The sequence below is a fragment of the Bacillus atrophaeus genome (assembly GCF_039519175.1).
Lineage (GTDB): Bacteria > Bacillota > Bacilli > Bacillales > Bacillaceae > Bacillus > Bacillus atrophaeus.
Genome location: NZ_CP154443.1, coordinates 459,787 through 575,129 on the forward strand (window position 1 = coordinate 459,787; position 115,343 = coordinate 575,129).

Sequence of the window (115,343 nt, forward strand, 5' to 3'; positions counted from 1 at the left end):
AAATCGTCATTAAACAAAGCATGAACACCAATGCACCCATAATGAGGAACAGGGCTTTCAGCGCAAATTTTAAAAATGACTTATTAAATTCGTGATCGGGAATGTAAACAGGATTCGGTACAGAAGCTACCATCCATCTTGATTCGTCAATTCTCTTAAATGAGATTTCCCGCTTGTAATTCCAGGGCGCGGAGTTGTATTTCAACAGTTCCAGCTCATTCAGGCTGTCCCTTTCACTTTTTGTGCTGTTTAAGCTGTCAATGAGCTTGCCGTCATCATTCAAGAGATAGACAGCCCCTTTTTCCTGCTTGATGCAGTCTTTCGTGCTGTCTTTATAGTCCTTGAGCGAATCGATCGGTTTTTCCTGATTTTCTATATAGGTCAGCAGCTGTTCACTTTCTGATTTCCAGCCAAATAAAATGAGATACGTATCGTCCTCAATCGTGACCGTCCAGTAATTCAGCTTGTAGTTCCCAAATTTCCTGTTTTCATATATGGATAAGAGCTCTTTTTTGCTGTAACTGCTTGGAACGTCTTTAGGCACGCGGTAGGCGTAATCCGTTTTTTCATCATCATTGATAATCTGCAGCCAGCCCCGCTGCTTTTTCACCGACTTTTTCAGGAAATCATCTACATCCCATGAACCGTCTGACGTTTTATCCAGCCATGACTCGAAGGTATCAGGCGTCGCTTTCGTAAGTCCCGAATTGGATTCCGCTTCGCTGAAACGCCAATCCAAATAAAAAAAGGAAGACACGGCCATCACTGTTACAAGAAGAAGAATAAGCAGCATTTGTCCGAAAAAATGCAGCAGAAATTTCCCTCTCATTCTCATGATTGTTTGCCGTTTTCTTCCGGATTCGGAATGAATCGGTAGCCAAGACCGCGGACTGTCACAATGTATTCCGGATCACTGGCGTCGCGTTCTATTTTTTCTCTCAGCTTGCGGACATGGACCATGACCGTATTGTTATCTCCATATGAAGGATAGCCCCATACTTTTTCATAGATTTGATCCTTTGACAACACGACATTGGGATGGTCGCAAAAATACTGGAGAAGCTGCAAAAGCTGGGCGGAGCAGCTGACGACTTTCCCGCCTACAATTAACTCGGCAAATTGAGGGTAAAATGTAAAATGCTCATATGAATACGGCGTGCTTGAGCGCCCGTCTTCCTGTTTATACGTCCGTTTCAATTGCGCCCTGATCCGCGCCACTAATTCAAGCGGATTAAAGGGTTTTGTAATATAATCATCGGCTCCTGAGGCAAAGCCTGACAGCTTATCCGTGTCGGAGGTCTTGGCTGTCAGGAAGAAAATCGGCGCGTCGGAATACTCACGGATCGCGGCGCATGCCTCAAAACCGGACATTCCATCCATCATGACGTCCAGCACCAGAAGGTCTATTTTTTCCTTCTTGACGATTGGGATGGCTTCTTCGGCGCTTCCCGCTGTCATCACGTTTTGAAATCCTTCTTTATCGAGAACGCGTTTGACCATATCTACAATGGCATTCTCATCATCTACGATCAAAATTGAAGCTTTTTCCACTTCCCACTTTCCTCTCTTTCTGTCTTTTTTTCATCATATCATTATATGGTGGAGAATTGGAAAGAAAAACGAGAACCGCGAATCAGCCAAGTTTTTCCGAAAATGAGAAAAAATCAGTTGAAATCAGTTTTCTTCCATATATTCTATAATAAATTCCCAAAACCCCGGGACCTCCTGACAAAGCAGCATGTCCGCTTTTTCAAATATTTTGATTTTCAGCTCCTGTTCCAAATCTTCTCTTTCCTGAAAGGATGTATTCCTCAATTTCTTTTTAATCATCGGTGAAAATCCTGCGATCAGTCTTTCTATTTCTTCTGCATCTGTTTTGTTGTTATGGTTCTCATGCAACCGGCTCACAGCTTATTTCTCCTCCTTTTCTAGCGCCGCCATCTGTTTTCTGATATTCTCCAGCCCTTTCTTATGAATATTCGAGATGTTTTGGCGGGATTCTCCCAATGAGTCGGCGATTTCTTGCATGGCAGCCCCATGAACATAAATTTTCGTTAATACGCTTTTTTGTTTTTCAGTCAGCCCCTGAATGGCCTGATAAAGATTTTGATCTTGAATATGCTGGCCTAAATCCTCTTCAAGATTCAAAAATTCCTCATAGGCATCATTTCCCCCTTGTACAGGCAGCCGCTCCCCAGCCTCAGGATGGTCGACAGTCAGCGGATAACGGTTTTGATTTTTTCGAATGCGTTTGTCAAAGTCGATCGAAAAGATGCGGATCATAGAATTCATATATTTGATAATACGAATTTCTTTGTAAAATTGCTTGAACTTTGCGTCGAGCGATTCCGCATCCTTCTCATTGGGATTTTCCATTACATTTTTAAACAAGCGATAATGCTGTGGATTGCTCAAAAAATGCTTTACAATGGGGTGTTTCATGATTTCCTTACATTTTGACCGTAGTAGAATTTGATAGTCCATAAAACCGCCTCCTATTTAAATTAAATGAAAGAAAGCAAAAAAAAGTAAACTACTACTATCAGCCTAAGAGCATCACCCGCTGAAAATTTTTAATAGAGTTTACGATTTCAATTGTTTTTTTCACTTATATAAATGACTGCATAAAAAGCAGGGAGGTGTTTAAAAATGGATCAGGTTTTTGCAGAAGAGGCTGTGAGGCAGATCGGCAATGTCGGCTTTCCGGCATTGATCGCCATCTATCTCCTCACCCGTTTTGAGAAGAAATTCGATCAGCTTCTAGAATTGATGACAGACCTGAAAGAACAACAATTTAAAAAATAATGATTCATCAGGTTGACGTACCGTCCGTTTTTTTCACTTAACATAACAGAGGGAAAACGAAGGGCCTTTCACATTCTCTTTGTAACGACAAATATCAAATCACATTTGAGAGGAGAACAAAACATGAAAAACGAAAAAAACATCCCGCAGCCAATCAGAGGAGAAAAAGGGGCAACAGTAAAAATTCCGCGCAACATAGAGCGTGACCGCCAAAATCCGGATATGCTTGTACCGCCGGAAACGGATCACGGAACAGTTGAAAACCTGAAATTCTCTTTCTCAGATACACATAACCGTTTAGAAAAAGGCGGTTATGCGCGTGAAGTAACAGTTCGGGAACTTCCGGTCTCCGATAACATCGCTTCTGTTAATATGCGGCTGAAGCCGGGGGCCATTCGTGAACTTCACTGGCATAAAGAAGCTGAGTGGGCTTATGTCATCTATGGATCAGCCCGTATTACGCTTGTTGATGAAAAAGGCCGCAGCTTTATTGATGATGTGGGCGAAGGAGATTTATGGTACTTCCCATCAGGCCTGCCGCATTCTATTCAAGCATTGGATGAAGGCTGCGAGTTTTTGTTAGTATTCGATAACGGCGGGTTCTCTGAGAACAGTACATTCCAGCTGACAGATTGGCTCGCGCACACACCGCAAGATGTAGTGGCAGCGAATTTCGGCCTTACGGAAAAGAATATTGCCAACCTTCCGTCTAAAGAAAAATATATTTTTGAGACAGCCTTACCCGGCTCCCTTGAGAATGACCAGGTTGAAGGTCCGAATGGCGAGGTTCCTCACCCATTCAGCTACCGCCTTCTTGAGCAGGAACCGATTACAACTGATGGAGGAAAAGTGTGGATTGCCGATTCTTCAAACTTTACAGTTTCTAAAACCATTGCCTCTGCCCTTGTTGAAGTAGAGCCGGGCGGAATGCGGGAAATGCATTGGCACCCAAACACAGACGAATGGCAGTATTTCATCTCAGGCCAGGCAAAAATGACGGTATTCGCTTCAGACGGTCATGCCAGAACCTTTAACTATCAAGCAGGCGATGTCGGTTATGTTCCTTTCGCCATGGGACATTACGTGCAAAATACAGGGGACGAGCCTTTGGTCTTTTTAGAAATTTTCAAAGATGATCATTATGCAGATGTTTCTTTAAACCAATGGCTTGCCATGCTGCCTGAGACATTTGTTCAGAATCATGTCAATTTAGGAAAAGAGTTTACAGATGCGCTCCAAAAAGAGAAGCATCCGGTTATCAAAATAGACCAAAACAAATAAAGGGTCACAAGAGCCTGAAGCTTGCAGAGAAATCAGCAGCGTTTCTCTGCAAGTTTTTTCTGTTGGAGAGGGGGAAACCAATGATGAAACTGACACATTTCATCCAATATGCAGTGGCGGCGGCCGCTGTATTTACAGGCTATTTTTTAGGTATTTTTATTGTCTTTCATCTGACCGATGCAAATTATGAATCGATCTTTTATGTGCTTCTGTTTGCCGCCATATTTTTGGGCCTCAGCCTATGCGTTGAGCCATTTGAGCTCTTAATGATACATAGCTTCAAAAGCTTCAAACTGAATAAAAACCATTTGTTTTTTTTAGCCGGCTGTGTTCAGGTGTTATTTTTATGGATGACCGTCTACACAGCAGATGAATTCATTAAGGGGATCTGGCTGTCCACAACAGAGGAGTTTATCATCGCCGGGGTGTTTTTTGCTTTTGATGCATGCTTTTACAAAAAGAAAGCTTTTGCGTGAATGGGGGCTTCAAGTAAAAAAAGACCTTCGGGGACGAAGGTCTTTTCATTATTTTTACAAACAATCGCTTCTAAGACATGTCACTTTCCTATTCATACCGGAGTGCGTCTACAGGCTGAAGCTTTGAGGCCTTGATAGACGGCAGCAGTCCGAATATGATGCCGACCGCCATCGAGAAAATGAGCGCGCCGGCCACGGCAGGAACTGAAACGATAAAAGGCATTGGGTAAAATACCGTTATCAGTTTGGCAATGCCGCATCCAGCAAGAACGCCGAGAATTCCGCCAAGGCTGGTCAGCACTACCGCTTCGGTTAAAAATTGAAATAAAATGACACGGCGTTTCGCTCCGAGGGCTTTTTTAATGCCGATTTCACGCGTGCGTTCTGTCACAGAAACAAGCATAATATTCATCACGCCGATGCCGCCGACCAATAGAGAGATGCTGGCGATGCCGCCAAGCAATAGAGCAAAGGCCTGATTGAAAGATTCCATTTCCTCTGCAATCTCCTGTAAATTTGTCACGCTGTATTCCGCTTTTTCCAATTCAGCTTCCGGCAGGCTTGCATTAAGCAAATCGGCAGCCATCATACCGGCTTCTTGAATATGGTCAGATGAATCAGCCTGTACGGCAATCTGCGTCGGAGCGTCAAAACCTTCAATGAGCGGCCATACTCCTTTAGGAAGATAAAAAATCGGATTTCCGTACTCCCCGTAATACATGCTTTCGTCCTGCTTTTTTTCAGTAAAGATTGCGGCGACGCGGAATGGCATACCGTTAATCTCCACTTTTTTATTAATCGCGTCTCCGTCGGGAAACAGCTCGTCTCTTGCATCTTCATTGATCATGACAACCTGATGCTTGCTCCCAAGCTCCTTGTCAGTCAGTGCTTTTCCTTCTGTGACACGGATCGGAAACATATTGAAATAGTCCTGATCCACACCATAAACCTGCGGGTAAGCGGAATTCGTTAAATGAAAGGCTGTGACGCCTTCTGCCAAGTGATACAATGAAACTCCTTTTACCATCGGATCTGATGTAATAGACTCAATGGTTTCATCAGATATCGGGGGAGCCGTTGTATAAGAAAGCTCATGAAAGCCTTCCTCTTCTCCTCCGTTCTGCTGATACACCACATTAATCGAGTTGTTTCCCATCCCGATCATGCTTTGCTTGAGCTGCTCACTTTGCCCTTTAATCATAGAAACTATCGCGATAATCGCCGCGATTCCGATAATGACCCCAAGCATCGTTAAAATTGACCGCAGTTTATGTGAGAGAATGGATTGAAAGGAGATACGTATATTTTCAAGCATGGTTCACATCCCCTTTCTCATCTAAAACAAGCTCTCCGTCCCTGATAAAAACCGTTCTGTCCGCTTTTCTGGCAACATCCGGATCATGTGTGATCATAATAATCGTTGTGCCTTCTTCGTTTAATTGTGAAAATAAGGACAGAATTTGCTCGCTCGATTTGGTATCAAGCGCTCCGGTCGGTTCATCCGCCAAGATAAAACGCGGCTGATTGACAAGAGCCCTGGCAATGGCCACACGCTGCTTTTGACCGCCTGACAGCTTCGTCGGCTTATAAGCTACTCTGTCTTTTAAACCGACCTTTTCCAGCGCGTCATACGCTCTTTGTCTTCTTTCTTTTTTCTTTATCTTGTTATAAATCATAGGAAGTTCGACATTTTGCAGCGCCGTCAGCCGAGGCAGAAGATGGAATGTCTGAAATACAAAACCGATTGATTGGTTGCGGATGTCGGCTAAGGCACCATCTTTTCCCCTCAGCACATCCATCTGTTCAAGCTTATAGCTGCCGGATGTCGGCCTGTCCAAACAGCCTAAGATATTCATTAAAGTTGATTTTCCCGAACCAGAAGGTCCCATGATCGCGATAAATTCCCCGGCTTCGACTGTCAGATTAATATTTTTTAAGATCGGGACCTCTTCTTTTCCCAGCTTGTACGATTTATAAATATTATTCAGTGTCAGCATCGACTGTAACCTGCTCCCCTTCCTTAATTGGAAGATCCGGGTAGATCACATAATCTTCCGGTGTCAGGCCGCTCTTAATTTCAACCATGTCATTCTCGTCCGGCTCCTTTATTTCCACGGTTTGTTTCACAGCCTTCTGCTCTTCATCAGTCTTCCAGACATACGGCTCGCCGTCGTCCTGCACGATCATATCGGAAGGGAGCTTAACGCTGTCTGAATTCGTGTCGTCTCCGAGTACATCAATGTTGACATGGTAGCCGACCTCAAGCCCCTTATGACTGTCAAGCAATATCGTAAATGGATAGTTTGAAGACTGAGGATTCATTTCCTCTTCGCCATAGCTTTCCGCCTGTCCGTCCTCTTCAGTGCCTGCCGGGAGTTTGCCAATGTCAGTGATTTTGCCTGTCCATTCGCCTTCCCCGCCTGTTTTCAGCGTAATTTTTACTTTGCTGCCTTTTTTGATCGTGTCCATTAACAGCTCGTTGACTTGGCTTTTAACGAGATAGGCGCCTGTAGACACTATTTGAATATACGGCCCTGATGCCTGATCGCCGCTCGCTCCGTCAGCTATGTCCTGATTAACGGTTTGCACGATTCCGTCATGTTTACTCGTGATGACGTTTGATCCTTTGCTTTTTGTCAGATTCGCCAGCTCTTTTTGATGCTGCTTCAGTTCAAGATTGCTTGTCTTCAGATCAAATCTTGCTTGATCAAGCTCATCTTCCAACTGTGATTTTTCTTCTTTATCAGCTTTTTTTAATTTTTTCTCTGTATCGGCAATTGTTTTTTCTAAACGGTTAATTTGGAGATTGGCCATTTCTATGTCCAGATTGCTTTGCTCGACCTCGTCTGAATTGTCCGCTGTGTCATATTCAAACAGCTTGTCACCTTTTTTTACTTTGTCGCCTTCTTTTACATATGTTTTTTTAATGCTGCCTTTCTCTGAATCTATGTATACTTTCTGCTGTTTTTCCGGTTCAACTTTTCCAGAAAACGAATTAGCCGAAGCCGTTTCTTCACCCATGAACATGGAAACTGATTGAGCGTACGGTTCTTCAGCCCCTCCCACTGATTTTGCATGTGTAAAGAAGTAAACCGCTCCGAAGCCGACACCCGCCAGCACCAACACACCCGCAAATATCAGACTGAATATCAGCCATTTTTTCTTTTTGGACACTCTTATCTCCTCTTTCCGTTCACTCTGTAATATTTTTGAAACATTCTAACCAATATTATCTATTATTTCTATATAGCTTGCAATCTTTTTCTAAAAATCGTATTTTTCTGCATGAAAATACAAAAATCCCGGTCATGGACCGGGATTTTCTTTATACATGTTCAATCACTTTATCATGTTGGATCAAATCATACGTCAAACAAATCGGTTTGTTCGTGCGCGGGTCATTCACAATTTCCGCGTCTATCTGAAACACCTGTTTCAAAACGTCCGGGGTCATAACCTCTTCTGCCGTTCCTTCCTTTATGACCTTTCCTTTTTTAAGGGCAATCATATAGTGGGAAAAGCGCGCGGCATGGTTGAGATCATGAATGACCATTAAGATCGTCCGGCCCTGCTGTTTGTTCAGCTTTTCAAGAAGCTGCAAGATCTCCAGCTGATGGGCGAGATCCAAATATGTCGTAGGTTCGTCAAGCAAAAGCAGTTCGGTTCCTTGGGCAAGCGCCATGGCGATCCACACGCGCTGGCGCTGCCCGCCTGACAGAGCTTCAATCGGCCGCTCATGATATTCAGCCATTCCCGTCTCCTCAAGCGCCTGCTTGATAATGCGGCGGTCTTCGGCTTGTATTCGCCCAAATCCTGATTGGTGCGGAAATCTTCCGTATGAAACCAATTCATATACGGTTAAACCGCTCGGCGCTTCCGGTGTCTGCGGAAGAATCGCCATATCCTTCGCTATATCCTTTGTCGACATCTGATGTATGCCGTTCCCGTTTAAATAAACAGCACCTGTTTTTGAACGCAGGATTCTCGACATCGTTTTTAATATGGTTGACTTGCCGCAGCCGTTCGGGCCGATCAAGGTGGTAATTTTCCCTTTAGGAATTGATATATTCAAATCTTCTACAATCAGCCGGTCGCCATAACCGATTCCGAGCTGTTTTGTTGATAGTGAATCCATCTCTTAATATCCCCCTCCTCTAATTCGTTTTCATCAGCAAATAAATAAAATACGGAGCGCCCAATATAGAAATAACAAGCCCGACCGGAATTTCCGAAGGAGCTAATACATTTCTCGCCAATGTGTCAGCGAAAAGAAACAGCAGTGCGCCGATAAGGGCGGAAACCGGGATGAGCGTCTGATGGCGCGGGCCGGTAAGCCGTCTGGCCACATGCGGCGCAATCAGCCCGAGAAATGCAATGCCGCCGGCAGCCGCAACACATGAACCTGCAAGCGCCACCGCCGCCACAAGCAGGGTGCGCCGTTCCTTTTCCACCGCTGTTCCCAGACCTGTCGCCAATTGATCGCCTAAATGTAAAATGTTCAAGTACCGGGCTTTATATAAAGTAAAGGGTAAGAGAATGAATATCCATGGCAAGACAGCCCAAATCATTTTCCAATTCGCCCCCCAAATAGAGCCGGAAATCCAAATGGTTGCCTGCATGAAATCTTGCGGGTCCATTTTAAGCTGAAAAATAAGCAGAATCGCATTAAAACCCGCATTCACTCCAATTCCGACTAAAATCAGCCGAATCGGAGTCACGCCTTTCTTCCATGCCAAAGCGTAGATGAGAAAAGCGGCGAGAAGTGAACCGGCCAGCGCACTGAACGGTAAAATCAGCGTGCCTAAAAAGCTTAAATCTGCCGTTGACCCTTGAAAAAAGTAAATAAAGAGAACAACGGCAAGCGCGGCGCCCGCATTAATGCCAAGAATGCCGGGGTCCGCCAAATCATTTTGGGACACACTTTGCAAAATGGCTCCAGACACCGCTATCCCGGCGCCGACAAGCAAGGAAAGAATAATCCTTGGCAGTCTGAATTCAAACAGCACGAGCCCGTCACGGGCAGTGCCTTGTCCAAAAAATACTTGCAGCGTTTCCAGAGGGGCTATCCTGATTACACCCAGATTCAGACTGATAAAAAAGATCACTAATATAAGAATGAACGTAACCGCCATGACAATAAACGGCTTTTTCGTTTTGTTTTCCATTACAGCCCTCTCCTTTCACGTCGTGCCAAATAAAAGAAAAAGGGAACTCCGATGAGCGCTGTCAGCGCCCCGACCGGTGTTTCAAAAGGAGCATTTACAAGTCTCGCGGCAATATCTCCATACACTAGCAAAATTGCCGCCAGGACAGCCGAGCAGGGAATGATCCATCGATAATCAACACCGACCAAAAACCGTGTGACATGGGGAATGATAAGTCCGATAAACGCAATGGTCCCGGAAATAGAAACAGCCGCCCCCGTCAAGAGTACGACGACAAGCATTCCAATCAGCTTCACCGCTGAAGTATATTGTCCAAGCCCTTTCGCAAGATCCTCACCGAGGCTTAATACCGTGACGGAACGGGCAATGATTAAGGCGAACGTCAGCCCGACAGCCCCCGCAATGAGCAGCAGCTGAACACCCTGCCATTTAACTCCCGCTACCCCTCCTGCATACCAAAAACTTATATCCTGAGCCACATCAAAGCGAATCGCAAGCGCTGTTGAAATACCAGTGAAAAAATAGGTGACAGCCGTACCGGCGAGCGCAAGCTTTACAGGCGTCAGCCCGCCCTTGGAAAACATGCCTATGCCAAATACCGTGGAAGCCCCCAAACCGGCTCCCGCAAAGGACCAAATGATGAGGCCCATCGCTGAAATACCGGGAAAAAAGGCGAACGCGATTGAAACCGCAAAGGCAGAACCTGATGTAACGCCCATGATTGAAGGCTCCGCCAAGGGGTTTCTTGTCATCCCTTGCATAATGGCGCCGGATACAGCCAAAAAAGCGCCAACCAGCACGGCCGCAGCCGTCCTTGGCAGCCTTAGTTCCTGTATGATCTGATGAGACGTGTTGTCAGGCTGAAAATGAAAGACCGCGTCCCACACTGTTCCCAAGTGTATATTTGCTGCGCCGACTGATATTGATAAAGCGGCGCCGAACAATAAAAGAAGAATTCCCGCTATTAATAGAAGGAACGCCCCAAACGGCCGGGACTTCCACTCGATTTCTTCTGAGGAATCATGCGTGCTTATAGTCTGTTTATTTTTTATTACACCCAACGTCCGTTCTTCCTTTCTTATTCATGATAATGAGAATTATTATCAATAACTGTATCAGTATATCATTTTTTTCTTCATAGGTAATAGAGTCTTTTCTATATGAAATAATGAATTTCAAAAAAATCGTGCTTATCGGCATAAGCGGTGGTATAATCACGTTGATAATGATTCTCTTTATCATTCAAAAAAACGTACGAAAGAAGGAATACGTTATGGCCTATACATGCAAAAAAATCGGAGCTGCGTTTTTTGCTCTGTTTCTTATTACGGCTTTGGCAGCCTGCGCAAATGTATCAGACAGTAAAGGTTCCTCATCTTCCAGCTCTAAAAAGGAAGAAACCATTACATACAAAGCAGAAAACGGAAATATTAAGATTCCGAAACATCCAAAAAGGGTTGTCGTAATGGCGGACGGCTATTATGGCTATTTTAAAACACTTGGCATTAATGTGGTCGGAGCTCCTGAAAATGTCTTCAAAAACCCGTATTACAAAGGGAAAACCGACGGTGTAACAAACATTGGCGACGGAACCTCAGTTGAAAAAGTCGTCGATTTAGACCCTGACTTGATTATCGTATGGACTACACAAGGCGCCGACATCGAAAAGCTTGAAAAAATCGCGCCGACTGTCGCGCTCAAATATGATTCACTAGACAATAAAGAACGTCTGAAAGATTTCGCCAAGATGACCGGCACTGAAGATAAGGCGGATAAGTGGCTCGCGAAATGGGATAAAAAAGTTGCAGCGGCAAAAACAAAGGTACAAAAGGCAGTTGGCGATAAAACCGTGTCCATTATGCAAGCGAACGGAAAAGCGATCTATGTATTCGGTGATAAATTCGGCCGAGGCGGCAGCATTGTTTACGATGAGCTTGGGCTGAACGCCACAAAGCTGACAAAAGAAAAAGCGATTGATGAAGGCCCCGGCTATACCAGTATTTCTTTAGAAAAAATACCTGACTTTGCAGGAGAATATATTTTTATGGGCCCATGGCAATCAGGCGGGGATGACGGCGGCGTGTTTGACAGCGCGCTTTGGAAGAACCTTGACGCCGTCAAAAAAGATCATGTCTACAAAATTGATCCGATCGGTTTTTATTTTTCTGATCCGATTTCATTAGAAGGACAGTTGGCATTTATTACAGAAAGCTTAACGAAATAACACAGCAGGGCCGCGGTTCACGCGGCCCTTTTCTTTTGAATGGAGCGAAACATTTTTGAATTACATAACCTATTTTATATCCCAATTTATGTTTATCAGCACACTCATTGCTGTCAGTTATTTCGGCGGTCCGTATTTGAGGGGTCCGTTTACTAACGTTCAAATAAAAGCAATTATACTGGCTGCTTTTATCATGGTGCTTATGTTCAGCCTGATGAATCGGTTAAATAAGCGTTGCAGGCCGATTCGTTTCGTGAATAAGATTTTTATTACGTTAGCGGCCATTATGGCGGCTTCCCTTTTGATAGGATTATTAACAAGAGAGATCGTTTTTTAATCATCAAAAAGACGCCTGACACGAATGTCAGGCGTCTTTTATTATACTTATTTTTCCTGCTTGAATTTCTTAGAAACAAACGGATAAATCACGAGACCGACAAAGAATAGTCCGATTCCGAGAATAAATGTGGTTAAATCCGCTGTTCCGGTCACAATAACAAACAGGGAATACACGCAAGCAAGAAGCGCAATAACTCCGTCTCTCACTCTGGAGCCCTTCAGCTCATTATACGTTTCGCCTTTCCATACGAGCTTAAAGCTGTAGATCGCCGAAACGAGGTACGGAATTAAGTACGCCAAAGTGGCCGCTGTTGTTAAAAAGGTAAATGCGTCGCTGATCGTCCGTGATATGACGGAAAAAATAAAGACCTGTGACATGACATTTGTGATAATCAAAGCATTTACCGGGCTTCCCTTTTTATTTGTTTTAGCAAAAAACGCCGGGAAGTCGCCTGCTTTTGCCGCTTGGTACGGCACCTCTGAGCCGAGCAAAATCCAGCCGAGCATCGTACCGAACAAGCAAAGGATCGCAAGCAGCGCCATAATGACGCTTCCCGCGTTTCCGACGATCGCGTAAAGTACATCGACAAACGGTTTTTCTGACCCGACGAGCTTCTCATGCGGAAGCACACCCATCGTAATCATCGTCACAATAATATAAATGCCCAGTGCAATAAGCAATCCGGTAATTGTCGCCCGCTTTACATCCCGCTGCGAGGATGCGCGGCCTGACAGAATGACGGCAGATTCAATGCCGACAAAGGCCCATAAAGTAGATATGGCCGCGTTATGAACCTGGCCGCCAAGCCCGATGCTTGTGCCGTTCTCGCCTTGAATCGGAAAATAAAAGTGACCAAACAACGCCGTTTGAAACACGAATAATCCTGCAACAATAAAAAAGACAAATCCTAAAACTTTTGAAAACGTCGTGATAAAATTCAGTTTGCTTGCTCCGTTTATGCTTGATACAAGAATCGCATGTGTTCCCCAAAGAAGTACCGTGCACACGCCAAACGTCAAAATCTGCCCGAGGGTAACCTCCTGGCTGCCCAGCGCAAACAGCACGCGTTTATCCACTAAAATCGGGAAGAAAGATGTTAAATAACCGGCAAGGCTCGTAATGATCGCCACATTGCTGATCCAGCTTGCCACCCAGTAACCCCACACCATTGTGAATCCGGCGGCATTGCCTTTCTTTCGGTCCTGAAACAGCGCTCTCGCATAGCTTTGCGGTCCTGCTTTCAGCTCAGGCTTGCGAATCGATAAGTGTCCGAAGACGAGAGCGATCATAAGAACGCCGGCTCCCGTTAACAGCCACGCTGATATCGCACCGAGCGGACTCGCAATTTCCGCGAGCGTGCTTGGCAAAGAAAAGATGCCTGATCCGACCATATTTCCAACGACAAACGCCGTTAATAACCAAAAACCCCATTTTTTTGTCTGTTCCATTCCAGTACCTCCAACATTCTTGTAAATACGGACAGAACCCGAGATCATTTTAAAATACAAAAAAAGCCTGAACAAAAGTCCATGCTTAAAGAAACACACACCCTTGATCTCCGGATAGCCCTCCGCGAAAAAGCACGCGGCAGTCCTGCACTTATTCAGATACAGTCCCAGCATGAAGAAGGATCGGCTTTCTTCACACTTCGGCGCTGATGCCTTTTACACATGTTTAACAGCTCCCTGTCAGCCTGGCATGTGTGACTTATCATCCGCGCAACCTCTACCTCACTGAGAAAGAGTGAGGATTTATATATTCATTTACTCAAGAAGGTTATCAGAGAAAGGAAGATCTGTCAAAGGGAACAGATGGAAAAAACGGATAGAGCCAAGCCCTATCCGCTTTTTGATTATCGGTTGTTTTTCTTTTTTTGTACCGCTTCTTGAAGCGGATCATCTTTAAGGGCAGAACCGGCATCGTCAAGCGCGCCTTGGATGACGTTTTTTTCTTTGTCGTCACGTTTGCCTTTATCTTTATTAAAGAAAGCCAAAAGTATCACCTCTTTAAGAAAAATGGGTACACTTTTAATGTGGCTTTTTTCTTAAATAATATACAAATTGTCTTGCATTTACAGCATCGTCTGTTCCTTCATTCTGTTGAAAAAAACAAGGAACTGTTCCAATTCTTCAGCTGAAAAGTCCTTAAACAATTGACTGTATGTCACTTGAAATTGGTCATTTAATTTTTGATAAATCTCCATCCCTTTATCAGTCATAGATAAACGGACAACACGGCGGTCCCCTTGATCCCGTTCCCGTTTAATATATTGCCCTTCGATTAAACGGTTTATCGCTATCGTTGCCGCTCCTGAAGTTAAATCAAGCCGCTTTCGCAGTTCAGAAACGGTCGATGCTTCCCCTTTATCGAGCAGACTTAACATATACATTTGAGTGGGCGTAATCGTCCGCTCTGTCTGAAACAGTTTTTTTCTTACTGCCCGATTCACTTCAAATTGTGTATGAATGATGTCTTTCATAATGCCTTGTTTACCTTTATCCATGTCTTAGCACCTTTGTTGTGTCGTATCTTTACCATAAAGCAATTATAGGGTGATTTTTTCCATTGAAGCAAATGATATGCTTTTGTCGTGACAAAGTTCTGTTGCTCAAACAGGCATTCTCTTGATATATTTGTAATTCAGAGATTTTTGGCAAAAGATAAAAAGGAGAAGCGAGAAATGACAGGGAAAACACACATCATGGGAGGCATCGCTTCTTGTACGGCTATTGCTTATTATTACGGTTATGATCCTGTTCTTATGGCAGCCTCCGGAGCATTTGGGGCATTGGTGCCGGACATATGCCATACAAGAAGCAAAATCGGGAGAAGATTTCCTTTATTATCAAAGATCATCAGCTCAGTATTCGGGCACCGCACGTTTACACACAGCCTGCTGTTTATGCTGATTATGTTTTTTATCATCACTACATATATTCCGAACCAAAGTATTCAGGCCGGGTTAATGGTCGGAATGGCGAGCCACCTGCTGCTTGATGCGTGGACGGTTAACGGCATTAAGCTGTTGTTTCCGTCAACCATCCGCATTCGGCTTCCCTTTTATATGAGAACAGGCAGCTTTTCAGAGCAGCTTGTATTAGCGGGCTTGACGATTATTTCGTGCTATTACTTCTATGAGCTGTTCCACGGGCACATGGGAGCCGCTTTTTCATTGCCTGGCGCAACTTTTTTTAGTAGCTTTACATAAGGACACTTATTTTCGTGCCAATGCTTGAACGTGAGGAGCCATACATATGAAAGGAACCTTTTTTAAAAATCAGTGGTTTTTATGTTTATCCGTCTTGTTTATGTGGATAAAAACCTATTTGATTTATAAGCTTGGCTTTGATTTGCAGATTGACTCCTTTTTGCAGGAGATCATTTTGCTGATGAACCCGCTCAGCTTTATACTCCCATTGTTTGGGCTCGGCTTGCTGCTGAAAGGGAACAAACAGCGGCTCTTTTTGCTCATTGCCAATTTGGTCCTAACAATTATTTTAATATCAAATACCATCTTTTATGGGTTTTATATTGATTTCATCACCATACCGGTTCTTTTCCAAGCCAGCAATATGGGAGATATGGGCAGCAGTGTGAAAGAGCTGTTCAATCCATTGTTTATCGCCCTGCTCTTGGATTTGGCGGTGCTGGCGTGGCTTGCAAGAACCCATAAAGGACCAGCCGAAAAAACCGCGTCCGGGACGATCAAAAAGTATTACGCGGTTTCGGCCGGAATGATTCTGTTCAATCTGGCTCTTGCAGAAGCCGAACAGCCGAAGCTATTGACCCATTCCTTTGACAGGGAAGTGCTTGTGAAAAGCATCGGGCTGTTTCAATTTCATGTGTATGACACGATTTCACAGACGGTAAATGTCAGCGCGAAAGCATTTGCTGATGAAGACAGTCTGTCAACGATTGAAAATTACACGAAAGCAGATTACAGCAAACCTGACAAAAACAAATTCGGGCTGGCGAAAGGCCGCAATGTCATTTTTGTGACGCTCGAATCAACACAAAGCTTTGTTTTACATGAAAAAGTAAATGGAAAAGAAATTACCCCTTTCCTCAATAGCCTGGTCGAGAAAAGCTACAACTTTGATCATTTTTACCAGCAAACCGAGCAGGGCAAGACGTCGGATTCAGAATTTATTGTCGGCAACTCATTGTACCCTTCTTTAAGCGGGGCAGTTTTTTTCACGAAAAGCGATAATACGTTCCAAACCATGTACAAATCATTAAAACAGCACCATTATTATACTTCCGTCTTTCACGCTAACCATAAGAGATTTTGGAACAGAGATGTGATGTACAAATCATTTGGAATTGACCGTTTTTTTGACGTGGATGAATTTACAGTCGCGCCTGAGACATCAACCAATTGGGGATTGAAGGACAAGGAATTTTTAGAGCAATCCGCAAGTAAATTAAAAAACCTGCCGCAGCCCTATTACAGCAATTTCATTACATTGACCAATCATTTTCCGTTTGAAATTGATGACAAGGACAAATTGATTGACGAGTATGATTCAAGCAGCGACTTGTTAAACCGTTATGTGACGACAGTCCGTTATGAGGATGAGGCGTTAAAGCATTTTATCAGCAAGCTGAAAAAAGAAGGTCAGTATGAAAATTCAATGATCGTGTTTATGGGTGACCACTACGGAATTTCTGAAGCACATAACAAGGCGCTTGGCGAGTTTTTAGGGAAAGATGAGATCACACCGTACGATACGGTACAGCTGCAGCGTGTTCCTTTCATTATTCACATTCCCGGCGTGACGGATCAACAGCCTGAAACCGTCTCTGATGTAGGGGGACAGATTGATGTCAGACCGACGCTTCTGCACCTCCTTGGCATTGAAACCAAAGGAGACATTCAGTTCGGAAATGATCTATTCTCAAATGACAGAACGCCATTCGCCGTGTTGAGAAACGGCAGCTTTATCACAAATGATTATATTTATACAAAAAACACGTGCTACCGCCAGAAAACCGGAGAACCTGCTGAAGACCAAAACGAATGTAAGCCCTTTGGCGAAAAAGCAAATCAAGAGCTGTCGCTTTCAGATAAAATTTTAAACGGCGACCTGCTGCGGTTTTATGAGCAATAAGAAAAATCCCTCTTTTGACAAAGGGGGATTTTTTAGGTTTCATATACTATTCTGCCGCTCATTTTCGTATCATATCCGTTTAGTTGTGAAAGATGCGATTTATATTCTTTTGAACTCAGGATGTCTGTTACAGTGTCGAGCAGCTTTTGATTTTTTTTCAGGATGACGATGTCGTACTGTTCCTCGATAAGCGGTATAAAGTCGGCGTTCCCCATATGGGCGGCATGCTGTGCGCCTATGCCCACATCCGCCTGCCCCCTTGAGACTTGAGAGGCAACCGAAAAATGATCAGTCACAATATCGTTGTATCCCTTTACGCCAGACGGCTTTATACCAAGCACGCCAAGCTGTTCATCAAGCAGCACTCTTGCGCCTGAGCCCTTTTCCCTGTTGACGATCCGGATATCGGTTCTTTTCAGGTCTTCCCAGCCTTGAATGTTTTGCGGATTTCCCTTTTGAACATATATCCCTGCCTGGCGAATGACGGCATTGATCAAGCAGAATGGTTCGCCTGACAGAATGCGTTTCACATAAGGAATATTGTATTGCCCGGTTTCCGCATCGTATAAATGCAAGCTGACAATATCACATTGTCCCCGATACATTTCGATGAGGCTGTTTAAGCTCCCGCTGTATTTGCGAAGCGGCGTCTCTTTAATGGCCTTCTCCAAATGTTTGCTGAGCAAATCCATGGACACATCCTGCCCGCTGATAATGACCGTTTCTTTCTCGCCCGATTGCAGTGTATCTGACGTTTTTTGTTCTTCATGACGGGGCGCCTGTTGCGGCATCCTCATTTTTGATTTATACAGCTTCAAATCTTCTTCATCAACCCGCATTTGCCTTCCGACCCGATAAGCGGGGATCATGCCTTTTTTTATCAGATCATATACGGTAAGCTTTGAAACCTTCAGCAGGCCCGCGACTTCTTCGATTGTATAGGAAGAGACTTCGCTCATCGTTATCACACTCCACTGTTATTATACCTTTTTACATGTTTGAAAAAAACCACATAAGAAGACCTCAATACGTTATAATTAATGATAATTAGATATATATAATGATAAGGAGTGCAGTTATGAGAAGAAAGAATTTGATCTTAACAGCAACAGCCATGACCGTCTGTTTACTTGCCGCAGGTTGTTCATCCAATCAAACGTCAAAGGATGCCGACAAAGACGTCACCTTGACTATTTCAGCGGCTGCCAGTGCTCAGGATGCGTTAGAGGAAATCCAAAACAATTATGAAAAGACACACTCAAACATTACCATTCAAGACAATTACGGCTCTTCAGGGGCCTTGCAAAAACAAATTTCCCAAGGCGCAGAAGCCGACTTATTCTTCTCGGCGGCTGAGGATAAATTTCAAAAGCTTGTAGACGACGGTGATATCGCCAAAAAGGACAGCACGGACCTAGTCGGGAACGAAATCGTTCTTGTTGTGCCCAAAAATGGCGATTCTCCTGTGAAGCATTTCGATGATCTCACAAAGTCAGACACAGAAAAAATCGCCCTCGGAACACCTGAATCCGTTCCCGCTGGAGCCTACGCGAAGGAGTCACTGACAAAGCTGTCATTATGGGATAAAGTAAAAGACAAAATCGTATACGGAAAAGATGTACGGCAAGTGCTCTCCTATGTGGAGACCGGAAATGTCGACGCGGGCATTGTCTATAAAACAGATGCGCTCGTCTCCAAAAAAGCGGAGATTGCCGATGAAGCAGATGCCGACACTCACAGCCCGATTGTCTATCCGCTGGGCATTGTAAAAGATACAAAGCATCGGAAAGAAGCAAAGGAATTTTACGACTATTTGCAAACGGATGAAGCGATGAAAGTGTTTGAGAAATATGGATTTACTGCCGAATAATATCACAGCTTCCGAGTTTTTCACGCCTGTTCTTCTGTCGTTTCAGGTCGCCGCGGCGGCAGGGTTCGCCGTTATCATTCTTGGCACACTGGCAGGCGCATGGATGGCAAGGGTGCGTTTTTTCGGCAAAACCGTCGTCGAAACAATCTTTATGCTGCCGCTTGTTCTTCCGCCAACAGTCGTCGGTTTTATTTTGATTGTGATCTTCGGAAAACACAGCATAGCAGGACAAGCGATAGAATGGCTGTTTGACCGTCCCGTTATTTTCACATGGTGGGCCGCAGTCATCGCTTCGGCAATTGTCGCCTTTCCGCTTATGTACCAATCAGCGAAAACCGGCTTTGCTGACATCGACCCTGACATTCAAGGCGCCGCAAAAATAGACGGAGCCGGCAGGTGGCAGGTCTTCATGTACATTTCCGTTCCGCTTGCATTTAAATCACTGCTGTCCGGGAGCATTCTCAGTCTGGCCCGGGCACTTGGTGAATTCGGCGCCACGCTGATGTTTGCCGGAAACATTCCCGGTGTCACCCAAACTTTGCCGACTGCGATTTACGTAGCCATGGACTCAGGCAGCAACGCTCTCGCCTGGGCTTGGGTCATCTGCATTATCGTCATTTCTTTCATTATGTTATTTTTGATTCAATTAAAAAAATCAGCTTAAATTGTCATAAAGACCAGGGCCGTACCATTGCTCCGGTCTTTTTCTGTTTTTGCTTGACCCTCCCGTTACGTGATCATCTATCTTATATGTAACTTCAAAAAAGGGGTGTAATCATGACAGAATTTTATCCAATGCCTTTGTTTGTCAAATTGTCAGTAAGTGATATAGAACGTTCGCTTAGCTGGTATAAAGCTGTGCTTCACTTTGAATCGGTTTTTGAATTGACGGGTAATGACGGGAAAAAAGTGATGGCACATATTCGCGGCAAAAAGTATCAAGACATCTTATTGGAATCTGCACAAATGAATACAGACATCAATGGAAAAGGAGTTAAGTTAAACGTGATGGCAGATAATGTCGATTCGTTTTTTGAGAAAGCAAAAAGCGCAGAAGCTAAAATTACAGAAGGCCCTATTGACCGCCCATGGAACGCACGCGAGCTTGTGTTACAAGACCCTGACGGATATCTCATCACACTTTCCATGCAAATCGATAAGAATAAAACGATGGATGAAGTAACAGACCAAATCAACAATTAGTTTGTATTGAACTAAAAAATCCCCTGCCTGCCGGCGGGGATTTTTGTTGCTTAGAAAAGAAGCTCGTCCGGATTCGGTCCGACACGTTCATCTTTATTCAGCGCATTGATCTTTTCAATATCTTCTTGAGATAGTTCAAAATCAAAGATATCTGCATTTTCTATAATGCGGTGTTCCTTAATTGATTTTGGAATTGTAATGACGTCTTGTTGTAAATCCCAGCGTAAAATAACTTGGGCAACAGACTTATTATGTTTCTCAGCAATTTGTTTCAGCACTTCATTGTCTAACAGCTGGCCCTGCATAAGCGGAGACCACGCTTCAACCTGAATGCCTTGCTTTTTGCAATACTCTCTTAGTTCAACCTGTGTAAGACACGGGTGGAATTCAACCTGGTTCACCATCGGTTTGATTTCCGCATCTTTAAGCAGTTCTTCCAAATGATGAACTTGGAAGTTGCTTACGCCGATCGCGCGGACCTTGCCGTCTTTGTACAGCTTTTCCAGTGCGCGCCAAGTATCTTTATATTTATCCTTGCCAGGCCAATGGATCAAATATAAATCCAAGTAATCAAGTTCTAACCTTTCAAGGCTTTTTTCAAAAGCAGCAAGTGTCGTTTCATATCCTTGATCTTCGTTCCACACTTTAGATGTGATGAACAGCTCGTCTCTGGCAACGCCGGATTCTTTAATGCCCGCTCCGACACCTTCTTCGTTTTTGTAAATAGCAGCCGTATCAATACTGCGGTATCCGTTTTTGATTGCCGCTTTTACGGACTCCGTCGCTTCACTTCCGTTTTCCACTTTGAAAACACCAAGACCAAATCGCGGCATTTCCACTCCATTATGCAACTTTACAGTATCCTTTAAACTTGCAACCACTTTGAACAACCACCTTTTCTCTCGAATTCTAATTATCCCCTGTATTATCTCATATTCTTACCAACGGAAACCAATAATAAGCTTTGCTGCTTTGGGCTGCCTAAAAAATAGATTTTCCCTTGAATGAAGCAAACCGGTAACCTTCTTCTAATGCAATAGCACTACGGAGGAAACAGCCACTTTTGCTTTCATGCAAAAAAATGGCGTATCCCCTCCTTTTTTCATAATATAAACGTACATTTTCTAGTAAAAGGTTATTAGGCCAGCAATAAATCTACTAATATTTTCTTATTTTTATAGAAATATGAATATAAAACAGCATAAGGGGTAAATGCAAACTGTACCCAAAACTTTTAAAGGAGGAAACACATGAAACGTTCTCGTGTCCCTATGACCCTTATGCTTGGTGCCGCTTTGTCACTCGCTCCTATGTCTTTTGCTTCTGCTGAGGAAAACCCCGCGCCTAAGGCTTCACAACAATCGACGGCCGGTACAACGGCTGCCGAAGTCGGTTTAAATGTGAATGTTGATGTATTAGGAATCGCCAACCAAATTGCTGACTCCATTAAATCAGCTCAGAACCGGGACGGATTTGTGAAAAACTTAATGGAATCCTCTTTCTATGCGTCAGGCCAAAAGTATAATGTCATGGTTTTTAATCTAAGCCAAGAATATGAGGATCACTTTAATGGCGTCAAATTTTACGGATCAGCTGTTTATGACGGCATTACTTACGGAATCTGGGTATTTGAAGACGGAAGCTTCACTAACAAAGGGGACGGCGGCTGGATTAACTGGGCCTTCCGAGGCTGGTTTGACCGGAATGACAATACTGTCGAATTCCATCGTCCTTAACATACACAAAAAAAGCTGGCGGTTAAGACTCATCGGTCTTATCCGCCAGCTTTTTTTGTGTAAAAATTAATCTCCGCCCTCCAGCATCGCAGCTTCCACATCATTGATATACTGACGGAGCTGATGGGTGATATCGCGGGAAATTTCCCGTTCCTCAAAGAGTGTTTGGATTTCATTTCGTATGGCCTGCACAGCCTTCAATTTCACTTCAAGCTTTTGATTTTCGAAATGGGAATTCGATTTCTGCTCATGATGGCCCTGTTCCAATCTGAAAATCAAGTGATTGTAAAACGCGATCACAGAGTACGTCACTTCTTTATTTTCATCTGTCGTATGTTTTTTCAGGTTTTCTATTGCTGCTTTAGCTGTTTTCACTCTGGTTGACCGGATCAAGCCCTCTTCATTCAGAATCGACATTTCCGGTTTTTTAAGCTGTCCGAAAAAGATCCAATACAGAAGGCGTTTCAGCTTTGTTTTTGATAAACCAACCTTAAACGGATTGGCATAAAGCATTTCTAATTCATTGAATCTCTCCTGAAGGCTGTTCGCCGTTTCTTCAGGGATCTCTCCGCGGTCAAGCAGCCGCATCAGTTCTGCTTGTTCAGCCTTCACTCCGTAAGCGCGGAGTTTGCGTTCATATTTTTTCACACGGCTTTTGGTCGTGTATTGCTGAAAACGAAGATTTTTCATTTTCTCATTGTATTCGGCAATGACCGCTAAGGACGCTGTTTTGTTTGTATCGTTCAAGTCTTCTTTTATCGTATGAATGGCTGTTTTAATCAGCTTGCGTCTCGCTGTCATCAGCTTTTCATTCTCCTCTTTCACGTTCTCCTCTTCTTTATCAGACAGCATAGGCAGCACGATACTTGCAATGACAAGTGTGCACAAAATGACGCCGGCCGCTAAAAAGATAATTAAGTTTCGCTCAGGAAACGACGTACCGTCCGCCAGAAAGTAAGGAATCGAAAACGAACCCGCAAGCGTAACCGCTCCCCGTACGCCTGAAATAGAGATTAATAACGTTGAACGAAGGCCCGGTTTATAAATATTTTGGTCTTTATTAAAGAACCACTTGCCGTTCCAGAAGAACAGAACCCAAAGAAACCTGAGAAGCATCAATGTAAAGGTGATGACAAGAATATAACCGATCACCATCATATTATTAAATGCCGTATCGTTAAAGATAACAGATATAACATCAGGAATCTGCGTTCCAAGGATAACAAAGACCAGTCCGTTTAAAATAAATAGAATAATACTCCATGTACTTGATGATACAATTTGCAGTTTCACCATTGAAGATTCCAGACGGTCTTGTTCCACCGCATGGGTAATTCCGCCTGCCACGACTGCTAAAATGCCGGAAACACCGATTTCTTCAGCTGCCAGATAAATGACAAAGGGAGTCAAGATCTGAATCAGCATATGCATGGTGACGTCCTGCATCCCGAGACGGCGAAGGAAAAGCCGAAAGCGTATGATCAAAAAGGAGATGATCACACCGCTCAATAAACCACCGGCAGCGATGAGCACAAAGCTGAAGGCAGCTTCCGCTAATGAAAAAGTTCCCGTAACGGCTGCCGCAATCGCAAATTTAAAGGCGACAAGTCCCGATGCATCATTCATCAGCCCTTCTCCTTCAAGCAGGCGGAGAATTCCTTTTGGCATCTTTACTCTGCTTGATAAAGCACTTACCGCCACCACATCTGTAGGCGACAGAATGGCCGCAAGCCCAAATGCGGCAGGAAGCGGAATGCTCGGAATCATCCAATTAATCGTATACCCTCCGACAATTACGGTAGCGAACACGAGGCCGAGAGCCAGAAGTAAGATCGGCGCTCTTAAATTCCAAAGCTCCGCCCGCGGCGTTCTCTTTCCGTCGTTGAATAACAGCGGTGCGATAAACAGGACAAAAAATAATTCCGGATTTAAATCAAAATGGAGCCCCCGCGGATATGCAGCTGCTAAGATTCCAAGCGCCACCTGAATTAACGGCACCGGAATAAAAGGGATAAACCGATTCACGATATTTGAGATCGCAATAATGGTTAGTAGAACAAGGACAACTAAAAATATTTCCAAATGCACGACCTCCTCAATCTCTGCATGTTTAAAACATTCATTACAAATGATGGTTTTCCTGTGTCTTGATGTGCTTTGCAGGAGAAGATGAAGGCTTTGTTTTTCATCATAATTCCATGGATATGAGTTTCGTCCACACTAGTCTCTCTATATATGTTACCCTTTTTTGCAGAAAATTTCTCATATTATGCTTACTGGGAACTTTTTTGCCTTTAGTAAAAAAATCCTTTTGTTCGTCTGCCTTTACCCTTTTCCTTATTAGAATGGCCTGATTCTGTCTTTTAAATGATAAAAAAAGAGACAGGCGCCCATCCTGTCTCTGATACACTTTATTCATGATGAAAATTCGTTCCGTCTGTCGTTGCTTTGATGACACCGGCGCGGATGACAAAGTCACCAAAGTGCTCCCCTTCATTCCGTTCTTTCGCGTAGCGGGAAAGAAGCACATTCAGTTCGCTTAAAATCTCTTCTTCACCGATATTTTCGCGGTACATTTTGCTTAGGCGGCTGCCGTCAAAGGCCGCGCCCAGATACATGTTGTATTTGCCCGGCGCTTTCCCGATAAACCCAATTTCGCCGAGTGCATGGCGCGCACAGCCGTTCGGGCACCCTGTCATACGAATCGTGATTTCTTCATCACGAAGGCCGTTTTCATTCACAATGTCTTCTATTTTATCAATAAGAACCGGCAAATATCTTTCCGCTTCCGCCATCGCCAGTCCGCATGTCGGCAGTGCGACACACGCCATAGAGCTGCGGCGTAATGCTGAATGCTGTCTTCCGTCTGTCAGCCCGTACTTTTCAATCAGGCTGCTGATGGCATCCTTATTCTGGCTTGTGACATTTGAAATAATCAAGTTTTGATTTGATGTCAGCCGGAATTCGCCGGTATGGACTTTTGCAATTTCACGTAATCCCGTCATGAGTTTGTAATCATCATAATCGGTAATACGGCCGCCTTCAACAAAGAGCGTAAAATGCCACTTGCCTTCTACACCTTTTACCCAGCCGTAGCGGTCGCCGTTATGGTCGAAATGAAAAGCCTTTGCTTCCGCCAAGCTCCATCCGAGCCGGTTTTCCAGCTCCGCTTTGACCGTTTCCACTCCAAGACGGTCAACTGTATACTTAAATCTCGCGTTTTTTCGGACGGAACGGTTTCCGTAATCACGCTGAATCGTAATCACTTTCTCCGCTACATCATACATTTGCTCAGGTTTGCAGAATCCGATGACCTTCGCCAGCTGCGGGTATGTCGCTTGGTCACCATGCGTCATACCCATGCCCCCGCCGATTGCCACGTTAAAACCGATAAGCTTGCCTTCCTCCACAATCGCAATGAAGCCGAGGTCTTGTGAGAAAACATCAACATCATTGGATGGAGGAACAGCGATACCGATTTTAAATTTCCGCGGCAAGTAAAGAGGCCCGTACATCGGCTCGACTTCTTCGGTTTCCGGAGTCCCGGCCACTCTTTCCTCATCCAGCCAAATCTCATGATATGCCCTAGTGCGCGGCAGAAGATCATCGCTCAGCTTTTTGGACCATTCATACACTTCTGTATGGATCTCAGACTGATATGGATTTGAAGCGCACATGACGTTACGGTTCACGTCGCCGCAAGCCGCAATCGTATCTAACAAGGCCGCATTAATCTCTTGAATTGTTTTTTTCATGTTCCATTTTAAAATGCCGTGCATTTGAAATGTCTCACGGGTTGTAAGCTTTAAGGTATTATTGCCGTATTTCTGGGACAGGTCGTCCATGACAAGCCATTGAGCCGGCGTCGAAACACCGCCCGGCATACGGACACGCAGCATGAACTGATACGCCGGTTCAAGCTTTTGCTTTTGCCGTTCATTGCGGAGATCCCGGTCATCCTGCAAATAGCTTCCGTGGTGCTTCATCAAGCGGTTGTCGTCATCTGGGATTCCGGCGCTGATCCGGTCGAGCATCACTTCTTTGAGTGTGCCGCGCAAATAGTCGCTTTTTTCTTTAATGTCCTCAACATCACTCGGAGAGCCTTCCGGTGCTTTTAAAATGTTGTTCACCATGTTGAAAAAACTCCTTTCAAACCAAAATCAGTATACGTCACGCTGGTAACGTTTTTGCTGCTGCATATCCGCTAAGTATTCTTCCGCTTTTTCGCGGCTCATGCCGCCTTCTTTTTCGATAATATCAATCAGAGCCTGATGCACGTCATGCGCCATGTGCTTCTCATCTCCGCAAATGTAAACAGCCGCTCCTTCTTGAATCCACGCGAACATTTCTTTGCTGTGTTCAAGCATGCGGTGCTGCACATATACTTTTTCGTCTGTATCACGAGAGAACGCAACATCCATTTTCGTCAGCACGCCGTCCTTCAGCCACTTTTGCCATTCCGTCTGGTAAAGGAAATCCGTTACGAAATGCTGATCGCCGAAAAACATCCATGATTTCCCTTCCGCTCCCGCTTCTTCGCGCTCCTGCATAAAAGAACGGAACGGCGCAATGCCTGTCCCCGGGCCAACCATAATGATCGGTGTTTCAGGGTTATCCGGCAGTTTAAAATTCTGGTTATGCTGAATGTAGATCGGCAATGTATCTCCCGGCTGAAGACGTTCCGCGCATAAAATCGAGCAAACGCCTTTTCTTTCACGGCCGTGTGCATCATACCGGACAGCGCCGATTGTCAGATGCACTTCATCCGGATTCGCTGATAAGCTGCTCGCAATTGAATAAAGGCGGGCCGGCATTTTCCGGAGAATTGCGATAAATTCTTGCGCCGATACGCCCCACGGACCGAAATCGCGAACCAGATCGAGCACATCACGCCCTTCAAGATACGCCTTTGCTTTTTCTTCATTGCCCGGCGATAACAGTTTACGCAAATCCTCGTCAGCAGAAAGTTGCGCTGCCTGCTGAAGAAGCGGTTTGGTTAAAACGGTAATTTCAAAGTGAGAAATAAGCGCTTCTTTGAGCGGACGAACGTCTCCTTGTTTATTGACCGTCACCACTTCTTCCGGGTCCCAGTTCATTTCCTCCAAAAGCATATCGACAAGAGCCGGATCATTTTCCGGATAAACGCCGAGGCTGTCCCCCGGTTCATATGTGAGGCCTGATCCTTCAAGTGACAGCTCAAGATGGCGTGTTTCTTTATTTGAACCGCGTCCGTTCAAATTAATATTCTCGAGCACTTCTGCCCTGAACGGATTTGTTCGGGAATATGCCGGCTCACCTGATTGAGGCGCCGCTGCCGGAGTTGGCTCAGCAATACCGCTTTGCGCTTCGCTCAAGCCGCCAAGGACCTCTTCAACCCATTCTGCCGCAGGCTCATCATAATCAAGATCGCAGTCAACACGCGGAGAAAGCCGTGTTCCGCCGAGTTCTTCCAAACGGGCATCAAATTCTTTTCCCGTTTGGCAGAAAAACTCATAGGAGCTGTCTCCAAGCGCCAATACAGAAAAACGGAGATCATCAAGCTTCGGCGCCCGTCTGCTATGAAGAAACTCATGGAATGACAACGCATTATCCGGCGGGTCGCCCTCTCCATGTGTACTCACCACAATAAGAAGATTTTTTATTTTCTTTAAATTGTTCGGCTTAAAATCGCTCATGGACGAAACGTTTACTTGATAGCCGCGGCCTTCAAGCGTCTTGCCCGTATTTTCCGCAAGCCCCTGCGCGTTGCCCGTCTGTGATCCGTAAAGAATGGTCACTTCTTTTGAAATCGTCTGCGCCGTATCCCCGGCAGGAAGCGCCGCCGGCGCTTCCGCTGTTCCTTGGACAGAACCAGACTGGGCTGCGGCAAGATAACCGCTCAGCCAGATTTTTTGAGATTCGGTCAAGGTCGGCAGAAGACGGTTAAGGAGCTCTGCCTGCTCCTGATTAAACGGACTGTTCATTACCTGAAGTTGCAACGATATCCACCTCACAAAGAATATTAACTCATCGTACGTCATTTTTTTAAATAGTTGGTCTTTTTAAAAAAAAGCTTCTTATTGAACTTTACCGGAAGATGAGAATTAAGTAAAATAGATAAACATGATGATAACGATTAAGATTACTAATGATAGACTGGAAATAATTTTGTTCCTTTGAATGAATTGTTTCCAGTACACTTCTTCAATAAGCCGGGCTTGAAATGCTATTAAAAGACTCAGAATATCCTCACAAAAAAAGAGAAGGTTCCCCTTCTCTCTCGGCATTTATATTACTGTAATGTTCCAGGCACTCTTTTATTTGCCCTCATACAAATGAGATGGAACAGCCTGCAAAAACGGACTTGCTTCACCTAGATAAAATATCGTTACAGCATGCATAGCGCGCGTGCAAGCAGTATATAACAGCCTGCGGTCGTACTCGGTTTTGTATTGTTCGCCTGATGCATTATAGACAATCACCGCGTCAAATTCGATTCCTTTTGCCAAATAAACCGGAATCAAACAGACTCCCTTTTGGAACGTTTGATTTTCTTTATCGATCAGCCGGATGTCCGTATACTTGCTGATCTCATTGTAAGCCTGTCTGCATTCCTGAACAGTTTTGCAAATAACCGCGATGGTTTCGTGCCCATTTTTCTTGAAGTGCTGTATGGTGTCTTTGATCTTTGCGTGCAGTTCTGCCCGTCCTTCCGTCTTTTGAATGAGGGGCTTTTCTCCATTTCGGTTAAAAGGTTCAATTTCCGCGCCGTCGACGAGCAGCCCTTTTGTAAACTCAACGATCTGCCTTGTTGATCTGTAGGTTCTCATTAAACGGATATATTCTGCAGCATTTTCTTCAAAACAGGCATCCATACGCTGAGCGCCGTTCATTGCATGCGCGTAGATGGACTGATTGATGTCGCCAAGAATGGTCATTCTTGCGGCGGGAAACAAGCTTCGCAAATACGAAAGCTGAAACGCCGAATAATCTTGAGCTTCGTCGATAAACAGGTGTTTGATCTGTGTATTTTGTTTCCTGCCTTCAATACTATCCTGCATATATAGAAAAGGCGCCGCATCTTCATAATGCAGCAAGCGCTGCGCAAAACTCGCGCGAGTCAGCTTGCCAATCGCTCCCCACTGCCCAGTTGCGGCATTATCGCCCCAATCAGAAAACATCTGGAGATACAATTGTTTTACATCAATAAAAGCAAGCTGTTTAATCGCATGTTTAATCGGTTTGAACGCCTTCTTTACGATCATGGCCGCCAGCAGCTGCTGCTCTCTTTGATGATCGTTAAAGGTATGCTCGCTGAATTGCTCACGGGTTTGAAGCTTTTTATAGGCTTCTAAAAACTCTTCCTTGTCGAGAAGCTCGATATCTTGAATAACCCAGTCTTTACGCCGTTCCCTCTTTTCCATCTTGCCGATTTCCAACAGCAGCCATTCCGCGGTCAGCTCCATACGGTTCGGGATGGAAATGCTTTGTTCCAGCGAATAAAAATAGGTTCGTATTTGCTCTTTTGTGATCAGCTTTTCTTTCCGGAAAACAACATTTTTGAATAAAATCCCTTCGGAAGAAAGCCAGTTGACATAACGGTCAATCAATCCTTGAAAAGCCAAGTCCGATTTAAACTGAATACCGGCCAGCCTTGTGGCAGCGGTTTTCTCTTTTGTTTCTGACAGACAATATTCCAACTGCTCAAAAGGGCTTTCACATTGAAACTTCCTCCCAAGCCGATGCTCGATATACTCCTGAAACGTTGTCTGTTCCATGTTATCTTCTCCAAGCTCAGGCAGCACGGCGGACACATAGCTGTTAAACAAAAAGTTTGGGGAAAACAGCACAATTTGCCGGGCATCAATCACCCCGCGCCACCGATAGAGCAAATAGGCAACTCGCTGAAGCGCCGCGGATGTTTTTCCGCTTCCCGCAGCTCCCTGAACGATTAAATATTTGCTTGTTTCATTACGGATAATCTGATTTTGCTCTTTTTGAATTGTAGACACGATGTTTTTCATTTGGGTGTTCGAATGGCTGCTTAACACTTCTTGCAGCATCTCATCCCCGATTGTCATATCTGTGTTAAACATTGCCTTAAGCGTGCCGTTTTTAATGATAAACTGGCGCTTCAGCACAATCTCTCCTTCTATCGTTTCACCCGGCACCTCGTACTCAGCTTTTCCTGGGGAATAATTATAGTAGAGACTTGAAATCGGCGCCCTCCAATCGTAGACGAGAAAGCGTTCCTCATTCTCATCCATACATGAGGTAAGGCCAATGTATACTTGTTCCGGTTTCTGATCTCCTTGTTCAATAAAATCAACCCGCCCGAAATAAGGAGATGCCCTTAATTTTTTTATATTTTGAATCTGCCGATATATGTGCCGATGGCTCCGTTCCCTTTCAGACAGAATTTCAGCCTGCTGCTTGATGCTGGAAAACGTTTCGGCAGCTTCATGAGCGTCATCCATGTTAACGGTGACGTCCTCCCAGAAGTTTTTTCTGATGCCGATAATATCATGCTTTAACCCGCCGGCTGATGTTTCGAGCTTCTTTTGTTTTTTGTCCAGCTCTGTCAGTATAGCTTCGACTCTTGACTGCTCCTGTTCCCATTCCTTTTTCTCTTTTTCCATGAACGGCACCTCCGGAAAGTATTTGACAAGCGAAGACAAAATACGGTATAATTAAATTGGATATAAATTTAATATATACAAAAAAATACTAAATACAGTTTATCTTAACATATCTGCCCACCTGAGTTCAAGGTTTGGGTTATTTATAATGAAAAAAACCGATTCCTATTGGATATCGGTTTTTTTGTATATTAGTTATTCACATAAAAGGAACGGTTTGGCAGCTTCCATTTAAACATATATGAACAGACGCGGCATGCCACCAGCATAATGAACAGCACGTATAGCCCGACCGAGTTTCCCATCCAGCCAAGACCGACAATTAAACCGCCCAGCGCCGCCCAAACGGCATAAATTTCTGCTTTCAGCACCATCGGCTTTCTTCCGGCAAGTAAATCGCGAACAATTCCGCCCCCGCTTCCCGTCAGTACAGCCGCGACAATGACCGCACTAAGCGGATGCCCCATTTTAACGGCATACAGCGCGCCCTGAATCGTGAAGGCAGCGAGGCCGATCGCATCTGATAAATTTCCCCATTTGTTCCAATGCTTCAGCAACAGTTTCGGGAACAAGAAAACAATCGTAATCGACGCTAAAGCGATTTGAAAGAATGCGCCCTGTTCCCATAAAGCCGAAACGGGCACTCCAATCAGCACATTGCGAATCGCGCCCCCTCCGAACGCTGTGACAATTCCCAATATATAAACTCCTAAAATATCATACTCTTCTTCCATCGCAACAATCGCGCCGCTGACCGCAAACGCAATGATACCAATTACACTGAGCAGTTCCCAAGCCATTCCTCTGACTCCCTTTATTTTTATGAAATTTTCTGACGACCTCTAGATTTTATAATCGCTTCGCTCTAAAATCAACCTCATTTACACAGAAAAAAAGATAAATTTAGAAAGATCAGATAATAATGCTGAAGCAGCCGGGACCATAGCTTATTTTTCGGCATCATTCCATTTTATAAACAGTCACATTGCCCTCTGGAAACTAAAAAAAGCCAGAACAATTTTCCTGTTTTTAACTATAGAAGAAGGTATTTCATTATGTGCAGTGAATACATCTACTGTAAAAAAAAGGAGGAATCATGGATGAAGATGCGTTCAATTGCTTTTTCAGTTTTGCTTACAGCGGGTATTATTCCGGGTCTGACATCTGCGGGAAATCTTGAGGCCGGCCACGATCATCACCATCATGCGGAGAAGGCGAAAACAACCTATGCGGATTCGCTTCCGAAGGCAAAAGATTTTAAAGATTATAACGGAAAGGTTCAAATCGAACAAACAGTCGACACAAAGATTCTGGACGAAAACGGCAAGCAGGTCGGCAAAAAACGGTATAAAGCAAATGTTAGGGAAGACAAAGCTTCAACTAAAGCAGGCACCGGAAGCCAAAAGGTGAGCGTACTCGCTGTAGCGGATGCTGAATACCGCGCAAAGTACAGTGACTGGCAGACAAGAATTGTCCAAATTATCGAACAGGCCGATGTGGCTTTTAACCGGGATCATGACATTGATTTTGTCGTGCAGGCTGTCCAGCCGTGGACTTCTTCCGGCTCAAACAGCTCTCAAATTCTCTCTAATCTCCAAAACAGCTTCAGATACCAAAACTATAAATTTGTTGCCGGTTTTACTGCAAAATCAAGTTTTGACGCAGGCGGCATTGCTTACGTATACAACGGAAAGCCAAGCGGTCCGGCATTCAGCGTCAACCTTGATCAAGGAACAGCGAATACGGCAAAAGCGGCCCAGCATGAGTTCTCCCATAACTTCGGACTTTCTCATGACGCACAAGGAAGCGGCATCCGCTGCATTATGAACTATGATTATTCTTATACCGTCGATACGTGGGACAGTGCCCACAACAGGCAGATTACAACAAACAAAGCTTGGTACCGTTAAAAAAGCACCCGCTTATGCGGATGCTTTTTTCTATTGTTCAGATTTTTCTCCTTTGACAAAGCACATAAAAATGATGATGAGGATAAAGGCAATCAGCGCCAAAAAAGGAATTGTAATAAAACCGAACCAGTTAATATATTGGCCAGAGCAAGGCACACCGCTTACGCACGGCTTTACCCCGCTAAATCCCGGCACTTTTTGTTCCAGATAATGCATGATCGAAATACATGCTCCGATAATCGACATCGGAAGCACATATTTCTTTACGCGGACATCACCTTGAAACGTTGCGATCCCTAAAATAAGGACAAGCGGATACATGAGAATTCGCTGGTACCAGCACAGTTCACACGGGATGAACTTTTTAATTTCGCTGAAATACAGGCTGCCCAGCATGGCGATAAGAGCGACGACCCAGGAAGCATATAAAAATACAATTCTATTTTTCATGCTACTGCTTTCCTTTCAGCTCTTTTTCTATCGCTTTTTTAATCTCGCTATAATCGCCAAATTTCTTAATGACTTTATCATTCACATAAATGGTTGGGGTCGCTTGAATGTTTAATTTATTATTAAGCTCAGAGTCCTTTTCCACTTCCGAAGAAAACGTTTCTTTATCGAGATTCTCCTTCAGCGTAGCAGGATTGACCTTCGTTGTACTCTTTGCGACATTTCCCAGTAACGCAGGTGTTACCCACTCTTGCTCTGTGTTCGGCTGTTCTTCAAACAGCTTTTCATGAAATGACCAGAAGGAGTCAGGATCTTCTTTCCATACTTCCTCTGATGCAAGAGCCGCTAGCCTTGAACCCTTACCGTGGAACATAACATTTACAAAAGAAAATTTCACATCGCCCTTGTCAATAAAGTCCTTCTGGATTTTTGGAAAAATGTCGTTGTTGAATACTTTGCAGGAAGGACATTTGTAATCTCCGAATTCCACTACCGTTACAGGCGCATCATTCTTGCCGAGCACAGGCTGTCCTTTAATGGACGGCTGACTCGAAACCGTTTCGCTGCTTTGCTGTGTACTATTGTTAATCAAAACGATCCCTGCCAGTAACACAACGACGATAACCGTAAGGATAACCGCGAATTTCGCAGAAGACTGCTGTTTCTTTTTCACTCAGACACCTCATCGTTTAAAATTTAAAAAAGAAGCGGCTATGGCCGCTTCTTCATTTTACCAAGACAACCTGTTATAGAAAAGCCTGAAAAAATGAATACTCTCCGACAATTACTCATTTTTCAGTCTCATAATCCGCATAGCGTTCCCCACCGCAAGCAGCGTAACACCGACATCTGAAAAAACAGCCTCCCACATTGTCGCAAAACCAAGCGCTCCGAGCAAAAGGAATATCGCTTTAACGCCTAATGCGAAGCCGATGTTTTGCCATACAATGCGCCGTGTCCGTCTCGCAACACGAATCGCTTCTGCTATTTTGGAAGGCTGATCTGTCATAAGAACGATATCCGCGGCTTCTACTGCGGCATCTGATCCAAGACCGCCCATTGCGGCTCCGATATCCGCCCGTGCTAGTACAGGCGTGTCATTGATGCCGTCACCTACAAAAATCAGCTTTTCATTGGGCAGGAGTTTGGCTTCCAGTGCCTCTATCTGCTCCACTTTATCCTGCGGCAGCAGATCTGCATAAATGTCGTCGATCCCCACTGACTTTCCGACAGCTTCTCCAGTCTGTTTTGTATCACCAGTCAGCATGATGGTGCGTTTGACCCCGAGTGCTTTTAATGCAGTGACGGCCTGTTTGGCGTCTTCTTTGATTTCATCGGCAATCACAATTGAGCCGGCATACCGATGATCAATCGCGATGTGAACGACGGTTCCCGTCATCCCGGTTTGACCGTGATCAATTTGCTCCTTATCCATCAGCTTCATATTACCCGCCAATATGGCTTTTCCGTTTACCGTTGCTTTAATGCCGTGTCCGGGAATTTCCTCGTAGGACTTAATCGCTTCAGCAGATAGCGTTTTCCCATAAGCTTTTCTGATTGATTCGGCAATCGGGTGCTGTGAATGTATCTCAGCTAAAGCAGCAGTCTCGAGCAGCTCTTCTTTTGTAAATTCCCCCGCCGGATTCAATTCAGTCACTTCAAAGCTTCCTTTTGTTAATGTTCCTGTTTTATCAAAGACTGCATACTTCACCTGGTTCAGCGCTTCTAAATAATTGCTTCCCTTCACGAGTACGCCCGCTTTAGACGCTGCTCCGATACCGCCGAAAAAACCGAGCGGAATAGAGACGACCAAGGCGCACGGACAAGAAATAACTAAGAATATAAGCGCGCGGTACACCCAGTCAGACAGCACGGCGCCGGAGATAAGAAGCGGCGGCAAAAATGCCAGAAGCACGGCAATGATGACAACCGCCGGCGTATAATACTTGGCAAACTTCGTAATAAAGTTTTCCGTCTGCGCTTTCCGGCTGCTTGCGTTTTGGACTAAATCCAATATTTTCGAAACGGCGGAATCCTCATAACCTTTTGTAACTTCTATGTGCAGCACGCCGTTTTGATTGATAAAGCCCGCCATCACGTCTTTTCCTTTTTCCGCTTTTTTCGGAACGGATTCACCTGTCAATGCTGATGTGTCAACCATTGACGCTCCGGCTGCAACACGCCCGTCCAGCGGAATATTTTCTCCCGGATTTACAATGATAATGTCTCCGATCTTTACTTCCTCCGGTGAGACAAGACGAATGCCCTCGCCGGTTTTGAGGTTCGCATAATCCGGCCTGATGTCCATTAATTCACTAATTGACTTTCTAGACCGGCTGACGGCTGCTCCCTGAAACAGTTCGCCGATTTGATAAAACAGCATAACCGCAACGCCTTCAGGGTATTGATGAATGATAAAAGCGCCGATTGTGGCCAGAGCCATCAGAAAATGCTCATCAAACACTTGTCCCCGGAAAATATTTTTGATTGCCCTTGCGACAATGTCGCCGCCGATGATGAGGTAAGCCGCGAAGTATAGTAAAAATTCCATTGCCGCGCCGGGGTGGGCCAAAAGCGCAATCGCTCCCAGAACCGCTCCCGCCGCAAGTCTTAACAGCATGTGCTGCAATCGTTTTTTATAGCCGTCATCTGCTGGTTTTTTCTCATGTTTCGGGCGGACAGTCACATGGGATTCAATTGATTTTACCTTTTTCGCCACCTCATTCAGCAGCCATTGTTCATCTTTTTCGCTAGATGAGACAGTTAACGTGCTTGCCGCAAAATTGACTGCGCACGAGTCAATTCCGTCAATGCCCCTGACGCCATTTTCAATTTTTTTCGCACAGTTGCTGCAATCCAAACCGTTCAGCATAAATTCCTGCTTGCCTTTTTCCATCTGTCTCACCTTACCTTCCGAATTAGGGTTCCCGCTTTACACTTATGAATGAGCATTGTTTAACACATTTATATATATGAGCACATAATCATATATTGATTACTTATATTATATGGCGGTTTCGGAAAAATTGTCAACGAATAACTGTCCAATTTTTTTACAAAAAAACCGTTTTCTCAACTGCTGAGAAAACGGTTTTTGGTAACAATCATTTTGCCCTCTGCAAACGTAAGGCATTTAAAACAACTGACACTGAGCTAAACGCCATTGCCGCTCCCGCTACCCACGGTGCTAAGAAACCGAAGGCTGCGATCGGAATGCCGAGTGTATTATAACCGAGCGCCCAAAATAAATTTTGTTTAATGTTTTTCATCGTCAGACGGCTCATTCTAATGGCATCTGCAATGCTGTTTAGATCACCGCGGATCAATGTAATGTCCGCTGTTTCCATCGCGATATCTGTTCCGGTTCCGATTGCCATGCCGATATCAGCCGTTGCAAGGGCGGGCGCGTCGTTTATCCCGTCTCCGACCATCGCCACCCGACTTCCCGTTTGCTGTAATCTGAAGATTTCTTCCGCCTTTTGTTCTGGGCGCACATCGGCAATCACACGGGTGATGCCCGCTTCTTTCGCAATGGCTTCCGCCGTTTTGCGATTGTCTCCCGTCATCATAATGACCTCAAGTCCCATAGACATCAAGCGTTTCACAGCTTCCCGCGACGTCTCTTTAATGGTATCGGCTACTGCAATCAGCCCGGCCGGTTCCCCGTCAACGGATACGAGCATGACGGTCTTCCCTTCACCTTCAAGAGCTGACATTTGAGAAAGAAGAGCCTCATGCTGAACCCCTTCACTTTCCATCAATCGCCTTGAACCGACAAGAATCGTTTTGCCTGCCGCTTCAGCCGAGACGCCAGCACCGATTTTCGCTTCAAAACGGGTCAGCTTCGGAATGTCGATTCCTTTTTCTTTCACCCCGGCAGCAATCGCTTCGCCAAGCGGATGCTCTGAGCCTGTTTCGGCGGCCGCCGCCAGCCGCAGCAGCTCTGTTTCTTCGAACCCGTCAGCTGCAACAGCGTCCGTCAGCACCGGCTTCCCGTTTGTGACCGTCCCTGTTTTATCAAGGACAATCGTATCGAGGCGATGTGTTTTTTCAAGGTGCTCTCCACCTTTAAAAAGGATGCCAAATTCGGCTGAACGTCCTGAGCCTGCCATAATACTTGTCGGGGTGGCTAAGCCAAGAGCGCAAGGACAGGCGATCACAAGAACAGCGATGAGCTTGCTGATCGCTTCACCAACATCGCCTGGAGCCGCCCAGAAATACCATATAAGAAACGTGATAACCGCAATGCCTAACACAATCGGCACAAAGATACCGGAAATCTGGTCTGCGAGTCGCTGAATCGGCGCTTTTGAACCTTGCGCCTCTTCGACTACCCTGATAATTTGCGAGAGAGCGGTGTCTTTACCTACATTGACAGCCTTGATTTTCAAAAAACCGTTAGCATTCATCGTCGCACCTGTCACACTGTCTCCCGGAGACTTATCGACAGGAATACTCTCGCCTGTAATCATTGATTCGTCTACTGCTGAGCGGCCTTCGGTTACCTCTCCGTCAACAGGAATTCTTTCGCCGGGCTTCACATAGACCAAGTCGCCCGTCATGACGTCTTCAATCGGGATGATTTGCTCCTGCCCCTCTCTGACAACAGTCGCTGTCTTTGCTTGAAGCTTCATGAGTTTCTTGATTGCATTGGATGATCGGCCCTTCGCTTTCGCTTCAAACCGTTTGCCTAATAAAATAAGCGTCAGCAATATGGCGCTTGTTTCATAATAGAGACCGTCGGTATGGCCGTGAGCGCCCAAGCTTTGAATGGTAAGATAAAGGCTGTATACATAAGCGGCTGTGGTGCCAAGCGCAACTAATACATCCATATTGGCGCTTTTGTTTCTAAGCGCTTTGTACGCTCCCGTATAAAACGGCCAGCCGATGACGAACTGCACAGGAGTCGCAAGGGCAAACTGCATCCATGGATTCATGAAGATATCCGGCACCCAAATGAATGATGTGAAAGAAAAATGGCTTACCATCGCCCATAGTAAAGGAAACGATAGGATCGCTGAAAAGATGAGCCTTACCGTCTGCTTCCGCTGTTCCTTTTTTTGCGGACTTTCGGCTTCGCCGTCTGCTTCCCCTCTTTGCTCAAGCTGATAACCGAGCTTTGCGACGGTTTCTTTCAAATCATTGATGGTAACCTCTTTGGGATTGTATTCTACAGCCACTGTTTCTAAAGCAAAGTTCACCGGGGCGCTGCTGACTCCTTCTGTTTTGTTCAGCCGTTTTTCAATTCGGTTCGCACATGCAGCGCATGTCATGCCGGCTATTTGAAACTCTGCTTTTTCCGTCACTACTCCGTAGCCAAGCTTTTCAATTTTTTCTTTAATGGCGGCCGCGCCTGTTTCAGAAGGGTTATACGTGACGTTTGATGTTTCGAGTGCCAGATTGACATGAGCGTCCGCAACTCCATCCATCCGTTTCAGCCCTTTTTCAATTCTTGAAGCACACGCCGCACAGGTCATGCCTGATACTTGGAGCGCAATCTCTTTTTGTTCACTCAACATACTCACTCCTCAGATACACCCAGGGGGTATATGAAAATGAAAGAAAATCGCGCCAGAATAAAAAGCGCGATAGGCGGATCAGCCGGCTACGTCATAGCCTTGGTCTTCAATGGCATCGGTGATCTCTTTCAATGAAACTTGATCGGCATGAAAGGACACATCGACTTCCCCCGCTTCAAGGTTGACATGAACCGCGCTTACGCCGTTCAGCTCCCCCACACTGCTTTCAACTGCTTTGACGCAGTGCTGACAGGACATTCCTTCTACCTTTATTGTTGTTTGTTCCATGATTATATTCCTCCCTGTTTTCTTATTCTGATTTCAGTCTACCATACCCCTGTAGGGTATATCAATAGGCACGCTCATTAAGCTTTCGCGAATTTTTTAAACACATCAAGAAGCTCAGTAATGGCTTGCTCTCCGTCACCGCTTTTGATTGCATCTGACACGCAATGATGCGTATGATCTTCAAGCAAATGAAGGGCGACTTTTTGCATTGCCGCCTGAACGGCTGAAATTTGAACCAGAATGTCCACACAGTAACGATCGTTTTCGATCATGTTTTGAATGCCTCTTACTTGCCCTTCAATCCGTTTTAAGCGGTTTGTGATTTGTTCTTTATCGTTTGAACTTTTATGATTTAATGTTTTATGGTCAGTATGTTTTTCCATGCGTACACCTCTGATTTTTTTGATTAGTTCCCATTATACTTACTGTTGAACCCTATGTCTAAATTTGTGAAATTGAAAAAAATTCCGGTGCTAGGTTTTACCAAATGGCAAAAAGGGTATATATCATTATTCAAACGCTTTATAGGGGAGGAACAAATGTGAATACAGTTCAGGTTGGAATCTTGGGGTACGGGCTTTCAGGCTCAGTGTTTCACGCACCGCTTCTTACTGTTCTCGATCAGTTTCATATCAGTAAAGTCATGACATCGCGGACAGAAGAAGTGAAACGGGATTTGCCGGAAGCTGAGGTGGTCCATGATATTGGAGACATTACGGGTGATCCTGCCATTGAGCTTGTCATCGTCACTACTCCGAGCGGGCTTCACTACGAACACGCAAAGGCATGTCTTCGCGCAGGAAAGCATGTTGTGATTGAGAAACCAATGACGGCAACAGCGGAAGAAGGAGAAGATCTGAAACAGATCGCAGAGGAACAAGGCGTATTGCTGAGCGTCTATCACAACAGACGCTGGGATAATGACTTTCTGACGATTCAAAAGCTGATTCACGAGGGTAAGCTTGAAGACATTAATACATATCAGGTTTCGTATGATCGTTATAAACCCAAAGTTCAAGAAAGATGGCGGGAAAAACAAGGAGCCGGCACGGGCACCCTATATGACCTTGGCTCTCATATTATCGACCAGGCACTCCACTTATTCGGCATGCCGCAGGCTGTGACTGCAAACGTAACGGCACAAAGGGAAAACGCCGAAACAGTTGATTATTTTCATATGACATTGCATTACGGCAAGCTTCAAGTTATCCTTCATGCAGGTTCGATCGCTGCGGCAAACGGTCCGCGCTATCAAATCCACGGCCAGCGCTCAAGCTTTATTAAATACGGTATTGACGGGCAGGAGGACGCGCTCAGAGCAGGCGAAAAACCGGTTGATGACAACTGGGGAGCGGATGACCCGGCGTTTTACGGAGAATTAACAACCGTTCACGGAGATGACCGGAAAACAGAAACGATTCCATCAGTTAATGGCTCTTATCTGAACTACTATGAAAAAATAGCGGATAGCATACGGGAAGGCAATGCGCTTCCGGTTACAGCAGAAGAAGGCATTAACGTGATTCGTATCATTGATGCGGCGGTAAAGAGCAGTGAAGAGAAGCGCACCATTACAATTGAACAATAAAATAAATCCTCCTCACATGGCGTGAGGAGGATTTTCTGTATATTAGAATGTTTTACCTGCTTCTTTCGCGCGGGCGATTGCATCTTCTTTGATTTGCTGCGCTTTATCAGGCTCAGCATTATGACCTTCGACAATCAAGCCGTCAAAAGAAGGAACGCCGAAGAAGTTCATCATGATGCCGATGTAGCGATGGCCCATTTCCATGTCAGCCGCAGGGCCTTCTGAATAATAGCCTCCGCGTGCTTGAATGTGGAGCGCTTTTTTATCAGTTAATAAACCGACCGGACCTTGTTCTGTGTATCTAAATGATTTGCCTGCTACTGCGACTGAATCAAGGTACGCTTTCATAACCGGAGGGAATGAGAAGTTCCATAACGGTGTTACAAACACGTATTTATCAGCTGCGGCAAATTGATCGCTAAGCTCCGCAAGACGTCCGACTTTCGCTTTTTCGTTCTCCGGAAGCTCTTCAAAGCCTGAACCTGATTGAAGCTTGCCCCATCCGCTGAATACGTCAGCATCAATATGAGGAATGTTTTCTTTGTACAGGTCAATATGTACAACCTCATCATTCGGATTCGCTTCTTTATAAGAATCGATAAATGCTTTACCTGTTGCCATGCTGTATGATGTTGCTTCATCATGCGGATGAGCGGTGATATAAAGTACTTTTGTCATGTTTTAACAGCCCTTTCATTTTCAAATTACACACAAGATTAGTATGAAATATGTATGTATTTTTATACTTCTTTATCTTGTAATTATTATAGTTACACCGAAAGGCTTTTGCAAGAATAATACCTCGAAATTAGTATATTTATTTGAACCGCATTGAGCTTAATGCTCATAAGCGGTTCTTAACCCATGATACATTGCCGATAATTCCTCACTGATTCGCGGATAGCTCTCGACGCGCGGCACCTCTGTATCTATCGGCTTCTCTCTTTTCAGAGCAGCTTGCGCCATACTGTCAAACAGCTCTTTCAGGCGATTCAGTTCTTCTTTTGAAACAGGTTTGTGCCGGCGATGGTTTGACGCCGAGATTAAGAAATACCCTAAATGCTGCGCTCCCGCAACCGCCGGCCACAGATTATCTATATTCGTTTTCGGATATTCTCCGAGAGATGTATCAAACAAATCCCTCAGCTTCACCAAACTCACTCTCAGTTTATGGCCATCCGCTTCCTGTCCTGCCTCTTCAAAAGAAAGGAGCTTTTGCAAATACCGGCCCTCTTGCTGAATGACATCACTTAACAATTCCTGCAGCCGATTTGAAGAAAAACGCCTCCACAAAAGCATGGCTCCTAAAAATCCAATTACACTTCCTAAAACGACATCCGTCAGCCGAGCCGTTATAAAATATGAGACAGCGATATCCGCATGCATGCTCTCAGTAATGATCAAGGCGTTTGCCGTCAAAAAAGGCACCGCCAACACGTAGTTGCGGACAATGAACATCTCCAAAAGAAATTGCAGTACGGTCACACATAAAGCGATATACATGCCCTCCGGTTTCAAAAACAAAATCCCGCTGGCTAACATGATGCCAAGCACCGTACCTATTGAGCGCTGAATCGCCCTATGCATCGTAAATACGACTGTCGTGCCAAGCATAACCGCCGCTGAGGAAAGCGGAATCCAATAGGAGCGGTGAAAACCGAGCGCATTGGCAAACAGCGCTGCCGCCGCAAGCACGATTCCGTACTTTAACGCTCGGATCAATACAGGTGAGTGCCAGTCAAAAGCGTTGCGGAGAAAGAAACCCGCCGATTGCACACGGCTTGGCTCTGCGCTTAACGGATCATCAAGCTGATCTGAGGCGGCAAGCAATACCGCATTGATTTCTCCATAGAGCTTTTCATGTGCTTCTGTTTCATGTTTTGATGGCTGCAGCTTGATTTCCGCAGCCACCTTAGAATATCCCAGTAGATCTGCCACATTGCGAATGACGGTAACCATTTCTTCAGTATCGGCTTTCGGCGCCTCAGCGGAAAAGTGAATAATCGCCATAAACATGTCCTCCGCTTTTTGGAGCAGGCGAATCAAGCGTTCCGTATGCCGGGAAGATTTGCGTTTGTTTCCTCTTCCCAACACGGTCAGGCGGGCTGTTCTCAGCATCAGAACCGTCTGGTGCTGCGCGGAGTGAAAATTCGGCGTGCCCACTGCTGAAAGGCAGGCTGCAAGCTGCCGATATGTTTTTTGCAATACCGCGGTCTCCGGTCCATGTCTGTCAAACAGCCAGCCGAGCATTGCTATTATCCACGCAAAAAGCCCCCCTGAAAACGCGAGGCCCGCTCTTAACGGCGCTTCTGAAGGATCGACAGGCAAGCCGGAACTCACCAAAAACGCAAGCACAAAAAACATCGGAGCCGGCCCCTGTATCCCAAATGCGCCGAAGGTAAAAACTGCCGCCGCGCCAATCAGTCCCAGCACTATTGCCATACTCCAAAACGTGCCTGCTAACAGCGTCCCCAATCCAAAGGAAATCGCAAGACCGATCGCGACGAGCAGCAATTTCACCGCACGCTTTGTATACGGTTCCCCCCCGGTGTATAAATAAGCAAAACCGCCAATGCTTGCCGCAAGACCATAATCAACATGGCCGAGCAAAGCGCCGATGAAAATTGGAAAACCTGAAGCAATGCCCGACCCAACCGCCCGTTTCCAAGGCAGAGGATTCGCATTTATACGGAAGACATCCTTTATTCCGTTTGGCACCGGCTGTGCAGGGGCGACTCTTTGTTTTGTTTCATTATCCTTTTCTGAGTACTTATTCATTTACAAAATCCTTTTCTTAACTCGTCGTATTATTGGCTATGTTCCCGTTTATGCGATCTAGTATGCCCAGAAACACTGCCAGATCCTCATCAGACGTATTCTCAAGCAAACCTGCGAATAGAATCTCCATTTTATCAGTGAGAGTCTGCTTTAGCTCTTCACCCGCTTCAGTGAGCACCACTAAAAAAGAGCGCCAACTGCCGTCAAGCAGCAATCTTTCTCCGATAAAGATATAAGCTGGTCAAACCGGTTAAAAGAGAAAGGATGTTTATCTTCTGTTTAAAAAACACTCCGGACTAAGCCGCCATCTATCCGCAGGGCCGATCCATTTATCGCCGAGGAAAGCGGACTGCTTAAATAGGTGACAAAGTGTGCGATTTCTTCCGGGCGGATCAGTCTTTGAATGATAGAAGTCGGCCGGTTTTCTTTCATAAAGCGTTTTTCCGCTTCTTCAATAGTCAGCTTCTCATTCGGATAAAGCGATTGCAGCATAGTTTCCACACCTTCTGTTAACGTAGACCCCGGCATAACGGTATTAACAGTGACATTTGTTCCTTCTGTCAGTTCTGCCAAACTGCGGGAAAGCGAAAGCTGCATAGTTTTTGTTGCGCTATAATGAGGCATTTCCTGAGAAGGCATCACCGCTGCTTCGCTGGCAATAAAAATGACTCTGCCTTCCTTTTGCTCAATCATTTGTTTGAGATATTGCCTTGTGAGGCGGACCCCGCTCATCATGTTTACTTCGAAAAATTGAAACCACTCTTCATCTGTAATATCAAAGTATTCTTTCGGTTCAAAAATGCCCAGGTTATTCACAAGAATATCAACGTGCGGAAACTTCTCAAAAATATCACGACATCCTTTTTCGGTCCCCAAATCGAATGCTGCCGGGTAAAGGACGGCAGCGGGATATTGTTCTTTTATATCATTTATCGTTTCATTCACTTTTTCCTCACGGCGTCCATTTACAATGACAACTGCCCCTTCTGCAATTAATGAAGCGGCAATGGCTTTTCCGATTCCAGAGGTGGAACCTGTAACCAGAGCTGTTTTTCCCTTTACATGAAGATCCATTGACAATCCCTCCGTTTTTAGTCTCACTTTCATGTTTCACTCGTTTTATTTATTTACAAAAACAAGAAGAGTGAAACATTGAAAAATATTTGAGGTTTATCAATATTATGAGAGAACCGCACAGCAATGAAAAGTACGCACTTTAAAGTGATATAGGTACCTTTTGGTGCCTGAAGTATTTTATTATCAGCTTTTTCAAGAAAGCATAACTCCAGCGAAATCGTTAAGCTCTACACCAGAAACAATTACAGTCATCTTTAACATCCAAACAGCGATTATCGGATTCTTCAATTGATGAATGAAAATGTTTAATTTTCCGTTTAAATCCTCCGTACTTCCTGTCAACTTCCCATGAGCTCTCTCCAAAAGTGTTTAGAGCATTCCTATTGCTTCTCAGCGGGCTTTTTTCTTCTGCTTCAAAAAACGGACACTAACCACTGTGCAGTGGTTAGTGTCCGAAGACTTCTCCATCTTGGACTTATTTATTGAGGTTGTGAAATAACCGCGCTGCATCATAGTGAACACCAGCAGCCCCATAAGTACCATAGATAGAATAGTATCGTTTTTCATGAAGCTCAAGCCTGCCAATTAGCACTTTTTAATTTGTTCACAGAATATTAACAAATATTTACAAGGAAAATAATTACAAATGTCTAATATATACTATGCAACACCAAAAAATTTTTAAGGAGTGTTTTAACATGAATTTCAAAAAAACTGTAATTTCGGCACTTTCTATTTCCGCATTAGCTTTGTCGGTTAGCGGAGCAGCATCTGCAAAAGAAATGAACTCATCTCCGGTCCCGAAAGCTAAACCTATTGTTGTCTCTAGCCCAATCAAGGTTCAAGACTATTCGATAACATTAAAGGTCGGAGAGACACAAGACATTTCTAACCCAGTAGCATATTACTATTCATCTGATTCCAGCGGTGTGGCGTCTGTAACACAGGGCGGAGTAGTGAAAGGTGTAAGTAAGGGTAAGGCTACAATTACTTTATTAAAGCAAGATAGGTCTGTTCTTGGTAAGGTATATGTCACAGTACAATAACCTTTAAATGTTTAACGCCGCAAGAAGAGTTGAAAATCAGCGCTTTCTTCTTGTGGCTTGAGCTATATATAGAATAGTACTCTTACTGAGATTCCCTCCATCTTTCACAACTCCTCTTGTGTCTCCGGCATGGTACGATAATCCTGTCACACTATGTTCTTTACACCCACAATGTGCCCATTTGAGGCAAAATTTAAATTTTTATTTAAGAAGAGAAATTTCTCTGATATAACTTTTAAAGAAGCAGTTAACAGTGATTTCACTTGATATAGAGCACTTCGAAAAAAGTCGGCTGTTTATTATTATCCAGAACACCCTCTTTAATCATCTCATCCAAGTTTGGTGATCTAAGCTTGAATCCATCACTCATAAAAAAGTCATGATATATCAAAATAAAATTCTAGATAAGTATGCAAATGATTTCATTAAAAAGTTCACACCACGTTACCAGCTGTATTTAATTTTCCGCTGAGATTTCACAAGACCAAGAACATCATGCTATGGGTTTTTTGAAAGTTTGAGGAATTTACAAAGGCGCGAGAAAATGCGAATTACTCGCATAACGTGGGGTGATGGAGATTTTGAAAACATCATATAGGCATAAAAAAAACGCCAAAAAATTGTGCGCCAGTTTAATCATGATTATTGGGGATTTGGATGATTTTTATTCACGCTTCATCTCAAAAACTGGGACACAGAAAAGTGGATGAAACATTAAATACATACAGCCACCTTTCCCCATCAGCACAGAAGGAAATTGAAGAATTTTATTACAAAAAAGTTACCGCAGTGCCGTCGAAAGCTTTGAAAGCTTTGATAACACTGCGGTCTAGGTCTTATGTATGGAGACGGTGGGAGTCGAACCCACGTCCAGAAACATCGATTACTTAAGCGTCTACGAGCGTAGCCTGCATATTAGGATTTCACTCATCTTCGTGCCTGCGGGCGGGCCTTCCGAGAGCTAGTCTGTCAGTCTCTTCTTACGTTCTCAGACAGGAACGCAAGCGTAGCCTACTTGGATGTGCTCTTCACAGACACATAGGCAATGTCAGGAAGAGCTCGCTGCGCTTATTAGGCAGCTAGTGCTAAGTTTTGGTTAAAACTTTTAGTTTTGCCAGTTATATTTAGGTGCGTGTTAACGAGATCGCCTCTCGGCTCGCGACTCAAGCTCGATCCATCCCTGTCGAATCCGTAACGTCCCCTTGTAAGGGAATACGGGAAAAATATCAAGCTTTTGCTCACTGGCTACATTCATATTATATCATGATCTCAGCCTAATTCAATTGGCAATTATTCCAAAAAGAACTTGCTATCATGATGTGAAATTAGTATAACACAAGGCCGATTTTCGGATCAAGCTTTGCGCTTTAGAAGCCTTTTTGGCTGTCTCTGAACGCTCTTTCAATTTCTCTCTTAGCGTCCTTACGCTTCAGGTCTTCACGCTTATCATAATTTTTCTTCCCTTTTCCAAGGCCAAGCAGCACTTTGGCAAAGCCGTTTTTCAAGTACAGCTTCAGCGGGACAAGCGAATATCCCTTTTCCTTCGTCAGACCGATCAGTTTATTAATTTCCTTTCGGTGCATTAATAACTTTCTTGTCCGCAGAGGATCGTGGTTATAACGGTTTCCCTGTTCGTATGGGCTGATGTGCATATTATGAAGAAACACTTCGCCCCCTTCGATTTTTGCGAAGGAATCCTTTAAGTTGACACGGCCGGCGCGGATGGATTTAATTTCCGTTCCTTGCAGAACAATGCCGGTTTCATATGTTTCTTCTATAAAATAATCGTGATTTGCTTTTTTGTTCTGAGATAATACCTTTCCAGATCCTTTTGGCATGCCCCTAGAACCCCCTCTCTCTAAAGGAAAAACTGTCCATTGTGCGATACGCTCTATTCTAACAAATGAGACGCTTATCGACAATGAAAATGCAGTTTGCGAAAGAAAGCAAACAGAGCCGCCGGCCCTATTTGCTTCTTCGTTTTATTTCTTCTTTTTGCGTTTTTGCTTAGGCGCGTTTTGCAAGCCTCGTTTTTTCTTTTTCTTTTTCGGCTTTGGCTTTGTAAACCATTCCCCTTTTTCCTCCGATGCGGGCGGAGATACAGGTGTATTGGTGTTTAATACGCGCTTTCTGGCCGGCTTTCCGCGTTTTTTCCGGTTATCCGTATCTTTCAGGCGGCGCGGCGTTCCCTTCATACCAACAATTTCAAAGTCGATATTCCGCTCTTCTTTATTGACATCGACAACCTTTACTGTAATCTCGTCGCCGATGCGGTAGACATTACCCGTCCGTTCGCCGATCATGGCAAAATGCTGTTCATCAAAACGATAGTAATCGTCCGTCATAAAGCTGACATGAATGAGCCCTTCAATTGTATTCGGAAGCTCGACGAACATTCCGAAATTGGTTACGGAGCTGATCATCCCGTCAAATTCTTCACCGATCTTATCAAGCATAAATTCCGCTTTTTTCAGATCATCTGTTTCACGTTCTGCATCCACAGCTCTGCGTTCCATTGTCGACGTATGGTCGGCGATTTCCGGCAGGCGCTCAGCCCATTTTTCTCTCGTTGCTTCATCGACTTTTCCATTGATCAAATACGTTCTGATCAATCTATGCACGATCAAATCCGGATAGCGGCGGATCGGCGAGGTGAAATGAGTGTAGAATTCCGTAGACAGCCCGAAGTGCCCAAGGCTTTCCGGATCATATTTCGCCTGCTTCATCGAACGAAGCATAACAGTTGATACAACGGTTTCTTCAGGTCTGTCACGAACTGCGTCAAGAATGCTTTGCAGCGCCCGCGGATGAATATTGCCCGCCGTTCCTTTCACAACATAACCGAATGTAGTGACAAATTCCAAAAACTTTTGCAGTTTTTCAGCATTCGGCTCTTCGTGGATCCGGTAAATAAACGGAACGTTCATCCAATGAAAATGCTCGGCGACCGTTTCATTCGCAACCAGCATAAATTCTTCGATCAGTTTTTCAGCAACCGACCGCTCTCTGATCACGACGTCTTTTGCGGCTCCGTCTTCATCAACCAGCACCTTGGCTTCTTTAAAATCAAAATCTACAGCTCCGCGCTCCATTCGCTTGCCGCGAAGAATTTCGGCGAGTTTCTCCATGTCTTTAAACATAGGAACAAGCTGCTCATACTTTGTTTTCAGCTCTTCATCGTCATCAACAAGGATCTTCTTCACATCTGAATATGTCATTCTCTCTGTCGTTTTGATGACACTCTGGAAGATCTCGTGCTCGACGACTTGTCCCTGCTTGTTGATTGTCATTTCACATGATAGTGTCAGGCGGTCCACCTTCGGATTTAATGAGCAGATGCCGTTTGACAATCTGTGCGGAATCATCGGAATCACCCGGTCGACTAAATAAACGCTCGTTCCTCTTTCCAGCGCCTCTTTATCTATCGGAGAGTTCTCCGTCACATAATGGCTTACGTCGGCAATGTGGACACCAAGCTTATAGTTACCGTTCTCAAGCTTAGTCACTGTCACGGCGTCATCTAAATCCTTCGCATCCGCGCCGTCAATGGTGACAATGATTTGATCGCGCAGGTCGCGGCGGTCCTTCAGATCCTTTTCATCAATTGTATCAGGCGTATTGTTTGCCTGCTCCATCGCTTCTCCTGGGAATTCGCCCGGCAGGCCGTGCTTATGGATAATAGACAGAATATCAATGCCCGGATCATTTTTGTGGCCGAGGATTTCTGTGACTTCTCCTTCAGCGCTCATCCGCCCTTCAGGATAGCTCGTCAGTGTGACAACCACTTTATGTCCTTCCACCGCTCCATGATTGGCATGCTTGGGAATAAAAATGTCACTTGTGATTTTTTTATCGTCCGGAATGACAAAGCCGAAGCTCTTTGTTTCTGTGTAGGTTCCGACGACCCGCTGAATGCTCCGCTCCAAAATACGGATGACGGTTCCTTCTTGCCTTGAACCGCTTGATTGCGAATTGAGACGGACCATGACAATATCGCCGTTCATCGCTGTGTTCAGTTCAGTCGGCGGTATAAACACATCACTTAAAGACGTATCCTCCGGCAGCAAAAAGCCGAACCCTTTCGCATGCGCTGAAAGCTTTCCTTTTATTAAATTCATTTTTTCCGGAAGACCGTAGCGGTCGCTTCTTGTCCTTACGACAAGCCCTTTTTCCTCAAGCGCGACCAAAGCTTTTACCAGCTCTTTATACTCATCGGCATCCGTAATATTCATCATCTCTTCCAATTCTTGAACGGTAAGCGGCTTATATGCCTCTTCCTTCATGAAGGAGAGAAGTTTATCCATAAATGCTTCTTTTTCCATTATCCAACCTCCTGTTTGTTACCAATTCAGCTTTTCTAAAAATTCATACACGTCTTGATGCACGATATCCCGTTCTTTATCCAGAGTAATCACATGGCCGGAATTTTCGTACCATTTCAGCTGCTTATCGTCTGTTTCAACCTCGTTGTAAATGATATTGGCACTTTCAGTATTAATCATATGGTCATGCCGTGCCTGAACAACAAAGGTAGGAGAATAAATCATATCGACATTTTTACGCACATCGGCAATCAGTTCTTGCAGCGCTTGCAGCGTATTCATTGGCGTTTTTTCGAATTCTTTCATTTCCAGCTCAATTTGGTCCGGTTTTTTTCCTTCAAATTTTTTATAATTGCGCGCGTACGAAAGGACTCCTTGATACATGACTTCCTCACTCTTAATATGCATTGGCGCGCACATAGGAACAATTCCCTTTATGGGTACAGTGTAACCCAATTTCAGCGAAAAAACCCCTCCAAGCGACAGCCCGCAAGCGGCAATGCTTTCATATCCTTCCGATTTCAAATATTCATATCCGTCCATGACATTCTTCCACCAGTTTTCAGGACCTGTATGGACCAGTTCTTCGGGAGGAACGCCGTGTCCGTCATATTGAGGGGCGTGGCATGTATAGCCCCTTTCATTGAGAAAACGGCCAAGCATTCTGACATCCGCCGTATTCCCTGTAAAGCCATGCAGCAAAAGCACCGCTTTGTCTCCGCCTTTAAATGTAAATGGTTTTGGTGTCACAACTTTCATGCTCATAACTCCTTTTCTTCTGCACGATCATTTTAGTTTTCCACAATATCATAAGAAACAAACGCCCGGAACGAATTGCCCGAAACGAGAAAAAAGGCCTGACTTCACATCAGACCTTATACAAGAATTGCCCTATAATATATAAGCTAGCGAAATCGTTAAAACGAAAAACAAGGCTGACAGCACAACGGTTATGCGGTGTAGTATTAAATCAAGCCCTCTTGCTTTTTGTTTTCCGAACAGCTGCTCCGCTCCGCCTGAAATAGCACCTGACAAACCGGCGCTTTTACTGGATTGAAGCAATACGACAATAATAAGTGCAATACTGACGATAACCAACAAGGTAATCAAAACTGCGTGCATTCCATACACCTCCAGACTGACTGGCCTACATTATGTTCTATTTTACATGAAAAGCTTGGGCATGTCACGCTGTATTCATACGTATGCTTCCTGCCCTCAGCCGGAAAAAACGCACGCACGATCCCCATCATAAAAAAATAACAGCCGGCATTCCTGTATTCATCTATCGTTGACTTTTGTCAACAAAATCATAGTAAAAAAGGTCTTCAAACCGCATATCAAAATAATACAGCATTTTTCCGATGACCAGCTGTCCCGGCCGTCTTTCTCCATTCAGTACGCGGCTTAGTGTGGCGGGGGAAATTCCGATCTCCAGAGCAAGCTGGTTTAGCGAAAGGTCTTTATTGACCATATATTGCAGCACATAATCTCTTCTAATCTGTATCTTTTCTACCACTTTCCTCACCTACCGTTCTTCAGTAACTTTTTTCTATATATTTAACATACGGCTTTTGTTAACTTTTGTCAATACATTTCCAGTCCAGCTATTCCCTTTAGTCAACAAACATACTAAAATATGAGTAACAGTGAGGGACGGGGTGAACGAAATGGAATTTGGAGAACAATTAAGAACGCTGCGCGAAGAGAGAAAGTTAACAGTCAATCAATTGGCCATCTATTCCGGTGTCAGTGCCGCAGGTATATCCAGAATTGAAAATGGCAAACGCGGTGTGCCGAAACCCGCCACCATTAAAAAGCTGGCCGAAGCCTTAAAGATCCCTTATGAGGATCTCATGAAAAAAGCGGGGTATATCGAGGAAATCCGCGAAGCCCGGGAAACGTACAGCACAAGCTGCAAGCTGATTGAAAAAGCGCAGAGCTATCAATTAGAAGACCTGTCACTTCTCAAAAAGGAGAAATGGAATTATTTATCTAAAGAGGACTTGGTGATGCTGGATAATTATTTCGCCTTTTTATCAGATGAAGCGAAAAAACGCATTGATAACGAGTAAACGCAAACCATCCCACACAGAAAAAGCGAGGTGAGAATAGTGACCGCGTTCGGAGAGCAATTAAGAGCGCTTCGTAAGGCACGCCATTTAACAGTCAACCAGCTGGCTATTTACTCCGGCGTCAGCTCGGCGACGATTTCGAGAATCGAAAACGGCAAACGGGGAATTCCTAAGCCTGCGACAATCAGAAAACTGGCGGATACGCTAAAGATGCCATACGAAAACCTGATGGCGGCCGCAGGGCATATCACTCCCTTTCCGGATGAAATCCGCGAAGCGCCTGAAGGCTATCAATCCATCTATTCCATATACCAGACGGCTGTTGCCAATAGAGCTGAGCACCTTTCCCTTTTCGACTGTAAAAAATGGCAGTATTTCTCCAGACAAGATCTTGAAAACCTGAGTAAATACTTTGATTTTTTAGCCGCTGAAGCAAAAAACCGCATCTCTTCTTCTTAATCATTCAGTTTTTCCCGCTTATTCCCTTCATTTTAACAAGCGCCATACGTACGTTCCCTCGTTATTTGCGTTATAATAGCTTTAGACGAGGTGAAAAGTATGAACCAATCAGAAATGTGCCCTAGATTTGAGAAAGCCGTCGACATCTTGAGTAAACGCTGGGTCGCCTTAATCGTCTTTCAACTATTAAATGGACAGCAGCGGTTTAGTGAAATTGAAGCAGCACTGCCAAATCTAAGCGGCAGAGTTCTATCAGAAAGGCTGAAAGAACTTGAGCTTGAAGGAGTGGTCAAACGGGATGTCATTCCGGTAACTCCTGTTCGTATAGAATATTCTTTAACAGAAAAGGGAAACGCGTTAGCTCCCATTCTTAGTGAAATTTCTAAATGGTCTTCTGAATGGATTGACCCCTCCTTATAACATTTGCGAAAAACGGCAATCTTCTGCCTTCAGAGGATATGCCGTTTTTCTTTTTTCATCTTTTATTGATAATGTCCTGTGAAAAATGCGAGCGTCAGCCGATATATACATTAATCAAATTACTTTTAAAGGAGATCACCTAGATGCGGTTAACGATTTCTCGCAAATTCAGTCTTGTTTTTATATCCCTGATGGTCATTATGCTGCTTGTTGGCGGTTTGGGAGGCCTAAACATGCAGCATATCATCAAAAAAACAGATGAAATCAATACAAAATGGATAGATGGAATCAAAGAGATTACGACGATTAACTACCTGACCGAACACCTTTCAGCCCAAGAGAAGGATTTTCTGATCTATAAGGATAAAGAGAAAATGGACTCCCTTGAAAAGAAAATGGGAACAACGCTTAATGAGGTCAATGATAAGCTTGAGCTGTATGAAAAAACCATCTCAAGCTCCAAAGAACGAGAAATCTATGAAAAGCTGACAAACGAGGTCAAAACCTATTCTGACATCCACTCGCAAATCATTGAGAGCGGTCGGACAAATGATATAGACAAAGCAAGAGGATTACTGGTTCAAACTGAAGCCAACTTTGAGGATATGAAAAAATCAATCAGCCAGCTGGTCAATTTGAATAAAGAGGGCAGCAATTCTGCAGTGAAGGAAACCGACGACATTTACCATAAAGGGCTGATATTAACGGCATTGCTTCTGGCGGCCGCCATTGTGATCAGCGTCCTGTTTTGGGTCTATATTAATCGAAAAATCGCAAAACCAATCATTCACATGAGGCAGGCGGCAAATGAAATTGCCGGAGGAGATCTTTCGAATGATATTGAGGGCTTAACCTCCAAAGATGAAATCGGGGATTTGAATGAAGCCCTTCAAAAAATGGTGGGAAATCTAAGAGATATTGTCGGATACTCCAAAGACATCTCAACTCGTGTTCTCACATCTTCACAAGTCTTAACCGCGGCAACAAATGAATCAAGATCAGGCAGCCAGCATATTACAGAAACGATGAATGAAATGGCGGAGGGCTCCGAGCAGCAGGCTCAGGACGCCGTTACCATCGCCGAGTCGATGAATGAATTCACAGATAGCATTGATCAGGCTTATCATCACGGAATGACCATCAGCAGCACCTCGCAAAATGTTCTTGAACTGGCGGTCAGCGGAAATGAAAATATGGATACATCATTAAAACAAATGCAGTCCATTCATCACATTGTCCAAGAAGCTGTTCATAAAGTAAGGGCACTTGAACAGCACTCCCAAGATATAAACAAGCTTGTTCAAGTGATCAACGGCATCGCGGAGCAGACGAACTTATTATCGTTAAACGCCGCGATTGAAGCCGCCCGCGCAGGAGAAAGCGGCAAGGGCTTCGCCGTGGTGGCCGAGGAAGTGAGGAAGCTGGCAGACGGCGTTTCCGGCTCGGTTCAGGACATCACCCGGATTGTCAACGGAACCCAGAAGGATATCCACGGTGCGATCCAATACTTGGAGAGCAGTTATACCGAAGTAGAAAAAGGAACTCAGCATTTATCTGAAACCGGCCAGGCCATGCATAATATCAAGCAATCCATCACACTTGTGGCCGGCAGTATAAAAGAAGTAACAGACGGATTGAAGCACTTAACTGACCAATCCATTACGATCAATCAGTCAATTGAAAATATCGCTTCCGTGTCCGAAGAATCAGCAGCCGGCATTGAAGAAACATTCTCGGTTACAGAGCAATCCAGCCATTCGATGGACCACATCTTATCGAATGCGGAAGAGCTGGAAAAACTGGCCGAGGAGCTGAATGAACGGATGAATCGGTTTACAATTTAATAAACATCAAAAATGCCCCCTCATGTCGTGAGGGGCATTTTTTTATGCAGCCGGCTGCGCACCTTTCGGCTGCACCCTTTTTTTCTTTTTCACAGGGCTGAGCGCGCGTTCCAGCCATGCCATTAACAGATCGGCAGCCACCGCCATCACGGCTGTCGGTATCGCGCCTGCCAGAATAATCGCGGTTCCGTTTGTCGCGTTTGAGCCCCTGACGATCATATCGCCGAGACCGCCCGCGCCGACGAATGTTCCGATCGCCGTAATGCCGATGGCAATGACAAGCGCCGTGCGGAGGCCCGCCATGATGACCGAAAGCGCCAGAGGAAGCTCCACCATGCGGAGCACCTGAAATTTCGTCATGCCCATCGCTTTTCCTGATTCCAGGTACGCGTGCTCAATGCTGACAATGCCTGTGTACGTGTTTCGGATAATCGGCAAAAGCGAATATAGGAATAAAGACAAGATCACCGTATTGGCGCCAAGCCCCATGACAAGCATCAAGACGGCGAGCATGGCGAGCGCGGGAACCGTCTGGATCACATTCGTTACGGCAAACACCCAGCCTGAAACGCGCCGATACCGTGCGATGAAAATTCCGACTGGAATGCCAATGATCGCCGCAAACAACACGCCGTACGCCGACATCAGAAAGTGCCGGTAAAATTCATACATGACGTAGCCTCCATTTTGTGAATAGTACGCCATCAGCTGTTCTAGCACATTCACTTGATGCATCCCCTTTCTTTATTCAAAGTAATTGTGTTTTTGCAAGTATTCTTTTGCCACGACTGACGGCTCTTTCAGCTTTCCGTCCACTTCGTAGTTCAGCTCCTGCATTGCCTCCGTATCAATTTGACCGAGCATCTTTTGAATGATGCCTTCAAGCTCAGGATGCTCTTTCAAAACTTTTTCGGGAACGACTGGAGAGCAGTCATACGGAGGAAAGAAGCGCTTGTCATCCTTTAAGATTTTCAGGCCGTAGGATTTAATTCTCCCATCGGTTGAGTACGCTAAAACGATGTCCATTTTGCCGTTTTTCACCGCATCGTACACGAGGCCGATTTGCATCGGGAATGTTCCGCCGAACTTCATGCCGTAGGTTTTCGTGAAGTCCTCATACCCGTCTCCTTTACGCTTCATCCAATAGTTGTCGACGCCAAGCTTTAGCTCAGCCGCCTGTTTTTTCACATCTGAAACCGTTTCAAGATGATATCGGTCTGCAAGCTCCTTTGAGACGGTAAAAGCGTATGTATTATCAAAGCCATACGAATCATACCATTTGAGATCGTACCTTTTTTTAAATTCCCGCTGTGTAAGCTTTAATGCTTTCTCAGGGTCCTTTTCAGCATCCATTCTGAGTGTGCCTGTCAAAGCGTCCCCAGTGTAACGGGTCGCAGCAATATTGATTTCTCCGCTCATCAGCGCCTGCTGCTGAACCGCATTGGAGCCGAGATTTTTTATCGTTGTTGTTTTCAGATCTGTGTTATGTTCGATCAGCTGTCCAAGCATGCTGGCGATGATTTCCGACTCGCTCATGCTTTGCGCGCCGATTTTAATCGTCTGATCGGACGCCGCGCTGAGTCCCGGAAGCGAGCATCCGCTCAACAGCAATACAAACAAACACGCAAGCCCCCCGAGCCTCTTGATGTGTTTCTTTTTCACAACAGCCACCTCCTTATGAAACATTCTTCAATCCTTGCAATCCATCAGGTGTGACTTTTCGTTCCGTCACCGCAAGCAAATAATCTATGAGAATCGCCAAAATTGTGACCGGCACCGCTCCGCCGATGATATATTCAGGCTGATACAAATTCAGGCCGATAAAAATATAATCACCCAGTCCGCCGCCCCCGATAAAGGACGCGAGTGTCGCCCAGCCGATTAAATAAATCGTTGATGTTCGGACACCCGCCATAATGACGGGCACAGCGAGCGGAAGCTCAACAAGGCGGATTTGTTCGCCTGCGGTCATGCCGATTCCCTTTCCTGACTCAAGCAGATTTTTGTTCACACCGAGAATGCCTGTATACGTGTTTCTGAGAATCGGCAAAACGGAATAGAAAAATAGAGCCACGATAGCCGGAACCTTTCCCACTCCTAACAGCGGGATAAAAAAAGCGAGAATCGCCAAACTCGGCAAGGTCTGAATGATATTGACAATGCCGATGACCAAACCGGCGCCTTTTTTCATTCTCGTTAAGGCAATACCAAGCGGCACAGCGACAAGTATGCCTAATATGACGGCGATGATAGAAATATATAAATGCTCCCATGTTTTATAAAGCATTTCTCCGCCATTGGTTTGTAAAAATTGAACGATCTGATTCATGTTTTACCACCTCCTCATGACATAACCGCGAGCTGATTTTCTTCTCCCCATATCGACTCATAGACGATGTCCACGAGACTCGCTCTGGTCACAATGCCGACCAGGTGATGATCTTCGTCAACTACCGGCACATATTTCACGCCCCGTTTCAAGATCTTATGAACCGTATCACGCAATAAGGTGCTGCTTAACACAGTGTAAATATCAGGATTCAGCACTTCCGCCACAAGCTTTGCCTTTCGACGATGCTGATCAATCATCTCCACGTCCACAAAGCCTTGCAGGACGTTTCGGCTGTCAACGACAAGCAAGGAATCAACACGGTGCTCCCGCATCACTTGAATGGCTTCTGAGAGGGTTTTATCTGCCGTAATGGTAACAGGCTGCTTGTTCATGATCTGGTCAACACGCTCCATATCAGGGCTTGACGACTGAATCAGCCGCTCCTTGCCGATAAACTCCTCTACAAATTCGTCTGCAGGATTTCTCAAAATCTCATCTGGCGTTCCGACCTGTACGATTTCTCCTGCTTTCAAAATGACGATCCGGTCTGCCAGTTTAATCGCTTCATCCATGTCATGGGTAACAAATACGATGGTTTTATGTAAGGTTTTTTGCAGTTTTTTAAATTCTTCCTGAAGGGAATCCCTCGTAATCGGGTCAAGCGCCCCGAACGGTTCATCCATTAAGATAAGCGGCGGTTCTGCTGCAAGTGCCCGTAACACACCTATTCTCTGCTGCTGTCCTCCGCTTAGTTCGTGTGGATAACGGTCTAAATATTCCGGTCCCATATCGACCAATTTTAAAAGCTCACGCGCCCGTTCTTTTCGTTTTTCTTCCGGCCATTTCAAAAGCTTCGGCACAAGCGCAATGTTTTGCTGAATCGTCATATGGGGAAACAGCCCGATCTGCTGAATGACATATCCGATTTTTCTTCTCAGTTCTACCGGGTCCTGCTCCATAATGTTTTCACCGTCAATATAAATGGTGCCAGATGACGGCTCAATCAGTCTGTTGATCATTTTCATCGTTGTCGTTTTTCCGCAGCCGCTCGGTCCGATAAAACAAATAAATTCGCCCTTTTCGATCTTCAAGTTAATGCTGTTGACGGCTTTTTTCCCGCCTTTATAGTTCTTCGAGACATTTTCTAATGTCAGCAACCATGAACACCTCCGCAATTAAATTAATTCAATTTGTTAAATTCATATTTAATTTTTCAGAAAATTGAGCTTTAACCATTATAAATTAAACTTTATAAAATAAAAAGTTTACAATATGTTCATATTATATATAAAGTATGTATAAGCCTTGATTTATCCCTATGCATCACCGATGTTCTTATATTTGCTCCAATTTCCTGCCAAATTCTCTATTTATAGCATTTTCGTTGTATTAAAAATGTGGTATATTGACATCGGAATTGCCATCTGAAAGGATTGAAACTGTTGGAGAAGGATCCCTTAACAATCATCGAACAAGCAGAGGACCATTTAATAGACAGAATCGCGGAAAATATGCACACGTTCGGAATGCCTTCGACTGTGGGGCGAATTTTGGGCATTATTTATATGAATCGCAAACCCATGACGTTAAACGAATTATCAGAAGAAACCGGCATGAGCAAAACAAGAATGAGCCAGGTCGTCCGGGAAATGCTTGATGTGAATATAGCCGAAAAAGTATTTGAAAAAGGCGTGCGTAAGGATCTATACGATGTAGAGCAGGATTACTATCAAACCTTTATCACATTATTTTCGGCAAACTGGAGCAAGGTGGTCAGCAAAAATAAAATGATGCATAAGAAGCTGAACCGCGAGCTGCTGACTGCTCTTGAGGGCGACCTTTCCCCGGAAGCCGAAGTAAAAATAAATGAATTGCTCAAAGAATTAAAGGAATGGCTCGATTACTATAACTGGATTAGCCGTTTGATTGAATTTTTTGAGAGTGAAGAGGTTTTTAAGCATGTCCCGAAACCATAAAAAAAACGCCTTAGATACTAGGCGTTTTTTTAAAACCTTCAAGATACAACAGTCGGTTTCAGCTGTTTTCCTTTTTTCTTTTTCACCGGGCTTAATGCGCGTTCAAGCCAGCTCATCACCAAATCGGCGATAACCGCCATTAGAGCGGTCGGAATCGCGCCGGCTAAAATAATCGCGGTGCCGTTTGTCGCGTTTGAGCCTCTGACGATGATATCGCCGAGTCCGCCCGCACCGACGAATGTTCCGATCGCCGTAATGCCGATAGCAATGACAAGCGCCGTTCGGAGGCCCGCCATGATGACCGAAAGCGCCAGCGGCAGTTCCACCATGCGGAGCACCTGAAATTTCGTCATACCCATCGCTTTACCTGATTCCAGGTACGCATGCTCAATGCTGACAATGCCTGTGTACGTGTTTCTGATAATCGGCAAAAGCGAATACAGAAATAAAGACAAGATTACCGTATTGGCGCCAAGCCCCATCACAAGCATCAAGACGGCGAGCATGGCGAGCGCGGGAACTGTCTGAATCACATTTGTAATCGCGAAAATCCAGCCGCTTAATGCTCTGTATCTGGCGATGAAAATCCCTGTGGGAATGCCGATAACAGCCGCGAATAAAACGCCATACACTGACATCAGAAAATGGCGGTAAAACTCATGCAGCACGTAACCGCCGTTTTGTGAATAATAAGTGCCAAGCTGCTGTAACACTTCCATCTGCTCCACCTCGTTTCTTACTCAAAGTAATCGTGTTTCTCCAAAAATTCTTTCGCCACAACTGACGGTTCTTTCAGCTTTCCGTCCACTTCGTAGTTCAGCTCCTGCATTGTTTCCGTATCAATTTGTCCGATCAGCTTATTCAAAAGGCCTTCAAGTTCCGGATGCTGTTTCAGCACTTTCTCGGGAACAACCGGCGAACAGTCATAGGGCGGGAAAAATTGCTTATCGTCTTTTAAGATTTTCAAATCATACGCCTTAATCCGTCCGTCTGTAGAATAGGCAAGAACGGCGTCCATCTTTCCGTTTTTTACTGCGTCATACACAAGACCGATCTGCATCGGATAGGTTGTTCCGAACTCAAACCCATACGTGCTGACAAACCCTTTGTAGCCGTCGCCTTTCCGCTTCAGCCACGCATTGTCGACTCCCAGCTTGTATTTGTCTGCGTTTTTCTTAATATCTGAAACAGTATTCAAATGGTCTTTCTCAGCAAGCTCTTTTGACACAGTAAACGCGTATGTGTTTTCAAACCCGTAAGAATCAAACCATCTATATTTAAAACGCTTCTCAAACTCTTTTTGCACAATGTCCAGCGCTTTTTTCGGGTCTTTCTCCGCCTCCATTCCGAGGGTGCTCGTTAAGTCCGTCCCGGAATAACGGGTGGCGGAAATATCAATATCACCGCCGACCATCGCCTGCTGCTGCACATAGTTGGAGCCGAGATTTTTAATTAATGCTGTATTCAAGTCCGTGTTATGTTCGATAAGCTGAGCGATTATGTTTGCTAATATTTCCGACTCTGTAATGCTCTGCGCGCCAATTTTAATCGTTTGATCTGAAGCTCCGCTGAGCCCCGGCAGTGAACAGCCGCCTAACAGCAGAGCTGAAGCGAGAGCTAACGCGCCAAACCATCTGATTCGTTTATTTTTCAAGACAGCCAACTCCTTATGAAACTTCCTTCATCCCTTGCAGTCCTTTGGGTGTCACTTTCCGTTCTGTTACAGCCAGCAGATAATCAATTATAATTGCTAAAATCGTGACCGGCACCGCGCCTCCGATGATATATTCAGGCTGATACAGGTTCAATCCGATAAAAATATAATCACCCAGTCCGCCGCCTCCTATAAAGGACGCGAGTGTCGCCCAGCCGATCAAATAGATTGTAGACGTTCGGATTCCCGCCATAATAATCGGCACCGCAAGCGGAAGCTCGACTAACCGGATCTGCTCCCAGCCGGTCATTCCGATTCCTTTCCCTGACTCCAGCAGGTTCTTGTTTACCCCTTGAATGCCTGTATAGGTATTTCTGAGAATCGGCAGTACGGAGTAGAAAAATAACGCGACGATAGCCGGTACTTTTCCTACGCCGAGCAAAGGAATAAAAAAGGCTAAAATGGCAAGGCTCGGCAAGGTTTGCACAATGTTGACGATACCGATGATCGTGCCGGCCCCTTTCTTCATTCTCGCCAGAACGACACCAAGCGGCACGGCAACAAGAATGCCTAATATAACGGCAATAATAGAAATATATAAATGCTCCCATGTTTTATAAAGCATTTCTCCGCCGTTCGTTTGCAAAAAATCAATAAACTGATTCATTCTAAAGAGCACCTCCTCACATTATGTCGTCACTAATTGGTCTTCTTCTCCCCAAATTGAATCGTACACAATATCTACAAGGCTCGCTCTCGTCACAATGCCGACCAGATGATTCTCTTCATCAACTACCGGAACATATTTGATTCCCCGTTTTAAAATCTTGCGGACCGTATCGCGAAGGAGGGTTCCGCTTTGCACCGTATAAATATCAGAACGGAGCACATCGCCGACAAGGCTTGCTTTTTTCCGTTTTTCATCTATGATTTCGACATCGACATAGCCCTGAAGCACATTTTGCTCATCAACAACCAGCAGTGAATCCACACGTTGTTCTCTCATCAATTGAATGGCTTGAGAAAGTGTTTTATCCGCCGTAATGGTAACTGGCTTTTTATTCATCATTTGCTCAACTCGCTCGATATCAGGCCGGGATTGAAGCAGCCTTTCTTTTCCGATAAATTCTTCTACGAATTCATTGACCGGATTTCGGAGAATGTCATCAGGCGATCCGACTTGCACGATCTCTCCTCCCTTTAAAATGACGATACGATCGGCAAGCTTAATGGCCTCATCCATATCGTGGGTCACAAAGACAATGGTTTTGTTTAATGTTCTTTGCAGTTTTTTGAATTCTTCTTGAAGAGAATCACGTGTAATCGGATCAAGCGCTCCGAACGGTTCATCCATTAAAATAAGAGGAGGTTCCGCTGCCAGCGCCCTTAGCACGCCGATTCTTTGCTGCTGGCCGCCGCTCAGCTCATGGGGATAACGCTCTAAATATTCAGGTCCCATATCAACAAGCTTTAACAGCTCTCTTGCCCGTTCTTTCCGTTTATCTTCCGGCCATTTCAGCAGTTTCGGAACGAGTGAAATGTTTTGCTGGATGGTCATGTGGGGAAATAAACCAATCTGCTGGATCACATAGCCGATTTTTCTTCTCAGCTCAACCGGGTCCTGCTCCATGATGTTTTCGCCGTCGATAAAAATCTTGCCTGACGAAGGCTCAATCAAACGGTTAATCATTTTCATCGTCGTCGTTTTTCCGCATCCGCTCGGCCCGATAAAACAGATGAACTCGCCTTTAGCGATATCTAAATTGATGCTGTTGACAGCTTTTTTTCCGCCTTTATATATTTTTGAAACATTTTCTAATTTCAGCAATCCGTGCACCTCCAACAGGTTTCCGTTATTTTTCTGAAAAGTATAACCTTTATTATATTATGAACTTTATAAAATAAAAAGTTTACAATGTGTTGAAATTACATGTAATACACATATTATTTATTGTTATGACATAACCAGCGGCAGTGTTCTTACAATCTCTCTCATTTCCTCCCTTATCCTCAGCATATAAACGTTTTCAACAACTGCCAAAAATATGATATATTGACAACATGAATTGTCAGTGAAGGGATGATCATCTGTGGAAAAAAATGCTCTTGAAATCATCGAACATGCTGAGGAGCACCTCATTGAGAAGATTGCGGAAAATATGCATACGTTTGGAATGCCCGCTACTGTCGGGCGTGTGCTCGGCATCATTTATATGAACCGCAAGCCGATGACGTTAAGCGAGCTTTCTGAAGCTACCGGAATGAGCAAAACACGGATGAGCCAAGTTGTCCGGGAAATGATAGATGCCAACCTTGCAGAAAAAGTGTTTGAAAGAGGGGTCAGAAAGGATCTCTATGACGTCGAACAGGACTACTATCAAACCTTCATTTCTTTATTTACAGCGAATTGGACAAAAGTCGTAAGCAAAAATAAAATGCTCCACAAAAAACTCAGCCGCGAGCTGACTGATCTATTAAAAGAGGAAAATCTGAGCCCTGAAGCAGAAGCGAAGGTTGACCAGCTTTTGATTGAATTAAAAGAATGGCTTAATTATTATGATTGGCTGAGCCGCTTAATTGATTTTTTTGAAAGCGAAGAAGTTTTTCAATATGTCCCCAAAACAATAAAAAGCAGCTCCCTCAGTGAATAAAAGGGAACTGCTTTTTTTATCGTTAAGAAACAAGTACAGGAAACATTCCTTTCAGACCTGCTCCGATCATTCCGACTGCTGTCACCGCCAGAATCAAACCCATCAGCCGGGTAATGACATTCATCTCCGTCTTGCCAAGCTTATTGCTGATAAAAGATGAATAGTGAAACGAAACAAACGTGAGCGCTATGACAGCCGCTATACCTATGATCACACTGATGTAATGGACGACTCCGATATGTCCGGCTGATAAGCTCATAACGGTCGCAATCGTCCCCGGTCCGGCAATAATCGGGATTGATAGCGGCGTCACCGAAATATCCGCTTTTTCCTTACTCTCTCTATGTTCATTGTGATGAAGAGATTGTACATGAGACTCTTTTGCATTTAATAAATTATAGGCGATGCCAAAAATAAAAATGCCGCCCGCCACCCGAAGTGCGTGAATATTGATGTCAAACAGCTTAAAAATCAGCTGGCCGAATATAAGAAACGCCGTCAAAATAAAAAATGATAGAATGACAGCCTTACGTGCGATGCCCATTCTTTCTTTAGCTGTACAGCCTTCCGTCAGCGTAATAAAAACAGCACATTGCCGATTGGATTGGAGACTTCGAATAAGACGCATGGTTCGTTTTTTTACCCAAGTTTGGTTAGCCCGCCAAAGAAGATAAAGTTATATTTTAGAAATACGGTTCCTTTTCAATTTTTTTCTTTTATAATGGTAATTAGTACAATATCCCTATATTACAAAGAAAAGGAGTCAAAGTATGTATTGTCCTCAATGCGGCCATCAAACAGATGGCGGAAAGTTTTGTGAGAAATGCGGATCGCCTCTTCCACGCCAAGCGGGCGAAAATCAAGGAGCACAGGCGGGAGCTGAAGCTGCAAAACAAGCAGCAAAGCAGTTCGGTTCATTTGTCCTGGCTGTTCTGAAACGTCCTTATCAGGAGTGCAAAACAACAGGCGGAGAACAGCTGATCAGCGGAATAATTACAATGGTGCTTTTCAGTTTACTAACTCCGCTGATGTTTTATATTCTTTTTTCAGACGGTCCCGGCAGTGCGAGCTTTACAGAAATCTTTTTAAAGCCAACCATTTACTTTGCCCTTTTTATTTTCGGGTTGCATGCATTGATCTTTTTTTCCTTAAAAATCGCGGGAAACCAAGTGTCATTTAAAGATTCACTCTCTAGATTTGGTGCGTTTCTTATTCCCTATACGGCTATCTTGATTCTTGCACTTCTATTGTTTTTATTACATACAGATCTTTGTTTCACCGTGTTAGCGATTGGTTTAATCGGCGCATTCTTCGCTATTCCCCCTGCGATGCTGAGCAGTTACCAGCATTCGTATAAAGGAAAGGCTGATATCATTTACTCAACCATTGTGATTTATCTGATCACGTGCGTTGCGTTTCGGTTAATCATCGAACATTATATCAAAGAGATTTTCCATTATATCTTCTTTTAAAAACAAACCCCCATCGCCTGCTGGTATGGGGGTTTGTTTTTATTGAATAGACGTTAAATAAATTCTTCCGTCTTTCACTGTGCCGGTGTAGGTCCAGTTGTACGTTCTGCGCTTTGTACTGCCGCCTGATTTTGTAATATCAAATTCTTCATATGTTTTAATTGTGATATTCGAGCCGCTTTGACTAAAGCTTTTTACCTCTACATCAATAAATACTTCAGTCGTCCCCTCGCTGTTCAACTTCTTAACCAATTTCTGCTGATCATTATATAATGAACTTCCTTTTTCCAAATTGCCTTCCATGACCGCAAATTCATTTAAATTCACTGCGGTTGATTGATTTGTCAGATAATCAACCATAAATGATGTAACTTGTTCATCCGTGACATCGTCGGTCGATGGGCTTACGCTTGCTTTCTTGTCTTTTGAGTCTGCCCAGGCTGACGTGTACGTCTCTGCATGATCATTTTTTATTTTCTTTATATTTGTTCCGGCAGAATCAAAAGTTGATTCTGCATCTTCGAAAATCCACTTTTTCTGTTTTTTATCATATGAAAGCAGATATTCATAGCTCGGGCTCTCATCCGACATTTCAGGTTTAGTATAGTCATTATAATTAGCCGACTGGTGAAGTTCTTTTCCTGTTACTGCCGCCTGCCATGTACCGTCATTTTTCTGGGATAGAGCAAATGTATCCAAATCAAAGTCTGTTTCCAGATATTTATCTTTTAAGTAAGAATCCGTGTTTTTCATCGAGTCCACGTTATCTTTTACTTCGGCTTTCCAACTGGCACTTGCCTCTGTCATCTGAGCTGTATTTCCATCAGAAAGCGCTTTGGAATATTGCTTTGTCGTTTTGACAATCGTATTCATGATTGTTTCTTGTGTGTCTTGGTCAGGAATTAACGTTAACTCCATTTCTTTGCTATCAATCGGCACACCCGCTGTTTTTGTTTTTCCCCATGGGAACTCCGCTTCAACAGCAGCAGTCATTGATCCGTCTGTCAGAAGCGGGCCGTATGTGACAGATTTGAACGGATCCTTATGGATGGATTTACCGTTAATCAGCAATTCTCCCTTTCCATCCTTAATATCATCCGCTAAGCTGAATGTCACATCGTCTGCTTCCAATGAGAGATCAACACGAAAGCTGTTATCACCAACCGCCTGAATTTCTTCCTTTTTCACAAGATCGACTACATCGTTTTTCAGTTTGGCTGAGACTGTATATTCGCCGGGAATGTACGGGCCGAGGGTTTGTGCTTGATCTGCTTTCTTTACAGATCCGGCATCCTCTTTATTCACATAGAGATCCGTATTTTTATAATTGCTGGTTACTTCAAAATAAACAGGTGCTATCTTTAAATCATAATGGTCAAATACTAGCAAGCTTTTCCCGTCTTTCTCCGCGTATACAATTTCCTTTTGGGCTGTTTCATCACGCAGCGATGCAAAAAGCTCATTTTTTTTGTCAGGATGATCCTTTAAATATGCAAGAAACGGTTTTACGTTTTGTTTAGTAAGTTTGAACTTGTCATTTACAGGCGTAAGGAGAGAAGCGATTTGTTCTTTATCCTCATTATTTACAGCCTGCTCAAATTTGTCGACTAACCTGTCTTTAGAATTAAGGTACGCTCCGGTTTTATATGCGGCGAATAATATGACGCACGCTGCGGCAATGCTGCTCCATAAAATGATGGTTTTCTTAGGGATTGGTTTTCGCGGAGCCTGCCTCGTTTCAGCAGTGCTTGCTGTTTCTTTATTTGCCTGTATGCTGCTTCCTCCGATCGGGGTGCCGCATTCTTTACAAAACTTTGCCCCTTCATTATTCTTTTGGCCGCATTCCTTACAAAAAAACATGACTTTCCTCCTATTCAATTCTACTAACTTGTATAACATTTCCTATCTTATATATCTTATAATAGAATGGATTGAAATTGGTGCGAATTAGCAAAATATATAACTATGACAATAACAAAAAGGTGGAGTGAATATGCAACTCAGCATTCAAAAAGCAAAAGAAGCGAATCAGGCGCTATATGAACTTCTGCTGCTCGCGGATCCTTCAAAGGAAATTGTTGATGAATACCTGGTAAGAGGCGAATGTTACGAAGCTTGGATCGGCAGAGAACTGGCAGGAGTCTATGTACTCTTAAAAACCAGACCGCAGACGGCTGAAATCGTCAATATCGCTGTGAAAGAATCTATGCAGAACAAAGGCATTGGTAAACAGCTTGTGCAGGATGCCATTGAAAAGGCGAAGGGATGGGGAGCTGACACAATCGAGATTGGTACCGGAAATTCCAGCATTCATCAGCTGTCTCTCTATCAAAAGTGCGGATTCCGGCTGCAGGCTATTGACCATGATTTTTTTATCAGACATTATGAGGAGGAGATTTTTGAAAACGGCATTCAGTGTCGGGATATGGTGAGGCTTTATCTTGATTTATAAAAAGAAGCGGCTGCCGCGAAAAAGTCGGCTGCCGCTTCTTTTTAATGTCCTGTCAGACAGACCGATCTGCTTTTTCATGTGATGTTCTTTGAACAATCTGCATTACTGACAGAGTGAAGAAGATCAAAATGAGAGATAGTCCTATACTCAGAAAAATGTAGTTTGCTGTCATTAATAACAGAAGTGCCGTATATAAAGCAGCCGAAAGCGGCTCTCCCATCTTTACGATAGAAAAAATAAGAGCAAAGATCCTCCCAAAATAAGCGGTCGGAACTGTTTTTTGAAAATACAGCACCGTTTGCACATCGATATATGAAATGATGATGCCAAGCACAAGAAAGATCACGCATTCAAATCCGTGAAGCGGAAAGAACAAGATCATAATAAGTGCCCCCGCCCCCGTTAAAGTCCGCGGATATAAGCGGACTAGATGTTTCGTATTCCACTTAAAAAATACAGCCAGATTTCCTAACAGCATACCCGCCTGGAACATTGCATACATAACGGCAAACCAGACCGAATAATCCTTACCAAAACGTTCAACCGCAAGAATCGGTCCCATAACCGAAATCAGGCCGGCGATTACAAGGTTGACAATGAAAAAATACCCGACAGATGTCAGCCATGTCTTATTTCCTTTCAGCATCCTATAACCGGCCTTCATATCTTCTGTTCCTTTGCTTTTTTGCACAGTAGGTTCTGATGTGCGAATGAGCAGAATCAGCACGGCAGAGATGAAAAAAGCCGCCCCATTTATCGTAAACAGAAAGCTAAACGGGATCGTGGCCAGTAACACACCGCAAATCAGTTTTCCGACGATCAAGCCGATTAAATCACTTGTATTCATTAAAGAAGTCGCCTGATCCAGATGTTTTTGGCGGACAAGCAGCGGAATGAGCGCAACTTTCGCAGGCGCAAAGAGCATCGATTGCAGAGAAAGAAAAAAAGCGCACGCTCCCGCTATCCACACGGATAACAAATGGTTTGCGCTAAGCACCGCCAGAAGCACCATAATGGCGGCTCTTCCCGTGTTGCATATATATAAAATAGATTTTTTACGAAAAGAGTCTATCAATGGCCCCGTTAACACTCCAAATGTTAAGGGCACAAGTTCAATAAAAGAAATAACGCCGACAAGAATTTTGCTGCCGGTTAAATCCAAAACAAGGAGCGGAAGCGCAATCAGCCATACACCATCCGCCGCCGAAGAAAACACCTGCGCAGCCCAAAGTTTTGCATAACTCGGTGTTCGATATGTCTGATTACGCCTGTTTTTTATCCTTTTCATCAGAAGCACCGCCGAACCATTCTAGAGTTCTCCATGATTCTTGCCTTTGTGTATAATCCGTTTCCATCACTTCAAATACAATACCCATTTCATCATCCTGATGACGCGTTTTTAACTCCTCTGCCGCTTGTCGGAGCAGACGTTCATCAATGGTTCCTGTTTTGGGATGCTGCCCCTCAAAACAGCGGACATCCCCATGCGGAAAAGCAAGCTGTCGAAAGGAGCTGAAATGATAATGTTTAATGGCTTCTTCTAACGAAAGAAACTGAAAAAAATCGGGATACTTCAATGTTTCATTTCGAAACATAAGAGAGGATGATAAGTGCGTCTGGTAGGTGATCGCCCAGTGGCATATATCCCACGTAATGCCGACATGCCTCAATTTCAATTGAACCAGCTCTTCAAAATCCTCAGGATAAATAAAAATCGGATCAAAATCTTCACCCAGGTTTCCGATGATCGGAAGGTTTTCGACACCGATCCAAATATCCGTGCCCTTCAAATCCTCATCAAACTCTGCAAAAAATTCAATTATTTTTTTGCGGTTTCCTTGCAGATCATATTGTTGAAATTCTTCTACATTCATAAATTGATTGGCATGAACAGTTATGCCCTTCGCATCGTATTTCACAGCGAGCTCCGCAAAATGGAGAAGCTGATCTTTGATGCGTTTTTCATGAATATAATCTGCATTGTCCGTGGGAAAATGAAGCGTTAACAGAGACGGAAGCAACTGTTGTGCGTATGCGAGTGTTTGATTGATCTTTTTCACATAATCTTTTTCTTCAAAAGAGCGGCCGTCAAAAATATTAGCTTCAAGCCCATACCCTTCTTCGACCCATCGGCCATCGATTTGTTTCGGATCAAGTCCGAAAAAAGGAATTTGAGCAATCATAAGGCCCTCACCATGTTCCTCTCACAAGCATAAACGCTTCTGCCGCTTTAAAGCCGGATTTTGCGCCCCATACATACGCATTATTTTCTATCGCTTGCAGAGAGCGGGGATGGGGAAAGTCTCTAAGCTCAGACCCATAGCACGCCATGGCCTTCAGCTTCATATCAAGCTCTTCCTCAATATTGATGAAGTAATTGGCGTGAAATTGATCCTTCTGAAGATAATTCCATTCTGTCGAAGATAAAGTTTCATAAGCCAGCACCTGTTTAACAGAATGACCGGGGAGCGGGCGGGTTGCCGTCATCACCGCTCTGAATACGACGGTGTGATCAATGTTAATATCTCCTCCGTACTGGGTATACACAATATCGGGCTGAAACCGCTCGATTTGTTTTTCTGCTTCTTTCACAACATCTAATAAATCCATAGAATCAAGTCTATTATCAGGCAGGTTTAAGCGGACAAAATCTTCAATACCAAGAGTGCTGAGCGCCTGTTTCGTTTCATTGTTTGAATCTTGCATAATTGAATCCTCAGGTTTTACATAATCAGCTTTTCTTGACGATTTCCCCTCTGCCATGATGACCGCTGATACTTCGTCCCCTTGGCGCACATGTTTAGCCAGCGCTCCGCCGACTCCGATAATCTCATCATCTGGATGTGCCGCAAACACCATTACTTTCATCATATTGCCCTCCTTTGACTAGCCTATTGTCTCACTCAAATCATGAATGGTTTCATTACGATTGAACCGAAGAGAAGAAGTTTAATAAGAGGAGGGATTTAATGAAATATGTATTTATGTCAGCAGCACTTGCCGCAAGCTTTATATGGGGAGTGCCTGCTGATCTGGTAAAGGAGAAGCAGATTCAATCAGCCTCGGTGATTAAGTCAAAGTTTGATGCGGACGGCGCGTTTAAAGGAGGGAACTGTTGGTTTTTCGCTGAGTGAAAAGACATGGAGATGTAAAAAAGTCTCAAAGAGGTTTTGAGTTCATACGGATATAAAAAAGCCGCCGAGAAATTCTCGGCGGTCTTTTATTATTACTTATTCAAGTTGTAGAAAGTGTTAATGCCGTGATATTGAGCCGTTTCAGCCAATTGGTCTTCGATGCGAAGCAATTGGTTGTATTTCGCAACACGGTCCGTACGAGACGGAGCACCTGTTTTGATTTGGCCTGCGTTTGTTGCCACAGCGATGTCAGCGATTGTGCTGTCTTCTGTTTCACCAGAACGGTGAGAGATAACAGCTGTGTATCCTGCGCGTTTCGCCATTTCGATTGCATCGAATGTTTCAGTCAATGTACCGATTTGGTTTACTTTGATCAGGATAGAGTTGCCTACGCCATTTTTGATGCCTTCAGCCAATTTTTTCGTGTTTGTAACGAATAGATCGTCACCCACAAGCTGTACTTTTTTGCCAAGGCGTTCTGTAAGAAGTTTGTGACCTTCCCAGTCGTTTTCGTCAAGGCCGTCTTCGATTGAGATGATTGGGTATTTAGAAGCCATTTCTTCGTACCAGTCAACCATTTCAGCAGAAGTTTTAACAACGCCTTCGCCAGAAAGATGGTATTTGCCGTCTTCTTTGTTGTAGAACTCAGAAGATGCAGCATCCATTGCCAATTTCACTTCTTCACCAGGTTTGAATCCAGCTTTTTCAATCGCTTCAACGATTGTTTGAAGAGCTTCTTCGTTAGAACCTAGGTTTGGAGCGAATCCGCCTTCGTCACCTACAGCTGTGTTCATGCCTTTGGCAGCAAGAACTGATTTCAAGCTGTGGAAGATTTGAGCGCCCATGCGAAGCGCTTCACGGAAGTTCTCAGCACCTACAGGCATAATCATGAATTCTTGAATGTCAACGTTGTTATCAGCATGCTCTCCGCCGTTGACGATGTTCATCATCGGTACAGGAAGCGTTTTTGAGTTGAATCCTCCAAGATATTGATAAAGAGGAATCTGTAAGAAATCAGCAGCAGCGCGTGCAACAGCCATAGATACACCAAGGATTGCGTTAGCGCCAAGCTTGCCTTTGTTTTCAGTTCCATCAAGCTCGATTAAAAGCTGGTCAACTGCGTTTTGTTCTGTTACATCAAAGCCAAGAAGCTCTGGAGAAATAATTTCGTTTACGTTGTTAACAGCTGTTAACACGCCTTTTCCAAGGTAACGGTCTTTGTCGCCGTCACGAAGCTCAACTGCTTCGTATTCACCTGTAGAAGCTCCGCTTGGAACTAATGCGCGGCCGAATGCTCCTGATTCTGTATATACTTCAACTTCAACTGTTGGGTTGCCGCGTGAGTCTAATACTTCGCGTGCATAAACATCAACAATGTATGGCATGTGTTTGTCTCTCCTTTTTGTTTGCAATTATTTTTGAATTAAAGATGTTCCTGTCATTTCTTTCGGTTTTTCAACGTTCAGAAGGTCAAGAAGCGTTGGTGCAAGGTCGCCTAGGATTCCGCCCTCGCGCAATGTCACGCCTTCTTTTGTCACAATAACAGGGACAGGGTTTGTCGTATGCGCAGTGTGCGGTTCGCCTGATTCTGTAATCAGAATGTCAGCATTACCGTGATCAGCGGTAATGATGGCGTGTCCGCCTTTAGCGATGATGGCATCAACCACTTCGCCTAAGCATTCATCCACTGCTTCAATTGCTTTAATTGTCGGTTCCACCATTCCGGAGTGTCCGACCATATCCGGATTCGCAAAGTTTAAGATAATCGCGTCATGCTTGTCATCAGCGATATCCTTCACAAGCGCATCCTTTACTTCATACGCGCTCATCTCAGGCTTTAAGTCGTACGTTGCGACTTTCGGCGAATTGATGAGGATGCGTTCTTCACCAGGGAATTCAGCTTCACGTCCGCCGCTCATAAAGAACGTGACGTGCGGATACTTTTCAGTTTCGGCAATGCGAAGCTGTTTTAATCCATGCTGTGCCAATACTTCCCCGACAGTATTATCAAGATTCATCGGTTTAAACGCGACATATCCGTCAACTGTTTCACTGAAATGTGTCAGGCAGACGAAATGCAGGTCCTTCGGATGATTTTCACCGCGGTCGAAATCGCGGAAATCTTTATTTGTAAACGTGTTGGAAATCTGGATAGCGCGGTCCGGTCTGAAATTATAGAAAATCACAGAATCGCCGTCCTGAATCTTCGCAACAGGCTCACCGTTTTCTTTTGTGATGACGGACGGAATGACGAATTCATCATAAATTCCGTTCGCATAAGAATCTTCAACAACATCCATCGCGCTGCGGTATGTCGGGCCTTCGCCGTATGCCATTGCGCGGTACGCTTTTTCCACACGGTCCCAGCGTTTGTCGCGGTCCATCGAGTAATAGCGTCCGGAAATGCTGGCAATCTCGCCGATACCGATTTCTTCGATTTGGTCATTCAGCTGCTTAATGTAAGTTTTCGCTGTTTGCGGACCTACATCGCGGCCGTCCAAGAAACCGTGGATGTATACCTTTGTCAGCCCTTCATTTTTCGCAAGCTTTAACAGTGCGAACAAATGATTAATATGGCTGTGTACGCCTCCGTCAGACAGAAGGCCGAACAGGTGCAAGGCTTTGTTGTTTTCTTTCGCGTGGCTGATCGCGTCAAGGAATGTTTGATTGCGTTCAAATTCTCCTTCACGGATGGCAACATTCACGCGTGTTAAGCTTTGGTACACGATGCGCCCGGCACCGATATTTAAGTGGCCGACTTCGGAGTTCCCCATTTGACCCTCAGGGAGGCCGACAGCTTCACCTGAAGCAGTCAATGTCTGATGAGGATACTGGTTCCAATAGCGGTCAAAATTCGGTTTATTCGCTTGGGCTACTGCGTTACCTACTGTTTCATTGCGTAATCCGAACCCATCAAGAATGATGAGTGCAGCTGGTTTTTTACTCATATTGACCTTCCTCCAATAATTGAACGAATGACTGAGGCTCTAAGCTTGCGCCGCCAACCAAAGCACCGTCAATATCGGACTGGGCCATATATTCTTTAATGTTGGCAGGCTTTACGCTTCCGCCGTATTGAATGCGCAGTTTGTCAGCAGTTTCTTGGCCGAATTCGCCAGCGACTGTTTGACGGATGTGCGCGCACACGTCATTTGCATCTTGAGATGTAGAAGATTTGCCTGTTCCGATTGCCCAAATAGGCTCGTAAGCAATAACAGATTCTGCGACTTGATCTTGAGAAAGTCCGGCAAGGCCTTTTTTCACTTGATCTGCAACAAGATCGTTTGTTTTGCCTGCTTCACGCTCTTCAAGCGTTTCGCCTACACAGATAATCGGCACAATGCCGTGTTTGAAAGCAGCGTGTGCTTTTTTGTTTACCGTTTCGTCCGTTTCAGCGAACATTTCGCGGCGCTCTGAGTGGCCGATGACGCAGTATTCAACGCCAAGGTCTTTCAATGCTACCGGGCTGATTTCGCCTGTAAACGCGCCGTTTTCTTCAAAGTGCATGTTTTGGGCACCGACTTTAAGGTCAGTGCCTTTCACAGCTGTAGCCAGTTTTTCTAAGAAAAGCGCTGGTGCGCAAACTACAGCTTCAGCTTTGTCTGCTGCTGGGATGGAAGATTTCACTTCTTCAACAAAGCTGACAGCTTCGCCGAGTGTTTTGTTCATTTTCCAGTTACCGGCTATAATTGGTTTTCTCATCTGTTCCACTTCCTTATAGCAGTTTTGTCTTACTTATCGTTTAACGCGCTGACTCCAGGAAGCTCTTTGCCTTCCATGAATTCAAGAGAAGCGCCGCCGCCTGTTGAAATGTGGCTCATTTTATCAGCAAGGCCGAATTTCTCAACCGCTGCCGCAGAATCTCCTCCGCCGATGACAGAGTATGTATCTTTTGCCTCTGCCAAAGCTTCAGCAACCGCTTTTGTTCCTTGTGCGAACAAGTCGATTTCGAATACACCCATAGGTCCGTTCCATACGACAAGCTTGCTGTTTTTGATAACATCAGCGTACGTTTCACGTGTTTTCGTTCCGATGTCAATTGCTTCTAAATCGCTAGGGATTTCAGAGATCGGCACGATTTTTGTGTTTGCATCGTTAGAGAAATCATCTGCTACCAATACATCTTCAGGCATGTAGAAATTAACGCCTTTTTCTTTTGCGCGGTCCATAAAGGTTTTCGCAAGCTCAATTTTATCTTCTTCAAGCAGAGATTTTCCGACTTCGTAGCCTAACGCTTTTACAAATGTGTAAGCAAGGCCGCCGCCGATAATCAGGTTGTCCACTTTATCAAGAAGACTTTCGATGACGCCGATTTTGTCTTTTACTTTCGCTCCGCCGATGATTGCTGTGAACGGGCGCTCAGGATTGGAGACCGCTTTTCCGAGAACGTCAAGCTCTTTCTCCATTAAGAAACCTGCAACAGCCGGCAGATGCTCAGCGATTCCCGCAGTTGATGCGTGCGCGCGGTGAGCGGCGCCGAATGCATCATTCACGTATATGTCAGCAAGCGCTGCGAATGCTTTTGAAAGTTCAGGATCATTTTTTTCTTCGCCAGGATAGAAACGTACGTTTTCTAACACAAGAACGTCTCCGTCCTTCATGTCGGAAATTTGCGCTTGAACAGCATCGCCGTAAGCTTCATCCGCTTTTTTCACTTCTTTGCCAAGCAGTTCTCCTAAACGCGCTGCGACAGGAGTTAAACGAAGCTCCTCAACGACTTCGCCTTTCGGGCGGCCTAAATGGCTCGCTAGAAGGACTTTCGCGCCTTGGTCTGCAAGGTGTTTGATTGTTGGAAGCGCAGCGCGGATACGAGTATCGTCTGTTACTTCCCCGTCTTTCATTGGAACGTTAAAGTCAACGCGGCAGAATACAACCTTACCTTTTACGTCGATGTCTTTTAAAGTTTTCTTATTCATGCTTTAGGAGATCCTCCTTCAAAATGGTTTACAAACAGCACGAAAAACGTGAAACCGCCTGATCAAGCACTCTTAAACCGCGGGGCAGATTGCAAACGAAAGCCGGCACAGGGCAGATCATGGTTTTAGCCAGGGCAGTCGGCCAAAAACATGAAGGCGCCGCTAAACGCAAGCAAAACGCGGGGTAAGCACTTATCCGGCGTTTTCTGAAAGCCGGTCTTCATGGAAAAAGGGAAAGGGAGTCCGTCCCCTTCCCTTGTCCGCTTTCATTATAGCGTTTCTATACAAAAGAACCAAGTCCGGCCCTTTATCAGCTATGATTTAAAGACCTTGTTTCGCGATGTAAGCTGCAAGATCCACAACGCGGTTAGAATATCCGCTTTCGTTATCGTACCAAGAGATTACTTTTACCATGCTGCCTTCCATTACCATTGTAGAAAGAGCATCGATTGTAGAAGAGTTTTGGTTACCATTGTAGTCACCAGAAACTAATGGCTCTTCGCTGTAGCCAAGGATTCCTTTAAGATCTCCTTCAGCCGCTTCTTTAAGAGCTGCATTTACATCTTCAGCCGTTACGTCTTGGTTAAGTTCAGCAACCAAGTCAACTAGAGATACGTTTGGAGTTGGAACACGCATTGCTCCGCCGTTTAGTTTTCCTTTTAGTTCAGGAAGAACTAGAGAAACAGCTTTTGCAGCACCAGTTGATGTTGGGATGATGTTTTCAGCTGCTGCACGCGCACGACGGTAGTCTTTGTGCGGAAGATCAAGGATTTGCTGATCATTCGTGTAAGAGTGAACAGTTGTCATCATACCGCGTTTGATGCCGAATTTATCGTTAAGTACTTTTGCGAATGGAGCTAAGCAGTTTGTTGTACATGAAGCATTAGAGATAACGTCATGGTTAGCCGCATCGTATTTGTCTTCGTTAACACCCATTACAATTGTGATATCTTCTTCGTTAGCAGGTGCAGAGATGATTACTTTTTTCGCGCCAGCTTCTAAGTGTTTTGCAGCGTCTGCGCGTTTTGTGAAGAAACCAGTAGATTCAACTACGATTTCAACGCCTTGTTTGCCCCAGCTAAGTTTAGCAGGATCGCGTTCAGCAGAAACCTCGATTGTTTTGCCGTTTACCACTAGGTTGTTTCCGTCAACAGAAACTTCTGCGTCCAATTTTCCGTGTACAGAATCATATTGTAAAAGATGAGCAAGCATATTAGCGTCTGTTAAATCGTTAACTGCTACTACCTCAACTTCAGAATTTTTTAACGCTGCGCGGAATACGTTACGTCCAATACGACCAAATCCGTTAATACCGACTTTTACTGCCATGATTGTTTCCTCCTTTAAATAAGTGAGAGATATTTATATTGAGGGACTGTTTATATCCCTTAATAACTTCTTTGCCGCTCCTTCGTCAGTGACGAGGACCGTATTGCGGGGCTTTTTAAAGTAAGCCTCGATCGCCCCGGCTTTTGATGATCCGCCCGCTACCGCGATAATATCCGGAATCGCGTCAAGGTCATCCAGCTGCATTCCGACCGAATGCACCTTATGGACAACTTCACCGTCAGAATTAAAGTAGTAGCCGAAAGCTTCTGTCACGGCGTGGTTTTCATCAATTTTCTTTAAGTCTTCCAGAGGTGTGTTTCGCCGCTCCGCCATTGTTTTAGCTTCGCCGATTCCGTGAACCAGCATACTTGCGGATTTAATCGTGGTCAGCACCTCTTTAACCGAAGGCTCTTCAATAATAGATGAGTATGCGCCTTGAGACAGCTGTCCCGGAACAAACAAAAGCCGGTAAGTGCCTGAAGCCTTTTCTGCCATATGCGCACATATGGTGTTCGCCTGATTTTTGACATTCTCGCCTAAACCGCCTCTTGCAGGCACAAACAAAAGCTCACGGTTCTTTGAATCCGGCGTCATCATCTCAGCGACAGCCTCAATTGTCGTACCGCCAGTAACAGCGACGATATTTTTTCCAGAAAATCTTTTTTTCATACATGCGACAGCCGCTCTCCCTAATTCTTTTTTGACCCAAGGAGATTGGTCGCTGTCTCCGGATACGATGATGGCATCCCTTAGATTTAAACGTTCCTTTAATGTCTTTTCCAAAACAGTCAAACCTAAAACATCTTTCATCGTATCTTCCAGAATAGAAAGCAGTGAGTAGCCTTCTTCCGTCAATGTCATGCCGTTTGTTTTAATTTCGACCAGGTTCTGTTCTTTAAGAAACTGAACCTCACCTCTCAACACACGCTCACTGATTCCGAGACTGGCAGACAGGCTTCTTCGCCCAATGGGTTCTGTCAGCCTGATATACTGCAAGATTTCGAATCTTTTTTGCATCACAACCAGAAGATCAGGCAATAATTTTTTTTGTGCTTGTATTAATTGGTTCATGGTTTAAACGTTCCTTTCTATTCACACCTGGACTTAAAACGTCCCACTATGACAAAAAACGTCCCATCATAGCCAAAAAAAATTATTTCTGCTTTCTTTAATTATTTTAACAGGGTGTAATTGTTTATTCAACTGTTAAAGGTTAATTATCGACAATATTCGCACTGCCTGCAGCCCGGCTTGCCTCTTATTTTAGTATGGCTGATATAGATTCATTATATACAGGCTGCTTGACATGCGTGCAGATGAATTAAAAAAAGTCCTCTCGAATGAAAGGACTCCGGTTTTCAATTAAAATTTGAAACGCTTTCATTTTTATCTTTTATCCAAAGCTGTTCGATCTCTTCAAGGGATTTGTTTTTCGTTTCCGGGCAAATCGTGAATACAAACAGAAAGCAAAGAATGTTGATGACGGCGAAGATCCAGAAGGTATACGCAAGGCCGAATGAGCTGATCATCATCGGCACAAATTGCCCGATCGCCCAGTTGGCGCCCCATAAAAATATAGTGGCGATTCCTGCTGCTCTTGCGCGGAGATGATTCGGGAATATTTCTGAAATCATGATCCATGTGATCGGTCCGACCGATACACAGAATGCAGCGACAAAGCCTAAAATGAAAAAGATCAGCATAAGACCGCTTGTCAGATGAAAATAAAATGATGTTCCGATTAAAATCATAAAAACAGCCATAAATGCAGATCCGATGGACATTAATTTTTTCCGGCCGACTTTATCAATGAGCAAGACGGCAATGACCGTAAAAATCACTTCCACAACTCCGACAATACAAGTCGTGACAAACCCTGCGTTCTGGCCAAAACCAATCATTTTGAAAATTTCCGGCCCATAATAGGTAATCGCGTTCATCCCGATTACCTGATTAAAAAGGGCTAACAGAATACCGATGACAAGGGCTTTTCTAAGACCGGGTTTGAAAAGCTGGGATAATGACCCCATCTTTTCAATTTGCAAGGATTTTTCGATATTTTTGATTTCTTCTTTAGCTGCGGCTTCCCCGTTTATTCGCTGAAGAACGGCCAAAGCTTCTTTGGTCCGGCCCGCTTTTGCCAGCCATCGCGGACTCTCAGGCACAACCAGCAGAACAAGAAAGAAGATCACTGACGGAATCATCCCATAGGCAAGCATCCATCTCCATCCGGTATGCACGCCCCATTCGTATGTGCCTGACCTTTGAACCGCCAGATTAATAAAATACGTTGCCGAGATGCCTAGGATCGTAAAAAGCTGGTAAAGAGAAGACAAACTGCCGCGTATCGCCGGCGGAGCGGCTTCCGTAATATAGGTTACGGACAGCGAGGAAGCCATGCCGATACCCAAGCCGCCGATCACCCGCGCAATAATTAATGTAGAAACATCGCGGGAAATTGCTGAAACCACGGCGGAAATGGCGAATAGAAGGGCCGCCGTCATCAAGATTTTTTTTCGCCCGAACCTATCACTCAAAAATCCGGAAATACCGGCGCCAAATACACCGCCGATCATAATGCTGGAAATCACAAGACCCTCCATAAAGGGGGTCAGGCGATATAAATCCTTCAGGAAGCCGATCGCTCCAGAAATCACCGCCGTGTCATAGCCGTACAGCAATCCGCCCAGCCCGGCCGCACAAGAAATGAGAATCACAAAACCCATTGAATGGCCTCTCGTTACAGGGACATTCGGTTCAGTTTGTGCCGGATTATTCTTCATGTTATACACCCTCCTATAGCAATGCGTTAATAAAAGCGTTTTCATTTTTGTGTGAATAAACATGTTGTACGTACTTATATTCAACATAATCTGCAATAATCCTTCATTTGAACGTACAAATAAATCTGAACATGAGTTTATTACATTTTATTGTACAGATGGCTGTGTTATACTAAAATTTGTGCGTATACATTTTGGAGGAATTCACATGTTACCGAAATATGTTCAAGTAAAAGAAGAAATTTGTTCATGGATTAATCAAGGCAAAATTCTGCCTGATCAAAAACTGCCGACAGAAAGTGAATTAATGCAGCAATTCGGTGTTAGCCGCCATACGATACGTAAAGCAATCGGAGACCTCGTGTCACAAGGACTGCTTTACAGCGTGCAAGGCGGGGGCACTTTTGTTGCCTCCCGCTCCTCAAAGTCGGCCATCCATTCCAATAAAACGATCGGTGTTCTGACAACATACATATCAGACTATATTTTTCCGAGCATTATCAGGGGGATTGAGTCTTATTTAAGCGAGAAGGGCTATTCCATGCTGCTTACAAGCACAAACAATCAGACAGAAAACGAAAGAAGAGGCCTAGAGAACCTGCTGTCTAAAAATATTGACGGACTCATTGTCGAACCGACGAAAAGCGCAATGCAAACCCCGAATATTGGTTATTATCTTAACCTCGAAAAAAACGGAATCCCGTTTGCGATGATGAACGCATCGTATGCTGAGCTGGCGGCGCCAAGCTTTCGGGTAGATGACATAAAAGGCGGCATGATGGCAGCCGAGCATCTGTTTTCTCTCGGGCACACTCAGATTATGGGGATTTTTAAAGCCGATGACACGCAGGGCGTCAAACGAATGAACGGTTATATTCAGGCACACCGCGACCGCCAGCTATTTCCTTCCCCTGACATGATTGTTACGTTTACAACAGAGGAAAAGGAATTGATTTTACTGGAAAAAGTGAAACACATTCTTGAAAGGAACAGCAGCAGGCCGTCGGCGATCCTTTGCTACAATGATGAAATCGCTTTGAAGGTCATTAATACGATCCGTGACATCGGTCTGAAGGTGCCTGACGATATTTCGATCGTCGGTTATGATGATTCTCATTTCGCCCAGATTTCCGAGGTGAAGCTGACTTCGGTGAAGCATCCGAAATCCGCGATGGGAAAAGCCGCAGCGAAATATGTGATTGACTGTCTGGAACATAAAAAGCCAAAGCAGGATGATGTGATTTTCGAACCGGAATTAATCATCCGCCATTCGGTGAAGAAAATTGGGGAATAAAAAAGCAATGTGATGGAATTCCCATTACATTGCTTTTTTGTGTATGAATATATTGAAAGAACTCAGCTGTTTTTCATAATATCGGCGATGATTTCAAAGGAGCGCAGTCTGTCGCTGTGCTCAAAGGTTTCAGAATTCACCATGATTTCGTCAGCCCCGGTCGTCCGGATAAAGTCTTCAAGCTTCGCCTTTACCTCTTTCGGACCGCCGATAATCGTGGAACTGAGCTGCTCATTGACCATCGCTTTTTCATACGGACTCCAGATTTGGTCCATATCTTCGACAGGCGGTTTAAGCTGGTTCGGTGTGCCGCGGACAAGGTCTAAAAATTTCTGATAATGCGAGGTCGCGAGACGCTGCGCTTTTTCATTCTTATCGGCGGCAATAACTGTTACACCGACCATTGCATACGGTTCGTCCAATACGTCTGACGGCGTGAAGGAATTGCGGTACAGCTCTAATGCAGGAACGGTATTCGCCGGTGAGAAATGAGCCGCAAATGCGAACGGAAGCCCGAGCTCACCGGCAAGACGGGCGCTGAAGCCGCTTGAACCAAGCAGCCAGATCGGCACATCCAAGCCTTCTCCAGGGATGGCGCGAACTTGATTGCGTACGTTTCCTGACGGCTTAAAGTAATTGCGCAATTCGTCCAGCTGTTCAGGAAAATCTTCACCGCTGTTTATATTTCTTCTTAATGCTCTTGCCGTTAATTGATCGGTACCCGGCGCCCTGCCCAGCCCTAAATCAATTCGGCCGGGATAGAGCGTTTCAAGGGTTCCGAATTGTTCCGCAATGACCAGCGAGGAATGGTTCGGCAGCATAATTCCGCCGGAACCGACGCGGATTTTTTTTGTTCCGCCAGCTATATGGCCGATTAATACGGACGTCGCCGAGCTTGCGACACCTTCAATATTGTGATGCTCGGCAAGCCAGTAGCGGTTGTAACCCCATTCTTCCGCGCGGCGGGCTAAATCCATGCTGTTTTTAAAGGCTTCTTCAACAGTTCCTCCTTTGACGATAGGAGATAAATTCAATACGGAAAACTTTGTATCTTTCAGTTGTTTATTTGACATTTTTCTCTCCTTTTAAGATGTGATGTAAGTGAACAGCCTGATGCCGTTTGCGTGTGCAATTTAGAAATATCTTGAGCCTTTCTTTACCGAAGGGCATCTAACAACCACCATACCATACCCGTACCACCCATTTAAAGAAATTGATTCGATGAAATTCGAACAATGATAAATGCCAAGGAAATACACAAGCATAAAAAATGCGCAGCGCCATATGCGCTCCGCATTGATTGCTTATACCGATGCTTTTGAAGATGAGACGGGAGATGTGTTACGTAAACAGTTCCTGAGCGGTCTGAATAAAAAGCTGGACCGCAAGCGAGGCTTCCTTTAAAGAAGGAACAGCGAGCTGGATCTCTCTGAACACCTGCGGGTCAAGATCACGCGTCACCACATGCTCGGGCAGCGGCATTCCGGACATGGAAAGCTCGGATATAATCGCAAGCCCTAAGCCTTCTCGGATCATATTGATGGAGGTATTGACGTTATAAACGGTATACGCTGTGTTGAGCGTGGAACCGGCCTGCTTAAATAATTCAATAAAGGGAGATTCATAGCCTCCGTAACATACAACCATCGGTTCTTGGTCTAAATCGTTCAGCGTAATGGCTGAACGGCTGCACAGCGGGTGGTCATCGCGAAGCACCACAACCATCTTGTCTTTTTTGAGCGGAATATATTCCATATCCCGAGCGGGGAAAAGCAGAATGCCTGCATCAATAATCCGTGATTGAAGCCATTCTCTCACCTCATCTACTGTTCCTTCATGCAAAATCAGTTCAAGCTTCGGATACTTTTGTTTAAACACACTGATCAGCTTTGGCATAAAATGTGCGGACGCGGATGGAAAGGTGCCGATATGAATCGTCCCAAGCTCGAGCCCTTTTTCCGCGGCAGCGACCTGCTCGACTTTTTCAATCCCTTTTAATACTTCTCTGATATGAACCAAAATGTTCTTCCCTGTATCCGTCAGCATCAGTCCGTTCCGGCGGTCGCGAATGATCAGCTTCACACCAAGCTCGGCCTCGATCGCGGAAATCGCGTGGCTGACGGCCGGCTGTGTCATATTCAGCGCCTGCCCGGCTTTTGTAAAGCTTCCCGTTTCAGCTGTTTTTACGAAAACTTGCAATTGGGTAATAGTCATAACTATTTACTTATGCTCCTCATAAAAAAGATTCATTTTATTTATCTTGTTTAATACCGTATCATATGATGGAAATGTTCTACAAGGAGTGATTGAAGTTGAAACAGCTTTCTAAGGCGCAGACAGCATTCTTTCTTGCGTTTCTGGTTATCATGTGGGGAGTCAACTGGCCGCTGTCAAAAGCCGCCCTCGCTTACTCGCCGCCTTTATTATTTGCGGGTATCAGGACGCTGATCGGCGGACTGTTATTGCTATTGGTTGCTTTACCGCGTCTGCAAAAGCTCCGTTTTAAACAGACGTGGCATATCTATCTTATTTCTGCCATTTTAAATATTTCATTATTTTACGGACTGCAAACCATCGGGCTGAATTATCTGCCGGCCGGCTTGTTTTCCGCTATCGTTTTCTTTCAGCCTGTATTAATGGGCATTTTCTCGTGGATGTGGCTCGGCGAATCCATGTTTGCTTTGAAGCTGGTCGGGCTGGCAGTCGGTTTCGCAGGTGTCGCTGTCATCAGTGCGGCCGGCTTCAGCGGACACATCTCCGTGACCGGCATTCTGCTTGCGCTCGGTTCAGCCATTAGCTGGGCGCTTGGGACAGTCTTTATGAAAAAAACAGGAAGCCGTGTTGATTCCATTTGGATGGTTGCCCTGCAGCTGACTATCGGCAGTGTGTTTTTACTTATATCAGGATTTTCGACAGAAAGCTGGTCCGCGATCCAATGGACGGCACCTTTTGTCATCAGCCTTTTGTTCATCTCCGTGTTTGTCATTGCGCTCGGCTGGCTTGTGTTCTTTATGCTTGTCGGATCCGGAGAAGCGAGCAAGGTTGCATCCTATACTTTTTTGATTCCGCTTATTTCAATTACGGTCAGCGCGCTGTTCCTTCATGAGCCGCTCACCTTCAATCTTTTAGCTGGCCTGCTTTTCATTGTCATCAGTATTTGCTTTGTGAACTCAAAACCGAAAAAGCTTAAAGCCGCTAATCCGCTTGGCATCAAAGGAAAAGCTGCACAGTAAACGGAACATAAAAAACTCTTGTCTGCTTGAGACAAGAGTTTTTTTTCTATTGATGACGTCTTCCTTTCCACACATACGCCGCTGTAATCAAAAGATAAATCGCTGCGGTAATGCAGGTAATCACAATGGATGTTGTCAAGATGACGCCTATCAGAATGGCAATTAATGAAAGGATCGCGAACCATGTGGTGTAAGGAAACCATTTCACATAATAGCTCGGCATTTCCGTTTGGTTTTTCCTTGATTTCAAATGGGCGAATCCGATAATCAGCCAAATAAATAAGACCGTATAGCCAAGAGAGCCCATTAAATAGGTAAAGGTTTGGCTGCCCGCAAATAGAGAAATCAGTACGCCCACATACAGAAACGACGTACACATTAAAATCGCATAGACGGGAACTTTTTTCTTTGAAAGCTTGGAAAACATCTTCGGAACCCGCCCATCCATTGCCTGCGTATATAAAATGCGGGAGGAACCGTATAAGCCGGAGTTCATGGATGAGATAATCGCTAACAAGATGACTGCGTTCATAATATGATCCGCACCGGGAACTCCAACCATTTTAAACACCATGACAAACGGGCTTTCCGGAACGGAATTTACTTGATTCCACGGGATCAGGCTGACAATGATGAAAAACGGCAGCAAATAAAACGCCACGATACGTGTTAATGTGCTGCGAACAGCCTTTGGTACAACCTTTTCAGGGTTTTTTGTCTCCGCCAAGGTTACACCGATAATCTCAGTGCCGCCGTAAGAATAGATGACAACCAGCATAGCTGTGATCAGCCCGCTAGGTCCGTGCGGGAAAAATCCGCCGTGCTCCGTTAAATTAGATAAGCCTACAGCTGAATGATTGCCGAATGTAAAAAATAATAGCAGTAAACCTAATATGATAAAAATGACAATCACTGCAATTTTAATCAGCGCAAGCCAATACTCCGTCTCAGCAAATATTTTCACGGAAAGCAGATTCACAATCGTGACCAATAGAGAAATCCCCAGCGCCAATGCCCAAATCGGATAATCCGGCAGCCAATACTGGAGAAAAATCGCGGCAACTACGGCCTCTGCCGCAATATTCAACACCCACATTTTCCAGTAAATCCAATCTAAAAAATAAGCCGCGTAATTCCCTAAAACAGATTGCACAAGGTCACGGAATGTTCTGGCATTACTATTCCGAACAGCCATTTCGGCTAAGCCCTGCATAATAAAAAGTAAAATAATACCTCCGATAAGATAAGCGATAATAACAGACGGGCCTGCTACATCAATCGCGGTGCTGCTTCCTTTAAATAAGCCTGCACCGATCGCTCCGCCCAATGCCATCATCATAATATGCCGCGACGTCATCGTCCGCTTTAAAGTCTGTTTGTCCTTTTCCATTTATACACGCCCTCTGCTTTCTTTTCTTTAATAAAAAAGGCCCGCCGCCTCTTTATCTTACGATGAGATAAAGAGACGGCGAGCCTTTGGCTGACCGCGGTACCACTCTTGTTGATTCTTTCTGTGACAGAATCCTGCTTTGAACCTCATAACGTAGGTTACCCGTTAAAACATAGGGAATATTCTTTCTATTCCGTTTTGTCCTACCACTCCCGGGCGAGTTCAAAGAAGAATCAGACTGCGTCGCACCACCCCGCAGCTCTCTGTTACTGATTTGGTTCTTTTACTGCTCCCGATCTATGTGTTTTATTTTCTGTTAGATGAAACTTTATTTTCTGAATATATTAACATAATATACGTTCTTAACTTTTGTATGTCAATACTAAAAAATATATTTCTTTCGAATCATATGATCCATTTTTTTACATTATTTTATTCCTGCTTGAATGGCTTTCCAAAACGACGCCGATTCATGCCCTAAAGCATAGACAGAGACACCGGCGATTTTATATTGCTTTACCAGATGGCTTTTCGTTTGAATGGTTTTTTCAATTTCATACCAAACGACATGTTTATGTTTGTTTTTATCAACATAAGAGAACGTCATCGACCCTGTTTTCTTATTGTAAGCAGGCTTGGCTTTTAGCTTCTTTTTGAGGGTATTGATCTCAGTCCACTGTTTTACTGTGCTGTTTGTTTGGTCTGTCAGATCCCAGTCATTTCCGTATGAAGGAATTCCCATGACGACTTTATTCGGTTTGATTTTTTTCACTGCAAATTGTAAAGAGCTTTTGATCCAGTTTGTACTTGCAACAGAACCCGGCTCGCCCCAAATGCCATGTTCGTCATAGGTCATGACTTGTACGTAATCGGCATATTTTCCGATTTTCGCATAATCGTATGGCCAGCTCCAGTCGTCGCCTTTATCATCTGCACTTTTGGCAGGAACTGAAACCATTGTTTTGATTTTTTTCTTTTTTAAAGCAGCCGAGACATCTTGGATGAGGCTGGAATACTTTGATCGATCTTTTGGATTCACCGCTTCAAAGTCGATATTAACGCCGTAAAATGAATGTTTTTTCGCAAGCTTGACCAGCTGCTCGATAAAGTGTTTTCTGGCTGTTTTATTGGTCATGACGCGATTGGCTAAGTCCCCGTCAAAATCAGAAATCGCATCATTATAATTGGAAATGACTGCCCATGTTTTGATTTTATTTTTTTTCGCGAATGTAAGCTGTTTATTGGGAGCCTCCCCAATCAGATTTCCGCTTTTGTCAAAGGCAAACGTATCTGTTGCGATTGAATTGAGGTATTTGTGAAATTTCGTCAGCGAGTTATAAGAAGCCGTGTCCCCTGTTGTATAACCGAGGGTCATTTTCGCTGCTTTTGCTTCTGTGTTTGAATATGTAAATAGAGCCAAAGCTATGGCTAGTGAAATAACGGCCAAAAACGTTTTTTTCAAGATGGTGCCTCCTCTTATATGTATATTAATATGATCGGCTATGGGTCTCTTAGATTCAATAAAAAAATAAGTTTTCTAAATCAGAGACATGCTATATCACAATAGTATATGTTTACGTTAAAGGAGGAGGCCTTGACAATCAGCAAATAAAGGAACCCTGGCAAATGCCGGGGTTCCTTTTTATCTATCATGCACAAGGATATAGGCGGCTTTTACCGGCCCGTGCACACCGACGACCAAATCCATTTCAATATCAGCCGAGTTGCTCGGTCCTGTCACGTAGTTAATACATGAAGGAATGGTGACGCCCTGGGCGATATTCTTCTTGATGATGTCGCTTGCCTGCGTCATCCGCGGCACGATGCTTGATTTAGGGACAATGGCGATATAGGTGGTAGGCAGGAGACTGACGGACCTTCCTTTATCTTTGGAAGAGAATAAAACGACCGTTCCTGATTCCGCAAGCGTGATTTCGCTGAATGTAATCCCCACATTAGCTTCTTCGGCCTTGGCAATATTGTCTTCTCCTTGTTTTGCATCCCATTCCCAAACCGGAATGCCTTCAGCAGGCCAATCCTGCTGAAGCAGACTTCCTAATCCATACGCTTCAAATCGCGGATCTTTCGGTATGATCACGGGGCCCCCGGAGAATCGGCTCACTTGCTCGCGAAGCGCATCATAAAGCCCCGCCGAATCAGTCTCGATTAATTCCGTATGGATTTTGACACACTGATTTTTCAGCACGCCGACTAAGTCATCTGTTGAATATCCTTCATACACTTTATGCTGGGGCTGATGCGTCCAATCAGGAACGATGACTCCTTCCGTTCTTCTGTCCCGGCCGAGGCTGGATGCAATCCGATTTAAAAAGCTGTCCTGATGCTGTATGGTTCCCTTTGTCATCGCTTCTTCTCCTCCTCCTTGCTTTCGCTCTTTTCCCGATCTGCAAACCAGTCTCTGAATCTGGATTTATGCGGTGCAGGGAAATCGCGGATTTGTGTCCATTCTTTCAACGGGCCTGGGCCTTTCGAGATTTTTTCATCTTCTGTAAAAGGTGTCATCGCAGCAGGCGCCCATTTAGACCCCAATTTGTAAAGCGACTTGGAGGACGAACCGAGACCAAATGCTTTCATCGCAAGCTTTTCACTGATCGGCGCTTTGCCTTCTTTTTCGACAATATTCTGCCTGTGCTTGAGAAGCAGCTCATGCAGCGGGATTTTAACCGGACACGCTTCCGAGCATGCAGCACATAATGTGGATGCGTAAGGAAGTTCCTTAAAATCGTCGTAGCCGCCAAGCAGCGGCGATAAGACCGCTCCGATCGGCCCTGAATAAATGGATCCGTATGAATGCCCGCCGACATGCCGGTACACCGGGCATACGTTAATACATGCCGCGCAGCGGATACACTGAAGCACAGACTGGAATTCTGTGCCCAGGATGCCGGAGCGCCCATTATCGACAATCACAAGATGAAATTCTTCCGGACCATCCGCTTCCCCTTCCAGTTTAGGCCCTGTCAGCGCGGTAATGTAGCTTGTCAGCCGCTGTCCGACGGCGCTTCTTGTCAGCATGCCGACCAACACTTCAAACTCAGAAAAAGACGGGACAATCCGCTCCATGCCCATCACTGTAATCTGTGTTTTCGGCAACGAGGTGACAAGCCGGCCGTTTCCTTCATTTGTGACAAGGCTGACCGAACCGGTATCGGCAATGGCAAAGTTGCAGCCGGTAATGCCGATGTCGGCTTCAAGGAATTTTTTCCGCAAAATGCCGCGCGCGTGCATGACCAGCTCTTCCGGTTTCTCAGTATTTTCATAGGAGAGCCTTTCTTTGAACACATCACGGATTTGCTCCTTGTTTTTGTGAAGGGCCGGCGCGACAATGTGTGATGGCGGATCATGATCATCAATCTGCAAAATGTATTCCCCAAGATCGGTTTCAACGACTTCGCAGCCTTCCTTCTCCAGCACTTCATTTAAATTGATTTCTTCAGTGACCATTGATTTTGATTTTACGATTTTTTTGCCATTCTTCTTTTGAATGACATTCCGAATATAAGAGGACGCTTGTTCCGCTGTTTCGGCAAAATAAACATGTCCACCTCTATTCGCCACATTTGACGCAAGCTGTTCTAAGTAGAAATCAAGATTTTCAAGGACATGCTGCCTGATCTCTTCTGATAAAGAGCGCCACTCTTCCCAATTCCCCAATTCTTCCGCGGCTTCAAGGCGCCTCGTCCGCAGACGTTCTTGTGCGCCTGAGACGGCGCCTCTCATAAATTGGTTGTCAAGCCCCTGTGATACCCGCTCTTTAAAAGCGTCAGTACCGATTTTCATCGCCATGACCTTTTCCCCCTCTGTATCAAGTTATCTGCTGTTGAGCACTTCGGCGATGTGCATCACTTTGACATTCTTGTCTTTTCGGCCAAGCCTGCCCCCGATATTCATCAGACAGCCGCAGTCCGCGCCGATGAGCACTTCAGCTTCTGTCTCTTCCACACACGCGACTTTTTCATCCACCATCTGTTCAGAAATCTGCGCCATTTTGACGGAAAACGTTCCTCCAAAGCCGCAGCAGTTGTGCTTTCCGGGAAGTGCCGTGAACTCAAGCCCCTTCACATGGCTCAGCAGCTTCATCGGCTCCTCTGACACACCGAGCAGCCTCGTCATATGGCACGATGTATGTAAGGTCGCTTTTTTATGAAGTGTTGCGCCTACATCCTCTACCCCCAGCACATTCACGATAAAGTCGGTTAACTCATACGTTTTATCCGCAAGCCGCTGCGCTTCCTCGGCCCACTTCGGATCGTCTTTGAATAAATGCGGATATTCCCTGAACATCGTTGTGCAAGATCCCGATGGGCTGACGACATAATCTGACTCCTGAAACGACTTGATCATACGCTTCATCGCTTTTTTGGCGTCATTTACATAACCGCTGTTGTATGCGGGCTGCCCGCAGCAGATCTGGCCTTCCGGAAAATCAACCTCACACCCCAGCCGTTCAAGCAGCTCGACCGTCGCTTTTCCAACATTCGTTTGAAACATATCGACAAGACAAGTGACAAATAGTGAGACTTTCATGATGAACCCCTCTTTCACCCTCAATATAAGATCCGGTCATCTGATGACCTGAATTTACCTCTTTACAAATATCGTACACTATTTGGACACAAAATTGAAAGGATTTTCTTCCAGAAGTCTTAAAATCAGCGGGTTACTAACGGTCTTTCGGCTCCTTCTACCAACTTGTGATCCTATTTCATGTTAAAAATGCAAGATAAAGTAACAGAAGAAAGAAAGCCGTTTGCTGAAACATCTGCAGGCCGATTTTCCATTTTTTCTTAAACTCCTAACCGCATTTTCGCCTATTTCTGAATCACTGCTATTCACTCTGATAGAAAGCCATACAAATAAGCCATTACATGATATGATCTACTCAGCAAAGAATCGATTATGTCAATGCAGGACACCCTCCGGCCCTGTGGCAGGACACTGACGGAAAACAATATCCGTTACATTCCACAAGCATCCCCATCGGTATGTTTGAAGATGCTTCGTTTGAAACAAACACTTTCACATACACACGGGGAGGCAGGCTGCTCCTTTATACAGACGGTGTAATGGACCCTGCAGATTCAGACTACTTATCACCCATATTAAAGGATCATCGCAATATCCCTATAACAAAGTTAAAAGATAAGGTTATACAATCGCTGAATCGTCAAAAAAGTGTCTATCACAAAAGCGATGATGAATGCTTTATTTTAGTTGATTTGAAATAAATTCAAACATGAAATAACCCATGAGACTCAACATCACATGGGTTATTTCGTCGTCTAGATACTCAATCCATATACACTCCTGAATAGGTTATGCATTTCCCTCAAAATATCCAGAAAGCACACTCTCCACATTCGTTAAGTGCGTAAGCATCGCTTCTTCCGCCTTTGCCCCATTTTGAGCATGAACGGCTTTGTAAATTCGTTCATGCTCTTCATAAAGCCGCTGAACCGTTGTCTCCTTGGAGAACAGCCAGATTTTCCGCGTTTCTCTCATCGTTTCCAGCAATAGTGATGAGACGTTGTTCATCAGATGTTTCAGCAGGTCATTTTTTGAAGCCTCTGCAAGCGCCAGGTGGAAAGCAAAATCGGCTTTCTCGCCCAGTTCTTCGTCCGTTTCTATTTCTCCCATTTCCTTTAAGGCCGCATGAATTTTCTGTAAGTCCTCTTCCGTCCGCTTTTCGGCAGCTAAGGAAGCAACACCGATTTCAAGCAATTTTCTGACCTCAAGGAGCTGTTTCACGTCTTCTTTTTTCATCAAAAGGGCGGATGACAGCGGCTGAGAGATTTGATTCGGTTCGAATTCCTTCAGATAGGTTCCTTCCCCCTGCTTCATTTCGACCAGCCCCATTGCTTTTAAGGCAGAGAGCGCCTCACGAACCGCCGACCGGCTGACTTGAAAGCTTTCTGCAAGCGCCTGAACGGAGTCAAGCTTGTCACCCGGCTTCAGTTCGCCGCTTTTCACCATATCCAATAAGGCATCTGCCACTTCTTCGTATATTTTTTTTGTTATTATTTGTTTGTATTTCAATACTTGTCACCTCGTAAATTGTAAGGTCTGGCTGTTTCTGCTCTATTATACTCTCTTTTAGTCTCCTTCAAAAGATTTAGACAATTTCCGCAAAAAAGTATTGTGCTTTCATTTTTTTCAAAATATAATGCTAGTTAGCTAGTCCTATTACCCAGTCATCTGATGATCATATCATATTTAGTAATCGCTTACATATAGGCCGGCTGACATTTTTTATAGGAGGGGTTTGGGGATGCAATGGACACAGATGTACACGCCTTTGGGGGATCACCTGCTTTTATCTGCCATTGCCGCGCTTATACCGATTATTTTCTTTTTCTGGGCGCTTGCGATTAAAAGAATGAAGGGGTATACAGCAGGTCTGGCAACTTTAGGGATTGCTTTAGGGGTTGCTGTATTTATTTATGGGATGCCTGCCGAAAAAGCGCTTATGTCCGCTACACAAGGAGCGGTTTACGGCATATTGCCGATCGGCTGGATCATTGTTACATCTGTTTTTTTGTATAAAATCACCGTGAAAACCGGACAATTTGATATTATCCGCAGTTCTGTTCTGTCGATTACAGATGACCGGCGGCTGCAGGCTTTGCTGATCGCATTTTCTTTCGGGGCTTTTTTAGAAGGAGCCGCCGGATTCGGAGCGCCGGTCGCAATTTCCGCCGCTTTGCTTGTCGGACTCGGGTTTAATCCGCTTTATGCGGCCGGCATCTGTCTGATTGCCAATACAGCACCGGTTGCCTTTGGAGCGATTGGCATTCCGATTACCGCCGTTGAAGGCCCGACCGGAATTCCGGCGATGGACATTTCAAAAATGGTAGGGCGGCAGCTTCCGTTTTTATCTTTATTTATCCCTTTATACTTAATTATTATCATGAGCGGATTCAGAAAAGCGCTGGAAATATGGCCGGCGATTCTTGTTTCGGGGGTTTCTTTTGCGGCTGTGCAGTATGTCAGTTCCAACTTTTTAGGACCCGAACTGCCGGATGTGCTGTCGGCGCTTGCTTCCATGGCCGCGCTTGCCGTGTTTTTAAAGTTTTGGAAGCCGAAAACGACATTCAGATTTCCCGCAGAACAAGAAGCGGCAGCCTCACTTGAAAAGCAAAAAAGCGAATCTGAACCAACATACAGCGGCGGCGAGATTTTCAAGGCCTGGTCTCCGTTTCTGTTACTGACATTGATGATCTCGATTTGGGGAATTCCTTCAGTGAAATCGGCGCTTACCGGCCATTACGAAGGCACTGCTGTTTGGCTTAAATGGCTGAATGCAGTAGGTGAAAAGCTTACCTTTGCGCCTGGCGTACCTTTTTTGAATAACCAGATCTTACATGCGGACGGGACGCCGATTGAAGCGGTTTATAAACTCGAAGTGCTGGGATCGGCGGGAACGGCTATCCTGATTGCAGCCGTGCTTTCAAAGTTTATTACCGCGCTTTCATGGAAAAAGTGGGGGGCCGTATTTGGAGAAACCTTGCGGGAATTAAAGTTTCCCCTTCTTACCATTGCCTCAGTGGTCGGCTTTGCTTATGTCACCAACTCTTCCGGGATGAGCACGACGCTTGGTATGACGCTTGCCATGACAGGCGCGATGTTTACCTTTTTTTCACCGGTTCTCGGCTGGCTCGGCGTCTTCATCACAGGTTCTGATACCTCAGCTAACCTTTTGTTCGGCAACCTGCAAAAGATAACGGCGCTTTCTGTCGGGATGGACCCCATTCTTTCCGTAGCGGCAAACTCTTCAGGCGGCGTCACCGGAAAAATGATTTCTCCGCAGTCGATCGCGGTCGCTTGCGCGGCGGTCGGCTTGGCCGGAAAAGAATCGGAGCTTTTCAGATTTACGATTAAACACAGCCTGTTTTTGTTGTTGCTTGTCTGTATCATTACCTTTTTGCAGCATCATTTTTTTGTCTGGATGATTCCATAGAAAGAAAAACATCCTCCCGTGTCCGGCATGGGAGGATGTTATTCATATCTTTTCCTGGCCGCTGAAGATGGAATGTTCATCTGGTCGCGGTATTTTGCCACTGTTCGTCTGGAAATTCGAATATTGCATTGCTCGTATAATAAATCAGCCAGCTTTTGATCCGAGAGCGGCTTTGTTTTATTCTCGTTTGTGATCAATGACTGGAGCTGTGTTTTGACAGCGTAATTTGAAGTTTCCCCGTCTCCTGACGCCTCCGCTTTTCCCGAGAAAAATGTTTTCATCTCAAACAATCCGTAAGGCGTTTGCACTGTTTTTCCTTTAATCGCTCTGCTTATGGTTGATTCATGAAGGTCAAGCGCATCGGCGACCTCCCGCAGCGTCAGCGGTTTCATTCGGCCGCGCCCTTCAGTGAAGAAGGGTTTCTGCCGGACGGTCAGCTCGCCGATGATTCTGGTAATGGTTCGCTTTCTTTGTGCGAGCGCGCGGCTCAGCCAGCGCCATTCCTGATACTTAGACGACAAATAGGAAGCTGTGTCTTGGCAGGTTCCCCCTGTTAACAGCGGCTGATAATGAGCATGCATCTGAATATCGGGGAAGGAGCGGCTGTTGAGTTTCGCTTTAATGTGCCCGTTTTTCACCGTGATAAAAATATCCGGTTCAATATAAAGGTCCGGCTCTGTTTTTCCGTGCAAAAGGCCCGGCCTCGGATTAAGCGCCGCAATCAGATCAGAAACTTCCTGAATGGTCTGAAGAGGTAAGTCTGCCTTTATTGAAAGCGCTTTCCAGTTCTTTTTTGCAAATAGCTCGAAATGGTCCGCTATGATCATTTCCGCCTGGCAGTTCCGCACCGTCAGACGCTGCAGCTGAATAAGGATGCATTCCTGAAGCGATCTTGCTCCGACGCCGGCCGGCTCTAATGATTGAAGCTGGGACAGTACCGCTTCTATTTCAGCAGCCGATGCTGATATATTTTGGGCCGCAATGCTCAGGTCTTCTTCTAAATAGCCATTTGAATCAAGTGAATGAATCAGATAATTAAAAATTCTTTTTTCGGAATTTGACAGCTTCAGATCTAACGCCTGATGTGTCAGTACGTCTTGCAATGTCTTTTGAGGATCACTTAATTGGATTCCCGCTTCCTGCCCATTCATCATCTTTTTGTTTGATTTATGATAAGATAGTGGCGGCGTGTCTGTTTCCTTTCGTTCAATCAGAGGGTTTTCCAGTGAGAGCTCGTCAATATATTCAGTCAATTCAGCCGAGTTATAGCCGAGTAACGTGATGGCCTGCCGAAGCTCCTGGGTTAATTGAGGTTTTAACACTTGTACCTGCTGAAGTTTCATATCCATATGCTCACTCCCCTTTTTTCATTGTACATGATTGGCTTCACACCGTATATACTTATGAAAAGGAGATGCTTTATAGATGTCTGAACTTTTTTCTGTTCCTTACTTTATCGAAAATTTTAAACAGCATATAGAAATGAACCAATCCGAGGATAAAGTTCACGCGATGAACAGCTACTATCGTTCGGTCGTATCCACCCTTGTGCAGGATCAGCTGACAAAAAACTCGGTGGTTTTAAAACGGATTCAGCATTTGGACGAGGCTTATAACAAGGTAAAACGAGGCGAATCAAAATAAACCTTCCGCTCATAAATGAGCAGGAAGGTTTTCCTTTTTCCGGGCGCTTTCCTGAAGGATCCGGGCATATGGCAGCCCCTCCATCCAAGTGTGATAGTAATTGGCATTCTTTCCGTAAGAGTTGTCGATGACGGTGTTCTCTTTTTCAAGAAGAGAGGATAAGATATGCCCGTGAAGCCTTGAGGTTTCTACAGATTCATAAGCACTGAAGAAACGGATGGCTTTTCTGACGATGTATGCGGAATATTTTTCCCACATATACGCCATAGGCAGCAGATTTCCCGCTTTTTTATTCAAAACATTGAGCGTTTGAAAACAGGCGATCATCCGGCGGTCACCCGTTGACAGCACGGTATTCCAATCATAACTTTTTGTGTGCATATGTTTCTGTAAATCTTCATTCGCTTCATGGTCGGTTCTGATAAAACGCAGTTTGCGAAATGAAGAAGCTCTTGTCGGCAAAATGGGAAACAGCTGATGCGCCATGTCAGGCAGAAGCCTGATGTGGTTTCTTTTAAACGCATTGCCGGCAATTTGATACGAGGCCTTTTCCCTTGTGACGATGTACAAATCAGGGTGGCCTGAAAATATATCGGCAGTCTGTTTTAAGTTCTCCTCGTTTTGATAGTAAATGGATTGCGGCAGGATGACAATTCTATTATGCGGATACGCTTGAACCACTTTTTCTCTGAAATTCTGATAATACGGATATAAATCCCCGAAATTCCCGCCGCCTTGGCAGACGATAATTGTATCTTTGCTAAGCTTTCTGCCAAAAGGAAAATTGTCAGGATTCCAGCGGTTTTTAACGCGAATGCCGTGTTCTTTAAAAAAGGATTCTGTTCCTTTCATAATAAATAAATCCCCTACATTCCCATATAGAGGATAGTCGGCATACACAATGTGAGATTGCTTAGGAATGATCTCGAGCAGCTCAGCCAATTTCTCCTTTAAGCTGATCATTGAATGCTTGTTGTCCATGTATTCACCTCATTTGTTTGGAAAAGCTTGATCAGCAGATCAATAACACGCCCCTGCTCATCTTCTGTCATATTAGAACCGGAAGGAAGACAAACGCCGCGGCTGAATAAGTCTTCACATACGCTTTCGTTTTCTTGATGAGGATAGTATAAAGATGATGCAAAAAGCGGCTGCGTATGCAGCGGTTTCCACAGCGGCCTCGCTTCAATATTTTCTTCGGCAAGACAATTGATCACATCATGCGGGCTCACCTCATTATCAAGCGTGATGGCGGTCAGCCAGCGATTTGAGACGCTTTCGCAGAGCTCAGGCAAAAAGCTGACACCGTCTACGTCCCCAAGTGCTTTTTCATATGTGTCAAATACGGCTCTCCTCGCTTTCACACGCTCCCCGAGCACCTCTATCTGGGAAATGCCGACACCTGCGAGGATATTGCTCAGCCTGTAATTATGTCCGACCTCGCTATGCTGGTAGTGAACGGCGGGGTCACGGGCTTGGGACGCGAGAAATCTTGCTTTCTCGATAGCGGCTTCGTCATCTGAAATCAGCATGCCGCCGCCGGATGTCGTGATAATCTTGTTTCCGTTAAAGGAATAGATGCCGAAACGTCCGAATGTGCCGCTCTGCTTTCCTTTATAGGTCGTGCCAAGAGATTCGGCGGCGTCTTCAATCACAGGAATCCCGTAGGCATCACACAAACTTATGATTTCATCCATTTTCGCGCTTTGGCCGTAAAGGTTGACCACAATCACCGCTTTCGGCAGCTTTCCAGCGCGTTTCGCTTCAACAAGCGCTCTTTCAAGCGCCGCCGGCGACATATTCCACGTTTCCCGTTCTGAATCAATAAAGACCGGTTCCGCTTGTTCGTATAAAATAGGATTTGCTGAGGCGACGAAGGTAAAGGAAGAGCAAAACACCGTATCCCCTTTTGCCACACCGAGTAAACGCAGGGCGAGATGAATCGCCGCCGTTCCGGAACTGAGTGCCGCTGCCGCTTTTACGCCGGCGAAGTCAGCCACTTTTTCTTCAAATGTATTCACGAGCGGGCCAAGCGGAGCGATCCAGTTCGACTGGAAGGCTTCTGCGATATAGTGCTGTTCCCGGCCGCTCATATGCGGAGCGGACAAGTAAATTCTTTTGTTTGCATGCATGGAATCATCCTTTGTTTTATGTTTGAATATGAGAAATAACGCGAGCCGGAGTGCCGACTGCCGTTACCCGATCCGGAATGGGGCTGATGACGGCCGCACCTGCGCCGACTACACTCCAGCGGCCGATTGACATCTCTGGAATCACCACCGCGCCGGCGCCCAGATGCGCCCCCTCTGAAACGGCAACCGCGCCGGTAAGGGTGACACGCGGAGAGAGATGGACAAAATCCCCGATTCTGTTATCATGCTCTACGACAGCGCCCGTGTTAATAATGCTGTGGGCGCCGATTATAGCCCCGGCCTGAATGACCGCGCCCGCCATGACAACCGTTCCATGTCCGACTTTGGCAGACTTGCTGATCATTGCCGAAGGGTGGATCAGCGAAACGAAATCTTTCTGTTCAAGTCCCAGCCTCTCTGCCAATTGCTTTCTCACGCTGTTGCTGCCGATGGCCAGCACAAATACAATGTCAGGGATAAGCCTGCGCAGTTCCTGAATAGAGTCAGCGGGACCCGTGTACAGCTCACCGCTGTATTGAAGCGCACTGAACGTATCGTCCAGAACTCCGATTAACCGGGTGTCAGTCCGGGCGCTTACAATCTCTTTGACAACCTTTCCATGTCCGCCGTCTCCAACCACCGCCACCTTGATCATAAGGACACGTCACCGCTTCCTCTGAATCGCTCCGAAGTTGCATGATCGGATTGGTGAATGCCTTCGGATATAAGGACTTTGCGCACGGTAAGAAACAGGATTTTCAAATCAAGGAAAAAGGAACGATGATCCACGTACCACACATCCAGCTCAAATTTTTTCTCCCACGAGATGGCGTTCCTGCCGTTGACTTGCGCCCATCCCGTTATGCCGGGTTTTACTTCATGGCGCCTTGATTGTTTATTTGTATATAACGGCAAGTACTCCATTAACAGCGGACGCGGGCCGACTAAGCTCAAGTCTCCCTTGATCACATTCCACAGCTGGGGCAGCTCATCAATACTCAGCTTTCTGATCAGCTTGCCTGTTTTTGTGAGACGGGCTTCATCGGGAAGAAGATTGCCTTCTTTGTCCCGTTCATCCGTCATCGTCCTGAATTTATAAAGTGTAAACGGCTTCCCGTTCAGTCCCGGCCGCACTTGTGTAAAGAAGACCGGGGACCCTATTTTCAGCCTGATGATACACATGGCGAACACGATAATAAGACTTGCACAGCACAATAAAAGAATGGCGGCCGTCAGATCAAACACTCGTTTTACGATCAAATATTCACAGCTCCTTTCTGTTTTCTCAACCGTTTGATTGCCATTTGTCTTTCTTCTTTCGTACAAATCACACCAAAAGCGAAAACGGCATAGCAGCAGCTTACACCAAGACCGGTCGCGATCAGTGATGTCCAGCTGTCAACCGTATAGAAAAGCTGAAGCGCCTTACAAACAGCCCAGGCAAACACGGCTGCTGAAAGTGGCGCGAGCGCTCCTTTATAAAACACATGTTTTTTATGATTAGTAATATAAGAGACATATAGCGGCGTGAACACGACATTTTTTAAAATAAGCGCTGCCGCTCCCGCAATGGTGATGCCGTACAGCCCGAGATGAGCCGGCCCGCTCAGCGTGACGGCGAGCAAGACGTTGAGCGCTCCTAAGAGCAAGGTGACAAGCGCCGGTGTTTTTTGCTTGTTATAGGCGGTCCATATATAAAAAAGCGGCATGACCGCGAGACTGACAGCCAAATATCCGGCATGGATATATAAGAGCGGCGCTAATTGCGCAAACGCGGGGCCGAGCCAGATCGTCAGAAAAGGCCCTGCCAATCCTCCCAAGAGGGCGGCCGGCAGCGCAAGAAGCAATCCATTCAGCCTGACTGCCTGGTTGGCATACTTGACCAGTCCTTCCATATCTCCTTTTGAGTAATAGGAGGTAATGACCGGCGCAAAAAGAGAAGCAAGCGTTCCCGCCAGGCTGCGTAAAAGCAAAGGAAACTGAATGATTGCCGCATACTTTCCGGCTTCTGAGGCGCCGAGCATCATATTGGCCGTCAATAAGTCAATCTGCAAAAACAGGAGCACCCCGATCTGATTAACTGAACTCCATGCCCCCGCCTGAAACAGCTTCTTACTCGTTTGGAACGACAAATCCTTCATTCGAAAGGAAAACCACGGAATCAGCTTTTTGAAAAAATACACCGATAATACAGCAGCTGCCCCAGCACCGACTAAGGCCGCGAGCTGAATCTGCCAAATTTCCGGGGTGAAGCATGTAAACAGAACCAGCACACAAATCACACGGACAAGCATTTGCACCGCCTGTATCGAGCTTGAAATGTAAAGCCGGTTGGCATAAAACGGGCCGGTGGCAAATCCAGCCATGAAAAAGGTTAAGACAAACAGCACACTGCCGATCAGGATCGACAGCCGCACATCAGCCAGCAGCGCCGCCGGAACATTGATGAATCTCTCAATAAAAAAAGCCGCTCCGGTAAGCGGCAAAAACAGCAGCAGCGACAAGATGACGGAGGCTGCCAAGTAATTGCTCAAATACCCATTGGCCTCTTCCAGTTTTCCTCTATGGGCGGCGACAGAGAAAAACCGCACCACTACGGAACTGAGCGCAACAGTAATAATTGAGAAATAATTAATGACATTCTGCGTAAGATGAACAAATCCGAACGCTTCAACACCCAGCGTTTTCACAATAAAGGGCGTCATCCAGACCGACAAAAAAACCGACAGTAAAAAAGCAACAACATTGGCGCTGAAATTGATTGTAAATTTCATAATCAGCCCGCACTGCCTTTCGGTTTCCCCTGCCGCTCAAAAAACAGTTTCAGAAGAAATGGCTGCCGCAATTTGCATAGGCCCAAGACAACGCGTTCGCCTTTTAATAGTTTTTTATGCCTCCACGACGTGTTTCGTACGGCTTCTTGCACCATCGCATAGGACAAAACATGCCGGATGCGTGTCTTGATCTCCCGTGAAGACTGAGACGAAGCACAGGCGTTTGCCAGAAGCATCGGAATCTGGTGCTTGCAGATGTATGTCTCTAAGTCTTCCTTGCACATGTCCGTTAGACCGTGATTCTCGTAAAATGCGGTTTTTGCCTTATACTGTTTTTGTAAATTTTCATCCATAAGAGATTTATAGGGAGCTTCCGTAAGACTTTCTGGATTTTCCCGGTACATGTACAAGCCTTCATCCAGCATTTTGACGCGCTTCGCTGCAAAAAACGCGGACAAATTGAACGGAGAGTCTTCAGCAAAGCGAATCTCCTCATCGAAGGACAGGTTCACTCTTTCCAACATCTCCCGGCGATATAAGTACCGCCAGACATACCAGATGAACCTCGATTCGTGCGCCTGTTTCAGCCGTTCAGCAATGTCCTCCCTTGTCAAAACACGCGCCGTTTCAAGCTGAGGCGGCACGTAGGTCTGCCGTTGGGAGGTTTGCTTGTAAAATCCGCAGCCGGCAATATCAAGACGGTCCTTCTCCGCCTCTTCAGCAAGCCGCTGAAACATGGTTTCCGCCACATAATCATCACCGTCCACAAAACCGATATACGTGCCGCGCGCTATCTTCATTCCGGCGTTTCTCGCTGAACTTAACCCGCCGTTTGGTTTATGGATCACTTGAATCCTTGCATCCCGTTTGGCATACGCCTCTGCAATGTCGGCGGAACGATCCGGCGAACCGTCATTGACAAAAATGATTTCAATCGAAGAAAGCGTTTGTCTCAGCAGAGATTCAGCGCATTCTTCGATGAAGGACTCGACGTTATACATAGGGACGATGATGCTGACGAGCGGGGTCATTTCCCTTCACCGCTGATTTTGTTTCGCAGTCCTTTGAAATATTGGTCACGCGGAAACCCTGAATCATGCGTTCCTTTTGTGAGCAGGTCTTTGACGGCGGCGGTCACCGTTTCCGGTTCCGGATGTTCAATCAGCTTCATCGCCGGAATGCTTTTCAGCCAGTCATAACCTTCCATCACTTTATGATCAAAGGAACGGATGACGACACACGGCGTTCCTGTCAGCGCGCAGAAAATCATGCCATGCAGCCGATCAGTGACAACCGCTTCTGCGCCCTGCAGCTTACTCCATAGCGATTCGAGCTCCTCTTCGCGAGAAGTGCGGTCAACCCTCCGCCCGATGGTGGTCGTAAAGGATTTTATGTCTCCGAATTCTCCAGCCAGCGCATCCTTCAGCCGGTGCCGCTGTTCTTCTCCGAGCGCGCTCTCCCGATCCTCCCGCAAACAAATATAAACACCTTCACGTTCAGCGCGGTGTTCGCTTTTGTCTAAGTATAAAACCATATCAGGCTGCTTCAGAATCGGTTTATCTGTAAAATGGCGCTTCATAAACTGGTATGTCGTTTCGTCTCTCGCCATAAGCAGCAGGTCCGGATGCGCGTTGTAAATTTTTTTGGCGCGCTTCAACTCCTTGCGTCCTTTTTTCGTATCAGAAAAATGGCTTGTCGCTGGGAGCTGTACGATTTTATAGTCGCGAAATGCCTTAATGACAAAGCGGCGTGTCCATTCCTCATAACGGTATAAATCCCCCATGTTTCCGCCGCCGATCATAAAGACCATATCTTCCGGATGGCGCAGCCGCATTAAAGCTTTCGCAGATTTATAGATATCCTTCATATCAACCTCAATGACGTCAAATTCAGGATACTCTCTTTCGATAAATGCTTTGCTGGCATAGGCGATGGCATGATCGCCAAGATTGTCGTGAGACGGCAGCAAGGTTAAAATGATTTTTTTCTTATGGGCAGCCGCCTGTATCCTGTTCGTTCCCATGACAAACTGTGACGGGTATTTGACCTTAAGCAGCAGCCATTCTGCCAGATTGATTTTCCACGAATGTATCGACATGTCTTCACCCTCTGATTTTCATTTTGTGCTCAATTGCTCTTTGATATAATGCCGACGCCAAGGAGACAAACGGAACCATTTTAAGCCTCGCCAAAACAAGCAGGCAAGACCGTTTCGCATCAAAAGGCGCCGTGCCCGTTTTCGACAGGCTTAACCGGAAGACAGGATCTCCGCATATCCGGCTGACATTTTTGAATTTCTCCCCAAGAAGTCTGTTATTGCTTCGTTTCCATTCATTCAGCAGACAAACGCTGCCATGCTGAACGATAAAAAAATCAAGCTCCTTCTGATAATCCTCCAGCTTGCCGTGCTCCATTAAAAACTGCACATTCGCCTCATAAAGCGCCACACCATAATCGAAGAGCTTCTTCTGATAACTTTGCACGATGGAAGTCATGTGAATTCTATAGTGATACAGAGAATCTTCGATATAGGACACTCTTTCAGAGAAAAAATGGGCCCTGAAGCTGAAAAATTGATCTTCAATATGCTCCAGCTCTCCCCTTAGCGGGAAGGAAAGCTGATGCGCTTCAATCATGGTTCTTCTGTACAGCTTATTCCATGAAAACCCGCTGACTTTTCCTTCAAACAGCGACTTCATATAGTGTTCCTTCGTTTTTTCCTGATACGCCTCGGCAATCGTTGAATGTACGGTTTTTCCCGTCTCTTCAAACTCCGCGGCATAATTACAAATGACAAGGTCAGCCTTGTCGGTTTTCGCTTTTTCGTACATTTGCAAGCAATAATCCGGCTCGACCCAATCGTCCGAGTCGATAAAAGCCACAAATTCGCCCCGGGCTTCCTTGAGGCCTTTGTTCCGAACCGCTCCCAGCCCTTGGTTTTTTTGATCAATGACGCGAATTCTGGCATCTATTTGGGCGAATTCTTGAATGATACGCGGGCTGGCGTCTGTTGACCCGTCATTGACGATTATGATTTCGATATTGTCCAGCGTCTGATTGAGTAACGATGACAGACACTTCGGCAAATAAGCTTCTGTATTATAGACAGCGACTAACAGACTAACCGCAGGTGTTTCCATTTCGACCGGCTCCTCTGCATAAATTACCGGGAAAAAATCGTTCTGTACGGAAGCACAGAAGAATCAACCGGCATGAGCAAATAACTATATAAGAAATAACAAGCGACAATAGCGATATAGATCAGCGCATTCGATTTTTCATCAAAAATTCGGACAAAATACGGAATCAGGATCATTTGGTACAGTCCGAAATAAATATTAAATCTGGCAAAGATCACGTCCTTTGTCGCCAATAATCCGAACAAAAAACCGAGCAGGCACAAATTGACGACAATATCAATGTGAGGCCACAGTTTCCGCAGCCGTTCCCGATAGCAAAAGGCCAGAAAAAGAGGCAATATCAAAACGGCAATCTTTGTGATGTTCATGCCGTTTGTATTGGTCATCAGCCACTTTTCATAATGGCTGTATGAGCTGTTTTCAAGTACAACGACAAAGACGGAAAGAAATTTTTGATATAAAAATGTCATTCCGAGAAAAACAGCCGACAGGCAGAAAATCGCCGGCGACCATGCTTTTCTTCGCACGATAAAATAAACCGGAATCATAATCAGCGCGGAGGAATGAAAGGCCGAACTGATCAGCACAATGAGGAAATACCGCTTCCAGTTCCCGCTGATGATATACTTGATCGCCCAAAACAAAACACCCGCCACCATGTATTGTCTGATTCCGTTAAAGGAGGCGTAATAATGGAATGTACCTAAAAATAAGAATACGCTCAATTCAAACGGTCTTCCGTAATCGGCAAGCGCCTTCAAGATAAAGCTGTACGTCACGGCCGCCACTGTCACATACATGATTTGCGGATCAGGCGTGATAAAATTCAAAAGCCATATGAAGGCGGTAAAGCCGGGATCAACAGCGGCTTTACCCGCCCCGAACCCAAATATCTCCCAAATGTTTTGGTAGTCTCCCGCCAGCTGATACATGAGCCCATAGGTCTGAAAATCAGTGCCGACTCTGTATCTCAGACCGGATACAAGGACAAGCGAAGCAAGCGGGATAAACATCACGAGCTTATTCGGCCGGTAGCCGGTCGCGAGCCGCTCGTCATATCCTCCGCACATTTTCGCAAACCAAGACCAAATATATACAATCCCCATATTCACGACATACACGACCATAGCTTACTGCCCTTTTTCGCAGGTAAGATTGTAAAGATTCATTAAATAGCCGACATTTTCTTGCGCGTCATAGCCGCGTTTGGCAAGAGCGGCTTTTACCAGCTCCCGATTCGGCCTGGCGGAGGCGGCAGCCCTTGACACAGCTTCCGCCCAGATCTGCGGCGGCTTTGAGAGACTGAGCCTCGTCATCAGCCCCAGACCCGCGTCCGCTTCTTCTGTGATGCCATCAGAAATCACACACGGAAGGCCGGACGCCTGCGCTTCGACCAGCACAACAGGCAGCCCTTCATATAAAGACGGCATCACAAAGACATCAAAGGCGCGCATAAGCTGGTGGATACGTTCGGCCGTGCCCAAAAAAAGCACGTGAGAGCGAAGCCCCTTCCGATCGGCCTCCTCCTCCAATTGCGGCCGGAGCGGGCCATCACCCGCAAGCACCATTTGGAAATGACATCCCTGATCCCGCAGATAGGAAGCGAGAGTCAAGAGAAACGCATGGTTTTTCTCCTCTGTAAAACGGCCGATATGACCGATGATAAGCCGGTTTAATGCGATCCCGCGTGCTTGTTTTTCCTCGTCGGCATTCGTTTCGCCGCCGGAAAACAAATCGAGGTCAATCCCATTCGGAAGCAAATGCACCTTTTGTTGTTCCATTTTTGAACGGCCGAATAAAAAGCGGCCCGCTTCTTCCCCGCAGGCGCATAGCGATGTCGCGCTTGCTAATATCAGCCGTCTGAACACAAACAGCTGCATACGGCTGATCCAATTGGAACGCACCTTCCATGATGTGCTGTGGGAATGGCAGATCCTGACCGGAACACCCGCAAGCTTGGCGCTGAGCGCGATGAACCCTGACTGAAAATCCGTATGGGCATGAACGGCGTCAAACGGCCCATTGTCTTCCATCACCCGTCTGACATTCCGTACAAATGTAACCGGATTAGTCTGGCCGATGCTCGGCACATAAAAAAGCCGTCCGCCTAAAGATAAAATCTCTTCATCAAAAGCGCACGGATCATCTCTATGGGTTAAAAAGTCAAATTGCACCTTGGTTCTGTCAGTCTTTCTGTATAAATTCATCACCATGGTTTCCGCGCCGCCCCTGTTCATCCCGCTTAAGATGTGGAGGACGCGCTGTTTTCCATTATTCATGTTTCACAAGCCCTTCTTTTTGATTCATCACTCTTTTTTTGTGATATCGGTTCATCACAAACGGAGGCGTAAACGCGCGGATTAAAGGCTTTGCGATATATATGTAATCAGAAATGGGGAGCTTCAGGCGGCGGCATGCCTGATACACAACCACTGCGTTGTCAATGGAATAGGTGAACGATCTCCTTTTAAAAGCGTTGCTGTCTTCTCTTACCTTATACAAGGCTTCCTGAAGATTGTAACCCGTAAATCCGGCTTCAAAGAAACGCATCCATAAATCAATATCTTCCATCCGCCGTGTGCGCCGTCCGGAGCGGTAGCCTTTAAGCGTTCGGTAGGCGCTGGCCCGCATCATGATCGTACCGTGGCAAAAAGGCGTTCCTTTTGCCATGATTCTTTTGTCCGGTGTTGCCGGGAGCATTCTCACGCCTCTTACGCCAAACTCATCAAAGGCCAGCATGCCTGTGCCGACCACTTGATAATGGGAATGTTTTTCTAAAAACGCGGCCTGCTTTTCCAGCCTACGGGAGTAAGACAGATCATCACCGTCCTGACGTGCGATATAGTCTCCTGTAGCGTAGGAAAGGCAATGATTCAGAGAAGCTGCCAGCCTCTGATTGGTTTTATTCTGAATGAGCTTGATCCGATCGCTGTAATGGGCGGCATACTGCTTCGCAATCTGAAGCGTTCCGTCGGTTGAAGCATCGTCGCACATAATCAGCTCCCAATTTTTATAGGATTGGCTGAGGATGGATTCAATGCTTTCTGCCAACGTGCTTTCACAATTGTAAATACCCATAATGACGGAAATTTTCGGTTTTACACCTGAATTCATACGCTTTTCTCCTTTTTCCCCATATAAACGGAATAGATCTCCGCCATTTCCTCAACTGTGCGTTTTTCTGAGTAATGCTCGGCGGTTTTACGGCCTTCAAGCCCTAATGTTCTTCGGAGCGCCGGCTCTTGGTAAAGCCGGTCAATGCGGTCGGCAAAAGCGGCGCTATCCCCAATATTGACTAAGAAGCCATTTTCTCCGTCGCGAATGATTTCTCTATGTCCGCGATTGTTTGTGGCGATTGCCGGCTTCTCCGCAGACATGCCCTCCAGCACATTCATGCCAAGCCCTTCCCTGATGCTCGATGCCACAGACACATCACTAAGCTGAATCACCTCGTGGATATCGCGGCAAAACCCCAGAAATTGTACTTGCTTGGAAATGCCGAGCTGTTCAGCCCTGGATCGGTATGTTTCTTCCAATGCCCCTTCTCCCGCAAAAACGAGCCGCAGCTCCGGAATCCGATCTTTCAATAAAGCGGCTGCTTCAATTAACAGCTGCTGGTTTTTATTCGCATTCAGTTCAGCCGGATATATTAAAATAAAATCGCCGGCATTGAAACCGTGCTTTTCCCTCAGCCGCTGTTTTTCATCCTGGCTGACAGGCTGAAATCTCTCTGTATCCACGCCGATCCCGTGTATCTTTTCCGTCATGCCGTTCTTTTTACGGAGCCCTTTCGCCCGGGCATAATCCTCTTCATTAATCGTGATCAGGCAATCAGTATAGGAAGAAAGCATTTTCTCAATCGGATAATAAAGAAGCCAGTTTTTCACCGGCGCTCCGCTGCAAAAGTGAAAGCCGTGAGCCGTGTACAGCACCTTCGTTCCTTTTCGCCGCGCTTGCCTCGCCGCAAGGCGGGCAAGCACGCCTCCGACCGGCGTGTGGCAGTGAATGATATCATATTCGTTTGTTTCAATTAATTGCTTCAGCTTCTGATAGACTGAGAGATTTTGAGAGTGAAAGGGCGACCGCTGAATCGGCATGGAAAATTTCTCATCTACATACGGAAGCCGTAGCTGGCCGCTTGCAGCAACATGCACCTTCCAGCCCATTTGTTTAAACCATTTAAAATAAGGAAGGTGAAAAGCTTTAAAATGATAGTCGACAGTAGCGCAAAATAATATCGTTTTTGTCATCTTCACCCCTCCTAATGAGCGCCCGCGGCCGCCATTTCTTTCGTTGATCCAATCGCCGCGAACAGCCGCTTTCTCAGTTCTGCTTCCGAGAGGTCCTTGAAATCTTCCATAAATTCCATTAACATCGGCCAATCACCGTCAACCGCTTTGCCGATATGAATTTTCGGGAAAACCTGCTCCGCATGGACTTCATTCTGATTCAGCAATTCCTCGTACATTTTTTCGCCCGGACGAATACCGGTGAACTCAATGGGAATCTGTTCGGTTGTATAGCCTGATAAATGAATCAGGTTTTTGGCAAGATCCACAATTTTGACAGGCTCACCCATATCAAGCACAAAAATCTGCCGTCCTTTTGCGAGCGCCCCTGCTTGTATCACCAGCTTCGAAGCCTCCGGTATGGTCATAAAATAGCGTGTCATCGCCGGGTGTGTCACTGTGACGGGCCCGCCCTTTTCAATTTGCTTTTTGAAAACGGGAATGACGCTTCCGCGGCTGCCAAGCACGTTGCCGAAGCGGACGGCGACAAATTTTGTCCGGCTGACTTTCCCGAGGTTCATTATAATCATTTCCGCGAAACGTTTTGTCGCCCCCATCACATTGGCGGGATTAACCGCCTTATCCGATGAAATCAGCACAAACGTCTCTGTTCCGCACATATCGGCGGCTTCTGCCACATTTCGTGTTCCGATAATATTATTTTTTACAGCCTCTTCAGGATTGTGCTCCATTAACGGCACATGCTTATGGGCCGCGGCATGGTACACTACATGCGGTTCATATTTTTTCATCACTGTAAACATTTTGTCCCGATCCTGCACATCAGCGATCTCCGTATGAAAAGTGACATGTTTACCGAAGCGTCCGATCAGCTCTGAATGGGTTGAATGAATACTGTTTTCCCCGTGCCCGAGAAGCACCACATTTTTTGGCTGAAAACCGCTGATCTGCCGGCAGATTTCCGAGCCAATGGAACCGCCCGCCCCTGTGACGACAATTGTTTTTCCTTTCACACTGTTAGAAATCTCGCTTGTATCAAGCGTTACCGGCTTTCTGCCGAGCAAATCCTCAGCCTTTACATCTCTGATTTGGCTGGCCGTCCGCGTGCCGAGCAGCATTTCATCGAAATCAGGCATGATCTTGATGCTCACCCCGGTACGCACACATTCTTTATATAAAATCTGAAGCTCATGTGTCCGAAGAGACGGAATCGCGATAATGATGTTATTAATTCTTAATTTTTGCACTGCCGGCATGATGCTTTCTTTTCCCCCGATGACGGGTACTCCCATAATCTCAAGCTTGTGCTTCGTCTGATCATCATCTATAAAGGCCACAGGCGTGATGTCAAAGTCATTTTGCTGGAGCAGCTGTCTGACCATCAGCGTTCCTCCTGATCCCGCTCCGATGATTAACGCCCGGGACGAAGAGCTCCGTTTTCTTCCCATACGTTCTTTTAACACCCTTGATACCACACGTGTTCCGCCGATAAGAAGAAGCTGCAGCATCCAGCTCACGGCCAGCAGGCGGAACAAAACCGTATGAAACACTGCATACTGAACAATGCCGGCCATTACGGCAGACAGCGTAATTCCCTTAAGGAGGGCAATCAATTCACCGATGCCGGTATAGCTCCACATCTGCTTATATTGATGAAACAACATGGCACAAACATGGTGGCTGACGAGCAAGCTGACCGCAGTAAGCAATAATGCTCCGGAGTCATAAAATTGATAAGAATCCTCAAAAAATTGGTATCCTATAATAACTGAAAGTAAGACGAGATAAGTATCCAGCGCGATAATCATAGACAGTCTTCTCCGGTAACTCAAACTTTTCCCTCCTATAATCATTTATCGGTTTAGCTGTGACGGCTTTCGTTTGTCAAAAACATACATAACAGCTAAACCGACAACATTTTCTAATATCTGAAATAAAAGTGGGCATTTAACCCGCCCTCACACCCCGCCAGCGACGACCAGCATCTAAGGCAGCAAGTAACATGCCCACAGCAGAGCCGAGTGCCTCCGTTGATAAAGGTCAGGAGACATCACCTAAACAAAACTAATATGAATAAAGATCCGGTTTTTTCAGTTTCTTTTTATTTAATAGAGCGCCCAAGAGCTTCGCCTTTGATTGCTCCAGAGCATCTTTTGCTTTTTGAACCGTGTCGATTTTTGTTTTTCCGCTGAGGACGACCAGCACGCTGCCATCTGTTTGATTGGCTAAAATCTGACCGTCTGCCACAGCCAAAAGCGGCGGAGAATCAAAGATAACAAGACTGTATTGATCGTAGATGTCCAGTATCAGATCTCCCATCGCTTTTGAAGATAACAGCTCGGCCGGATTCGGCGGCGTCGGCCCGCTCGTCAGGATATACAGATTGTCGATCGGTGTTTGTTGAACTGTTTCGCTGAGAGAACAGGTTCCCACCAACACGTTTGTCAGCCCGGTTACATTTTCAAGCTGAAAGGTTTCATGGATGGTCGGCTTTCTCAGATCCGCATCAACGAGGAGCACCTTTTTCTCTTGCTGGGCAAATACTGCGGCAAGATTCGCGGCGCTGAATGATTTTCCTTCGCCAGGCACAGAGGAGGTAACGAGAATCGACCGCAAATTGGTCTGGACAGAAGAAAACGCAATGTTTGTCCGAATCGTACGATACTGTTCAGCGACTAACGATTTGTTCTGTAAAACAGATATTTGAGCCAAGCCTCGTTTTGCTTTCTTTTTTCTAAAGCCCACTCGCCTCACTCCTAGAATTTTTTTTCGTTTGTCCCCGTCCCCGTCTGTCCGTTTTTATGTCGGGAACAGTCCCTAGGCAGGGCAAGCCCGTCTTCTCATTAAGCTGTCTCGCGCTTTTGCATGTGTCATCGAGAAAATGAAGAAAAAACGCCAGCGTGATACCGCCCAGAACGGCTGCTCCAAAAGCCATGACCATGTTTCGAACACGGGAAGGTTTCACCATCGGACTGTCGGAAGCCTTTGCCTCGGAAATGATATGTACGCCTTTGACATTCATTCTGTCGTTCACTTCGGCTTTGAACACCTTGATCAGGGTGTTCGCAATATTAGCCGCTTCTTTCGGGCTTTCATCCTGAACCGCAACCGTAATGATTTCTGATTCTTTTTCACTGCTTGTGATCACTTGTTGCTTCAGCGAGGCAGCCGTTTCAGAAAGATGCAGTTCTGCTTTGACCTTTTCCAGCACCGCCGGGCTTTTCATAATCGTTTGGAATGTATTGCTGTATTGGAGATTTAGCTGGATGTCACTGAGATTCGAGTTTTCTTCACCGTCTGATTCATGAATCAGCACCTGAGCTGTCGCCTGGTAAATTGGAGAAATGATCTTATACTGTACAAAACCGGCGAGCAGAGTGACTCCTATTGTGATCATCAAAATCAGTACGAATCTGCGTTTGACAATCGCGAATAATTCTTTAAAACTCATATTCTCATTCATGTTTTAATAGCCTTCAGCCTTATCACCGCAGGCTTTACGCCCCCTTCTGTTAATGATTGGATTATAAAAGAAAACACAACAATTGGAAAATTGCAAAATAGGCTATTTAGTTCTTTTTAGAGAACATTATCATTATTTTCCTCTTATTTACTGCACTTCCCTTACTATTTCAAATTTTATAAAGAACAATTTATTTCTTATAATGAACGAAATAACGACAGTGAAATGAGGAGAATACAGCATAATGATTGGAAGAATAATTCGTTTATATCGTAAAAGAAAAGGCTACTCTATCAACCAGCTGGCAGTCGAGGCCGGTGTCTCTAAATCCTATTTGAGTAAGATTGAGAGAGGCGTGCACACCAATCCGTCAATCCAATTTTTGAAAAAAGTATCAGAAACGCTGGAGGTTGAATTAACTGAATTATTTGACGCGGAAACGATTTTGCACCAAAAAACAGGCGGTGAAGAGGAATGGCGCCTCCTTCTCGTCCAAGCCGTCCAAGCCGGAATGGAAAAAGAAGAACTGTTCACCTTTACGAACAGGCTGAAAACAGAAAGAACTGAATCGGCCTCATATAGAAACAGAAAATTAACCGAATCGAACATAGAGGAATGGAAAGCTTTAATGCTGGAAGCAAAAGAAATGGGTCTTTCGGTTGATGAAGTGCAGACATTTTTAAAAACGATGGGAAGATAAACCAGAGGGCAAGAGTTTGACTGACGCTGAAGCGGTTGTCATTACTCCGCCCTTCTTCTATAGATCAGATATCTTTCACAGCCCGCCTGGCGCATAGCAGGAGTTCTTTGGTTAGCCTAAACCATGCTGGCTGTTTATAATGAAGGGTAAAAAGAGGAGTGATAGGAATGGCTGATCTTACTGTTCAAACCCGGTACGGAGCGCTGAAAGGCACTGAACAAAATAGTGTGCATACATGGAAAGGCATCCCATTTGCACAGCCTCCCACAGGAGAATTCAGATTCAAAGAGCCTCAAGCTCCAAAGCCTTGGAGCGGGGTGCGGAATGCTGCAGAATTTGGCCCAGTGTGCCCCCAGCCGTCTGATTTGCTGTCCATGTCGTTTGCAGGAGCGGAAATGCCCGTTCAGTCGGAGGATTGCCTTTATTTAAATGTCTATGCACCTGACACGCCCGAAAAGGATCTGCCGGTAATGGTTTGGATTCATGGCGGAGCATTTTACCTCGGAGCGGGAAGCGAGCCTCTGTATGACGGGTCTGCGCTCGCGGCGGCGGGCGACGTCATTGTGGTCACGCTGAACTATCGTTTAGGGCCTTTCGGTTTTTTACATTTATCTTCTATTGATAATTCATACACAAATAACCTCGGTCTTCTTGACCAAATCGCGGCCTTACAATGGGTAAAAGATAACATTTCTGCCTTTGGCGGGAATCCGGAAAACGTGACGATATTCGGAGAATCAGCAGGCGGAATGAGTATTGCCGCTCTTCTTACAATGCCAAAGGCAAAGGGCTTATTCCAAAAAGCGATTATGGAAAGCGGCGCCTCTCAAACCATGTCAAGCGAAAAAGCGGCTGATATTGCTGCGGCATTTCTGGAAACGCTCGACATTGAGCCTGATCAATCAGAGCTTCTCCATTCCAAAACGTCTGAGGATATTCTAAACGCGGCTGACAAGATCAGGAATACGAATAATGAAAATATCTTCTCACTCCTTTTCCAGCCGACAGCAGACCCGGACACACTTCCGGTTGAACCGGAAAAAGCGATTGCACAAGGAGCGGCAGAGGGGATTCCTCTTTTAATCGGAACCAACAAGGATGAAGGCTACTTATTTTTTACACCTGATTCAGAAGTGATGTCTCAAGCAGAAATCAATCAGGCGTTAGAACAATTTGGAGGACAGGAGTTTGCGAGAAGAGCCGCTGGCTTATATCCTCCATCTTTGGAAAGCCAAATTCATATGATGACCGATCTGCTCTTTTGGCGTCCGTCTATTACTTATGCATCAGCACAATCCAACATCGCACCTGTCTGGATGTACCGATTCGACTGGCATCTAGGGCAGCCGCCGCTTGACAAGGCGATTCATGCCTTAGAAATACCGTTTGTTTTCGGTAATTTTGAATCCCTTGAAGCGGCACTGCAAACGAAGATCAGCGAAGACATAAAACAGCTTTCCACACACATTCAAACCGCCTGGATCACATTTGCCCGTACAGGTGACCCAAACCACAGCACTGTCGAATGGCCTAATTATAATGAAGAAACACGGAAAACCTTGATCTTTAACAACTCGATTTCTATCGAACAAGACCCGGATGCAGATAAGAGAAAACAGCTTTCGAGAAACGGGGAATAACAAAAAGGGCGGTGCATGCCGCCCTTTTCCCGTTAAAAATGGTGAGAAAAAAGATATTGCAAAAAGCATTTCAATACGCTATTATTTATTTAGTAATTGATCAATCACTAAATAAACTGCATATCATATAATGAGGTGAGACCCATTACAAAACGATCAACAACAACGGCCAACCGCCGAACTCAAATTATTTCTGCTGCTATTGAAGTTTTTGCTGAAATTGGCTATTACCGAGCAACTACAGCGAAAGTGGCCGAGAGAGCCGCTATTTCTCAACCGTATATTTTTCGTTTCTTTTCAACAAAAGAAGACCTGCTGCGGGAAGCGCTGGAAGTATCATGGATACGTATCGTTGATTCTTTCCGCACCGTAGTTGAAACGGCTGTCCCGGAACACCTGGAACAAGAACTCGTTAAAGCCTATACGAACATTATGGAGTCTCATCGAAATGAGACCCTGCTGCAAATGCAGGCGCAAACGATCCAAGAAGCTCCGATTATGGAGGTCATGCAAAATGGCTTCCGAGACGTGCATCAAATGGTATATGAGGCTTTCCAAAATGCCGGGATAGAAAAACCAAAAGAAAGAACAATGCTATTTCTCGCCAGAGGGATGCTATGCAATATTTCAATGGCGCTGTTCATGCCGGAATTAATGGCCACAGACGAATAACCCTTATCCACATTGTAACCGGACTCCCGGTTACAATATTTTTCCCGGTTAGTTATTGATCAATCACTAAATAAATTAAAAAGGAGCTTACATTCATGAAAAAGGCGATTGTTTTAGGTGCAACTGGAGGAACAGGTACTGCTCTCATAAACGAATTGGTAAGCAGAGGAATTGAAACGACAGCCTTCGGGCGCTCTCAGGAAAAACTAGAGCGGCTGGCGGAGAATGCAGGAAACCCGTCGAACCTCCAGCTTAAAACGGGAGATGTATTTGACACGGAGGATGTGTTTTCTGCTTCCAAAGGGGCGGATGTCATTTTTCATAGCGCCTCTGTTCCATATCACGAGATGACAGCACGCCTTCTGCCGATGGGTGAATCGGTTATGCAGGCAGCAAACAGATTAGAAACGAAAGTCGTGGCAGTTGACGGCATATACCCCTATGGAAGAAGACAAACTGACAATGCCATTCCTGAAGAGCACCCCAAAAAACCGCATACTAAAAAAGGCAAAACCAAGCTCGAATTCGAGAAAATGTTTTTCAGCCCACGCTGGAACCGCACCCAAAGGATGATCGTTCGTTTACCGGACTATTACGGCCCTTCCGCAACGAAGGCTTCGTATCTGGGTGCAACACTAGAGGCAATCGCAGCCGGGAAACCAGCGATCTTTATCGGCAATATGCATGTCCCCCGTGAGTATGTATATCTGCCTGATGCTGCAACGATGATGACAGAGCTTGCCTTCCGAGAAGAAGCCTATGGACAAAACTGGCACATCCCGGGCGGGGGCATCATCTCTGGGCGGGATATCGTCAAAATCGCCCAAAAAGCAAGCGGTCAAGCGAAGCCGGTTGTGCCGGTTGGAAAAACAGGACTGTCTCTGCTCGGCTTGTTTACTCCGGTGATGAAAGAAATCGTGGAAATGCTGTACTTGACTGAGGAACCTTTGGTATTGAGCGGAAAAAAATATGAGCGTTTAGCAGGCCCTATTCCTGCTGTTTCATTTGAAAAAGGAATCACCGAGACCATTCATGCTATCATGCAACGACAAGTTATTTCCTAGGCTTTACATCACATGGGATGAAGGAAAACACCATACAAAAAGACAAGGCCGGCTAGCCTTGTCTGTTCTACCTCACTTGTGCGGTCCTTATTTCATATTTCATCTGATCACCATAGGAAAACTCTACAAGTACTGCACTTGTACTTGAACAGTTTTTTGAGACGGGACGACTTCCAGATAACTATCAGGGAGAGGATGAACTTAGAGCTGAACGAGGCGCAGGCACAAATATTTTAGGTTTCATTGTGATGTTAATTTTAATGCAGGGTGTTGCATTGACTGCCCTTTATCCGGAAGACCGGATGCTAAAAACCTTCAGAAGAATCTTAACATCACCGGTAAGCGAAAAAAAATATTTATTGGTACAATCTATCTTTACGTTTTTATGTTTATACATTCCGTCCTATTTGGCCATTGTGATTACTAAAGTATCTTTTGGCGTTGAGATCGGCTTTGGTTTTGGCATGCTGGCTTTATTGCTGGCTATTCTTACAGTGCTGGCAACCGCATTCTCTTTATTTATGGCCTCAGTGATGGAACAAAATACAAGTTTAGTAACGAGTGGAATCAGTGTGGTTACGAGTGTATTAGCAGGGTGTTTCATCTCCTTTACACCAAACAATAAAATGTTAGACGTCATCTGTTCCATTCTTCCGCAAAAGTCA

108 protein-coding genes, 1 other RNA gene, 3 pseudogenes, 1 riboswitch and 1 other annotated feature (2 of these 114 only partly in view) are annotated in these 115,343 nt (G+C 45.1%); of the genes and pseudogenes, 33 read left to right on the plus strand and 79 right to left on the minus strand.

Going from position 1 to position 115,343, the window contains the following annotated elements:
* The 4 genes from AAHT65_RS02475 to AAHT65_RS02490 all read right to left on the minus strand — a co-directional run.
* Positions 1-835, minus strand: partial view of a HAMP domain-containing sensor histidine kinase gene (locus AAHT65_RS02475; RefSeq protein ID WP_343310927.1) — the 5' end (the start) only. It extends 908 nt beyond the left edge of the window; only the first 835 of its 1,743 coding nucleotides appear in the window; its start codon is at positions 833-835; its stop codon lies beyond the left edge, outside the window.
* Positions 832-1,551: a response regulator transcription factor gene (locus tag AAHT65_RS02480; RefSeq protein WP_010789906.1), complete on the minus strand. Its 720-nt coding sequence runs from the start codon at positions 1,549-1,551 to the stop codon at positions 832-834. Before AAHT65_RS02480 ends, AAHT65_RS02475 begins: the two co-directional genes overlap by 4 nt.
* Positions 1,552-1,674: 123 nt before the next feature.
* Complete coding sequence (gene rsoA / locus AAHT65_RS02485; RefSeq protein ID WP_003326959.1) at positions 1,675-1,908, minus strand: sigma-O factor regulator RsoA; 234 nt, start codon at positions 1,906-1,908, stop codon at positions 1,675-1,677.
* A 3-nt stretch (positions 1,909-1,911) separates the two neighbouring features.
* Entirely contained in the window at positions 1,912-2,442 is a 531-nt protein-coding gene (locus AAHT65_RS02490) for a sigma-70 family RNA polymerase sigma factor (protein ID WP_343311495.1), read from the minus strand.
* A gap of 207 nt (positions 2,443-2,649) precedes the next feature.
* Here AAHT65_RS02490 and AAHT65_RS02495 point away from each other — a divergent pair, with 207 nt between their 5' ends.
* The 3 genes from AAHT65_RS02495 (at position 2,650) to AAHT65_RS02505 (ending at position 4,562) form a co-directional block, all read left to right on the plus strand.
* Positions 2,650-2,805, plus strand: coding sequence for a YvrJ family protein (locus tag AAHT65_RS02495; protein ID WP_003326957.1), 156 nt, complete (start codon positions 2,650-2,652; stop codon positions 2,803-2,805).
* 123 nt (positions 2,806-2,928) lie between these two features.
* Positions 2,929-4,086, plus strand: coding sequence for an oxalate decarboxylase family bicupin (locus tag AAHT65_RS02500; RefSeq protein ID WP_061669281.1), 1,158 nt, complete (start codon positions 2,929-2,931; stop codon positions 4,084-4,086).
* Positions 4,087-4,169: 83 nt separating this feature from the next.
* Entirely contained in the window at positions 4,170-4,562 is a 393-nt protein-coding gene (locus AAHT65_RS02505; RefSeq protein ID WP_343311496.1) for a YrvL family regulatory protein, read from the plus strand.
* A gap of 88 nt (positions 4,563-4,650) precedes the next feature.
* Here AAHT65_RS02505 and AAHT65_RS02510 read toward each other — a convergent pair whose 3' ends face one another.
* The 6 genes from AAHT65_RS02510 to AAHT65_RS02535 all read right to left on the minus strand — a co-directional run bounded on the left by AAHT65_RS02510 (position 4,651) and on the right by AAHT65_RS02535 (position 10,788).
* Entirely contained in the window at positions 4,651-5,877 is a 1,227-nt protein-coding gene (locus AAHT65_RS02510; RefSeq protein ID WP_343310928.1) for an ABC transporter permease, read from the minus strand.
* Positions 5,870-6,559, minus strand: coding sequence for an ABC transporter ATP-binding protein (locus AAHT65_RS02515; protein WP_003326952.1), 690 nt, complete (start codon positions 6,557-6,559; stop codon positions 5,870-5,872). The genes AAHT65_RS02510 and AAHT65_RS02515 overlap by 8 nt, the downstream gene beginning before the upstream one ends.
* Positions 6,543-7,736 (minus strand): efflux RND transporter periplasmic adaptor subunit, encoded by a 1,194-nt coding sequence (locus AAHT65_RS02520; protein ID WP_343310929.1) that lies wholly within the window; start codon positions 7,734-7,736, stop codon positions 6,543-6,545. Before AAHT65_RS02520 ends, AAHT65_RS02515 begins: the two co-directional genes overlap by 17 nt.
* 151 nt (positions 7,737-7,887) lie before the next feature.
* Entirely contained in the window at positions 7,888-8,697 is an 810-nt protein-coding gene (locus AAHT65_RS02525; protein WP_343310930.1) for an ABC transporter ATP-binding protein, read from the minus strand.
* Positions 8,698-8,716: 19 nt separating this feature from the next.
* Positions 8,717-9,727, minus strand: a complete 1,011-nt coding sequence (locus AAHT65_RS02530; protein WP_088117958.1) for a FecCD family ABC transporter permease — start codon at positions 9,725-9,727, stop codon at positions 8,717-8,719.
* A complete protein-coding gene (locus AAHT65_RS02535) occupies positions 9,727-10,788 on the minus strand; it encodes an iron ABC transporter permease (protein WP_343310931.1) in 1,062 nt (353 codons plus the stop codon). The genes AAHT65_RS02530 and AAHT65_RS02535 overlap by 1 nt, the downstream gene beginning before the upstream one ends.
* A 212-nt stretch (positions 10,789-11,000) precedes the next feature.
* Here AAHT65_RS02535 and AAHT65_RS02540 point away from each other — a divergent pair, with 212 nt between their 5' ends.
* Positions 11,001-11,951: an iron-hydroxamate ABC transporter substrate-binding protein gene (locus AAHT65_RS02540; RefSeq protein WP_343310932.1), complete on the plus strand. Its 951-nt coding sequence runs from the start codon at positions 11,001-11,003 to the stop codon at positions 11,949-11,951.
* 55 nt (positions 11,952-12,006) lie between these two features.
* Complete coding sequence (locus AAHT65_RS02545; RefSeq protein ID WP_340639830.1) at positions 12,007-12,288, plus strand: hypothetical protein; 282 nt, start codon at positions 12,007-12,009, stop codon at positions 12,286-12,288.
* A 47-nt stretch (positions 12,289-12,335) separates the two neighbouring features.
* Here the strand turns inward: AAHT65_RS02545 and AAHT65_RS02550 are convergent, their stop codons facing one another.
* The 3 genes from AAHT65_RS02550 to AAHT65_RS02560 form a co-directional block, all read right to left on the minus strand.
* On the minus strand, positions 12,336-13,739 hold the full coding sequence (locus AAHT65_RS02550) for an amino acid permease (RefSeq protein ID WP_010789918.1): 1,404 nt from the start codon (positions 13,737-13,739) through the stop codon (positions 12,336-12,338).
* A 107-nt stretch (positions 13,740-13,846) separates the two neighbouring features.
* Positions 13,847-14,027, minus strand: a riboswitch (Lysine riboswitch).
* A gap of 116 nt (positions 14,028-14,143) precedes the next feature.
* The gene (sspJ, locus tag AAHT65_RS02555) at positions 14,144-14,284 is read right to left on the minus strand and encodes a small acid-soluble spore protein SspJ (RefSeq protein WP_003326945.1); all 141 of its coding nucleotides are present in this window, start codon (positions 14,282-14,284) and stop codon (positions 14,144-14,146) included.
* Positions 14,285-14,362: 78 nt separating this feature from the next.
* A complete protein-coding gene (locus tag AAHT65_RS02560; protein WP_003326944.1) occupies positions 14,363-14,794 on the minus strand; it encodes a MarR family winged helix-turn-helix transcriptional regulator in 432 nt (143 codons plus the stop codon).
* 177 nt (positions 14,795-14,971) lie between these two features.
* On the opposite strand from AAHT65_RS02560, the gene AAHT65_RS02565 reads away from it, so the two are divergent.
* Both AAHT65_RS02565 and AAHT65_RS02570 read left to right on the plus strand, forming a co-directional pair.
* Positions 14,972-15,499 (plus strand): metal-dependent hydrolase, encoded by a 528-nt coding sequence (locus AAHT65_RS02565; RefSeq protein ID WP_010789919.1) that lies wholly within the window; start codon positions 14,972-14,974, stop codon positions 15,497-15,499.
* 46 nt (positions 15,500-15,545) lie between these two features.
* Entirely contained in the window at positions 15,546-17,402 is a 1,857-nt protein-coding gene (locus AAHT65_RS02570) for an LTA synthase family protein (protein ID WP_088117961.1), read from the plus strand.
* Between the two features lie 32 nt (positions 17,403-17,434).
* On the opposite strand, the gene AAHT65_RS02575 is transcribed toward AAHT65_RS02570, so the two are convergent.
* Positions 17,435-18,361 carry a substrate-binding domain-containing protein gene (locus tag AAHT65_RS02575; protein WP_088117962.1) on the minus strand — a complete coding sequence of 309 codons (927 nt, stop codon included), beginning with the start codon at positions 18,359-18,361 and terminating at the stop codon, positions 17,435-17,437.
* A 119-nt stretch (positions 18,362-18,480) separates the two neighbouring features.
* On the opposite strand from AAHT65_RS02575, the gene modA reads away from it, so the two are divergent.
* The 3 genes from modA to AAHT65_RS02590 all read left to right on the plus strand — a co-directional run bounded on the left by modA (position 18,481) and on the right by AAHT65_RS02590 (position 20,475).
* Positions 18,481-19,272 carry a molybdate ABC transporter substrate-binding protein gene (modA, locus tag AAHT65_RS02580; RefSeq protein WP_343310933.1) on the plus strand — a complete coding sequence of 264 codons (792 nt, stop codon included), beginning with the start codon at positions 18,481-18,483 and terminating at the stop codon, positions 19,270-19,272.
* A complete protein-coding gene (gene modB, locus AAHT65_RS02585; RefSeq protein ID WP_343310934.1) occupies positions 19,244-19,936 on the plus strand; it encodes a molybdate ABC transporter permease subunit in 693 nt (230 codons plus the stop codon). The genes modA and modB overlap by 29 nt, the downstream gene beginning before the upstream one ends.
* Positions 19,937-20,049: 113 nt before the next feature.
* Positions 20,050-20,475 carry a VOC family protein gene (locus AAHT65_RS02590; protein ID WP_343310935.1) on the plus strand — a complete coding sequence of 142 codons (426 nt, stop codon included), beginning with the start codon at positions 20,050-20,052 and terminating at the stop codon, positions 20,473-20,475.
* A 50-nt stretch (positions 20,476-20,525) separates the two neighbouring features.
* Here the strand turns inward: AAHT65_RS02590 and AAHT65_RS02595 are convergent, their stop codons facing one another.
* Positions 20,526-21,356, minus strand: coding sequence for an aldo/keto reductase (locus tag AAHT65_RS02595; RefSeq protein ID WP_003326936.1), 831 nt, complete (start codon positions 21,354-21,356; stop codon positions 20,526-20,528).
* A gap of 369 nt (positions 21,357-21,725) precedes the next feature.
* Between AAHT65_RS02595 and yvgO the strand changes: the two genes are divergently transcribed.
* Positions 21,726-22,211, plus strand: coding sequence for a stress response protein YvgO (gene yvgO, locus AAHT65_RS02600; protein WP_088117966.1), 486 nt, complete (start codon positions 21,726-21,728; stop codon positions 22,209-22,211).
* A 66-nt stretch (positions 22,212-22,277) separates the two neighbouring features.
* On the opposite strand, the gene AAHT65_RS02605 is transcribed toward yvgO, so the two are convergent.
* The 5 genes from AAHT65_RS02605 to AAHT65_RS02625 form a co-directional block, all read right to left on the minus strand.
* Positions 22,278-24,293 carry a Na+/H+ antiporter gene (locus AAHT65_RS02605; RefSeq protein WP_003326933.1) on the minus strand — a complete coding sequence of 672 codons (2,016 nt, stop codon included), beginning with the start codon at positions 24,291-24,293 and terminating at the stop codon, positions 22,278-22,280.
* A gap of 329 nt (positions 24,294-24,622) precedes the next feature.
* Complete coding sequence (cysI, locus tag AAHT65_RS02610; protein ID WP_003326931.1) at positions 24,623-26,344, minus strand: assimilatory sulfite reductase (NADPH) hemoprotein subunit; 1,722 nt, start codon at positions 26,342-26,344, stop codon at positions 24,623-24,625.
* A 27-nt stretch (positions 26,345-26,371) separates the two neighbouring features.
* Positions 26,372-28,189 (minus strand): assimilatory sulfite reductase (NADPH) flavoprotein subunit, encoded by a 1,818-nt coding sequence (locus AAHT65_RS02615; protein WP_343310936.1) that lies wholly within the window; start codon positions 28,187-28,189, stop codon positions 26,372-26,374.
* A gap of 318 nt (positions 28,190-28,507) precedes the next feature.
* Positions 28,508-30,829, minus strand: a complete 2,322-nt coding sequence (gene helD / locus AAHT65_RS02620) for an RNA polymerase recycling motor HelD (protein WP_343310937.1) — start codon at positions 30,827-30,829, stop codon at positions 28,508-28,510.
* 191 nt (positions 30,830-31,020) lie between these two features.
* A complete protein-coding gene (locus AAHT65_RS02625) occupies positions 31,021-31,629 on the minus strand; it encodes a trimeric intracellular cation channel family protein (RefSeq protein WP_010789927.1) in 609 nt (202 codons plus the stop codon).
* A 300-nt stretch (positions 31,630-31,929) separates the two neighbouring features.
* Between AAHT65_RS02625 and AAHT65_RS02630 the strand changes: the two genes are divergently transcribed.
* Complete coding sequence (locus AAHT65_RS02630) at positions 31,930-32,739, plus strand: zinc-dependent metalloprotease (RefSeq protein WP_094232778.1); 810 nt, start codon at positions 31,930-31,932, stop codon at positions 32,737-32,739.
* Between the two features lie 30 nt (positions 32,740-32,769).
* Here the strand turns inward: AAHT65_RS02630 and AAHT65_RS02635 are convergent, their stop codons facing one another.
* From AAHT65_RS02635 to csoR, 6 genes are all read right to left on the minus strand, one after another.
* Entirely contained in the window at positions 32,770-33,189 is a 420-nt protein-coding gene (locus AAHT65_RS02635; RefSeq protein WP_343310938.1) for a disulfide oxidoreductase, read from the minus strand.
* A gap of 1 nt (position 33,190) precedes the next feature.
* On the minus strand, positions 33,191-33,862 hold the full coding sequence (locus tag AAHT65_RS02640; RefSeq protein ID WP_063637986.1) for a DsbA family protein: 672 nt from the start codon (positions 33,860-33,862) through the stop codon (positions 33,191-33,193).
* Between the two features lie 111 nt (positions 33,863-33,973).
* Positions 33,974-36,085 carry a heavy metal translocating P-type ATPase gene (locus AAHT65_RS02645; protein ID WP_094232779.1) on the minus strand — a complete coding sequence of 704 codons (2,112 nt, stop codon included), beginning with the start codon at positions 36,083-36,085 and terminating at the stop codon, positions 33,974-33,976.
* Between the two features lie 208 nt (positions 36,086-36,293).
* Entirely contained in the window at positions 36,294-38,705 is a 2,412-nt protein-coding gene (gene copA, locus AAHT65_RS02650) for a copper-exporting P-type ATPase CopA (RefSeq protein WP_343311497.1), read from the minus strand.
* 81 nt (positions 38,706-38,786) lie between these two features.
* Positions 38,787-38,996, minus strand: coding sequence for a copper chaperone CopZ (gene copZ, locus AAHT65_RS02655; RefSeq protein ID WP_010789932.1), 210 nt, complete (start codon positions 38,994-38,996; stop codon positions 38,787-38,789).
* 77 nt (positions 38,997-39,073) lie between these two features.
* A complete protein-coding gene (gene csoR, locus AAHT65_RS02660; protein WP_003326920.1) occupies positions 39,074-39,379 on the minus strand; it encodes a copper-sensing transcriptional repressor CsoR in 306 nt (101 codons plus the stop codon).
* Between the two features lie 104 nt (positions 39,380-39,483).
* Here csoR and AAHT65_RS02665 point away from each other — a divergent pair, with 104 nt between their 5' ends.
* Entirely contained in the window at positions 39,484-40,584 is a 1,101-nt protein-coding gene (locus AAHT65_RS02665) for an oxidoreductase (RefSeq protein WP_425524841.1), read from the plus strand.
* Positions 40,585-40,626: 42 nt separating this feature from the next.
* Here AAHT65_RS02665 and azoRB read toward each other — a convergent pair whose 3' ends face one another.
* The 3 genes from azoRB to AAHT65_RS02680 form a co-directional block, all read right to left on the minus strand.
* Positions 40,627-41,262, minus strand: coding sequence for an FMN-dependent NADH-azoreductase AzoRB (gene azoRB / locus AAHT65_RS02670; protein ID WP_010789936.1), 636 nt, complete (start codon positions 41,260-41,262; stop codon positions 40,627-40,629).
* Between the two features lie 159 nt (positions 41,263-41,421).
* Complete coding sequence (locus tag AAHT65_RS02675; protein WP_343310939.1) at positions 41,422-43,362, minus strand: FUSC family protein; 1,941 nt, start codon at positions 43,360-43,362, stop codon at positions 41,422-41,424.
* 279 nt (positions 43,363-43,641) lie between these two features.
* Complete coding sequence (locus tag AAHT65_RS02680; RefSeq protein WP_343310940.1) at positions 43,642-44,436, minus strand: SDR family oxidoreductase; 795 nt, start codon at positions 44,434-44,436, stop codon at positions 43,642-43,644.
* Positions 44,437-45,137: 701 nt separating this feature from the next.
* On the opposite strand from AAHT65_RS02680, the gene AAHT65_RS02685 reads away from it, so the two are divergent.
* The gene (locus AAHT65_RS02685; protein ID WP_035175287.1) at positions 45,138-45,485 is read left to right on the plus strand and encodes an Ig-like domain-containing protein; all 348 of its coding nucleotides are present in this window, start codon (positions 45,138-45,140) and stop codon (positions 45,483-45,485) included.
* An 840-nt stretch (positions 45,486-46,325) separates the two neighbouring features.
* On the opposite strand, the gene ssrA is transcribed toward AAHT65_RS02685, so the two are convergent.
* From ssrA to AAHT65_RS02715, 6 genes are all read right to left on the minus strand, one after another.
* Positions 46,326-46,687: a transfer-messenger RNA gene (ssrA, locus tag AAHT65_RS02690) on the minus strand.
* 165 nt (positions 46,688-46,852) lie between these two features.
* Positions 46,853-47,323: an SsrA-binding protein gene (smpB, locus tag AAHT65_RS02695; protein ID WP_003326910.1), complete on the minus strand. Its 471-nt coding sequence runs from the start codon at positions 47,321-47,323 to the stop codon at positions 46,853-46,855.
* 144 nt (positions 47,324-47,467) lie between these two features.
* Entirely contained in the window at positions 47,468-49,807 is a 2,340-nt protein-coding gene (gene rnr, locus AAHT65_RS02700) for a ribonuclease R (RefSeq protein WP_343310941.1), read from the minus strand.
* An 18-nt stretch (positions 49,808-49,825) separates the two neighbouring features.
* Positions 49,826-50,566 carry an alpha/beta hydrolase gene (locus AAHT65_RS02705; RefSeq protein ID WP_061669255.1) on the minus strand — a complete coding sequence of 247 codons (741 nt, stop codon included), beginning with the start codon at positions 50,564-50,566 and terminating at the stop codon, positions 49,826-49,828.
* 132 nt (positions 50,567-50,698) lie between these two features.
* A complete protein-coding gene (gene secG / locus AAHT65_RS02710) occupies positions 50,699-50,929 on the minus strand; it encodes a preprotein translocase subunit SecG (protein ID WP_003326907.1) in 231 nt (76 codons plus the stop codon).
* A gap of 163 nt (positions 50,930-51,092) precedes the next feature.
* On the minus strand, positions 51,093-51,281 hold the full coding sequence (locus tag AAHT65_RS02715; RefSeq protein ID WP_087941799.1) for a helix-turn-helix transcriptional regulator: 189 nt from the start codon (positions 51,279-51,281) through the stop codon (positions 51,093-51,095).
* Positions 51,282-51,477: 196 nt separating this feature from the next.
* On the opposite strand from AAHT65_RS02715, the gene AAHT65_RS02720 reads away from it, so the two are divergent.
* From AAHT65_RS02720 to AAHT65_RS02735, 4 genes are all read left to right on the plus strand, one after another.
* Positions 51,478-51,882 carry a helix-turn-helix domain-containing protein gene (locus tag AAHT65_RS02720; RefSeq protein WP_010789946.1) on the plus strand — a complete coding sequence of 135 codons (405 nt, stop codon included), beginning with the start codon at positions 51,478-51,480 and terminating at the stop codon, positions 51,880-51,882.
* Between the two features lie 39 nt (positions 51,883-51,921).
* Positions 51,922-52,341, plus strand: coding sequence for a helix-turn-helix domain-containing protein (locus AAHT65_RS02725; protein ID WP_088117979.1), 420 nt, complete (start codon positions 51,922-51,924; stop codon positions 52,339-52,341).
* 99 nt (positions 52,342-52,440) lie between these two features.
* Positions 52,441-52,761 (plus strand): winged helix-turn-helix transcriptional regulator, encoded by a 321-nt coding sequence (locus AAHT65_RS02730; RefSeq protein ID WP_003326903.1) that lies wholly within the window; start codon positions 52,441-52,443, stop codon positions 52,759-52,761.
* 143 nt (positions 52,762-52,904) lie between these two features.
* Positions 52,905-54,605: a methyl-accepting chemotaxis protein gene (locus AAHT65_RS02735; RefSeq protein ID WP_063637999.1), complete on the plus strand. Its 1,701-nt coding sequence runs from the start codon at positions 52,905-52,907 to the stop codon at positions 54,603-54,605.
* A 42-nt stretch (positions 54,606-54,647) separates the two neighbouring features.
* On the opposite strand, the gene AAHT65_RS02740 is transcribed toward AAHT65_RS02735, so the two are convergent.
* The 4 genes from AAHT65_RS02740 to AAHT65_RS02755 are packed head-to-tail and all read right to left on the minus strand — an operon-like array spanning position 54,648 to position 58,094.
* Positions 54,648-55,331, minus strand: coding sequence for an ABC transporter permease (locus tag AAHT65_RS02740; RefSeq protein ID WP_311186908.1), 684 nt, complete (start codon positions 55,329-55,331; stop codon positions 54,648-54,650).
* Between the two features lie 18 nt (positions 55,332-55,349).
* On the minus strand, positions 55,350-56,267 hold the full coding sequence (gene opuBC, locus AAHT65_RS02745) for a choline ABC transporter substrate-binding lipoprotein OpuBC (RefSeq protein WP_343310942.1): 918 nt from the start codon (positions 56,265-56,267) through the stop codon (positions 55,350-55,352).
* A gap of 13 nt (positions 56,268-56,280) precedes the next feature.
* Complete coding sequence (locus AAHT65_RS02750) at positions 56,281-56,934, minus strand: ABC transporter permease (RefSeq protein WP_343310943.1); 654 nt, start codon at positions 56,932-56,934, stop codon at positions 56,281-56,283.
* A 14-nt stretch (positions 56,935-56,948) separates the two neighbouring features.
* Positions 56,949-58,094, minus strand: a complete 1,146-nt coding sequence (locus AAHT65_RS02755; protein WP_010789952.1) for a betaine/proline/choline family ABC transporter ATP-binding protein — start codon at positions 58,092-58,094, stop codon at positions 56,949-56,951.
* Between the two features lie 285 nt (positions 58,095-58,379).
* Here AAHT65_RS02755 and AAHT65_RS02760 point away from each other — a divergent pair, with 285 nt between their 5' ends.
* Positions 58,380-58,913 carry a GbsR/MarR family transcriptional regulator gene (locus AAHT65_RS02760; RefSeq protein ID WP_003326896.1) on the plus strand — a complete coding sequence of 178 codons (534 nt, stop codon included), beginning with the start codon at positions 58,380-58,382 and terminating at the stop codon, positions 58,911-58,913.
* Between the two features lie 38 nt (positions 58,914-58,951).
* Here AAHT65_RS02760 and opuCD read toward each other — a convergent pair whose 3' ends face one another.
* Genes opuCD through opuCA form a run of 4 tightly spaced genes read right to left on the minus strand, consistent with a single transcriptional unit; the run spans position 58,952 to position 62,395 of the window.
* The gene (gene opuCD / locus AAHT65_RS02765; protein ID WP_343310945.1) at positions 58,952-59,632 is read right to left on the minus strand and encodes a glycine betaine/carnitine/choline/choline sulfate ABC transporter permease OpuCD; all 681 of its coding nucleotides are present in this window, start codon (positions 59,630-59,632) and stop codon (positions 58,952-58,954) included.
* A 17-nt stretch (positions 59,633-59,649) separates the two neighbouring features.
* Positions 59,650-60,567: an osmoprotectant ABC transporter substrate-binding lipoprotein OpuCC gene (gene opuCC, locus AAHT65_RS02770; RefSeq protein ID WP_003326893.1), complete on the minus strand. Its 918-nt coding sequence runs from the start codon at positions 60,565-60,567 to the stop codon at positions 59,650-59,652.
* 13 nt (positions 60,568-60,580) lie between these two features.
* The gene (locus tag AAHT65_RS02775) at positions 60,581-61,234 is read right to left on the minus strand and encodes an ABC transporter permease (RefSeq protein WP_010789956.1); all 654 of its coding nucleotides are present in this window, start codon (positions 61,232-61,234) and stop codon (positions 60,581-60,583) included.
* A 21-nt stretch (positions 61,235-61,255) separates the two neighbouring features.
* Positions 61,256-62,395: an osmoprotectant ABC transporter ATP-binding protein OpuCA gene (gene opuCA / locus AAHT65_RS02780; protein WP_063638004.1), complete on the minus strand. Its 1,140-nt coding sequence runs from the start codon at positions 62,393-62,395 to the stop codon at positions 61,256-61,258.
* Positions 62,396-62,657: 262 nt separating this feature from the next.
* On the opposite strand from opuCA, the gene AAHT65_RS02785 reads away from it, so the two are divergent.
* On the plus strand, positions 62,658-63,218 hold the full coding sequence (locus AAHT65_RS02785; RefSeq protein WP_010789958.1) for a GbsR/MarR family transcriptional regulator: 561 nt from the start codon (positions 62,658-62,660) through the stop codon (positions 63,216-63,218).
* Positions 63,219-63,240: 22 nt separating this feature from the next.
* On the opposite strand, the pseudogene AAHT65_RS02790 reads toward AAHT65_RS02785, so the two are convergent.
* Positions 63,241-63,818 (minus strand): annotated as a pseudogene (locus AAHT65_RS02790) (NAAT family transporter).
* Between the two features lie 170 nt (positions 63,819-63,988).
* Between AAHT65_RS02790 and AAHT65_RS02795 the strand changes: the two are divergent.
* Positions 63,989-64,690, plus strand: a complete 702-nt coding sequence (locus AAHT65_RS02795) for a zinc ribbon domain-containing protein (protein ID WP_088117983.1) — start codon at positions 63,989-63,991, stop codon at positions 64,688-64,690.
* A 39-nt stretch (positions 64,691-64,729) separates the two neighbouring features.
* On the opposite strand, the gene AAHT65_RS02800 is transcribed toward AAHT65_RS02795, so the two are convergent.
* On the minus strand, positions 64,730-66,550 hold the full coding sequence (locus tag AAHT65_RS02800; protein WP_343310946.1) for a zinc ribbon domain-containing protein: 1,821 nt from the start codon (positions 66,548-66,550) through the stop codon (positions 64,730-64,732).
* A gap of 127 nt (positions 66,551-66,677) precedes the next feature.
* Between AAHT65_RS02800 and AAHT65_RS02805 the strand changes: the two genes are divergently transcribed.
* The gene (locus AAHT65_RS02805; protein WP_343310947.1) at positions 66,678-67,142 is read left to right on the plus strand and encodes a GNAT family N-acetyltransferase; all 465 of its coding nucleotides are present in this window, start codon (positions 66,678-66,680) and stop codon (positions 67,140-67,142) included.
* A 52-nt stretch (positions 67,143-67,194) separates the two neighbouring features.
* Here AAHT65_RS02805 and AAHT65_RS02810 read toward each other — a convergent pair whose 3' ends face one another.
* The 3 genes from AAHT65_RS02810 to AAHT65_RS02820 are packed head-to-tail and all read right to left on the minus strand — an operon-like array spanning position 67,195 to position 70,010.
* Positions 67,195-68,430 (minus strand): MFS transporter, encoded by a 1,236-nt coding sequence (locus AAHT65_RS02810; protein WP_343310948.1) that lies wholly within the window; start codon positions 68,428-68,430, stop codon positions 67,195-67,197.
* Complete coding sequence (locus AAHT65_RS02815; RefSeq protein ID WP_063638008.1) at positions 68,405-69,325, minus strand: TIM barrel protein; 921 nt, start codon at positions 69,323-69,325, stop codon at positions 68,405-68,407. The genes AAHT65_RS02810 and AAHT65_RS02815 overlap by 26 nt, the downstream gene beginning before the upstream one ends.
* 7 nt (positions 69,326-69,332) lie before the next feature.
* On the minus strand, positions 69,333-70,010 hold the full coding sequence (locus AAHT65_RS02820; RefSeq protein WP_088117987.1) for a PIG-L deacetylase family protein: 678 nt from the start codon (positions 70,008-70,010) through the stop codon (positions 69,333-69,335).
* A gap of 101 nt (positions 70,011-70,111) precedes the next feature.
* Here AAHT65_RS02820 and AAHT65_RS02825 point away from each other — a divergent pair, with 101 nt between their 5' ends.
* Positions 70,112-70,276 (plus strand): hypothetical protein, encoded by a 165-nt coding sequence (locus tag AAHT65_RS02825; protein WP_343310949.1) that lies wholly within the window; start codon positions 70,112-70,114, stop codon positions 70,274-70,276.
* 92 nt (positions 70,277-70,368) lie between these two features.
* Here the strand turns inward: AAHT65_RS02825 and eno are convergent, their stop codons facing one another.
* The 7 genes from eno to AAHT65_RS02860 all read right to left on the minus strand — a co-directional run bounded on the left by eno (position 70,369) and on the right by AAHT65_RS02860 (position 79,304).
* Positions 70,369-71,661, minus strand: a complete 1,293-nt coding sequence (gene eno / locus AAHT65_RS02830) for a phosphopyruvate hydratase (protein WP_010789972.1) — start codon at positions 71,659-71,661, stop codon at positions 70,369-70,371.
* A 27-nt stretch (positions 71,662-71,688) separates the two neighbouring features.
* A complete protein-coding gene (gpmI, locus tag AAHT65_RS02835) occupies positions 71,689-73,224 on the minus strand; it encodes a 2,3-bisphosphoglycerate-independent phosphoglycerate mutase (RefSeq protein WP_343310950.1) in 1,536 nt (511 codons plus the stop codon).
* Positions 73,217-73,978 carry a triose-phosphate isomerase gene (gene tpiA / locus AAHT65_RS02840; protein WP_003326872.1) on the minus strand — a complete coding sequence of 254 codons (762 nt, stop codon included), beginning with the start codon at positions 73,976-73,978 and terminating at the stop codon, positions 73,217-73,219. Before tpiA ends, gpmI begins: the two co-directional genes overlap by 8 nt.
* Positions 73,979-74,007: 29 nt before the next feature.
* Positions 74,008-75,192 (minus strand): phosphoglycerate kinase, encoded by a 1,185-nt coding sequence (locus tag AAHT65_RS02845; protein WP_343310951.1) that lies wholly within the window; start codon positions 75,190-75,192, stop codon positions 74,008-74,010.
* Positions 75,193-75,513: 321 nt separating this feature from the next.
* Positions 75,514-76,521 carry a type I glyceraldehyde-3-phosphate dehydrogenase gene (gap, locus tag AAHT65_RS02850; protein ID WP_003326869.1) on the minus strand — a complete coding sequence of 336 codons (1,008 nt, stop codon included), beginning with the start codon at positions 76,519-76,521 and terminating at the stop codon, positions 75,514-75,516.
* Between the two features lie 33 nt (positions 76,522-76,554).
* Positions 76,555-77,592, minus strand: coding sequence for a gapA transcriptional regulator CggR (gene cggR, locus AAHT65_RS02855; protein WP_010789975.1), 1,038 nt, complete (start codon positions 77,590-77,592; stop codon positions 76,555-76,557).
* Positions 77,593-77,879: 287 nt separating this feature from the next.
* Positions 77,880-79,304 (minus strand): sugar porter family MFS transporter, encoded by a 1,425-nt coding sequence (locus tag AAHT65_RS02860; protein WP_061669237.1) that lies wholly within the window; start codon positions 79,302-79,304, stop codon positions 77,880-77,882.
* 208 nt (positions 79,305-79,512) lie between these two features.
* On the opposite strand from AAHT65_RS02860, the gene AAHT65_RS02865 reads away from it, so the two are divergent.
* Positions 79,513-80,598: a GntR family transcriptional regulator gene (locus AAHT65_RS02865; RefSeq protein ID WP_199679774.1), complete on the plus strand. Its 1,086-nt coding sequence runs from the start codon at positions 79,513-79,515 to the stop codon at positions 80,596-80,598.
* 62 nt (positions 80,599-80,660) lie between these two features.
* Here AAHT65_RS02865 and AAHT65_RS02870 read toward each other — a convergent pair whose 3' ends face one another.
* Both AAHT65_RS02870 and AAHT65_RS02875 read right to left on the minus strand, forming a co-directional pair.
* Positions 80,661-81,671 carry an LLM class flavin-dependent oxidoreductase gene (locus AAHT65_RS02870; protein WP_343310952.1) on the minus strand — a complete coding sequence of 337 codons (1,011 nt, stop codon included), beginning with the start codon at positions 81,669-81,671 and terminating at the stop codon, positions 80,661-80,663.
* 268 nt (positions 81,672-81,939) lie between these two features.
* Positions 81,940-82,812 carry a LysR family transcriptional regulator gene (locus tag AAHT65_RS02875; RefSeq protein ID WP_106272620.1) on the minus strand — a complete coding sequence of 291 codons (873 nt, stop codon included), beginning with the start codon at positions 82,810-82,812 and terminating at the stop codon, positions 81,940-81,942.
* Between the two features lie 98 nt (positions 82,813-82,910).
* On the opposite strand from AAHT65_RS02875, the gene AAHT65_RS02880 reads away from it, so the two are divergent.
* Entirely contained in the window at positions 82,911-83,831 is a 921-nt protein-coding gene (locus AAHT65_RS02880) for a DMT family transporter (protein WP_003326862.1), read from the plus strand.
* 46 nt (positions 83,832-83,877) lie between these two features.
* Here AAHT65_RS02880 and AAHT65_RS02885 read toward each other — a convergent pair whose 3' ends face one another.
* The 5 genes from AAHT65_RS02885 to AAHT65_RS02905 all read right to left on the minus strand — a co-directional run bounded on the left by AAHT65_RS02885 (position 83,878) and on the right by AAHT65_RS02905 (position 89,769).
* Entirely contained in the window at positions 83,878-85,221 is a 1,344-nt protein-coding gene (locus AAHT65_RS02885; protein ID WP_343310953.1) for an amino acid permease, read from the minus strand.
* A gap of 68 nt (positions 85,222-85,289) precedes the next feature.
* Positions 85,290-85,530, minus strand: a binding site (T-box leader).
* Between the two features lie 118 nt (positions 85,531-85,648).
* Positions 85,649-86,683, minus strand: coding sequence for a glycosyl hydrolase family 18 protein (locus AAHT65_RS02890; RefSeq protein ID WP_343310954.1), 1,035 nt, complete (start codon positions 86,681-86,683; stop codon positions 85,649-85,651).
* Between the two features lie 180 nt (positions 86,684-86,863).
* Positions 86,864-87,586 carry a LutC/YkgG family protein gene (locus tag AAHT65_RS02895; RefSeq protein WP_063638019.1) on the minus strand — a complete coding sequence of 241 codons (723 nt, stop codon included), beginning with the start codon at positions 87,584-87,586 and terminating at the stop codon, positions 86,864-86,866.
* A complete protein-coding gene (locus AAHT65_RS02900) occupies positions 87,583-89,028 on the minus strand; it encodes a LutB/LldF family L-lactate oxidation iron-sulfur protein (protein WP_003326858.1) in 1,446 nt (481 codons plus the stop codon). Before AAHT65_RS02900 ends, AAHT65_RS02895 begins: the two co-directional genes overlap by 4 nt.
* A 24-nt stretch (positions 89,029-89,052) precedes the next feature.
* Positions 89,053-89,769, minus strand: a complete 717-nt coding sequence (locus AAHT65_RS02905) for a (Fe-S)-binding protein (RefSeq protein ID WP_003326857.1) — start codon at positions 89,767-89,769, stop codon at positions 89,053-89,055.
* 356 nt (positions 89,770-90,125) lie between these two features.
* On the opposite strand from AAHT65_RS02905, the pseudogene AAHT65_RS02910 reads away from it, so the two are divergent.
* Positions 90,126-90,470: pseudogene (locus AAHT65_RS02910) on the plus strand (PP2C family protein-serine/threonine phosphatase); the annotation flags it as partial.
* 88 nt (positions 90,471-90,558) lie between these two features.
* On the opposite strand, the gene AAHT65_RS02915 reads toward AAHT65_RS02910, so the two are convergent.
* The gene (locus AAHT65_RS02915; RefSeq protein ID WP_343310955.1) at positions 90,559-91,278 is read right to left on the minus strand and encodes a FadR/GntR family transcriptional regulator; all 720 of its coding nucleotides are present in this window, start codon (positions 91,276-91,278) and stop codon (positions 90,559-90,561) included.
* A gap of 232 nt (positions 91,279-91,510) precedes the next feature.
* Between AAHT65_RS02915 and lutP the strand changes: the two genes are divergently transcribed.
* The gene (gene lutP / locus AAHT65_RS02920; protein WP_343310956.1) at positions 91,511-93,199 is read left to right on the plus strand and encodes an L-lactate permease LutP; all 1,689 of its coding nucleotides are present in this window, start codon (positions 91,511-91,513) and stop codon (positions 93,197-93,199) included.
* A 38-nt stretch (positions 93,200-93,237) separates the two neighbouring features.
* On the opposite strand, the gene rpoN is transcribed toward lutP, so the two are convergent.
* Entirely contained in the window at positions 93,238-94,548 is a 1,311-nt protein-coding gene (rpoN, locus tag AAHT65_RS02925) for an RNA polymerase factor sigma-54 (protein WP_343310957.1), read from the minus strand.
* Between the two features lie 76 nt (positions 94,549-94,624).
* Between rpoN and yvfG the strand changes: the two genes are divergently transcribed.
* Positions 94,625-94,843 carry a protein YvfG gene (yvfG, locus tag AAHT65_RS02930; RefSeq protein ID WP_063638022.1) on the plus strand — a complete coding sequence of 73 codons (219 nt, stop codon included), beginning with the start codon at positions 94,625-94,627 and terminating at the stop codon, positions 94,841-94,843.
* 9 nt (positions 94,844-94,852) lie between these two features.
* On the opposite strand, the gene AAHT65_RS02935 is transcribed toward yvfG, so the two are convergent.
* The 15 genes from AAHT65_RS02935 to AAHT65_RS03005 all read right to left on the minus strand — a co-directional run bounded on the left by AAHT65_RS02935 (position 94,853) and on the right by AAHT65_RS03005 (position 110,602).
* The gene (locus AAHT65_RS02935) at positions 94,853-95,824 is read right to left on the minus strand and encodes a polysaccharide pyruvyl transferase family protein (RefSeq protein ID WP_343310958.1); all 972 of its coding nucleotides are present in this window, start codon (positions 95,822-95,824) and stop codon (positions 94,853-94,855) included.
* Positions 95,803-96,975, minus strand: a complete 1,173-nt coding sequence (locus AAHT65_RS02940; RefSeq protein WP_343310959.1) for a DegT/DnrJ/EryC1/StrS family aminotransferase — start codon at positions 96,973-96,975, stop codon at positions 95,803-95,805. The genes AAHT65_RS02935 and AAHT65_RS02940 overlap by 22 nt, the downstream gene beginning before the upstream one ends.
* Positions 96,976-96,991: 16 nt before the next feature.
* Positions 96,992-97,630, minus strand: a complete 639-nt coding sequence (locus AAHT65_RS02945; protein WP_106272612.1) for an acetyltransferase — start codon at positions 97,628-97,630, stop codon at positions 96,992-96,994.
* Complete coding sequence (locus tag AAHT65_RS02950; protein ID WP_343310960.1) at positions 97,627-98,235, minus strand: sugar transferase; 609 nt, start codon at positions 98,233-98,235, stop codon at positions 97,627-97,629. Before AAHT65_RS02950 ends, AAHT65_RS02945 begins: the two co-directional genes overlap by 4 nt.
* Positions 98,232-99,749 carry an MATE family efflux transporter gene (locus tag AAHT65_RS02955; RefSeq protein ID WP_088118007.1) on the minus strand — a complete coding sequence of 506 codons (1,518 nt, stop codon included), beginning with the start codon at positions 99,747-99,749 and terminating at the stop codon, positions 98,232-98,234. The genes AAHT65_RS02950 and AAHT65_RS02955 overlap by 4 nt, the downstream gene beginning before the upstream one ends.
* A 2-nt stretch (positions 99,750-99,751) precedes the next feature.
* On the minus strand, positions 99,752-100,780 hold the full coding sequence (locus tag AAHT65_RS02960) for a glycosyltransferase (RefSeq protein WP_343310961.1): 1,029 nt from the start codon (positions 100,778-100,780) through the stop codon (positions 99,752-99,754).
* Complete coding sequence (locus AAHT65_RS02965) at positions 100,777-101,847, minus strand: polysaccharide pyruvyl transferase family protein (protein ID WP_063638028.1); 1,071 nt, start codon at positions 101,845-101,847, stop codon at positions 100,777-100,779. Before AAHT65_RS02965 ends, AAHT65_RS02960 begins: the two co-directional genes overlap by 4 nt.
* Positions 101,848-101,851: 4 nt before the next feature.
* Positions 101,852-102,889 (minus strand): glycosyltransferase family 2 protein, encoded by a 1,038-nt coding sequence (locus AAHT65_RS02970; protein WP_343310962.1) that lies wholly within the window; start codon positions 102,887-102,889, stop codon positions 101,852-101,854.
* 23 nt (positions 102,890-102,912) lie between these two features.
* Positions 102,913-104,016, minus strand: a complete 1,104-nt coding sequence (locus AAHT65_RS02975; protein WP_088118011.1) for an EpsG family protein — start codon at positions 104,014-104,016, stop codon at positions 102,913-102,915.
* A 3-nt stretch (positions 104,017-104,019) separates the two neighbouring features.
* Positions 104,020-105,168 carry a glycosyltransferase family 1 protein gene (locus tag AAHT65_RS02980; protein ID WP_010789994.1) on the minus strand — a complete coding sequence of 383 codons (1,149 nt, stop codon included), beginning with the start codon at positions 105,166-105,168 and terminating at the stop codon, positions 104,020-104,022.
* Positions 105,161-106,003 (minus strand): glycosyltransferase family 2 protein, encoded by an 843-nt coding sequence (locus AAHT65_RS02985; RefSeq protein WP_343310963.1) that lies wholly within the window; start codon positions 106,001-106,003, stop codon positions 105,161-105,163. Before AAHT65_RS02985 ends, AAHT65_RS02980 begins: the two co-directional genes overlap by 8 nt.
* The gene (locus AAHT65_RS02990; RefSeq protein ID WP_106360041.1) at positions 106,000-107,139 is read right to left on the minus strand and encodes a glycosyltransferase family 4 protein; all 1,140 of its coding nucleotides are present in this window, start codon (positions 107,137-107,139) and stop codon (positions 106,000-106,002) included. Before AAHT65_RS02990 ends, AAHT65_RS02985 begins: the two co-directional genes overlap by 4 nt.
* 11 nt (positions 107,140-107,150) lie before the next feature.
* Complete coding sequence (locus tag AAHT65_RS02995; RefSeq protein ID WP_174522099.1) at positions 107,151-108,971, minus strand: polysaccharide biosynthesis protein; 1,821 nt, start codon at positions 108,969-108,971, stop codon at positions 107,151-107,153.
* Between the two features lie 232 nt (positions 108,972-109,203).
* Positions 109,204-109,884, minus strand: coding sequence for a CpsD/CapB family tyrosine-protein kinase (locus AAHT65_RS03000; protein WP_003326833.1), 681 nt, complete (start codon positions 109,882-109,884; stop codon positions 109,204-109,206).
* Positions 109,874-110,602 carry a YveK family protein gene (locus AAHT65_RS03005; protein WP_343310965.1) on the minus strand — a complete coding sequence of 243 codons (729 nt, stop codon included), beginning with the start codon at positions 110,600-110,602 and terminating at the stop codon, positions 109,874-109,876. The genes AAHT65_RS03000 and AAHT65_RS03005 overlap by 11 nt, the downstream gene beginning before the upstream one ends.
* 244 nt (positions 110,603-110,846) lie before the next feature.
* Between AAHT65_RS03005 and slrR the strand changes: the two genes are divergently transcribed.
* From slrR to AAHT65_RS03030, 5 genes and pseudogenes are all read left to right on the plus strand, one after another.
* Positions 110,847-111,302: an HTH-type transcriptional regulator SlrR gene (slrR, locus tag AAHT65_RS03010; protein WP_010789998.1), complete on the plus strand. Its 456-nt coding sequence runs from the start codon at positions 110,847-110,849 to the stop codon at positions 111,300-111,302.
* Between the two features lie 167 nt (positions 111,303-111,469).
* Entirely contained in the window at positions 111,470-112,942 is a 1,473-nt protein-coding gene (locus AAHT65_RS03015; protein ID WP_343310966.1) for a carboxylesterase/lipase family protein, read from the plus strand.
* A 144-nt stretch (positions 112,943-113,086) separates the two neighbouring features.
* Positions 113,087-113,614 carry a TetR/AcrR family transcriptional regulator gene (locus tag AAHT65_RS03020; protein WP_343311499.1) on the plus strand — a complete coding sequence of 176 codons (528 nt, stop codon included), beginning with the start codon at positions 113,087-113,089 and terminating at the stop codon, positions 113,612-113,614.
* Positions 113,615-113,709: 95 nt separating this feature from the next.
* Complete coding sequence (locus tag AAHT65_RS03025; RefSeq protein ID WP_343310967.1) at positions 113,710-114,678, plus strand: NAD-dependent epimerase/dehydratase family protein; 969 nt, start codon at positions 113,710-113,712, stop codon at positions 114,676-114,678.
* A 227-nt stretch (positions 114,679-114,905) separates the two neighbouring features.
* Positions 114,906-115,343: pseudogene (locus AAHT65_RS03030) on the plus strand (ABC transporter permease) (its annotated part continues 147 nt past the right edge of the window); the annotation flags it as partial.

What these genes read in the sequence shown, in the direction of transcription:
- AAHT65_RS02515 (WP_003326952.1), bottom strand. Translation starts at nt 6,559, where the DNA reads ATGCTGACACTGAATAATATTTATAAATCGTACAAGCTGGGAAAAGAA.
- AAHT65_RS02935 (WP_343310958.1), bottom strand. Translation starts at nt 95,824, where the DNA reads ATGGACAACAAGCATTCAATGATCAGCTTAAAGGAGAAATTGGCTGAG.
- AAHT65_RS02940 (WP_343310959.1), bottom strand. Translation starts at nt 96,975, where the DNA reads ATGCATGCAAACAAAAGAATTTACTTGTCCGCTCCGCATATGAGCGGC.
- gap (WP_003326869.1), bottom strand. Translation starts at nt 76,521, where the DNA reads ATGGCAGTAAAAGTCGGTATTAACGGATTTGGTCGTATTGGACGTAAC.
- AAHT65_RS02490 (WP_343311495.1), bottom strand. Translation starts at nt 2,442, where the DNA reads ATGAAACACCCCATTGTAAAGCATTTTTTGAGCAATCCACAGCATTAT.
- AAHT65_RS02895 (WP_063638019.1), bottom strand. Translation starts at nt 87,586, where the DNA reads ATGACAAAGGGAACCATACAGCATCAGGACAGCTTTTTAAATCGGATT.
- AAHT65_RS02705 (WP_061669255.1), bottom strand. Translation starts at nt 50,566, where the DNA reads ATGAAAGTTGTGACACCAAAACCATTTACATTTAAAGGCGGAGACAAA.
- AAHT65_RS03005 (WP_343310965.1), bottom strand. Translation starts at nt 110,602, where the DNA reads ATGAATGAGAATATGAGTTTTAAAGAATTATTCGCGATTGTCAAACGC.
- AAHT65_RS02550 (WP_010789918.1), bottom strand. Translation starts at nt 13,739, where the DNA reads ATGGAACAGACAAAAAAATGGGGTTTTTGGTTATTAACGGCGTTTGTC.
- AAHT65_RS03015 (WP_343310966.1), top strand. Translation starts at nt 111,470, where the DNA reads ATGGCTGATCTTACTGTTCAAACCCGGTACGGAGCGCTGAAAGGCACT.
- copZ (WP_010789932.1), bottom strand. Translation starts at nt 38,996, where the DNA reads ATGGAACAAACAACAATAAAGGTAGAAGGAATGTCCTGTCAGCACTGC.
- AAHT65_RS02970 (WP_343310962.1), bottom strand. Translation starts at nt 102,889, where the DNA reads ATGGAAACACCTGCGGTTAGTCTGTTAGTCGCTGTCTATAATACAGAA.
- AAHT65_RS02750 (WP_343310943.1), bottom strand. Translation starts at nt 56,934, where the DNA reads ATGAATCAGATCGTTCAATTTTTACAAACCAATGGCGGAGAAATGCTT.
- secG (WP_003326907.1), bottom strand. Translation starts at nt 50,929, where the DNA reads ATGCACGCAGTTTTGATTACCTTGTTGGTTATCGTCAGTATTGCACTT.
- AAHT65_RS02825 (WP_343310949.1), top strand. Translation starts at nt 70,112, where the DNA reads ATGAAATATGTATTTATGTCAGCAGCACTTGCCGCAAGCTTTATATGG.
- AAHT65_RS02570 (WP_088117961.1), top strand. Translation starts at nt 15,546, where the DNA reads ATGAAAGGAACCTTTTTTAAAAATCAGTGGTTTTTATGTTTATCCGTC.
- AAHT65_RS02965 (WP_063638028.1), bottom strand. Translation starts at nt 101,847, where the DNA reads ATGTCGATACATTCGTGGAAAATCAATCTGGCAGAATGGCTGCTGCTT.
- AAHT65_RS02590 (WP_343310935.1), top strand. Translation starts at nt 20,050, where the DNA reads ATGACAGAATTTTATCCAATGCCTTTGTTTGTCAAATTGTCAGTAAGT.
- AAHT65_RS02560 (WP_003326944.1), bottom strand. Translation starts at nt 14,794, where the DNA reads ATGGATAAAGGTAAACAAGGCATTATGAAAGACATCATTCATACACAA.
- lutP (WP_343310956.1), top strand. Translation starts at nt 91,511, where the DNA reads ATGCAATGGACACAGATGTACACGCCTTTGGGGGATCACCTGCTTTTA.
- AAHT65_RS02990 (WP_106360041.1), bottom strand. Translation starts at nt 107,139, where the DNA reads ATGACAAAAACGATATTATTTTGCGCTACTGTCGACTATCATTTTAAA.
- cysI (WP_003326931.1), bottom strand. Translation starts at nt 26,344, where the DNA reads ATGGTGAACAACATTTTAAAAGCACCGGAAGGCTCTCCGAGTGATGTT.
- AAHT65_RS02885 (WP_343310953.1), bottom strand. Translation starts at nt 85,221, where the DNA reads ATGGAAAAGGACAAACAGACTTTAAAGCGGACGATGACGTCGCGGCAT.
- helD (WP_343310937.1), bottom strand. Translation starts at nt 30,829, where the DNA reads ATGGAAAAAGAGAAAAAGGAATGGGAACAGGAGCAGTCAAGAGTCGAA.
- AAHT65_RS02730 (WP_003326903.1), top strand. Translation starts at nt 52,441, where the DNA reads ATGAACCAATCAGAAATGTGCCCTAGATTTGAGAAAGCCGTCGACATC.
- opuCD (WP_343310945.1), bottom strand. Translation starts at nt 59,632, where the DNA reads ATGGAAGTGTTACAGCAGCTTGGCACTTATTATTCACAAAACGGCGGT.
- AAHT65_RS02575 (WP_088117962.1), bottom strand. Translation starts at nt 18,361, where the DNA reads ATGAGCGAAGTCTCTTCCTATACAATCGAAGAAGTCGCGGGCCTGCTG.
- eno (WP_010789972.1), bottom strand. Translation starts at nt 71,661, where the DNA reads ATGCCATACATTGTTGATGTTTATGCACGCGAAGTATTAGACTCACGC.
- AAHT65_RS02875 (WP_106272620.1), bottom strand. Translation starts at nt 82,812, where the DNA reads ATGACTATTACCCAATTGCAAGTTTTCGTAAAAACAGCTGAAACGGGA.
- AAHT65_RS02665 (WP_425524841.1), top strand. Translation starts at nt 39,484, where the DNA reads ATGGCAAAAAGGGTATATATCATTATTCAAACGCTTTATAGGGGAGGA.
- AAHT65_RS02815 (WP_063638008.1), bottom strand. Translation starts at nt 69,325, where the DNA reads ATGATTGCTCAAATTCCTTTTTTCGGACTTGATCCGAAACAAATCGAT.
- AAHT65_RS02635 (WP_343310938.1), bottom strand. Translation starts at nt 33,189, where the DNA reads ATGAAAAATAGAATTGTATTTTTATATGCTTCCTGGGTCGTCGCTCTT.
- gpmI (WP_343310950.1), bottom strand. Translation starts at nt 73,224, where the DNA reads ATGAGTAAAAAACCAGCTGCACTCATCATTCTTGATGGGTTCGGATTA.
- AAHT65_RS02630 (WP_094232778.1), top strand. Translation starts at nt 31,930, where the DNA reads ATGAAGATGCGTTCAATTGCTTTTTCAGTTTTGCTTACAGCGGGTATT.
- AAHT65_RS02735 (WP_063637999.1), top strand. Translation starts at nt 52,905, where the DNA reads ATGCGGTTAACGATTTCTCGCAAATTCAGTCTTGTTTTTATATCCCTG.
- AAHT65_RS02525 (WP_343310930.1), bottom strand. Translation starts at nt 8,697, where the DNA reads ATGGATTCACTATCAACAAAACAGCTCGGAATCGGTTATGGCGACCGG.
- modA (WP_343310933.1), top strand. Translation starts at nt 18,481, where the DNA reads ATGAGAAGAAAGAATTTGATCTTAACAGCAACAGCCATGACCGTCTGT.
- AAHT65_RS02820 (WP_088117987.1), bottom strand. Translation starts at nt 70,010, where the DNA reads ATGAAAGTAATGGTGTTTGCGGCACATCCAGATGATGAGATTATCGGA.
- AAHT65_RS02905 (WP_003326857.1), bottom strand. Translation starts at nt 89,769, where the DNA reads ATGAAAGTCTCACTATTTGTCACTTGTCTTGTCGATATGTTTCAAACG.
- tpiA (WP_003326872.1), bottom strand. Translation starts at nt 73,978, where the DNA reads ATGAGAAAACCAATTATAGCCGGTAACTGGAAAATGAACAAAACACTC.
- AAHT65_RS02495 (WP_003326957.1), top strand. Translation starts at nt 2,650, where the DNA reads ATGGATCAGGTTTTTGCAGAAGAGGCTGTGAGGCAGATCGGCAATGTC.
- azoRB (WP_010789936.1), bottom strand. Translation starts at nt 41,262, where the DNA reads ATGACAAAAGTACTTTATATCACCGCTCATCCGCATGATGAAGCAACA.
- AAHT65_RS02775 (WP_010789956.1), bottom strand. Translation starts at nt 61,234, where the DNA reads ATGAATCAGTTTATTGATTTTTTGCAAACGAACGGCGGAGAAATGCTT.
- AAHT65_RS02865 (WP_199679774.1), top strand. Translation starts at nt 79,513, where the DNA reads ATGTTACCGAAATATGTTCAAGTAAAAGAAGAAATTTGTTCATGGATT.
- AAHT65_RS02945 (WP_106272612.1), bottom strand. Translation starts at nt 97,630, where the DNA reads ATGATCAAGGTGGCGGTGGTTGGAGACGGCGGACATGGAAAGGTTGTC.
- AAHT65_RS02500 (WP_061669281.1), top strand. Translation starts at nt 2,929, where the DNA reads ATGAAAAACGAAAAAAACATCCCGCAGCCAATCAGAGGAGAAAAAGGG.
- AAHT65_RS02565 (WP_010789919.1), top strand. Translation starts at nt 14,972, where the DNA reads ATGACAGGGAAAACACACATCATGGGAGGCATCGCTTCTTGTACGGCT.
- AAHT65_RS02625 (WP_010789927.1), bottom strand. Translation starts at nt 31,629, where the DNA reads ATGGCTTGGGAACTGCTCAGTGTAATTGGTATCATTGCGTTTGCGGTC.
- AAHT65_RS02845 (WP_343310951.1), bottom strand. Translation starts at nt 75,192, where the DNA reads ATGAATAAGAAAACTTTAAAAGACATCGACGTAAAAGGTAAGGTTGTA.
- AAHT65_RS02680 (WP_343310940.1), bottom strand. Translation starts at nt 44,436, where the DNA reads ATGGATCTTCATGTAAAGGGAAAAACAGCTCTGGTTACAGGTTCCACC.
- AAHT65_RS03025 (WP_343310967.1), top strand. Translation starts at nt 113,710, where the DNA reads ATGAAAAAGGCGATTGTTTTAGGTGCAACTGGAGGAACAGGTACTGCT.
- AAHT65_RS02980 (WP_010789994.1), bottom strand. Translation starts at nt 105,168, where the DNA reads ATGAATAATGGAAAACAGCGCGTCCTCCACATCTTAAGCGGGATGAAC.
- AAHT65_RS02975 (WP_088118011.1), bottom strand. Translation starts at nt 104,016, where the DNA reads ATGGTCGTGTATGTCGTGAATATGGGGATTGTATATATTTGGTCTTGG.
- AAHT65_RS02530 (WP_088117958.1), bottom strand. Translation starts at nt 9,727, where the DNA reads ATGGAAAACAAAACGAAAAAGCCGTTTATTGTCATGGCGGTTACGTTC.
- AAHT65_RS02510 (WP_343310928.1), bottom strand. Translation starts at nt 5,877, where the DNA reads ATGCTTGAAAATATACGTATCTCCTTTCAATCCATTCTCTCACATAAA.
- csoR (WP_003326920.1), bottom strand. Translation starts at nt 39,379, where the DNA reads ATGGAAAAACATACTGACCATAAAACATTAAATCATAAAAGTTCAAAC.
- AAHT65_RS02715 (WP_087941799.1), bottom strand. Translation starts at nt 51,281, where the DNA reads ATGGTCAATAAAGACCTTTCGCTAAACCAGCTTGCTCTGGAGATCGGA.
- rpoN (WP_343310957.1), bottom strand. Translation starts at nt 94,548, where the DNA reads ATGGATATGAAACTTCAGCAGGTACAAGTGTTAAAACCTCAATTAACC.
- AAHT65_RS02800 (WP_343310946.1), bottom strand. Translation starts at nt 66,550, where the DNA reads ATGTTTTTTTGTAAGGAATGCGGCCAAAAGAATAATGAAGGGGCAAAG.
- AAHT65_RS02720 (WP_010789946.1), top strand. Translation starts at nt 51,478, where the DNA reads ATGGAATTTGGAGAACAATTAAGAACGCTGCGCGAAGAGAGAAAGTTA.
- AAHT65_RS02540 (WP_343310932.1), top strand. Translation starts at nt 11,001, where the DNA reads ATGGCCTATACATGCAAAAAAATCGGAGCTGCGTTTTTTGCTCTGTTT.
- AAHT65_RS02795 (WP_088117983.1), top strand. Translation starts at nt 63,989, where the DNA reads ATGTATTGTCCTCAATGCGGCCATCAAACAGATGGCGGAAAGTTTTGT.
- AAHT65_RS02810 (WP_343310948.1), bottom strand. Translation starts at nt 68,430, where the DNA reads ATGAAAAGGATAAAAAACAGGCGTAATCAGACATATCGAACACCGAGT.
- AAHT65_RS02860 (WP_061669237.1), bottom strand. Translation starts at nt 79,304, where the DNA reads ATGAAGAATAATCCGGCACAAACTGAACCGAATGTCCCTGTAACGAGA.
- smpB (WP_003326910.1), bottom strand. Translation starts at nt 47,323, where the DNA reads ATGCCAAAAGGATCTGGAAAGGTATTATCTCAGAACAAAAAAGCAAAT.
- rnr (WP_343310941.1), bottom strand. Translation starts at nt 49,807, where the DNA reads ATGGAAAAAGAAGCATTTATGGATAAACTTCTCTCCTTCATGAAGGAA.
- yvgO (WP_088117966.1), top strand. Translation starts at nt 21,726, where the DNA reads ATGAAACGTTCTCGTGTCCCTATGACCCTTATGCTTGGTGCCGCTTTG.
- AAHT65_RS02960 (WP_343310961.1), bottom strand. Translation starts at nt 100,780, where the DNA reads ATGACCCCGCTCGTCAGCATCATCGTCCCTATGTATAACGTCGAGTCC.
- AAHT65_RS02505 (WP_343311496.1), top strand. Translation starts at nt 4,170, where the DNA reads ATGAAACTGACACATTTCATCCAATATGCAGTGGCGGCGGCCGCTGTA.
- AAHT65_RS02675 (WP_343310939.1), bottom strand. Translation starts at nt 43,362, where the DNA reads ATGAATAAGTACTCAGAAAAGGATAATGAAACAAAACAAAGAGTCGCC.
- AAHT65_RS02645 (WP_094232779.1), bottom strand. Translation starts at nt 36,085, where the DNA reads ATGGAAAAAGGCAAGCAGGAATTTATGCTGAACGGTTTGGATTGCAGC.
- cggR (WP_010789975.1), bottom strand. Translation starts at nt 77,592, where the DNA reads ATGAACCAATTAATACAAGCACAAAAAAAATTATTGCCTGATCTTCTG.
- AAHT65_RS02685 (WP_035175287.1), top strand. Translation starts at nt 45,138, where the DNA reads ATGAATTTCAAAAAAACTGTAATTTCGGCACTTTCTATTTCCGCATTA.
- AAHT65_RS02900 (WP_003326858.1), bottom strand. Translation starts at nt 89,028, where the DNA reads ATGGCGATGAAAATCGGTACTGACGCTTTTAAAGAGCGGGTATCACAG.
- yvfG (WP_063638022.1), top strand. Translation starts at nt 94,625, where the DNA reads ATGTCTGAACTTTTTTCTGTTCCTTACTTTATCGAAAATTTTAAACAG.
- AAHT65_RS02870 (WP_343310952.1), bottom strand. Translation starts at nt 81,671, where the DNA reads ATGTCAAATAAACAACTGAAAGATACAAAGTTTTCCGTATTGAATTTA.
- slrR (WP_010789998.1), top strand. Translation starts at nt 110,847, where the DNA reads ATGATTGGAAGAATAATTCGTTTATATCGTAAAAGAAAAGGCTACTCT.
- AAHT65_RS02955 (WP_088118007.1), bottom strand. Translation starts at nt 99,749, where the DNA reads ATGAAATTTACAATCAATTTCAGCGCCAATGTTGTTGCTTTTTTACTG.
- AAHT65_RS02985 (WP_343310963.1), bottom strand. Translation starts at nt 106,003, where the DNA reads ATGAATTCAGGTGTAAAACCGAAAATTTCCGTCATTATGGGTATTTAC.